Here is a 115343-nt window from a genome sequence, read left to right on the forward strand (position 1 = left end):
TTTCAGCCATTTATTCCATACCAATGCAAACAGTGCTAAGGCGATTAAGCTGGAACCGATGATGACCATGGCGTTGAATAAGATATGGACATAAAGCGGTGGCCAATACTCTTCTGGAAAATCGTTCAAGCCGGTCACGACCGTATCGAAGCTATTACCGGATAGAAAGCTTAATAACCATGGGAATTCAATCCCATACTTCACTTCCTGGGCTTCCCTATCGGTATAACCGAACAAGGTAAGTCCGGCATGGTCCTTTGTTTCAAACAACCCTTCAGCCGCCGCCAGTTTCTCCGGCTGTTCCCTATATAAATGCTGTGTAGTCGCATGACCGTTCAATGCCGTCAAAAAAGAAAAAACCAAACCCAATACAATACTGAGCCTCAGTGCTTTTTGGTGAAAATTATATTCAGCAGTGCCATATTTATTTTTCAGCATCTTATAGGCTGCAACGGCCGCTACGACAAAAGCACCTGTAGTATAAGCAGTCAGGGCCGTATGACCTGCCGTCACCAAGAAACTTGGGTTGAAAAATGCCGCCCAAGGATCGACATCGACGATTTCCCCATTTTCAAACCGGAACCCAGCCGGTGTCCCTTCAAAAGCATGGACATTAGAAATCAAAACCGCCGAAGCCATTGCGCCGAATGCGACAAAGAATAAACTTACGATACGGGCCCATGGCTTTATTTTTTCAGCAGCATACACGTAGATTGACATGAATAGCGCTTCAACCATGAATGCATAAATCTCGATCTGGAATGGAAGCGCCATGACACGTCCAATCACTTCCATAAACCCAGGCCATAATAGTGACAGTTGCACACCCGCAATCGTACCAGTCGGAATCCCGACCCCAAGCAAAACCCCTAATGTTTTGGTCCAGCGTTTAGCCATGACAACATACTGTAAATCCTTTGTCCTTTGATACATTAATTCCGCTGCCAACATCATCATCGGTAACCCGACGCCGATCGTTGCAAATATGATATGTACAGCCATATTCGTCCCGAACATCGCACGGGCCATTTGTATATGATCCATACTGTCTTCCTTTCTTACCTTTGTCTCTTGGTAGTATCTCCTCTGTAAAGGAAAATATTTAATAATATTCCACAAACTAAGTTTTCTTGGTTTTGCAGAAAGACAGTATTGTCCTTGATGATGTTTTGGTTGATTGTTTTATTTAAATATTCTATCGAGGTTATTATTGGGATATATTTACTCTGGTTGATCGCTTCTTAACCTTGCTTAGGTGCCGTCAAGTCGATGATATTTACTCCGCTTCCATCAATACACCTGTCCGGCACGAATACGATGTACTGCACGTTCCTTCTATATTTCCCCGCCTGGTACATAGGCTGCCAATCAATACGGTCTGTCGTTTACAATCTTAATTGTTCATCGACACCGTCAAAAACAAACATTACAAGACCCGTCGAAAGATATCATTTGTTATATCGTCATTTCGTTCGTCACATCAATTGAATAATATTAAGAGCGTATTTTGATTAAACTTTTTTCAAAACACGCTCTTTCTTTTTGTTCATTTACCAAGTTATTAGTATGAGAGCGGGTGTCAGACACCGATTGATAGTTGGAATTTAAAGACTAATGACTCATTTACAAACTATTCAGTAAAATACATAATTAGGAAGATTATGAAGAAGGAGGGATTATATGTATAGAAAATCACTAACAATACTATTAGCTGCGGGTATGGTTCTATCAACTGGTACAGTATTTGCACAAACAAACGGGGCAACAAATGCCCAGTCTGACACAGCTTTTGATAACAAAGTTATCAAAAAAATTAGTGCGGACAATATGTATAATACGATTGCCTATCTATCAGAGCAACCGAGGGCTGCTGGTACAGAAGGGGAGCTCCGTGCAGTCAAATACATAGAAAGTCAGTTTAAGAGTCTTGGTTTTGAAACAAAGGTTCAGCCTTTTCCCATCTATGATACGGTGCAAAATGTAAAAGTGAAAATTGGTGACAGTGATTTAGGAGGAACACCGCGTGCCCTTAGCGGCAGTATCAGCGGGAAGGTAACGGCCGAACTTGTTAATGTTGGAAAAGCAAAGCCAGAGGAAGTTGGAGAAAATGTATCTGGGAAAATTGCACTAGTTGAACGTGGGGACATTACCTTTGTTGAAAAGGTTCAGAATGTCCTAAATAAAGGAGCGGTTGGCGTTTTAATGTACAACAACTCACCATCAGGAAATAATTTCGGACAAGTATCAGCGGGGCAAAATATACCTGCTGTAGCCATTACCCAAGCCCAAGGGTTAGAGTTGGTCGAACAGCTTAAAACTAAACAAATCACGTCCACTCTGGAAGTGGGAAAAGCTGAAAGAATCGAAAAGACATCCTACAATGTCATCGCTTCCCTAAAACCAAAAGCCAATAAGGATAATGGTCAAATCGTGACTGTTGGAGCCCATCATGATTCTGTCCCGGGCGGCCCTGGTGCAAACGATGATGCTTCGGGTGTATCAGCTGTGCTGGAACTGGCAAGGATCCTGGCCAAAACGCCAATTGACACTGAAATTCGCTTCCTCACGTTCGGATCTGAGGAAAGAGGGCTCGTTGGATCATCCTTCTATGCAGATTCCCTTCCCAAAGAGGATGTAGACCGCATGGTGGCTCACTTCCAAATGGATATGATAGGCGGACGTGATGCTGGAGAGGATAATCCTGCAGGTGGTTTGATTATGTATACCATTGATGGAATGAAAAACCTTGTGACGGACCTGGGTTCCTCAGCAGGGGCCAGAACGATGGATGTTGCGATTCCTTATGGACAGCTGGGCAGGAGTGACCACCAACCATTCCATGAGCTTGGCATTCCATCCGCCTTGTTTATCCATTCCCCTGTAGAGCCTTGGTATCACCAGCCTACAGATACACTGGATAAGATATCGAAAGAAAAATTGCAGCAAGCAGCTGAAATTGTCGGTGCCAGTGTGTATCAAATTGCCCGTCCGGAAACTCCGGTATTAACAAATGCACGTGTAGCTCCTGGCACGGTAGACTATGATTTTGATGACCGTCCGGTAGATTAAATACTTCATTGTACAGAATTACGAGATTAATAATGGATCTTGGAGAAAATCAGGAGGGCAGCTGTGTAGTTTACAGATGCTCTCTTCTTTTATCGGCCAGCGCCTCGTGCTTAATTTTTTCACTATTTCTAAGCTCTAAGTCTAGTGAAAATCCTATATGAAATATGTAATAAAACATACATGCTTATCCATCTCCAATACCATTCCCACTGTAAATGTAGGGTTAAAATAAAGTTTGATCAAAAGTGTGCTGCAAAAGCTGAATTTATAATAGAAGAAACCCACACATTTTGCACGAAGATTGATCAAAATGTATGGATTTGATTTTTAGGTTATAGAGATTTTTATAAAAAAGTTTGATTATAAATACACGGATTCTTTTAAATGAATTAACTTCCAATAAGCACGTATGATTACAAGTAGTACCATTCTTGTTATTTTAAATGGTTTACGTATCTTGAATAATCGAATTTAATCAACTGTACCTCATTAAAAAGCCCGACCATTTTGAACGAATGGTCGGGCTTTACTATAGAACTTTTTGTCAATTGTTGTTTCTTTGAATAAACTTTAAAAAAGGCAATAAAATTTATTTTAAAAAAATCTAATTTTCTGTTGATGATCAGATAAAATATCTTGAACATCACTTCGGATGAACGTTAAAAAAGGTGTTGGAGGTGTTGGAAATGAATCGTAGTTACGTCCTTTTCTCCATGCTTCGATTGATTCTATAACAAGTTCTATAAATATTTTATAATTTTCATAATCATCTTTTAATATTAAGTCAAAATCTTTGATAAACATGATAAATTGATACGTTTTCGTTTAATCCTCATCACTTGTAATCGGAACTTTATTGTACGGATAATCAGAAAAATTCGAAACGAAGTCAAAACCTATTCCGTCATGGCCTACCCAAAGATAATATCTATCTTTTGATGTCGTTTTTGTATAATCCAAAATAAATCTCGCTAAACCAATGTCACTCGTAAAATCCATTTCTATTGTTTTCTCAGTAGAAAACAAAATACTATCATTGTTAAAAGCGTCCAAATAGGCTTTAGGAAAATAATTGACTAGCTCTTCAATATTATTTATTTCTACTAAATGATGATAATTTCTAGGCGCAACTTTCGATGTTTTTGCTCCTTTCGATATATTAATTTCCTTCGAACCACTAATTCCATGCAAATAAATCGAATACTTATTTAATTTTTTAAAAAATTCATTTAAGCTTTGGCTATAACTCGTAGTTAAATCCTCTTCAACTGAATCAATAAAAAAATAAAAATTAATCATCCCTCTCTTCCCAGATTTAAAAATATATGAAAAACCGTCTCCAACTAAAAAATCATTTAATGATATTTCCATTTCCATACCACCTTATAATTTGCTGATGTTTTTATATAGACATTAGTTGGTATAAATTCAGCTATAATGTAATGCACCCCTGATTTATAATGATAATGCCAAATTCCTTTTCGATATTGCTTACTGGTTTTTTTTCCCATTTTTTTCAAATAAGCTACCTTTGGTAGTGTATGATAGTCTATAGAAAAAACTCGTCCTTTCCCTTTCTCAATAACTTTAAGTAATACTCCTCCATCAGACTTAATGCTATATTTAGAACCCCATTTTTTAAAATATTTAGAAGCTTTTTGAACCATATACTTTCTTGCTTTTGTTAAAGCTGCTCCTCCATATCTCTTTATTAAAGGTTTTGCCAAAAAAAGTAATGCTTGAGCAATATATTTTGCAATTTCCCCATCTGGATCTGTATACATTACGGGATTATTATTCGCATAAGTATACCCATTCTGCGAAAGTGGTTCATCATCGTCACCTGGGTGTGGATCTAATGCTAGGAATGATCCATTCTCTGGATTGTAATAACGGGCTTGTAAATAATAATTTTTCGTTTCTTCATCATAGTAATAACCCGCATAACGTACTGGGTTTTCTTTCGCCACTGTGCCTTTTACGGCTAAAATATTGCCATACGCATCGTATTGAAATGAACCGACTTCTTTATCTTCGCTGTCACGAATGCTTAAGACATCGCCACGTTGGTTCGTGATAAATTGATATGCTTTGGTGTCAGACTTACCTGCATCATCTTTTGCTTTGACAATCATACCAAGTGGTATTCTATGTATTGTTATTAATCAGCTGTCCAACAACTGACCCCATAAGAAAGTGAACGTCAAGTAGCCCCCAAATACTACATGGGTGGTGTATTTCGGGACTATGTTTTGTTTGCTTCACTTTTTATCGGTACTCTGCATGCCGAGGGTAAACTAGATGACCACGGCAAGACTTTATCTATTTCTATTTTATTCGTTAGATCCATATTTGGCAGCGTCTCAAACAAATAGCGAAGATAATGATAGGGACTCAAATCGTTCTCTTTTGCCGTTTCAACCACACTATACATGATGGCACTCCCTCTAGCACCTCGCGGTGTATTAGAAAACATCCAATTTTTTCTCCCAATCACAAACGGCTTAATGGAACGTTCACTTCTGTTGTTGTCGATTTCTAAATGCCCGTCCAATAAAAAAGCTTCAAGATGCTTCCATTGATTCAAACAATAAGTGATAGCTTTTCCTAGCGCACTTTTTGGTAGAACGAGATCTTTTTGTTCATAAAGCCATGCTGAAAAAAGGTCCAGAATGGGCCTGCTTTTTTCCAGTCGCTGCTCATGTCGTTCTGTAGGGTCGACATGTTTTAGCTATCTTTCGATAGAATAGAGTTGATTACAGAAATACAACCCTTCGCTCGCCTTCACCTTTTTTCCTTTCTGTGAATCAGGTAAAGCCTTTAAGGATTCATCAAACTTACGTCTGGCATGCGCCCAACTCCCACAAGGGTGACATCCGGTACTTGATTGTAACCACTATAACTATATCCATCACTTGTAAATAACCTTGATAACCCGTTAAAAAACGTTTCGGGTGTTCGCCTGCTCTTGTTGGTTGATAGTCATAGAGAACAATGGGGATATCATCTCGCCCTGTGCGATATAACCACAGATAGGACTTGGAAGTCAAGAAGCCATCTCAGTTGCCTTCTTGATATGGTAAGTGGCACATTTGGATGTTAAGTTGGCCAGTCAAACTTTCCTTTTTCCAATCTGCTATAATGCAACCAAAAACCATTATGTTCCCACACGAGAATCTTTAGTTTATCGCGTGAGCGATTGCAAAAGACAAATAAACAAGAAGAAAAGGGATCTAAATCAAACTCTTCCTTCACAATGGCTGCCAGTCCATCAATAGATTTACGTAAGTCTGTAGCTCCTTGTGCGATACATACCCATTCAATGGCTGTTTCTGGTATCATAGCTGTTTTACCGTCTGCATCACTTGTAAAAGCACTTGTGGAGTAAAAGGTGCATCTATTTCAATTGTAGCTTTTTTAAAATGAATGCGGATGGTGGTATGTATTTTTTCTTCTATTGGAGGGATATTCACAGATACCCATTTTGTACGTTTACTTTCAGTTGGACTATCAGCTTGAGGTGATAATTTCTTGAGCCAATAATATAGCCGATGAACCGGCAAGTTCTGTTTTTGACACCAAGCAGCTTTTGATAATCCACTTTCTTTAAAATCTTGGATGTGAGCTTCCCATTCTTTCTTTATAAGGCGTTTTTTCATAAAAAAACCTCCACATGTATGATGTAAGGAGATTATCTCATGAGCTATTTACAAGTAGTAGGTGGGGAATATTTGACGCTTACTTTCACCTTAAAAACCTCTCTTTCTAAAGAAATAAATTAGAGATTCCAAATTTCATACTTACACCGAGCCATGTTAGCAGCTAGACGCATATCTATTTGATAATTTTGTGCTATGGAAGAAACCGTTTGAAAAGAATGACTATTATTTCGTAATTTTTCTGCCATTTTTTCTGTCCAATACTGGCCTGATTGTTTTGCATCCATTCAAAGTATGAAGCCGTTAATCCACCAGAACTATAATATCTTTGTTTGTTCCAACAATTTGACTTATCGCAGCCAAATTCCCTCGACTTAACTGATCTAATTAAGAAGAGGTAATGTTATGGGGAATCGCAAACAATAAGCCTTTTCCTCTATCAACAGGAAGATCAATAATCCCAAATTTTAAATTTCATCGACATGGATAAACAGTTATTTCTGGATGAAAACGAACTCGTCCCTTTGTAGGCCCAACTAATCATTATGTTGAGAACGATAGCCGGAAAAAAGACTGGGGTGAACTTAGTAAATCTAATGCTTCACTTTGCTTATTGTCCGGCTTTTCAACTTGATCGATATTGATAAGGATTGCCTCTTACCTTCTTTGCACCTCGTAGGTTATAGGTTACTATATGAAAGTTAAGGATAATCTACATTTAAAAACGTTGCCACATCTTTGCTTTTTTGTTTTCTCTGTTGCCGCATACTTGCTCGATCTAATGCCGTTTCATGTAATTTTTTTTCTTCTTCTGTCTCCGGAATAACTTTTGGAACACGTGTTGGACGTTTATGTTCATCTAGTGCAACAAATGTTAATAGAGCAGTCGCTGCAATTCTACGAACACTGCTTTTTAAATCTTCAGCAATAATTTTCACAAAAACCTCCATTGAAGATGTGCCGGTCCATGCCACATAAGATATAAAACACACTGAATCTGTTGTACGAATGGGATGTAAAAAGTCAACTGAATCTGTTGAAGCAGTTACACATTCACTTCGACTATGACGTGCTGCAGAAATCGATGCTACTTGATCGACATCACTCATTAATTTGCCGCCAAATAATGTATTATGATTGTTCACATCATTTGGAAATATACGACTCGTTCTTATGACCCTTGATTCTCTGCAATATTTCGCTTCTATAAACCCGTCCTCCTAAAACATGGGACCTGAAATCATCACCTATGTAAACTTTTAGTATATGGTTATATTATGATACAATTTTGCGCTTTTTAACCTTAAAACACTATCGGCGTATGTAGCCTAGTGTTCCGAGAATACGAAGCTTGCTTTAAAATATCATTCACCATCTGCTGTTGCTCAAGCTCTTTACGTAGCATTAAAAGCTCCTCCTGCTCGAGTGAACTGTTGTCATTCTCTTGGAAGGAACCAGCCTTTTCATACTAGTGAATCCACCGGTCAAGGGAGGACGGGGTCGTATTATTTCTTCACTGAGCACTTATTATGCGCACTCGCTAAAATTTATGAAACTATACTAACTCCAATTGTTATGCTAATTAGCGTTTTTTCAAAAGACAAAGAACGATAATTGCCTCAGTTATCCGCTTTTTTATTGCTTAATCAACTTTTATTCCTATTTATAGATTGGTGAGTTTTTTCTGAAATAAGGTTGCGAATAGCATTCTTCGTTATTTCATCCCATTGTTCAAAAAAGCTGAACACTGCTTCTCTAACTTTCTAAATTAAATTCGGCTCCATTATAAATTGTAGTCTTTAGATAGTTAGCTTCCGAAAAAAATGGCATCATCTTTTAACAATAAACAACTTATTCATGCACCTTAAATATCTAATAATTGAGTATTCACATAAAGGATAAACCTAGAGGAATATGATAGTTATAATCAATCATGACAAATTATTATAAGATCCTTCATAAATGGTGACCCAATAGGAATAAGATAGCTTAAATCCCATATAGAAAGTGTAACAAGAGAGGAGAAAAACCCTTTGTCCTTTTTCAAAGATCCGCTTTCACCCGATCAAATGCTTGCTGTTATCAGAAATGGCCTGGGGCATTCCCAGATCCCCAAAAAAATCATTATCATTGGTGCCGGCATGTCTGGGTTGGTTGCAGCATCCCTTTTAAAACAAGCGGGGCACGAGGTTACGATATTGGAAGCAACCGGGAGGGTCGGAGGGCGTGTTTTGACCATACGTGAGCCATTTTCAGAAGGTTCCTACCTTGAAGCCGGTGCCATGCGCATTCCGAATTATCATTACTTAGTTGCTGAATACATCAAGAAGTATGGTTTACGAGTCAACACTTTTGTTAATGCGACTCCTAATGATCCCATTTATGCCAACGGAATCAAGACAACCGCTGCCATATATCAACGGAACCCGGATATACTGAGGTACCCTGTAGCTCCCCATGAAAGAGGTAAAACAGCTGAAGAATTACTCAACATGGCAATTAAGCCTGTGACTGACTTCATCATTCAAAACCCAAGTAGAAATTGGGAAATAGTCATCAAAGAGTTTGATAAATACTCCATGAGCTTCTTTTTACAGTACAATCCAGTAGGAATGAGTCTTTCAACAGGGGCAATTGAAAGCATCAAAGTCCTACTGGGATTAGAAGGATTCCCGGAACTTTCTTTTCCTGCCATACTTCGGGAGCTTATGCCACTCTTAAATCCAGACATGGAATTTTTTTCAATCGAAGGAGGAAACGACCGGCTTCCTTATGCTTTTCTACCGGAATTGAAGGATAATCTAAACTTCAGATATGAAGTGACAAAGCTCATCCAACATGATAATCAAGTCACCATCCACTCTAAACATACTCAAAGCCAAAACCCCTTAACGGTTACCGGTGACCTTGCCATCGTGACTATCCCACTTCAATTGTTGCAATTTATGGATATTGAACCCCGGAATTCATTTTCCCATAATAAGTGGAAGGCAATAAGGGAACTCCATTATGCTGCGTCCACGAAAATTGGACTTCAATTTACACATAGGTTTTGGGAAAAGGAAGGAATCTTCGGCGGTAAATTGACGACCGATTTACCCATTAGATTTTCTTATTACCCCAGCCAAACGAGCAACCAGAGTGAATCCGGTCTCATCTTAGCAAGTTATACATGGGAAGATGACGCCACTTTGTGGGATATACTTCCTGAAAAAGACCGTATACAACACGCATTGAAAAATTTGGCTCAGGTCCATGGAAAACAAGTATACGATCATTTTTTATCAGGCGCTTCATATAGTTGGACACTGAATCAGTATTCATATGGAGCTTTCTCCATGTTTAAACCTGGTCAGGAAACGGACTTGTTTCCATACATTCCAACTCCTGAAGGAAGGGTCCACTTTGCTGGTGAGCATACATCAACCGTACCAGCATGGATTGAAGGAGCCATTCAATCCGGCATCAGGGTTGCACATGAAGTGACGAATCTGCCTAAAACATCCAGTGAGCCTTGAATGGACATTTTCTTTGGCATTAAGTAATCAATCGACTAAAGAGGACATACGAATAAAAATCTTCCCATTTGGAAGGTCTTTATTCGTATGTCCATTCACTTTACCCCTCCTTTTGAACCGAAGTCTATGATCCTTATGTCCACTTCATAATTAATATCGGCTTTACTGAAAACTTCGTCCCATTTCTGCTTATTTTTCTCCCAAAACTTTGGATGCTGATTTTCTACATAACGATAAAATCCTGCTACCCCTGTTTTATATTCATGCTGTAATTTGTATACGATTTTCTTGACGTCCTTCTTCACTTCATCCTCGGCAATACGCTCAATCTCTTTTAGATAGGCTTCTTCAAATGAATTTTCCTTACCATACCAATCTTCCGAAAGTCTTCCTGTGTAAGCGCCCTTAACATTGATCGTCAAATGATCCCCGTTCAATTCCGTCGTGACTTTCCTCCTTGTCCTTTTGATCACTTCAACACTTATAGGCTTACCGTGTTGGACCGCTTCGATTATTCCGCCCTTCACATTTCCGTTCAACCAATTTAAAGCAGCTATATCTTCATCATCCATGACCCCGACCAACTTTGAATTGTTGATTACCCCTGCACCCTCCAAAATTAATTTCCCTCTTCTAATATCAACGGCCTGAATGGCAAAGCTTCCATCTGATTGCAAACTTGAGGAAACTTTGCCCATCGTTAAAGGCGGAAGGATTTTATTCGTTCGATTCACATTATCTTTCAATTCATAAATTACATTCGAAGGGATCTCCCCATCGTCGGCTAGTCCCAAAATTTCTTTTGTCGGTCTCTTTGTTAAATAAACAAGACAACTTCTCCTTGTGTTATTATCGCGAATTGCCTGATTAATGATCGCTTCCATCGGGATTTTCTTTAATACATCTTCATTAATGAGCATGATACGCTGATGATTGGTTAAAACCGTATTGGTTATGAGCAAAGAATCCCTTATTGCTTCATGCAACGTTTTGGCACTGACTGTAACATTCTTATATTTTAGTTGAGCTTGATTCTCCTGAACACTACTTCCTGGAGGTACCAGAATTTGCTGGGTTAACATAATTTCGTCTTTCTTTTTACTATTATCGATTCCCATTCCGACCACAAGGGATAACTCTTCTATATTTTGACTGTCCCAACAGCCTGTAAGCAAAGGGATAAGCAAGATCAACCATAATCTTTTCATCCGCTTCTTCTACTCCTTTTCACTTGAACGATCGTGAATGTAATAATTGGCAACCCAATCAATATAAAGGGAAATACCTTTCCCAGTAAATCGCTCATTTTAAAAATCTCGATTGTATTTTTAGGGATTTTGGCCAGAAAAAAAACGATTGGAACCAAAACAATAAGGTTCGTTGAATATGAATTGTTGAAAATTTCCGTCAGTCCTTCTGCTGCGAAGTAATAGTAAATTGCATGTGTACAAAAGAACTGAAGAATCCAGGTGATTAATAGAAACAGCTCTAACCGCTCTATAAATATCCCTTTTACTTCATACGATTGAATAAAAGAAATGGTTGGCCATGTAACAGCTTTGACTTCAGGAACAGTCAGTGTAGCGACTACCAGAACATATGTAATTACATATAATATCATCGGTATGAAAAAACCGATTAAAACGCCACTTTTTATCTTGCTTTGATTTTTAACGACGCCAAACAAAAAGATGAAAAGTTCAATTCCAAAAAAAGACAAAGTCCCGGAGCCCATTCCTTTCATGACAGGGAGAAATCCTTTTCCAAGTACAGGCTGCAGATTTTTTATATCGACTACTTTAATACTGAACATATAAATTAACAAAACGATGACAATTGTCAGAGGTAAAAAGAAGACGCACACCTTTGCAATGGCTTTAATTTTGCCTGTCAATAGATGGACACTCGCTAAAATCAATGTGAGTATCAATATTTCAACCGGCGTATTCTCCAACAAATAAAATCGGACCATTTCACTCATCGCAAGCACTTCAAAGCTGGCCACACCTATAAAGTACACCACCACGATCAACCCAAAAATTTTGGAGAGCCACTTTCCATAAGCCTCCTCCATGTATGTGTAATAGTTAGCCACCTTATGTTTTTTTAACAGTACAACCAATAAGCATATGAAAAGGGCAATAGCGATCCCATTAAAAATCAAGACGATCCATCCATCGGATGTATTAACTTTTTCCGTTATCGTCCTTGGAAGCGTAAGCATCCCAACTCCTAACATGGCGCATGAAATGATCGAGGCCAATTCCCCACTAAGAATTTTGCCGTCAGCTTTGCTCAAGAAAATTCTCCCCCTTTTTTCCGCTTCGGTAACCGTAAGAACGCATCCTTCCAGGTTTTTTTACCGATAAAATCCATTGGTTGAAAATAAGGTTCTTGAAAGCTGGTCAATTTCGACAAATGACTGATAACAATGATAAAGTATAAAGTGGTTCCAAATAGGCCTAGAACGGCGGAAAAAATCATCGCCCCGAACCTTAATGCCCTGAATGCCAGTCCAAAGCTATATTGTGGTACCGTAAAAGATGTAATCGTCGTGATCGCAACGATTATGACCATCAGGGAACTCACAATATTCGCTTGAACGGCTGCTTGTCCAATAATGACGCCACCAACCAATCCAACCGTTTGCCCAATGGGCGCCGGGAGCCGAATGCCTGCTTCACGAAGCAGTTCAATCGTCAATTCCATTATTATCGCTTCAACAAAAGGCGGAAATGGCACGTTCTCCCTTGTACCAGCTATGGTCATCGCTAGTTCCGTCGGCAGCAATCCAGGGTTGAACGAAACCAAGGAGATATAAATCCCTGAAAGAAAAACGGTAATAAATAAAGAAAAGTAACGAAGAACACGTAGAAAAGAACCCGCAACCCACCTTTCATAATAATCATCAGGTGACTGCAGCAGCATCGTCATCGTCGTAGGTGCCATCAATGCAAATGGCGAGCCGTCAACCATGATGACCACCCTTCCTTCCTGCAGTGCCGCCAATACTTTATCCGGGCGCTCCGTATTCTGGATCTGTGGGAATGGGCTAAACGATGTATCTTCAATTAATTCTTCAAGCATCCCCGAGTCTTGAAGATCGGTAGTTTTTACTCCATTTATCCGATTATTCACTTCTTTTAACAAAGGATCGCTTGCTTTTCCTTCATAATAGATCAATGCAACTTCCCGCTTTTCAAGCGTCCCTAACTTCTGTTGTTTGACGATTAGGTTGGGATGGTTGGAATATTGCCTTATCAAGCCGATATTTTCCTGGAGACTTTCGATAAACCCAAGCTTCGGTCCACGCACAACCCTCTCAGTCGAAGGTTCACTTAGTGTACGAATTTTCTCCTTTTTCAGATTCAAGACATAGCCGTTTACCATTCCATCTATAAATAAAAGTGTTTTCCCGTCAAAAATATGCTCTTTGGCTTTTTCATATGTTTCCACATCCTGTTCCCTGACTGAACAGACTTTGGAAATGACCAGCATCTCGATGGAAACCGGGTGCCTTGATTCGACCTGCGCAGCCGATAAATCGAGGACTATTTCATTGAATGCTGGATAATCCATCGTTCCATTGACAAATACGAATAATCCTGAAACCTCATAACCGGGAATGAAAACCTGTTTAAAAACTACATCATCCTGCATATCCAATTCAGATTTCAATTGTTCCTGCTTTTGATCCAATTTAATATGCAAGGGTGTACTTTTCATGGTGAACTCCTTTGGTTAAATGAGTTTTATTTTAGTTTCCACTTTCTTCAATTATTTTATTCGAAAAGGAAATGGTGACAGTTTTTATAACCAATGATCTTTCAATGTATTCCCATTTCCTTTAACGAGGATCATTAACATTGTAAATGGTTAATTTGTAAATAAATTGCAAATGCTAGGATAACTAGATTTAGATTAGAGGTGACAACATTTGTTTAACCGCGGAAAGTTCAAAAAAAAAAACAATCAACCAAACGATAAAAATGATGAATTAAATAAAGGTTCGGATGTAAGGGGCCTATTCAATTCCCTTTCTTCATCCAATGATTTCATAAACCATCAAGGAACATATAATGGCGTCGGCTATTGGGTATCGTTTTATCGCACTTTAATCGATGCACAGGAACTTCACGAAAGTGTTCTTTCTGTCATACCAACTCTGGAAACGATAAATTTGGAGCAAATTAAAGAGAACGTTCCTATTGAAAATACACTGATTACCAGTACCAAGGTTGTAATCGAAGAAAGGATCATGAGAGGCCAAATTGCCATTCGTTTAGATGGAAATCTTGATGAATGCCTATTAATCAATGTTGCGGCCCAACGAGACAGGCAAGTTAATAAACCTGAACTTGAATTTGGAATCATAAGTGCTCAAGAAGCTTTTGTCGAGGATATTGATATTAATCTGAATCTAGTTAGAAAAAGGCTGCCTATTCCTGGATTGCAAGTAAGTGAAATGACTGTAGGATCCTTGTCCAAAACGAAAGTGGCAGTGTTATCAATAGAAGGGATCGTTAATCAGGAAAATGTTGATAATGTTATACAAAGGATCAATGACGTAGAGTTTGATGAAATATTGGACGGGTCACATCTTGCGCAAATGCTATATGATAATTCAAATACCTTATTTCCTCTTTTCCTAAATACGGAAAGGCCTGATCGCATCGCAAGTGCATTGGCTGAAGGTAAAGTAGCCTTGTTAATCGATAGGTCGTCCTCTGTACTTATTACTCCAACCATATTGTTGGAATACTTTATCACCATGGAAGATTATAATATGCCTTGGGTTCCGGCATCTGCTTTCCGTTTATTAAGGATATTCGCGGTCGTTTTTTCCATATTTGCAACTCCCATTTATGTAGCCGTGCTGACCTATCATTATGAACTGATTCCTAAAGATTTGTTGGAAACGATCGTCACTTCAAGGAACTTAATCCCTTTTCAGCCTTTGATCGAAGCGTTATTCTTAGAGATTTCCATTGAGTTATTACGTGAAGCGGCATCCAGGCTGCCAACTAAGGTAGGTCAGACATTAGGTATCGTCGGCGGTATCGTTATCGGTCAGGCGGCAGTTGTAGCTGGTCTGACCAGTAATATCTTATTGATCATCGTTGCCCTCTCCGCATTGGCTTCGTTTGTTACTCCTATTTATAAAATGGGGAATGCCATTCGGTTACTGCGATTCCCCTTTTTAGTGGGGGCCCAAATTTGGGGGGGACTTGGCATTATCATAACGGCATTGTTTTTGATGACCCACCTTATCAAATTAACGTCAATGGGACACCCGTACCTTGAACCCATATATCCATTTCGCATCCAAGATTGGAAAGATAGCTTTGTTCGGCTTCCTTATAATCTTTTTAAATCCAGACCTGAAAATTTACATCCTGATGATATGTCCAGACAGCCAAAGCCAAAAAAAGCAAGAATCAAAAAAAATGATTTTAATGAATGATTTATATGAGGGGCCTATATGAACCAAGCTGATGTTAATGAAAAATACAAGGTATCACCGTTCTATGTGTTTTTTTTGGTGCATTCCGTGCAAACGGGAGTAGGTGTTTTAAGTTTTCAAAGAGTTTTAGCGAAGACAACGGGAACGGATGGCTGGATTTCGATACTACTTGCCGGACTGATCGTTCATATATTGATCTGGATCATATATAAAATACTAAGTATCGTCCCAGGTGATATCATTTCTGCCAATAATCATGCATTCGGAAAATGGATTGGGAATTTTTTCAGTCTATTATTTATTCTTTACTTTTTGATCTCTGGGATGGATATAATTATCAGCTATATAAATGTCATACATGTATGGATGTTTGAAGAGGTAGCTTCTGGGGCGTTTACAGTGGTTTTATTGCTTCTGATTTATTATATAAATACGGGAGGCTTTCGTACAATTACGGGAATTGCCTTTTTAAGCGTCATTTTGTCTTACTGGATTTTCTTTGTCCTATTCTATGCCATGAAATACTCTGATTTCACCAATTTGCTCCCTATATTCGACCACAATCTATTGGAAATACTGAAGGGAACCAGAAGTACTTCCTTAACTTTGCTTGGTTTTGAATTGATCCTGATGTTTTATCCGTTCATCAAAGATGCTAAAACTTCACAAAAATATGCTCATGGAGGGGCCTTAACAACAACCTTATTAACCGTTTTCATTTATTTAGTGACACTGATTTTTTATTCACAAAAACAGTTGGAAATGACTATCTGGCCGACACTTACAATGACCAGCATTGTCGAATTGCCCTTTATTCAGCGCTTTGAATATATAGAAGTTTCTTGGTGGGCCATTTTTGTCATACCCAACATGACCATCTGCTTGTGGGCTGCCAGCAGGGGTATCAAGCGCATATTCAATGTTCAGCAAAAGTATCCATTATGGGCGATGTCCATTATTATCCTGCTCACTAATATATTTGTTTTTGATCAAGATTCCCTGTATATATTGAATAAAATAATCAATCCATACGCCGTGCTCTTCCTTGCATTATATTTGCCTCTTCTTTTAGCCATCATTTATATAAAGAAAAGGAGGAAACGTTTATGAGAAAATTCTTTCTTGTCATCTTGGCTTTTTCCCTCCTTTGCAGCTGTGCCCAGCCAAGAGTGGTTGATGAAGTCAATATGTCCCAAGCCATTGGCTACGATATACGAAAGGATAAAATAATCGAAGGAATGTTCGTCATCCCTATCTTCCAACAGGACAAGATGGGTATGTATCAAACCTTAACTGGAACATCGACGACAACGAGTGATGTTCAGGCTATCGTATCCAAAAAAGCGGATAAGCCGGTGATGCTTGGACAGACACGCATCTTTTTATTTAGCGAGAAAATCGTACATGAAGTAGGAATAACAGAACTGACCGATTATCTCTACCGTGAGCCTCAACTTGGAAACAGGGTCTTTTTGGCCATCGTTGAAGGAAAGGTCAAGGATTTCATAAATACGAAACCACCAAATACGAATGTAAATATTGGAATATTTTTATCGGACTTAATCAATCAACAAATTGAAACAGGGAATGGACCGGATACAAACCTCCATCTTTTTTTAAGAAACTCCATGGCAGATGGCGGAGATTCGTTTCTTCCTTTATTTAAAATAATTAATAAAGAAGTTGCAGTTTCAGGAGTGGCCTTGTTTCATGAAAATAAAATGGTCAGTAAAGTTCGAACGGATGATATGTTCATTTTCAAGACATTAGTTCAATTTCATAAACGCGGAATTTACAAGTTCAAATTAAAAGACAAGCAGAAAAGTGATATCGTTGTGGAAAGTATCCGAAGTGGTTCAAATTATGAGGTATCCAACTCTGAGCGAAATCCGTCTATTACGATTAAGCTCAAAATTAAAGGACAAATCAAGGAATCCATGCGAAGTGACAACCTTACCAATAGAAAGATGATAAAAATAATTGAAAAAGAAATGGAAGATGACATAACCAAGCAAGCAAACCGTCTTATTAAAGATTTTCAAAAAAAAAACATTGACCCGATTGGCTTGAAGGCAAAATATCACGCCAAAAATAAAAAAATGACCTATGAACAATGGAGAAAGATCTATCCCATGATGGACATTAAAATAGAAACCAAAGTTGACATTCTCCAAACCGGGGTCTCTGAATAATAAATTTTCAGGAATACTTTTCGATAAGGAGCTGACTTTATGAAAAAAAACATGAAATCAGTCATTACTACTTCAGTATTAGGTATAAGTTTAATCACAGGAATCTCTTTTGCTTCCGCAGGTAACGATAAAAATGAATTGAACTCAGATAAAGTGACCTTCTTTGGCTCCACATCTTCTGCGATTTCCAGTTCAGTTGCTGTACCTCAAAGTTATAACCGGTTATTGTTTAGCGGAACAGTCCCTCCTCTTTTAAACAAGGATGGAAAAACCACTTATGAGAGATATGGCAATACAGAAGAGCAGGCAATCGGAATCTTAGAAAATTTAAAAGCAGATTTGAAAACTAAAGGACTATCCCTCGCTGATGTAACCTATTTGCGTGTGTATGTCGCACCTGATCCAAACAAAGGAGATAAACCAGATTATCAAGGTTGGTTTGATGCCTATGCTCTGTTCTTTAATACAAAGGAAAATCCAGTAAAAACAGCTCGTTCTACAGTAGGGGTGCAAAGTCTGGTTTCGCCGGATTATCTTATTGAGATTGAAGCAGAGGTAGCCTATAAAAATAACAGCAAGTCAAAAAAATAAACGATAAGTGTGAATGTTCCTGTTTCAATATAGGTATTCCAGGCTTAGTTATCATTCTTATCATTGCACTACGGAAAAATTTTGAATACAAAAAGAGACAGGAAATTATACCTGTCTCTCGTTGCATTTAATCAATCATGGAAATTCATTCCATCCGTCACTTCTTTAACAATGCCCGCATTGATGACAAAGTCTCCGAAATGCTCTCCTTGCTGACGTTCTTTTGCATATCGGGAAAGAAGTACACGCAATTCTTTTAATATCTCTTCTTCACCGATGTTTTCACGGTACATTTTGCTTAATCGGCTTCCGTCGAAGGCTGCACCGAGATACATATTATATTTGCCAGGTGCCTTACCGATAAAACCAATTTCCCCGAGTGCATGCCGGGCACAGCCATTCGGGCAACCGGTCATGCGAATCGTGATTTCTTCGTTCCTTAGGCCGTTTTCATCAACGATCTCCTCGACTTTATCAAGCAGAACCGGCAAATAACGCTCTGCTTCGGCCATTGCCAACCCGCATGTTGGAAGCGCCACGCATGCAATCGAGCTGCGTCGGAGTGCTGAATGATGTGCACCATCCGTCAAACCGTATGTTTCAAGCAATTCGATGATCTTCTTCTTTTGCTGACTTGACACATCTGCAATGATTAGGTTTTGATTGGCCGTCAAACGGAAATCACCCGAATGGATCTTTGCGATTTCACGCAAACCGGTCATCAGCTTGTAATCATTGATATCGGCAATTCGGCCACCCTCGACAAATAGTGTAAAATGCCATTTTCCTTGCATGCCTTTTACCCATCCATAGCGGTCACCATTATTATCAAAATGATAAGTTCTCGCTTCCTCCAGCTTCCATTCTAGACGATTTTCCAATTCAGCCTTTACCGCTTCGAGCCCAAGTCTGTCTACCGTATACTTAAACCGAGCATTTTTCCGTACGGAGCGGTTTCCATAATCACGCTGAATCGTAATGACTTTTTCAGCCACATCCAGTATTTGATCAGGGTTGCAAAAGCCGATTATTTTGGCTAGTTGAGGATATGTCGCCTTGTCACCATGGGTCATTCCCATACCGCCGCCGATCGCCACATTAAAACCAACGAGTTTTCCATTTTCAACAATTGCTATGAAGCCAAGATCCTGGGAGTAAACATCAATGTCATTGGATGGAGGGACCGCAATGCCTATTTTAAACTTCCTTGGCAAATAAAGCTTACCATACATTGGTTCGACTTCCTCCACTTCAGGAGTACCAACCACTTTTTCTTCATCCAGCCAGATTTCATGGTACGCCCTTGTACGTGGCAAAAGATAATCACTCAATTTTTTCGACCATTCATATACTTCGGAATGAATTTCGGATTGAAATGGAATCGAATTGCACATTACGTTCCGGTTTACATCACCGCATGCAGCGATGGTATCCAGCATGGAAGCATGGATTTCCTGAATGGTTTTTTTCATATTCCATTTTAAAATGCCATGCATTTGAAACGTCTGTCTTGTTGTCAATTTCAAGGTTCCGTTTCCATATTTCTGAGCAAGGTCATCCATAACAAGCCATTGAGAAGGCTGTGCCACCCCGCCGGGCATGCGGACACGCAACATAAACTGATAGGCAGGCTCCAGTTTTTGTTTCTGACGCTCATTGCGTAGATCCCGGTCATCCTGCAAATAACTGCCGTGATGTTTCATTAGTCGATTGTCATCATCCGGAATACCGGCACTAATCCGATCCTGCATCACTTTTCCAAGTGTACCTCGCAAATAATCGCTTTTGTCTTTAATTTGCTCAACATCACTAGGCGGTCCTTCTGGTGCTTTCAATAGTGCTTTCAATAGTGGGTTCACCATGTTGTTATCTCCTTTTCCTCCAAATTTTCAGTACACATCACGTTGATAGCGTTTATTTTGTTGCAATTCTTCAAGATAAGCTTGCGCATCAGCATGGCTCATATTGCCTTCTTTTTCAATGATCTCAATAAGCGTATTATGGACGTCATGTGCCATGTTTTTCTCGTCACCGCAAATGTATACAGCTGCCCCTTCTTGAAGCCATTCGTATAATTCCCCGCTGTGCTCGCGCATCCGGTTTTGAACATACACTTTTTCATCAGTATCACGTGAAAAGGCAACATCCATTTTCGTAAGTACGCCTGTTTCCAACCACTTTTGCCATTCAGTCTGATAAAGGAAGTCCGTCACGAAATGCTGATCGCCGAAAAAGAGCCACGTTTTCCCTTTCGCTTCCGATTCTTCGCGATACTGGATAAAGGATCTGAACGGAGCTATGCCCGTTCCCGGTCCAACCATGATTATTGGAGTGTCTGGGTTCTTCGGCTGCTTGAAATTCTGGTTATGCTGAATGTAAATAGGCAGCATGTCCCCAGGCTGTAATTGGTCTGCACATAAAATGGAGCAGACACCTTTTCTTTCTCGTCCGTGACTTTCATACCGGACAGCTCCGATTGTCAAATGCACTTCATCCGGATATGCGGATAAGCTACTCGCAATCGAATATAAGCGGGCTGGAATTTTCCGGAGAATTGATACGAATTCTTGCGCCGATTCGCCCCATGAGCCAAAATCACGGACAAAATCAAGCAAATCACGGCCTTCACGATATTCTTTTAATCTATCTTCATTACCAGGCACTAAAAGCTCCTTTAAATCCTCGTTATCTGAAAGCTGGGCCGCTTGTTCAATGAGGGATTTTGTCAAAACCGTAATTTCAAAATCGGAGATGAGCGATTCCCTAAGCTGACGAACTTCTCCCTGCTTATTGATCTTCACGGTTTCTTCTGGGTCCCAATTGAGTTCCTTAAGAAGCATATCCACTAAATCCGAATCATTTTTCGGATATATACCAAGGCTGTCTCCAGGTTCGAATGTAAGACCAGAGCCCTCAAGAGATAACTCGAGATGATGTGTCTCTTTATTGGAGCCACGACCGTTTAAGTTTATATTTTCAAGGACTTCCGCTTTAAACGGATTTTTTCTCGAATACGTTTGTTCACCTACTGAAGCCATCGTTGCGGGAACTGCAGCAACAGAACTGCCTTGCCCTTCATTTAAACTAGAAATGACTCCTGCCAGCCATTCGGAAGCAGGCTCATCATAATCAAGGTCACAGTCCATCCGCGGAAATAACCGTGTCCCTCCTAGTTCCTCCAAGCGTTTATCGAATTGTTTTCCAGTTTCACAGAAAAACTCATATGAGCTGTCCCCAAGCGCCAATACTGAAAAGCGGAGACCTTCAAGGCTTGGTGCCCTCCTGCCATGAAGGTACTCATGGAAAGACAATGTATTATCCGGCGGATCACCTTCTCCATGCGTGCTAACGGAAATGAGGAGATTTTGGACCTTTTTCAAATTGTTGAATTTAAAGTCACTCATGGATGAAATGGTAACCTGAAAGCCATTACCCTCAAGCTTACTCGCCGCATTTTCTGCCAGTCCTTGAGCATTTCCCGACTGTGAACCATAAAGTATGGTCACCTCTTTTGAAACTGTCTTTACGCTGCTTTGAGCTTCCAATACCGGAGCGTCGGCTGAACTCATATTCGAAACTGACAAAGATGCAGTCAGATAACCGCTCAACCAAACTTTTTGTGTTTCTGTCAAGTTAGGCAGGAGGCTGTTAAGGCGCTCTGCCTGCTCATGATTAAAGGGACTGTTACTTACCTGAAGTTGCACGATTTCCACCTCACAAAGGGATATTAACTTATCTTAGTTGACTCTTAGGTATAACGAGTAGGTTAAACATTTTTATTTCCATCCATAAAATAATTAACTCGTTTACTCCTATAGACGAAGTCGGTTTTAACTCCAAAAAAAATTGAAAATACAGGCATATAGGTTCATAGCACGCTACAAATAAAAAATAAGGTTATAAAGGACGTTAACCTTCCCCAGCTTATACTCTTCCTAAAATAAGTTTCTCATTAAAACTTTACTGGAAGGCACATCATTAGTAAAATATATATAATTTATTGTAACTATTAAGAATATTAATAATAAGGAGAAATTTCTATGTACTATGATGCTCTAAAAACATTTGTGACCCTTGTGGAAGTCAAGAATTTTACAAAAACAGCAGAAATGCTTCTTATGTCGCAACCCAGTGTTAGTTTGCATATAAAAAAATTAGAAGAAGAGTTCCAAACCAAATTATTTCTCCGTTCTCCTAAATTCCTAAAAGTCACCTTAACGGGAGAAATTCTTTACGACCGGGCCAAGCAAATGATCACAATCTATGAACAGACCAGACAAGACATTCAGGAACACGATAGGTCCATCAAGGGCGAATTGAAGATAGGAGCAAGTTTTACAATAGGAGAGTATATCCTTCCTTCTTTACTCATCGACCTTCAAGAGGAATATCCTGAACTTGAACTTCAAGTCGTAATCGGAAACACGGAAGAAATCGTTCAAGCCGTTCGGCTATACAAAGTGGATATTGGTTTAATCGAAGGTCAAACTAATGAAAAAGAGCTTTCAGTTCACCCATTCATGCAAGATGAGCTATTCATTGTGTCTTCCAACAATCATGAACTCGCTAATAAAGACGAAGTCGAGATTACTGATTTACATGACCAAGCATGGGTAACAAGGGAAGTTGGATCTGGAACACGTGAATACCTTAATCACGTCATACGTTCAAATGGATTGAAAATTAAATCGATACTCACGATAAGCAGTAATCAAGGGATTAAAGAAACACTTATAAAAAACGGCTTAGGACTGGCCCTTCTTTCCCAAAGTGTAATTGAAAGGGATGTACAAAATAAAATCCTTTCTATTATTCAGGTGAAAAAAGAATCCTTTAACAGAACACTTTCGTACGTCTATTCTCCAATTATGGAAGATAAAAAGAATGTCAAAACTTTCATAACTGAATTAAACAAAAAATGGCCTATGAAAGCAAAGCCGATAGGATGATCATTGGGGAGGACTATGTTCTAAAATCGATTAATTGGAGCTTATTTATTTTGGGAAAGCCCCTTTTTTTGAAACTCTATTATATCGCTAGGAAAGGTATAACACATTAACTTATAAACAATTGGGTATACGAATAAATAGAGGATTCTTCATAGATTGATTTTTGTTTTCCTTGTATGGATAAAAAATAATATCAATTTTTGTATGGGAGCGGGTTTTATGAATATTGAGATTAAAGAAGCAGCGATTGAACAACTAAGAAAAGTGGATTATAAAGAGAATGAAGGTGCTCGTATCGAAGCCATTTTTGTTGGAAGCTGTTCGATTTATGAGGAACACGAATTGAAAATTGATAATAAGAATGAAGATGATGAGAGATTCATAATTGATGGGGTCCCCCTATTAATATCAAGTGAGTCCAAAAAGCATCTTCCGGATAAAGTCTTTCTTAACTACAGTGATGGACTTGGATACAAATTATATTCAGACGAAGAAACATTGAGATATAATCTCCAGTTGAATAGAGTGAATTTTTAAAAATGAACATAGTAAAAAGCCCTTCTGTTTCAGTTGGGCTTTTTGTGCTTATACTCAGGGAATTTATCATCGGCACTTACCTAAAGGGATTTTTATTTTCCCATGGGATAGCACTGCATTACCATTAGGCAACTGATTTTCGAGTAATTTATTTCCCTACTAGTAATAATCACAATCATTAAATTAAATTACCACCAAATAAAAAAATGACCAATTGTTCATTTTAATCCCTTATTTAGGGTCTAATATATTGTTATTCTATTATTTAGATAATTTTTCAGCACATCCAAAATCTAAAATGAGTATTGTCTAATAGGCTTCCCCAAAAAAGTTGCTTCAGTAACCTCCCTTATTGAAGCAACCTTTTGAATAACCAAATCTGCCCCGATAGTTGCATAAAGAAAAAGCTGCCTTAAAGACAGCTCCGATCTTCAGCCTGTTAGTTCTATAAGAAAAGCGAATCTTATTCAAGAATCGCGCCCGATAACTGAAGAACGAATATAAAACCTTGGTACCAAATGGCCTTGTCATTTATTTATGATACGGTTCACCGCACCTATTCAAGCAGTGAATTTTTAAAAACTGTCAGCCTTTTAATTTTACACTTCTACTTTATATCGACGCTGCTGATGAAGCAGCTGCTTGATCAGCCTTCACACAATCAATTGCAACAACGAGTGCAATAATAATGGTTTCCATCTCTTCATCTATTATTTGAACCTTGTAGCTATCGCCCCAAGTGAACCACTCCTTTCCCACTTTACCTACGATTTTACCATGCTGTAAAACTTGAAAATCCATATCCCACCAATTACCATGTACTTCAATGCCTGCCGCATCAATTGTATATCGTGCTTTTAAGAAGGAAAATTCCTTCTTTATTGTTAATACCTCCCGACCATTCACCTCAACCAAAAACTTTGGTAAAAAGCTGAACACCTTTTTCGTAATGAGTGCTACTTCATCTCTTGCTGTATTCATAATGGAGAAAGTCTTTGGAACTTGCATAAAACTTCCCTCCACATAATATATATCCTTCTCATGCTGATCCTTTACTGTAAATTTCCCGCTAAGACTGAATACCTTCTGCTTTATATAAAGCTGCCTCATACTTATGCCTCCCAACCTTAAGTCTTTTATATTACTTACGTTTGAAATGGGCATTGGTTCCAATCTTATGCATTAAATTCCAAATAATAGCCCCACTTTCGGGTTGTGTCTATATTTGCTTAAATCTTTCTCCTTTTTTTGTTTTATCACAAGAACTCTATACTACATATGTAAAACCTTATATTCAAGCGACTAATTTACCTTACTTATATGTAGATGCAAATGAGATTTGGGGGGGGAATATTTTAGATGCAATTTTAAAAATCTATCAAAGTATTGAGCAAAAGCCCCAATACTATGAAGTCGATATAACCATGCAACTAACATTAATTTGGAAAAACTTAATCGATAATGGTTTTAAACTAGAATATGTCCAGACAGAAGTATTAAAGAGTCAAAGAATGAAGGAAATGTTAAGTTGGATACATCAGCATTATGCAGAAAAAATTATGTTAGAAGATATTGCGAGGGCTGGTCAGCTGAGCCGTTCTGAATGCTGTCGGTATTTCAAGCGGTTTTTAAAATGTACTCCATTAAATTATGTTATGGATTATCGTATTCAAAGGAGCTTATATCTACTGCAGCAAGGTGATTCTACTATTACTGAGGTTGCCTATCAAGTTGGTTTTAATAGTACAAGCTATTATATTAAAGAATTTAGAAATTCCATGAACATGACTCCCTTAGCATACAAAAAAAATAAAATGTATAATGACTAAGCGACACGTACAGAATGTAGAAACGTCACATTTATTTGAAATGGTCAACAAACAAAATAAACTCACCGTTCGGGAATTTATGAAAATATTTATTCCATCATTTTTCTCATATTCTGTATCTCTAGATTAATAAAAGTGAAAGACGATAAACCCCATGGCTCCCAAGGGGTTTATTTTGGTGTAACTTCCTCTAATGGAGATGTGATTTATTTAAAAAATAATTTAATTGATAAGAGAGAATTGCTATGACTATTTTGTAGAGGTTGGTATGACGTGAAGATGACCTCACAATATGAACAGGGAAAGATTTATGTTGCCTAATATTGTGAGGAATGTTTCCCGCCTGTGAAAAATAACGTGGCAAAGCTTCCAACATTTCGCTATTTTCCTTGGGACGTAAAGGTAGCCAAACAAATAAAACCCCCGCACCAACTTTTCAGGCTGATACAAGGGCAATAGTTGCGTTTTATTGATTAAACGAATTTGTTTGGGTGCAAAAAGAGTCTTTAGCCTTTACAAATCAATCCCAGGTCTTTCATTTAGTGAATTAATCAAAAAAGATTAAATGCATATCACTGTTAGTCCTTGATTTCGCAAAAAATTCCGCTTCATTTCCTCCATCAACAAAGTTACCAATACCCCGGAAAATACCACATTCGCCTCGATCTAAATATCTTACCCCTACATAATCATTATAACTGTCAGGATCGTACTCCCATAATTCAACTTTTAACTTACCAGCTGGACCCACGTAAGAATCCCGACAAATCTTATAATCACCACCAGTAGAGGCAAACACATCACTTTCAGCACCATTAGAATAAAGAGATTGTTCTCCTAAATAATCCCAGCCACTTGCAAATGTAGAAGAAGGGAACAACAACGCAGCGACCAATGCCACAGCACTCATTTTAAACATTTTCATGCTCATTCCTCCTCACCCGTTTTGACTTGAAACACATTATTCTCCATATAATTTTAATCAATATTTTTTATATTATCATCTATCCAAAGATTCAATTTTTCATGAAGCGTTTTTGTAGTATCCACTACTTCATACGCTACATATGAAATTAGAGAAATAAGTGAAATGTGCTCGTCATTCAGTTTTGAAATATATTTCTGAATCATCTTTAAACTTTTAAGCCTTCCAGGATCAAGTAAACGAATTACCTCTGAATCCACCATTTGGGTAAAGACGTCCCGATTTCTACTACCAGCAATCAGCAGCATAGTTGTGGCTAAACTGACGCTACAATCCATTGAAAAAGCCAAGGCTGAAATTCTTTCAGGTTCCCAAGCTTTGAATCTTAAATGGAGCCCTTCCTTCTGAATGATATTCCTCTTTTGAATTACCTCTGCTTCAAGGTCTCAAAATCGTATTATCGTTCCTGTAGTCTCTTTTGAAATACATAGACAAGCTCTCCATGTATTCCCTCGAATTAATGGCAGCGATTATTATTTTTTCCCCTATATCCTTTATAGGCTGATTTAAAAAAAGTCTGAAGCGGTTTTCACTCCAGGCCCACCAAAAAGAACCTCATAAGAGATTCATTAAGGTGTATCAACTAATTTATCTACTAAATTTCCATTTTCATCAAAAATGTAAAGGGATGGAGGCCAAGTTGTCCAATCTTCGGCTGCGGGAATTAAAAATACTGCACAGATAAGGATAAACGATAACCTTGATAAAATTTCATTTACATTCCCCCTATTTAATCTTTATATAGTGTTTATTGTATCATTTTTCCAAAGTCTACTCTTCATTTTAAGTGGTTTGAAATCCTGCGAATAGGCGAGTATTCGTGAGCATTATCTATTAAACTGAGGGATTTCAATAAGAACGTAATAATTTAATAAAAACAGCCAGTTAGGTAAACGGCTGTTTTTGAAATGAAAATATACATGAACTACCATAGAATTAACGCAAGGTGTATGATTGCATTAAATATCAAGTTTACGGGTACCAATCCATTTCACAATTTCAGGATCGCGATGTGAAAAGAACAAGCTTTCTTTCGTATCTAAAGTAGCGATTCTTTCCATATCCTCTTGACCTAATTCAAAGTCAAAGATATTGAAATTTTCAATCATTCTTTCCTTACGAACAGACTTCGGAATCGCAACGACTCCTCTTTGTGTCAACCATCGTAGAATAATCTGGGCAACGGATTTATTATGGTTTTCGGCTATTGATACTAAAATTTCGTTTTGGAACATGTTATTTTTTCCTTCAGCAAATGGTCCCCAAGATTCTATTTGAACATTGTTCTCTCTCATAAACTTAGCACTTTCTATTTGCTGGCAGAAAGGATGTGTCTCAACCTGGTTTACAGCAGGGATTACTTCATTATGAGTCATCAAATCCATCAGACGGTCCATTTGGAAGTTACTAACTCCGATAGCCTTGACTTTACCTTCACGATACAAGTCCTCCATAGCGCGCCAAGAACCATATACATCTCCGAATGGCTGATGAATTAAATACAAATCCAAATAATTCAATTGCAGTCTTTCAAGTGAACGACGGAATGCTTTCTTTGTGCTTTCATAACCAGCATCCTGAACCCAGAGTTTTGTGGTAATAAACAATTCCTCTCTTGGCACATCACTCCGTTTGATGGCTCTGCCGACTGCTTCTTCATTTAGATAAGAGGCAGCAGTATCGATTAGGCGATAGCCTGCCATTATAGCGTCATAAACGACTTGTTCACACTCATTTTCATCTTGAATCTGAAAAACACCAAAGCCAAGTATAGGCATCTCAACACCATTGTTCAAAATTACTTTTTGCATATTAAAACCTCCTGTTTTTTAGTAAATCGGAACATACTATTTACAATAAACAACATTTATTGGTGTAAAATTATCTATCTTGATGTGTAGGACGAATAAGCATTTCATTAATTGCTACATCTGATGGCTGTTCAATGGCAAAAGCTATCGCACCAGCAATACTCTCAGCGTCTATCGCACCTTCATAAGCTTTATCGATTCCTGGTTTAAGATCCATATCTGTAATGTAATTTATTAATTCACTTGTAACTGCTCCTGGTGAGATAATGGTTGTGCGGATATTATTGATATACTCTTCTTTACGTAAACCTTCCGTAATTGCACGTACAGCAAACTTTGTTCCTGCATAGACCGTACTTCCAGCTCCAACAACATGTCCAGCTACTGAAGACAAATTAATGACATGTCCTGATTTTTGTTCTCGCATGGATGGAAGCACAGCCGCAATCCCATAAAGTACGCCTTTAATATTGACGTCAATCATCTTATTCCAGTCTTCGATTCTTTTCTTATAAAGAAATGAATGCGGCATGACGCCAGCATTATTCACTAATATATCAATTTTTCCGAACTCTTGAAGCGCATACTCAGCAAGCTCTTCCATTTGTTCATGTGACGTTACATCGGTTACTTTATAAATAGCTTTTCCACCATTTTTTTCGATGTCTTTCTGTAACTGTTGTAAACGTTCTTCACGACGAACTGCCCAGACCAACTTCGCACCTGTAGAAGTAAGTTTTTTAGCTGTTGCCTCTCCAATTCCACTAGAAGCACCTGTAATAATCACAACTTTATCTTTTGTATTAGACATCATTTATATCTATCCTTTCTTAATAAAAAGTAAATTTATTGATTCAGAGGAATTTGCCATCTAAAAGCAAATCATCTGCTGAATCTATTTTCTAAAACTTCACTGCTGTGCACTTGAGAGCTCACGGCTGCGTCTAAATGAAAACACTCCAATTAGTAGAGCAATCACGACTGATGTAGCTCCAACCCAACTGATCTCTTGTATTGATGACCTTCCCGCAACAATACCTCCAATTCCAGCACCCGCGGCAAATCCAAGTTGTACAAAGGAACTGTTCAGACTAAGCACGATACTAGAGGCTTCTGGAGTCAGCGAGACTAGATTAAAGTTTTGGGTAGGCCCGAACGTCCAAGCAGCGATTTCCCAAATCATGAGCAACGGGAGGGTAACCATTACCCATCCAAATCCAGAGACAGTAGACAGCAATACTAGCGAGATGATGTGGACAGCCATGGATCCGACCAGCGTGCGGACGATGCCGATCCGGTCTGCCAATAAGCCACCAACCTTAGAGCCAATCAAGCTCGCGATACCCATAGCTAAGAGAATCATACTCAATTTTTCTTTCATAGTTGGTATAACGGCGGTCAGAAAGGGAGTGATATACGTATTGAGCATTGAATAACTAATAAATACAAAGAAGGTTACACCAAGAGTGAATGCGACTCTCGGATTCTTCAAGAGAGCAAGACGCTTGCCCAGAGAAACAGCCGCCTCGCTTTCCATGACCGGAATCGTCCGTGCAACGGCAAAAATAGCCAGTAGGCTGCAGAGTCCGATGCCCCAGAAGATGACCTTCCAATCATAAGACGAAGCAATCATACGGCCAAGGGGAACGCCAAAGACAAGGGAAGAGCTATACCCCATTGCGACATTGGCCATCGCCCCACCCTGACGTCCAGGAGCCGCCAGTTTTGCAGCTATTCCATAGGCGGTGACAACGAAGCCCCCTGTTCCAATCCCTAGTAAAACGCGAGAGGCCATCAGCAATCCAAAGCCTGGAAGAGCAATTACCCCAATGACGCCGAGTAATATGATGGCGAGAGCCAGTAACAATTGCTTACGCTGATCCATCTTCGAGGTTGCTACCATAACAAAGGGCGTGCCGATTGCGTTACCGAGAGCGAATACGGTAATAAGCTGACCTGCGGTTGCTACCGATACATCGACGGAAGCAGCCACTTGATCCAACGTACCTACGATGACGAATTGTGAAGTACCGACCACGAAGCTAATAAGGGTCAGCATGTAAATTTTCCAAGTATTTTTCATTCTGTTCTATCTACTCCTTTATCTATGATGTGATATATTAAGTTTTGAATTTTAGACTTTTTGTATCTTGTTTAGTTCCCAGTAAAAATCCCCGTTGACTTTGAAGCCACAGCATAACAACAGCTTATTTCCATACAATCAGCCCGTTAGAAGAAACTTCTGGATCATTTCGTTCTACTCTACGCTTTGCTTGATTTATCTTTCATTCTTTGCATTATTATCGCTTTAAACGGTTATATTATTTAACCGCATCCTTATTATGCTACAAGGGAGAAAGCAAGCGGTATCCCATTCTTCTCAAATGATTGCCCAATCCTCTCACGACCATTTACGCAGAAAGTGAATTAGCATTATAATAGGACCAACACGGATGAAGATAACAAAGGAGGATTTTATGTTTGAACAATTATATAGACAAAGAGTTGAGCTCGCCAAAATCATAGAGAATCACACAGGACGTGACGGTACTCAAATGACTGCTATTCCGTCTTTATTTTTCTCCCGTTATTCTAATGATACTGGACCAAATTACGGAATTCACAAGCCTTCCTTATGCATAGTGGTTCAAGGGATGAAGGAGGTTTTGTTGTCACAGGAGCTCTTTAGGTACGGTCCTGCCGATTACCTTGTTGCATCCGTTAAGCTGCCAATTACCGGACAAGTCACGGAAGCCTCTTTCGAAGTGCCTTATCTTGCTCTCAAACTTGAATTTACACCGAGTGAAATATTAGAGGTGTTACGTGAATTCCAAATGGGAGTTGACAAAAAGGAAAATGCAAAACGAGGTATGTATGTCAACAAAACAGAGCCATCTTTGCTAGACGCGTTAACAAGATTAGCTCGTCTGCTAGATACTCCAAAAGATATCAAGGTACTTGCTCCTTTAATCGTGAAAGAAATCATCTATAGGGTTCTGCAAGGAGAACATGGGGATATGCTGAAACAAATAGCCATAGAAGGAAGTTCTACTCATCAAATCAGTGACGTGATTGAACATATCATGAATAACTATGAAAAGTCTTTTAAGATTGAGGAACTTGCGGAAATAGCAAATATGAGTGTTTCTTCACTTCATCGGCACTTTAAAGAGATAACCGCGATGAGCCCAATTCAATTCCAAAAACAACTGAGACTTCAAGAAGCCCGAAGCCTGTTATTATCCGAATCAGCAGATGCAGCAGATGTGGCATTCCAGGTAGGCTATGAAAGTCCATCACAATTCAGCCGTGAATATTCGCGCATGTTTGGTTTACCACCAAAAGAAGATATAAAGCACCTGAAGGAGGAATATGAACAAAGGGTAAAAGCTTGAATCTCCTTCACGTAGGTTCATTCTATGTATTAATTTAGTGGCAGCTACACTTTAAATAATATAAAAAAGTGCATTAATCTAATCCCGGATTAATGCACTTTTTTTATTCTGCAATTTACCTATCTTTGTACGCTATAGCTTTATCCTGCTTCCGAACAAATTTCAGAACATAATGAGTCCCACTGATATATATTCCCATGATAGCTAGATGATCTATTAAAAATCCCATGGAAGACTCATCAAAGCTCCAACCGAATGGATTATATATGGTTAACCTCGAAAGCATATCTCTCTCGAAGGAAGTCTGCACACCATAGACAACAATCAACACCGCTATTATACGGCATGCAATTGTGCGGATACGGCTCGTGTTGGTAATTCCCGTCATCTTTCGTACTGCATTGATTATGGTTCCCCAGGACATTCCTATATGCACAGCCATGAAGATAAATCCCCAATATGAAGCAATAACATGTATCTGTAATAGAGTCATGTCATTGTTTATAGAAATAAAGGCAAATATGTCACGGGAAATTGGCACAGAACTTATTATCACCACAGCCATGGATACAAGAAAAAGCAAATTGACCGTAATGTTCAGTATACGTTGTACATTGTGCTTTCCCTTAAAAATCGTTTTATACCATCGTCGATTTAAAATATTGTGGGCAATAAACAACAAAAACAATATAATTCCTATCAGTTCATGGATTGTATTTCCGGTAATCTGATAAGCCATTGCAACTAACATCAGAACGGTCATAGAAAGATCAATAACCAATCTGATTAACATATTTCGATTCAAGAAGTTCTCCTCTTTCTATTAATATTAATACCTGGGTCGGTTTTCCGTCAGGACGTACTATTGGTCATTACTTCGAGTTCCGTTCAAATGCTCAATCCCTATGTCTATTGATTAAAATGAATCATCAAAAGAACCTTCTGGATGATCCCTGCTTTTTCTTCATCTTCCATTAAGCGATTTCCATGTAAAATATCCAGCGAGTCCTCCAGATTATCACCTACCGCTTTTACCTTCCAGTGATTTGTAGGGATACCTGCAATCTGTGATTCTGTACTGCTGTCCTTTGATCCTGTAAAATCTTCAAGATCATAACTCTTCATTTCATCCAACGTGTTCACGAAGTCATCACGCTCCTGATTGGCGTGACAAGAAAAGCAGCGACCGATGTCTTCCTCGTAATCCACCGACTTGTCTCCATTGAATTCCTGGTATAGCCAATCGCCGTTACGCATCTCAGGGGGATTCTGATCTGCCCAGCCATCGCGCTTTACCATCACGAAGATTTCATCAAGCTTTTCATCCCTATAGATTTCGAGAGTGATGACGGTGTCGTCAGGGATTGACTGACCGTTCTGCACCGCTTCTATTGCTTCCTGGCTCGTGTAGAGCTCCTCCCTGACATTTCCTCGATTTACAGTCGTGTAGTTCACACCCTTATCGTAGTTCTCAGGGAATTTAACAAGTTCACGACTGAACTCAGACATCTCCTGCTGTGAGGTGTCACCCGATGGCCCCTTTTGAGAAATCCCATTTGTGTCATTATTGTTGTTGCAAGCAGTAAGAGTTAGGGACATAACCAGTGCAAGGAACGTAAATAATAGTTTTTTCATAATATTTTCCTCCTGCAATTTTTAGTATTTGTATTGATTCGTTGGAGTCAAAGTAGTATAAGATTCTGTGATGTGGTGCTGTTTTTATGGTTATAAATTCTGAATTACCAAAGGTAATGACTATTATTGGGGACTAGCTGCTTATGTTTCTTTTCACTACTCTGTTTAGAACTTTGAGTTTTATTTCAACAAAATAATTGTTATAGAAAAAGTAGAGGCTTTTTTATTATGCAGCAAATGAAAAAACGAACGATATCCTATTCCTATCAAATGGTTGCCTAATCCTACTACAATAAAAATTAAAGTTATACGCCTGCTTATTTTGACAAAATCACAAATATCTTCGTATAGAATGAAATGACTTAACTGCTATAAGTCATAACGATACCAGTGGGATATTATTGGTGAAGAATCTATTGTTATCCCCTATGAAAAACAGGGTCAATATATTAAGGAAGAAGTGAATAACATAGGGCAAAGAAGATTTAACCAGGAGTATAAACATTTAAAATGGAGTTTGTGAAGAAATGTACACTTAAATTACCTGACCCGTTAGTTCCATAAAAAAAAGGCTGCCGCAGCAACCCCTGTTAATGAACTAAAGCACCTGTTTGTTAATAAAAGACTTACTTAAAAGTTAAATGATAGAACATACAACGCTTCAATGTTGAATTTTAAAACCACCCAGCATCCTTGTATTTATCCGCGGGATTTTCCACCTGAAATATTAACGGTTGTACCTGTAATATAGCTAGAACGGTCTGAAGCTAGATAAGTGACCAATTCACCGATTTCATCCAATTTACCAGGTCGTCCAAGTGGTATCGTTTTGCTGTAATCTGATCCAAGACCCTCTACTGTCACTCCACGTGTGTATGCTAATGCTTCATTATAAGCATCTGTTGTTAAACCTGTTTGCTCATTAATCCCTGGTGCAACACCAACTACGCGGATGTTGAATTTCCCTAGTTCTTTTGCCCAAGAACGGGTAAAGCCATTGACAGCACCTTTTGTTGCCGAATAAACACTTTGTCCAGAAGATCCTTCCATACCTGCCTCAGAAGAAATATTAATGATAACGCCTTTATTATTTTTCACCATTACTCTCGCAACTGCCTGAGCACAAAGGTAAGGTCCTTTTTGATTGACGGCAACCATGAAATCAAAATCCTTTTCACTTAACTCATACTCTGGCTTTTCGCCACGGAAATCAACAAGTAAACGTGGTAAGTTTACACCCGCATTATTAACTAAGATATCTACAGTTCCAAATAAACCTGTGGCTTTTGTGACCATATTTTCAACGCTTTCTTTATTGGTAACGTCGCATTGAATATGATAAGTTCCATCAGTTTGTTCGCCAGTATTTACATTTAGATCGGAAACAATCACCTTTGTTCCGTTCTTTACTAAGTGTGCTGTAATTTTTGAGCCAATTCCAGATGCACCACCCGTAACAATTGCCACTTTATTTTCTAATTGATGCCATGATTCATTCATTCTTTTTCCTCCTTATTATATATAGAGTCGAGGATCATAGGTGAAATTTAAAAATAAGTAACAAACTCCAAATTACTTTTTTTGTTTTAGCTAAGTTAACTCTTACTGATGCAATTTTCTGAGAGAGTTTTGCTCCTTCGAGGAAACATCCCTCTTCTTGCATTTATTTCTATTTAAACCTTTGACAAGTTTATTTTTTCAAGATTCGAAGAGTTGTTCCTGCTGGCGGAATTTGTATATCTCTTTCTTCAAGATGTAAAGTGCCAGGTAATTCTGGCGTTTCAGAACCATTAAATTTTAACGTGATATGTCCAAGTGAACCTAAATTCTTTTTTACCACGTCACCTACAGAGGTAATGGTATATTGATGATTGCCTAAGACGAGAATGTCACCCTTTTCGATTTCACCATTAATTTCATTTACATCAATTAATAGGCAATAATCCGCTAATTCACTCGGAGCATCAGCTCCGAATAGGATGAACATTTTTTCTCCAAGAAAATCAGAGACAGATGCACCAAGTTGGTTAATTTGAGTTTGATAAACTGTCTGCACAAGAAACTCCTCCAATTCTTTGCTTTAAATAATCTATTCACAATCTATTCTAGTAATTATTCATATAAACCGAAGCTTGCAAGCCAAGCAATAAAAACGGTAGGTGCTCCGGTTAAAAAACGTCCGTACAATACGGAAGGAACTCCGACTTCAATGGTTTCCACTTCTGCCTCTGCCAATCCTAGCCCAACTGGAACAAAATCAGCTGCAGCCTGAGAGTTAATCGCGAAAAGAGCTGGCAATGCAAGGTGCGGAGGGATATTTCCTTTTCCAATTTCCACTCCAATTAATGTCCCAATGACCTGTGAAATAACAGCTCCCGGTCCTAAGAATGGTGATAATAATGGGAATGAGCATATTAAAGAGATTAAGAGCAAGCCCGGCAAAGAACCTGCAAATGGTGATAAATATTGTGCGAATACATCACCAATTCCAGATGCTTTAATCACTCCGATTAACATGGCCACAAAAGCCATAAACGGTAAAATGGTTTTAATGACAGTATCTATAGTGTCACGGCCAGCCTGATAAAACACGTTGACGATGGAACCCATCGCCATCCCAATGCGTGCTATGACGCCTTTAGGCTTTCTTTGTTCACTAATTTTTTTATCTGCGCTATACTTAGGTTTAGATATTGTTTTCTCAACTTGTCCGTTAGCATTGTTCACATTGGATATTGAAGGTGTTGCAGCACCTTCATACAATTCAATGTTTTGAGACTTTACTCCAGAAACGTAAATGTCCTCAGTAATGTGCATTGCTAACGGGCCACTTTGTCCAGTAGGCATGATATTGATCGTCATAATTCTTTTTTTGGGGTATAAGCCACATCGGAGCGTTCCGCCACAATCAATAATGACACACGCCATTTCATTCTCAGGTACACTCGTTTTAAAACCGTCGACTAATTCACAGCCTGTTAATTCTGCAATGGTGTCTGCAATATCCGGTCTTGTTCCGCCCGTTACATAAACCACTTTATTTTTTTCTTCTGTCGGTGAAATCACTAATGGCCCACCAAATCCTCCTTGCCCTGCATTGACGATAATTGACTTGTACTGCGTAACCGTTTGAGTCATCGCTTTCCCCTCCTTAGAGATCCACTGTTTCCTTCAATTTAACGCCTTGCTGTTTAGATACATAATAAGTTGTTAAATCTGTTACCCAGCCTCTTAAAAAGTTTGTGAAAATACCCACCAAGAAGTAACGAAGGGCTAGTTCTGTGGTTTCAAATCCCAGTGTTGTAATTCCTGCAGCAATTCCCAAGAATACGAACAACTCTCCTGGATTAACGTGTGGAAAAAGTCCATTATGCGTGTGGCAGGAATAAGAAGCAGCAGCATAATAGCTTGGTTTGTATTTTTCTGGCAAAAATTTACCGAGTGACAATGTCATTGGATTTGCCAAAGCGAACGTTCCAATTACCGGAAGAACAAAATATCTTGTAAGTGGGTTCTTACTCGATTTCTTTGCGATCCGTTCCACTCTTTCTTCTCCAACCAACCGTATAAGGGCATTCATTGCAACTAAAAGCATGATAAGAAGTGGAACAATACCTGTTACTAAATCGACAAAAGTTTCTGCCCCTGCTCTAAATAAATTCATAAACCCATCTGCTGCATTTGTAAGCCAATCCATTCAATTCACCTCATATAATTCCTATTTTTTTGATAAGAGTAAATCAATCCAGCCTTTCTTAACCTTCAATTCACCCCCTTTAGAGATAACATGATAGCTGTTCAGTGCATCCTCAATGGCTGACCTTGTTAACTTATTTACTTTATATAAATCTTCTTCACCGAGGTGTAAGAGATTTTTCCCCTCAAATCCTTTTAAGTTCCGTACTCTTGAAAGCACGGTTACTCCCTGCATTTTGGTGGCTTTCAAAATGTTGTTTTTTCGGTCAATTGCAAACATAACGACAGTTCCTGATTTAATAAGTCCCGGTTTTTTCCCAATCGCGACCCTTCCAAGCTTTCTCAACTCTGCATACTTTTTATTAAAATGCTTGATTTGCAAAAATCCCAAAATGCTTTGAAGGAGCCAAGAAAAACCAATTAAAATAACGACATACCATAGCATTTCATTTCCTCTTTTCATATGAACTGAATCTTACATCTTGTTTCCGCTTACAATCAGATAAAAAGATCTAGTTTAAAATTAATCCCTACTTCCTAATATAAGGCAGTTCCTTTTTCTATAATTTCAATAATTGCATTTGCCGTTTCCTCAGTGGTGATCAGAGTGTTAATGTATCCTCCTCTTAATCCGCCAATAATGGAAGGAGCTTTTTCAACAGACTCTGCAATACCGATTGAGTAAGGAATATTTTTTAGTTTTTCCAGCTCAATGGCTATTGTTCGATCAGTTAAGTCAGATTGAATCAGGTTTCCATCTATATCATAAAATCGTGAGCAGATATCACCAATGGCACCTTGTTGATTTAAATCTTCAATTTCTCTATTGCCACAAAAGCCAGCCCAGACTAAATTAGATGATTGGTTTGGGTTCCCGATCCCTACTACTGCAATTGTTAAGTTGCCCCAAAGCTCAGTTATTTTAGTGAAATAGTGTGATTGAACAATGTCATCCTTTGTCTCTTTTTTTTCTACTACTGCCGCAGCATCAATAAAATAAGAAGTTCCTCCAAAATCCTCTGCAATATTATAAACAATTCTATTAACGTGATGCTTCGTATCCATTGGTCCAGGTCCACCTACTAAAGGGACAAAATGAGCGTCTTTTTTTCCGGCATTGGTAAATTCACCGATCATACTGGCCATTGTGCTTCCCCAGGCACAGCCAACGACATCGCCGTCTTTAATAATTCGTTTTAGTAATTCAGCCCCTGCTACTGCTACCACTTTCTTTTTATCCAGTTCTGTACTGTCTCTCTTTTCAGGAAGAATTATTACTTCTTTTAAGCCAAACAATTTTTCCATTCGACGTTCCAATTCAAAAGCTCCATCTATATCGCTGCTAACAGTAATTTTAACTACTCCATCTTCCCTTGCTTTTTTTAAAAGTCTGCTGACGGATGTTCGGTATATACCTAATTCTTTTGAAATGGCACCTTGAGTCATATCTTCTTCATAATACATTTGCGCAATTTTAACTAAGAGTCTTTTTTCTTCTCTTTTATCCATTTAGTCCCTCATCCTTTTTTAATATGCACATTTGTGCAATCGCAATCATTTGTGCTTTGTTGAGTTTAGTATACGCTTACAAAAATAGCTACGTCAACAAAAAAATACCACTTGTGCAAATTTTAAAAATATTATGTCATTTGTGCAGGGTTTGAACTTATTATCAATTGAAAAAGCACAAAAAAATGAAGCAGCTCCATTTGATCAGGCTGCTTCATTTCTATCAATCTGACATTATGTCTATTGCATCTTTTTTTCTAATATCAAATCATCATTTTATACTTATACAAAATCATACCAATCATCGACAAATTCCATCACGGGCCTGTCGAACAAGGTGCACAACATTAACAGTGACCTCACCTTACCTACTTTTCCCTCGTTAAAATCTTTTATGATAGTTATAACTTTTCCTTTTGTGAGTAATTACTTTCAGTTGGATCATTTGTACATTCCGTCTGAACCCCTATTCCTCCAAGTAATGTCCTAGCTTCGCTTGTTATCCGAGATCTCATTAATAATATAAAAAAAGGGAATCCCCTTACTAAATTTTCTCATTTGGAGAGTGTAAGTTCCAGTGTGCCAAGTATTACTTTTTTAAAACTTCTATCTCGAAAATCAATGTTATTAAACACTTTTCTTACTATACTAACAGATACATTCTATTCCCCTTTATCAGAAAATTAAGTAGCAGATCTTATTCAAGAATCGCGCCTTTTCTTGAATGAAATTTATTGTTGATGCATGGATAAGGATAGATTTGAAAATTTAAGTAGACCAAATTATGAAGTAAAAATAAAAGAACCCATTCGGAATTGAATAGATTCTTTATGTTTAATGATTATAGTTATTATTCTTCCAACTTCCTTGACTCGAAGTACCGCTCCAACTTCCTTTTTACACGCTGAAGTGCATTATCGATCGTCTTTTTTTGAACATTCAGTTCCTTTGATATTTCAATATAAGTTTTTCCTTCTAGGTACAAGTCCACAACACTAGTTTCCAACTCACTAAGGACTTCCGTTAAAATTAGCTCAATATCGCAAATTTCTTCTGATTTTATTAAGATCGTGACTGGGTCATTTTGTCTCTGTTCAGGGATTAGATCAATTAGGGCCTGTTCCGACTCCCCTTGATAGATAGGCGTATAAAATGAAACATAATTATTTAAGGGAGAATGCTTTTGGCGAATAGCCGCTTTAACAGCCGTTATGATTTGTCTTGTAATGCACAGTTCCGCAAATGATCGGAAAGAGGACTTTTTGCAATTCTTGTAGTCTCGAATGGCCTTATATAGTCCAATCATTCCTTCCTGAAAGACGTCTTCCTTATCTCCACCCGTTAAAAAATACTTCAAAGCATTTGATTGAACGACACATCTGTATTTTTTGATTAAAAAGTCCAGTGCATCTTCATCACCATTATGGATTTTCCCAACCAACATTACATCTTCCATATGAGTATAGTTTTCCATTCGTTTCTTCTCGATGATTACACTCATTTTTTTTCCCCCACTCACTAAGTCGAGCCCCGACATAAAGGTTGCATTATCACTTCAATGTGTTAAAGTTCATTCAATATTATAATATCTCAGAAATGACGATAATGATATTCGCAAATAACGACATTTTTCTACAAAATACTGATATTTATAAGTCCTGCTCTATAACTATATACTTTCAGTCAGCTTTAATTGTTTTGGTGAAGATCTCGTCATTATAATAGTTTTGTTTAACTCCTAATCATTGACGGATATAGTTATGCCGGTGGTTGTGGCAATTACGGTGGAGGTTCAGGATATGGAGGCCTAATAATAGCATAATTATAAATAATAATATTAAAGAACTATTCTGCACTAATGGTTTAACATAGCCTAATCAAAAGGAAAAGACGGAATCTATCGCATCTTTTACTTTTACTCCATTAGCTTTAATTGGAGAAACAAGTAGTATGCCATTTAAAACATCGCCTCTAAATTAGCTGGTTTCATTTAAACCCTTCATTGGCAAAATAAAAAAGCACCCTTCAAAGGATGCTTTAACATATTATTAACTCAGCTATAAAATTGAGAACTGGGATTTAATTATTCGCCAATGGCCCCTTTTGTTAAAGGTCGGAACTTAAGCATGCATAAGTAATTAAAGTGGTGGATTTTGCACACCTAGATGAATCCAATCTTCTTTTGGCGGTCCATAAACCCCAGAAGGTTTTATTCCTGCTTGACGCATTAGAACCGTAACTTGTCCGCGATGATGAACAATATGCTTGATTAGCCCCATAAGAATGGAAGCATTTGTTTCCTGTCTTCCAAACGCTTCTTGTATTTGCCCTAGGGATTCGTCTGTCCATTGTTGTTCAATAATTTTGGCTGCATGAGAACTTACATTTTTAAAAGTGATTGCAATTTCCTGGGCTGAAGATGGAACGTTTTCTGAACTTTCTATCCGGTCTATCTTTAACCCGAAATGAGCTAGATAATCTGGAATATTCGTGGTGAAATGCCACGCGATTCTTCCTAAAGTGCGACCTTCAGGATAAACTTGTTGTTCTAATGAATCATCAGTCAAACTATCCAAAACATTTTGAGTCAGTATGGCTTCTTTATTCCATTCTTTAATAAAATCTGCAATTGTAATATACATATAATACCTCCCCTATTTCGATAGATAATTATTTACTCAAAAAACATTATAAAACATATGTTCCCACATTACAAATTCCTTATTAAACATGCAATACAACTTCAGCTGAAATAAATAATATCAGTTTTGCTCAAACTTTCCGCACTGTATTCGACTTAAACCTGGAATTGCAATGCTCTACGAATTATCCTAATACTAGCTATACACAACAAGAATCACTACTTTATAATAAGTGGTAATTTATTAAAAGAGGATTCTACAACTGTAGAATCCTCTTTTGTACATGGACAAATGTCTATTCCGCTACCAATACGTTGCACATTGTGGAACAGGCTCCATAATGTACTACGTCCATCCATTGCTGAATCAATTCTGTTGCTTCTTTAAAATAGTTCTTGATTTTAAGCCTTGATTGTTATTTCTATGATCAGTTTTCAAATGGTTTTCGTGCTCTCCTCTTGACCATTACAGGAACTTTTCAATTAAATTCCATTATGACGTTTTCACAATTAGAGCATAAGTTCTTAAAATTCAGCATGAAAGCTGTTTGATTTAATAAATTAAAAAAAGTGGGATTAGGCACACTGCATATTATGTATAGAAAGAATCGTTTAGAATACTCTCACTGCTTCTGTTGTCTTGACATTTGAGCTATGCAAATGAGCCAGCTTTTCTCCACTTTAACTTTAGAATTTATTATATAATGACATTTCAATTAAATAGCGAAGTATTGGCATATAACGATGAAGCACCACCAGAGTGAACAAATAGGATGTTATCCTCCGGCTTAAAGGTGCCTTTTTGGATTAAATCAATGAGTCCCGCTGCCGCTTTACCCGTATATACCGGATCCAACAAAATCCCTTCTGTTCTTGCCATTAGCTTGACTGCTTCCACCATTTCAGGTGTAGGCAGAGCATAACCCGGTCCGACATACTCATCAAAACACGTAACAGCCTCGCGAGGGATCGAATTTTGTAGGGCGATGTGTGTTGAAGTTTCTCTAACAAGCTGAAAAACTTTCTCTTCTTGTTCAGCTTTTCCTCTGCTTACATTTATGCCAATTACTGATATTCCACTTTGATTTCCATGAAATCCTGCAACCAAACCAGCATGCATTCCCCCACTGCCGCTTACACAAATAACTGCTTTCAAGTCAATGCCTTGCTCAAAGGACTGTGCTAAAATCTCCTGAGCGCATGCAACATATCCCGTTGCACCAATGACATTGGATCCCCCAACGGGAATGATGTAAGGTCGATGTCCTTTCTCTGTCACCTCTTTAGACACTTTCTGCATTTCTTGCATTAAGTCCGATCCATTAGGTACAACTATAATTTGGTCAGCTCCCAATAAATGATAGAGAAAATAGTTACCGTTAAAATCCGGCTCTGAATCTTTTGAAAGTCCCTCTTCCAATACAAGGATGCATTTCATTTTCTCTTTAACGGCAGCAGCTAGTGTCAAGCGGCAATGATTTGATTGAATGCCTCCACATGTAATCAACGTATCCGCGCCTTTTTCCAATGCATCGGCAACAAGGAATTCCAGTTTTCTTGTTTTATTTCCCCCAGCCGTCAGACCAAGCATATCGTCTCGTTTAACATAAATGGATGGGCCCCCTAGAACTTCAGAAAAATGATCTAATCTCTCAACTGGTGTATATGTCGGTGTATATCGCTTTCTAGGAAATTGTGCTAAATTCATTTTAAAACTCCTCCTGTATCCTCTATGTATATTAAAGAAATGAAAATATCAATCTGATGTATTCATTTCTTTAGTATAATCTTCGATTTCAATCATAGCATCTTTATGTAATCGAGCAACATGAATCTCACTTCTTACATGGTTATCTGTAAAAAAAATCCCCATATACATCATTCATCACGGCAATGTGACCCATATCAACCGATGGTAATAAAACAACTGTGAGCTTCCTCTTACTCTATGACACCCTTGTTTTCCCCAATTTTAGCATGGATGGGGGCTACCCTGAATTTTATCCCCTGCCAATATGTACAGATAGCCTTGTGAGCGTCTTTAGTAATAATAGTTTCATCCATCCCATTGAATTGTATAAATAATCAAAAGTATGAAGCATTGAAATGACTTAAATCGTTTTTTAAGAAAAAATAAATATACTTGTATATAATTGGATTTTAGAAAGGAGCACCATGGAAACCAATCACTATCAATATATTACAGAGCAAATAGAACATTATTCTTCTAAGCCCTTAAGGGAAGCTATATTTTTTGTTATAAAAAATGCGATCATTGAAGGAATATTTTTGCCCGGAGACCGTTTAACGGAAGATGATATTGCCCAGCAATTCAATTGTAGCCGTACACCGGTTCGTGAAGCTTTGAGGAAATTGGAACAGGAAAATTTGCTTCAGGTGAAACCTGGTATAGGGATGGTCATATCCAATGTGGATATTGAACTTTTACAGCAGGAATTGGAAATCAGGAAAATGCTCGAAAACTATTCGATACAAAAAGCTTGTGAAGGAATTACGGAAGAGGAATTAAAAAAACTGGAATGGGCAACGGATAAACTGCAACAGGCAATTAATAGTAATGACCGAATAGCGGCAAGCCGTGCAAACATTGAATTTCACCGCTTATTATATTCCTACTCGAGAAATACCTTTCTCCAAAAGACTACGGATTCATTATGGCTTTCTTTTCGAATTTCCTTTTTGTCCGCCCGTAATGAAGATGTTACAATGGTTGATAAATCTTGGTATGAGGAACGAAACAACGAGCACTTACAGGTAATCCATGCCATTCGTGACAAGGATGCAGAAAAAGCAATAAAGGTCAATACGATCCATATCCAAAAAAACTATGATTATTACCTTGATTACATAAAACGTGCATCACAATAAAATTTACATAAAAGGGTTCCTTTTTTGTTTTTTAATAATATTAATATTCTGAATTATTTGTCAATATTCTTTTCCGTTTGTTATTAAATTTTTCACTTTTATTCCAACCGTACAAGGCCATGGTTGAAGTCCCCTTCCTGCCCATTGCCTTGTATATGCTTTTTACGGTTTCACTTGTCTAGAAAGTTAATCAGCTGATTAGGAGGGAAAATGGCTAGATTTTCGATTTAATGACCACTGGAGTTCATTATTCCTGATTATGTAAGTTCCAAGTGCTCTGGCATTTGTATCCGGAAACCTAATTAATGATCAATTGTTACATGTTTACTCATCAAAACGTTCTAACAGTTCAATAATCACTTTATAGGTCGATGTTGTATCCATATAGGCATATCGGCCTTTTCCGTTAAAAAAGTTACCTGTCTGTATGACCGGATAGCCCATTTCTTCTAACATCTTCATTTTATCCTCCAAGTCTTTTACGACAAAAGATATATGGTGAACACCCTCACCATATGTTTCAAGATGATCTTTCCACGTACTGGGTGATTCGCCCGGCTCGATCAATTCAATTTGAATTAACGGCGTATCGATGAACATATATTTTGATTTTCCTTCAGTGGGCTTCCCTTTGTAAATCACGTTTGTAATATCGGTTGAACCAGAATGAATGATGGGAGGTTTTTCAATACCCAACAACTTACAATATGCATCTGCTGCCGCATCCAGGTCTTTTACAACTAACGCAAGCTGTTCCACTTTGTTAGTCCCTAATAGCGGCTGAACGCTTGCATCTTCTGGTCTCTCACATGCCGTTTTTCTTGGCTCTGAACTTTCAAGCAGTTCAACTAACGTTTTGTGATCATCCAGTGTATCCACATATACATACCGGCCGTCACTTGAAGTGAATTCACCCGTTTGCAAAGCTGGGTATCCGCTTTTCTCCATGATTGGAAGCCTCTTTTGGATAGAGTCAACGTCAAAAGCTATATGGTGGATCCCTTCACCTACTTCATCCAGGAACTCACGCATCGTTCCTGGATTTTTATCGGGTTCTATTAGTTCAAATTGGACGGTTGGTGTATTCAGAAAAGCCAGTTTGGATTGTGATTCCGTTGGTACACCTCTAAAAGTGACATTCGAAACAGAACTGTCACCAGTTAGAAATGGTTCTGACTTCTTAATGCCTAGCAGTCTTGTGAAAGCTATATTAGCAGCTTCAATATCTTTTACAACAAATGCGAGTTGATTAATATTCCTATTGCCCAATAGTGATTCAGCCATACTTATAAACCTTCTTCCCATAGTTTATATTGTAATGAACTCAACCCAGTCCGCGAACTGACAATCCTCCATCACTGGAGATTACTTCGCCGGTAATTGCACGCGCTGCGTCCGATGCTAATAGGACATATGCAGCTACATGATCTTCGGGCATCTGTGCAAGCTGAAGAGGGTTTCTTTTTTTAATGCTATTTGCCTTCGTTTCATTATCCACTATTTTAACGAATGGACGTAGGGGAGGAATGACCGATAATGCTGTCAGAGTGCCACCAGGTGCTACAGCATTCACCCTAATGTTAGGAGCAAGTTCAAAGGCAAGTTGGCGCATCAACCCTATTTGGGCATGCTTGCTTGCTGTGTACCACACCCCGCCGCCATCCGGATAAAAACTAGCACCGGATACGGTGAAAATAATATTGCCATTCGATTTTTGCAATTCTTCAAGAGCGGCTTTAGCACCGAAGAAAGATCCTTTAACGTTAATATCGATCAAAAAATCATATGCTTCGGAAAGTGCATCGGGAGTTACGTCGGCAAATTTAGCAAATCCATCAAAGACACCTGCATTAGCAACGAAAACGTCCAGCTTTCCAAATTGCTCGACTGTGGCCTGGACAGCCCTCTCATTGTCTTCATATTTGCTTACATCGCCTTGGTTAATGAGAATCTCTTCACCAAATTCCTCTTTCATTTTCTTTAGCGTTTCTATCGAGCGGCCGATGATGCTGACTTTTGCCCCTTCTTGTATAAAACGTCGAGTGACAGCCTCTCCGATACCTGAATTGCCCCCGGTAATCAACACTACTTTATCCTTTAACGCCATTGCCATTGTAACCAGCCTCCTCGTTATCTCTTTTAATCCAAGTCAATAATTATACGAAGATAGCAAGATTTCTGGTATTTATCGTTGATTGATCAACAATGAATATCCGTTTGGAAAGTTTCCATTTACCTTCTTCGAAAATGAATTCATCATTTCGTTCCCCCGAAATCAAATCATGTTGAATATCCGTGCTGCGGCTTCGATAGATAAGCAGATAGCTCTTGACGACTGCCTTTTCACGTTCAACATAGTCTTTAACGCGTACATTAGAGACAAAACGCCGTGTTCTTGACGGCGGTATTTCCGCCCAAGCATAATCCGTTTTCAAACGATCCACGCGCAGTTTAAGCAGCTCAATATCATCATTAAATGTAAACATTTCCGTTGAATAATCCGGGCGTTCCACTCCTTCTTTATTAACACGTACAGGCATTTGATAACGCAAGCTCGAGTGCATTAAATCGAACCAATCATCAAATTCAATATCATCCAGCAGTTGAGCTTCATCATACAGCCACTGTTCAAATTCACATTTGAGCAACATTTTCTCCACATTCATTTCCGTTCCCCCTCCCGCTTATCATTTCGTCATTAATTCAAGCCAGTACTTGTAAAAATTCCTTTGGCTCGCTTCAGTGAATTTATCATCGTAAGCAACACCCGGTCCTATAAAATCAACTGGTTCACGATGAAGCCCCATTGTATAATTGTAGGTTAAATTCTTTAGGAAAGGCATTGGGCCTTGGGCTGCTTCAGTAATATCCGTAAACACTTCCGTATCATCCTGTTCGAAAATACCGGATGGGCTAAAGGTCAATATAAATGAATCTCTTGATCTATCTTTCCAATCTTGGGAGGCGTTCTTTTCTACGAGCATCCAAGCGATCACTTCCATTTTATTGTGACCGATTGGCCGCCACATTCTAATTGAAGTGTTGGATATGAATTGGTCTTTGATTTTTGTATGGGATATTAAAAATGATAAGTTGGGGAAAACGTTCCCAATCATATTCTTTAAGTTTGATAACACTCCATATTGTTCTTCAGACAAATTAGTTTTAAATTCATCTTTCAATTCTTCCGGGAAAGCGAATTCAGGGTTAGGTGTCCCTAAGTTCAGTCCATGCCCGTTTTCCGTATGGATTTGAAAACCACGCTTTGAATAGGTAGCATTGGGCACCATGCCCAGTTTGGCAATGGATCCGTGTGTGACCATCGTGTGATAGGAATCACCAACAAAGTTATCGGAACCAACTTTCCAGTTGGAATTAACAACGAATCTTTGCGGAACCCCGATTACTTCCATTTCTGCACGACCTACGAGTATATCCAAATACCATTTAATGTCTCCAAGAAACTCTTCAAGCGGCTCTGCATCTTCATTCCAAGTTCCAAATAAAAGACCTTTATAGGATTCAAGCTTCACTTTGTGAAGGCCCATTTCCGCCCGGTCAAGGTTGCCCCCATATATGTCCTTTTGTAATGGCACCCCTACAAGCTCACCAGTGTTTTTGAAATTAAACCCATGATAAGGACACGTAAATAATGACTTGTTCCCTTTATCTGCACGGCATAGTTTCATTCCGCGATGCGTGCACATATTATAAAACGCCCTGATTTCCCCTTCAGCATCACGAGTGATGATGAGCGAGTAGCCAGCCAGTTCACGGGTCATGAAGTCCCCTTTGTTGGGTACTTCAGAATCATGACCGATAAAAACCCATGTTTTCAAAAACACTTTTTCATGTTCTATATCATAAACCTTTGGGTCTCCAAGGAGGTATGCAGGTATAGCGCCTTCCTCTGGTTTAACCGTTTCGTTCAGATAGTTAATAACTTGCTGTTTCGACATTTCTTCTAAGGATTTATCAGTTTTAAGCATACTTTTTCTCTCCCTTCCAAGCTTTAAATCATAAGTCTTAACCGATTTGAACGCTCTTTTCCTTATTTTGCAGAGTAGCCAAAACACTTAATGCCGCTAGATAACTCGTTTTCGGATTATTTGGCATCGGATCATTTTCCACTTCCAGTTTCAGTTTCCCGAACGAACCTGACGCTTCTATCAGGTGATTGTTTTTTAACACATTTGGATCGGCAATGATTTTCACTTTCGTCTTTTCAGATCCAAGACCAGCCAAGGACAGCACAATCGCAACATTAATGTTTCTCGGAAACTGTTTGATCGCTTCTGCAGCAGATCCTTCAAATAATACCGTTTCTTCTGTCACTGTAGTACCTGCAGGCAATGCGTTTGGCGGTTTTCTTGTGGTGATGCAAACAGATTCAAGGCCATTCACCGCTTTTGCCGACTTAAGTACATCGAGACCTCCAATCGCACCAGACGGAAGGAGAATATTCACATTATTCATTTTGCAAATCTGGTTTGATTGTTCTTCAAAGGCAGTATTCGCCATCACGCCAATGCTGCTCAGCAAGAGATCCTTCCCGCTTTTAAGCACTTTCAATGCATACTCTTCAGCTGCTTCGATCGTTGCAGCCTCTATGACTAAATCTACATCAGATTTAAGGAGTTCATCGACATCACTATATGCCTGTGTCGTGAATTCTTCAGCTAGTTGTGCCGCTATTTCTTCCCGGCGGGCATAAATCGCAACAATTTTCCCACCTGAAAGTAGCCCGTCGTTATTAATGGCCTGAAGCAGAAATTTTCCGATATTACCGCACCCGATTAAACCTAATTTCATGTAGTTTCATCCTTCCTCAATCAGCAAACCCGTATGAGTCCGCAAAGAATTCCAACCCGCAATGTCTTGTTTCCCGGGAAACACCACTTTCTTTTAAGCCAGGGAAATCCAGAGCCAAGTCGCTGAAAACGGTATGATTATTATGGAAAACCGCACCAGCTTCAAGGCGATCTGCCATTTCGACAGCGATATCTTCATTCTCGGTCCAAACAGATGCACGCAGCGCAAACTCACTATCATTCGCTAATTTTACAGCTTCATCAATATCATTGAAAGGTAAAATTGGAATGATGGGTCCAAATTGTTCTACCCGAACCAATTCGCTCTGCTGATCGATACCAGTAATAATGGAAGGAAGCATATAATAACCTTTATTCCAAGTCTCAGGATTCAACTGAATGCCAGTCGTGATTATATTTCCTCCTGATTTAGCCGTACGTTCGATCAAGCCATTCACAAAGTCATATTGTGCTTTATTATTCAATGGACCCATAGTCACGTCAGGCTGAATGCCATCACCAATTACCATCCGGCTAAACTCTTTGGTCAGCTTTTCCACAACCTCTTCATAACGTGATTTTTGGACGTACACTCTTTTTACTGCAGAACAGACCTGACCCGCTGCTCGTAAAATCCCCATCCTCAAACGTTTGATAGCGGCTTCATCCATATTGGCATCTTCCAAAATGATGGCAGGATCATTTCCGCCAAGTTCCATATATACTTTTTGCAGATTTCCAGCTGATTTCTGCATGATATCTTTTCCGGTTTCCGTACTTCCGACAAACGCCAATGTCCGTACGCGTAAATCTGAACATAGTTTGTCGCCAATTGCTTTTCCTGATCCTGAGACTATATTGATGACTCCTGGAGGAAAATGTTCAGCAACTACTTTTAAACAGGTCATTATCGTTAAAGGACAATTCGTTGCAGGTTTTACGACAACGGCATTGCCTGCCAAAACAGCAGGTATAACCCGTTTAAATGTTAATATCATCGGAGAATTCCACGGTGTGATTATTGCCGTGACACCTCTTGCCCTTCTTCGGATCTGGACTTTTTGATTTCCAGGGAGCACTTCAGGCTTCCACCAATCAAGTAACTCTGCTGCACAGCCCTTCATGACTTCAACACAGCGCAGTAAATCCTTTTTAGCTTCTACAAGTGTTTTGCCATTTTCACGTACAAACACTGTAACATTTTCCTCGATTACTTTTGAAAGTTCGTCTGCAGCAGTGTTCATCCGGTTAGCCCGTTCCTCAATATCAGAGCGAGACCACCTTTCAAAAGCAATTTCTGCCGCATCAATCGCGTCATTCACGATTTCTTCAGAGCATTTTGCCACCTGGCCAACTACTTCCGATGTATTTGCCGGATTTACTACATCGACTTTCTCCGGTAATTCTATCCATTCTCCATTAACTAGATATTTTCCTGAAACAAATGGGTATGTCGAAATCATTCTCAATCCTCCTTATAGTTTTTTGGGCTTGAACGCTTCCGCAGCTCCTGGCGGTCCGCCAAATGGCTTGGCCATAGGCCCCACAGCTTCCATATCAACAACGATCATTGAAGGTTTACGTCTTTCCTTTGCCTTTTTCAGTTCGGATATGAATTCATCTCCAGAACCAATACGGACAGCATCAAAATGCATGGACTCAGCCAGTTTCACAAAATCAGGACTCAATAAATCCACGGCTACCTGACGACCATATGCGGCTGTTTGAATATTGCGAAGAACCCCATAGCCTGAGTCATCGAACAATACGATGATAACTGGTAAGTTTTCTTCGGCTGCCGTGACCATTTCCCCGACATTCACCATAAACCCACCGTCTCCAGCCATTAAAACGACGGTCTTATCTGGACACCCCATTTGGGCACCGATTGCTGTTGGAAGACCTTGACCAATTCCGCCGCCTGATGCATGAATGGATGTTCTCGGTTCATAGATTTCAAATAAACGGCTGCCCCAAACGTTTGCCTGTACGGTTACATCACGAACCAGAATGGTATCGTCTGGTAATATCTCCCTCATGCCATCCACAAATTGCTCATAAGGCCCAAGCGTTTCCCTGAGTTGAGCGCGCACTTCATTTCTAAGCGAAAGAACTTCTTGTAAATAAGAAGGTTCCGCATGAACTGAATGTTCTTCGAGCTTTTGATTGATGGCAGCCAGCATATCTTTCGCATCGCCAACCAAACCTAACGAAGCTTTATAGTTCCGGTTAATGGCCTGCCAATCCGCATCGATCGCTATATGTTCTTGTGGCACCGGCACTTTCCAGTTGGATGTTTCATTCCCCCTAAACCTTACACCTACACTAATCAATAAATCTGCATTTCTTAAAAACTCTTTTGTTGTTTCATAAGCTGCAAAATGTCCGATGCATTGTTCATGGTTTTCTGGAATCGCACCTTTTCCTGACTGACTTGTTATAACCGCTGCACCAAGGAGTTCCGCTAATTTTTGCAGCTCTTGCGAAGCATTGGCACTGATGACTCCACCACCAGCCCATATTACAGGACGGCGTGCGCCTACCATTTTTTGCACGGCTTGTTCAGGAATAAATGGCAATGAATTTGTTTCAGATGTTGAAGGCCGCAGCCCTTCGAGTGAAAGATCTTCTATGATCGCCGATTGAAAGTCAATCGGGATTTCCAATGTAACCGGACCCGTTGGTGCAGTTAAAGCTTCTTGGATCGCCTTCCTTACCACTGCTGCTGATTGGTCAGGGTTTCTAAGCCTCACTGCATTTTTACAAGCTCCGCTCATCATTGAAAGCTGGTCTTTACACTCATGTATGTATCCTTTACCTGTACCAAGATAAGAAGAAGCCACCTCACCGGTAAGATGAAGAAGGGGGACACCAGCTGCCCATGCTTCCACTAGTGAACCAGCAGCATTTCCTGCCCCTGTTCCGGTACTTGTAATCACTACACCCAATTTCCCAGTGGCGCGGGCATATCCATCAGCCATATTCACGGCACCGCTCTCACCGCGTGAACAAATGAGTTTGATGCTTCCTTCTCTAAGAATTGCATCATAGATTGGCATATTGTGAATACTGACAATCCCGAAAGCAGCTTCCACTCCTGCTTGAACAAGCTCCTTTACGATGGAATCGGCAGTCGTAAACTCTATTTCTTCTTGTATTTTCATCGCGTTATCCTACCTTTTTTAGTAATATATTTATAGTGCCTTTCCGATCGCTCCTGCCGTCTCAATCGTCGAACCCGCTACATAACTTGCTTTGTCTGAAGCAAGGAAAACGATGACACTGGCCACTTCTTCCGCTTCACCTACACGGCCAAGAGGGATATTCCGTTTTTTCGCAAGGTCTCCGTAATACTCTTCAGGGTCCATATCAGGTGCATTTTTCAATCTTCTTCGCTCCCATTGATCCGTCCGGATCAATCCAAGACTCACTGAATTAACCAATATATTGTCAAAAGCCAATTCCTGGGACAAGGTTTTGCTTAAATTAAGGAGACCAGCCCTTGCTGCTGCAGTCGCTACCATATGACGTTCAGGTTCTTTAGCAAGCGTTGCATTAATATTAATGATCCGCCCTCCTCCCCTTTTCACTAAATGGGGATGCGAAGCACGAACGGCATATATGATGGCAAAGAACTTTAACTGAATCTGTTCTTCCCACTGCTCATCCGTTATGTCAAAAAAGTGACCCATCACGCTTTGACCGGCTGCATTCACCAATATATCGATTCCGCCAAACCTCTCAGCGGTACCATTAATGAAAGAATCCACATCCGATTTTGAGGTGACATCACATGTTGATGCAAAAATATCTGCCTTTTCACCAAATGAGAGCAATTGAGTTTGTGCACTCTCCATACGCTCTGCACTTCTACCGCATATAGCCACTTTCGCTCCCTCAGCTAAAAACATTTCTGCTGTTTTTAATCCCACGCCCGACGTGCCGCCCATTATGACAGCAACTTTTCCTTGCAATCCTAAATCCACTCTCGTCACTCCTTTTCAAAGCCATTTTCCTTAAACGATGTCCTAGCTACGTACAAGAATAATGGGAGGAAATCAATATCCTCCTCATTTTTCCGCCATGACTGAATCATCTATCTGAGAATCAACCCAGCCTGGATCGGGATCTCCTCCCATTGCTTTGCGGGCTTCTGGTTTCGGCGGACCTGCAATCCCCCACTGATCCATTAAATGCGGAACCCGTTTCCATACACGTGCTCTCCACTCCGATTCATCTTCAATCGTTTCCAGATAACATGTATACTCCATAACAAAACCGCCTGGGTCTTGAAAATAACAGAAAATATTGTCTCCAGGCCCATGACGTCCAGGTCCCCAAAGTTCTGACAAGCCCGCTTTTCGCACATTGCTTATTCCTCGCATCAGTTCATCCACGGAATCGACCTCGTATGCGATATGATTGACTGACGCATGCTCATCTTGATTGAAGGCAATGGAGTGATGTTTCCTGTTGCATCGCAGGAATGACATTTGGTGCTCACTCCAATCAGTAACTTTAAAACCAAGTACATCCGTGTAAAACTCAACGATCATATCCAAGTTCTTCGTGTTCATTACAACATGATTCAATTTCACTGGGTCAACATTTTTCTTGCTCCAAATAGACGTTTGTACTTCCACCCAAGCCGAGAGCTCAATCACGCGGTTTTCCGGATCAATAAACCGCAGGCCATAACCGGCACCTGCTTCATCCAAATATCCAGGTGGTTCAATAATTCGAACGCCCTTAGATTGTAATATACCCGCTGCACGATCCACTGCATTTTTATCGACCATGCCAAAAGCTATATGATGCAAACCTCGTTTTTCTCCCTTGTGAAGGCTTAAAATATGATGTTCCGGTCCAGCCCCGCGGAAATAAACCGTATTCTCCTCTTCCGGAACATCCACTCTATCCAGTCCCCAAACCTTTTCATAAAACTCTGCTTGATCGTCGAAATTCGGAGTTATCATGCTTATATGTCGTAAATGAGTAATCCCAAGCATTTTTTATACCTCCCATAATTTAGATTGGCCTTTAGATAATTTGCATTGGCCATATTTAACAATCTAATCGAAAAGGGCGCCTCATTAATTTTCATAATGCAGGTGCCCTTTTCGGCTAAATGATCAGTCTTTAATGATGGCTTCTCTTTCTTTAGAGCGTTGTTTACGCAGTTCTTCCAGTTCACTGCCTTCAGGATATGTCGGTAAATTAGGCTTCACTGCCCCTAACATAACGAGCATGCGCGCTTCTACATCCCCGTCATTCCTAATTCCCCGATAAACCCCTGGTGGGCTGCTGATGCAGTCTCTCGCACTTAATTTAATTTCATGCACTTCACTGTAGCTATCCTCTTGAATTAATGCAGTGACTTCACCCTCTAGAATAAAAAACACTTCTTCAACATCGTCGTGAAGGTGCAAAGGACCGATACATCCCGGAGGCAGCACCATTGTACTTAAAGTGAAATGTTCACCTGCAATTACATTCGTATCGTTATTGGCAGTGGCACCACGTCCTATATATCTCATCTGTGCGCGTCGATAAGCGGGATCGATTTCTTCTTGGAACTTCAAGACATCCCAATCAAGCGAACGGTCTTTCAATCGGGCAACATATTTTTTTTCAAAATCCTTCACTGAAAAAGCTTCTTTTGTCATTTTAAAATTCCTCCCTTATTTGCTGTTTCTAAATCGCATTATGTTTCATAAGCAAAACATTGTTTTGTCTATGAATTAAGTCTAAAATGAAACCGCTTCATTGTCAATTAGTTTTTAGAATATTTAAAACTATTTTTATAATCCGAACGCTCAGCGCTTCGGGATAAACTTGAAACAAGTTAATCTAATATCCGCTTTTCTTAAACACAAAAAAGTGTGGATACCCTATTGGGAGATCCACACTTTTGAAAGAGGTTATTAACTTATTGATAGATTGGGACTCAAGTATGTTCAGACATCTTCGTGTTGATACGGCTTAACCCCACTATATCCCATATAAACGGATAACTGACGAGAAACTTCCAAAAGTTTCGGCAAAGCAATTTTATCGATGAAATCCTCCTGATAAGCAGACTCTGTTGCCACGACATTCAAGGCAGCTAATACTTTTCCAGTCCTGTCAAAAATCGGAGCTGCAACAGAACGGATGCCAGGGTGGAATTCCCCGCTAGTCATCGAATAACCATTCTGCCGAATCGAATCCAGCTGTTTTTGAAACTCACCCGGCGCGGTGAGTGTTTTGTCTGTATAAGGTGTTAGATTTGAGATTTTGAACATTTGCATTAGCATTTCTTTCGGTTGATATGCCAAAAGTAATTTTCCATTGGCCAAAGCATGTGCCGGCAACCGCAAACCTATGTTCACATTGACAGCGGATACACCTCTGATTGGGGCACTTCCAACATAAACGACTTCCTGTCCATCCAAAATGGATAGATGGCAGGAGGCTCCGATTTCATCACGCAAGTTCTCCATATATGGTTGGACAATTTCCTGGAATTTCAAGCTATTCAAATAGCTGAATCCCAATTCAAGAACCTTTGGCGTTAAACTATAACGTTTGGTATGTTCATCCTGAGACAAATAACCGATATTTTGTAATGTGAATAATAAACGATATGGTACCGTTCTGCTTACTCCCAGTTGTTTTGCAATTTCTGAAAGAGACAAACTCGGCTGTACTTCATTAAAGAGCTTAATGATTTCCAAACCTCTAACCAATGAATTAGCACTATATTTCTCTTTCTCTTTTTCTTCGCTTGCCATTCGAGTATTCCCCCCGTTGTAAATAAATCTCATTTTCTCCTGAATATAACCCATTCAGTAAAGCTTTCTTCATACCAAGAAAGAAGAACTTGCAGTATATGTACATTTTTTTCTGAAAGTTCATTTGGTGAATGTTTTTGATGCACACTTCAATGGTTGCATACCTTTGTCTGTAAAACCCGTACCATAATCCTTGAACACACATGGATCCTGCTGATAACATAAGTGGCCGAACTTCCGAACAATGAAAAACTCGGAATTAGGAATCAATATCCAAAAAATTTTTGACTCACTATCTGTTCACCACACAAGATCAAAGGCGGAACAGATAATGAAGATAGGATGTCCACTTGGTTTAAACTTGATAAAGAGAAAGAAAATGACCGGTATCCTGACGGAAGTATTTGCGGCCAGATTCGTTTCGCTTCCTTACTAGACAGAAACATGGGCGCCAGTAGTGCACTGCCTCTGCTTTGCAAGTTCATCTGATTTACGTTTCGATGGAATGTAATCTATTCAGAAATTTCCGTTCACTTTCTTCCATACTAACAACAGCTGCCCAACGTGTCGCATCAGATATGATCAACGCTTTCACCACTTCCGGAAAACGGCCAGTAGAATCGAGAGCATAGCCGAGCCAATCGAAAGACCGAGCTGCTATCTCCTTGTTTCCCAAACACTGCAGGATAACAAGCGCTTTTACTTTCCTTTTTTCAGATAATGAATCGAGCATTCTTCTAATTGGCATTCCTTCTACCCTTATTCTTCATGTTTAAATAGAATAGTGTATATGTGTCAATTAAAGCATATTTACATATATAAAACTATTTGGAAGGCCTAGCTTAATTGACGTATCGATAGAAAAGATCGATTCAACCAAATATAACCAATATTACAAATGAAAACAAATAAAGAATTATAATACATCGATATTTTATGCCAAATCATGTTTTTTTCCATATTAAGTATTTCATATACAAAACAATATAAATGAATTATAGATTTTCCTGATTTTAAATTCAATATCAATAAGTCGGAATTTTTGATAATTTGATAATAATTTGTTTTTTTGACACAAAAGATTAAATGCTTCCATTTTTAAGTCCGTGATAGAGGTCCTTCCACTCATTTGATTAAATATATCTCAAAGAAAGTACAAAAGGGTGCAATGGAGTTCTATTCTCAACTGAAAGCGCTTATAAGTTTGTTTATTCTAAAGATATAAAATAGTCAAAATATTAAATTGACAATCAAATTATTTTAATTTATCGTTAAGAAAGTAAAACTTTGTTTTCCTTACAAAACATTTACGTGACTTTTTATCTATCAAAATTATAAAGAAAGGCGGGAAAGCTCTAAAATGAACAATCAAAACTAGTACCTTTCTAAAGGGAAAACCCGTAATTCACTTATTCTCAATGGTAAGTGTTTTAAGGAATGCTAAAAAGCGACAAGGAGATGGTATTATGTTAAATGGGCAAAAAAGATGGTTGTATATTGCCGTTCCAATTTTTTTCTTTTGGTTTTTCGGACAAATTGATAAGGTTGGCATTTCCATCATTCAAACAGATCCTGAATTCTTACATGCACTCGGTATGACAGGCGATGACAAAAATGCAAAGATCGGTCTTCTATCTTTTGTATTCACCATTGCCTATGGAGTTTCCAATCTTTTTTGGGGCTTCATCATTGATAAATTAGGTGCCCGAAAAACAGCCATTGCCGGTTTATTCGTTTGGACACTCACGATGATTATGTCAGGCCTGGCAAATTCATATGAAATGTTTTTAATAAGCAGGATCATTCTTGGTTTTGGTGAGGGGATGATGATTCCGGTTTCCGGCAAATTCATTTCTAACTGGTTTAATAAACGCGAATTGGGGAGGGCCCAGGCATCATGGCTTACCGGTAACTATTTAGGTCCGGCAATGGGAGCCGTTGTTTTGGTGCTCGTGATATCTTTACTCCACTGGCAAGCAGCTTTCTTTATGCTTGCAGCGTTCAACTTATTTATAAATATCCCGATGTTCATCTTTATGACACGGAATACACCAGAAGAGCACCCCCGTATAAGTAAGGAGGAATTGGCTTTCATTCGCCAAACGGATGATGAAGTGAAAGAAACCGCTGCCTCCGAGAATAAGAGTTTCGCCCAAGATTATCGTTTCTGGATTGTTTGGTTTGGCATGCTTGTATGCTCCTTCTTATTTTTCGGTATCAGCATTTGGCTTCCTACATACCTCATTGAAGCAAAAGGATTCGAAAAGGAAGGAATGTCGAGTATTACTTCACTTTCCTGGCTATTCGCTTTAGGATTTGTCTTGGCATGCGGTTTTCTGGCTGACAAAACCAGACGTCCAAGTTTGATGGCCACGATTCTATTTTCATTGACGGCAGTCTTTCTGACTGTAGCGATTTTCATCCCCAATCCTATTTTAGCCGGACTATGTATGGGACTGGCAATGGGATGTCAAGGCGGTGTGTTCCATTTAAGTAATATGCTCATGGTAAAATACTCAACACCTGAAACGGCAGGACGGGCCGCTGGTCTAATTGGATTCACGAATATCATGGGCGGCTTTTCGAGCTATATCATGGGATGGCTTCGTGACTTGTCTGGCGGGGATTTCAGTTCATCGATCGCCATGCTGATTTTTACAGCCATCTTAGGTTTGGCAGCTTATTTATTCTCCATTAAGAGAGAGGCCGCAGAGCTGCGTTTATCACCTATACCTGTACAAAAGATACAAGCATGAAGCTGAAGCCCCATGTAAAATCAGCGCCAACATTTTTTATCACTTTGATGAACTATCCAACCCTTGAATTTCAAGGGTTTTTTCTTGGGCCGACTTAAAAACAACACGGTAGAATAAAAGTTAGAAAGAGTCCATACCAGTAGGTATCGCTCTATTTTTGCATATCCCGATAATATTTTATCAATTTTCCAGCCCTAGCCCGAATCATTCCTTTTATTTGTATAAATATGTCGATAGTTAAAATATTCTAAAAATGATATTTTTTTGAATTACCATGTTATATTGTTAATGGAAAAAAATACTTGTCAAGTAAGGTGAGTGTGTGAATATAGAAGTTTTAATCCTCCATTATATTCAGGAAAAACGTCAAAAGCCTAACCATGCCAATGAATTACTGGATTATATTCAGAATGAATATGTAAACGGGAAGCTGTCAATCTTTCAATATAGAAGTCTCTGTCAGGACTTATATCTTAGAGGAGCAAAACAAACGTCTTCCGGATGAAACTACACCCTTGTCACTGTCATACTACTTCCTATTCTGAATGACTTTTGTTTCTGATTTCCGCAATCGACCTATCTCTAAGAACTAAGCCAGTCATTTACTCCCTCCCCAACATGTTCAAAACTAAATAAAAGCCTCCTTGATCTGTCACCCCAAAACAGATCAAGGAGGTAAATGCCCTTATTCAGACCCTTTATTTACTAAATGAATATATCCAAAATTAAAACCAAACCGAATGCCACAAAGGAAAGTAAGGTTTCCATGACTGTCCATGTTTTGAATGTTTCTTTAACGGTTAGTCCCATATATTCTTTTACTAACCAGAAACCGGCGTCATTAACATGGGAAAACATAAGTGATCCTGCGCCAGTGGCAATAACGAGTAATTCTAGATTTACACCTGTCATATTGGCAACGACCGGTGAAACGATTCCTGCTGCCGTGGTCAAAGCGACGGTTGCAGAACCCGTGGCAATCCGAATCAATCCGGCCACTAGGAATGCAAGAATGATCGGTGATAAAGAAATTTCTTCAGACATGGAAGCAATTGCAGTCCCTACGCCACTATCAATTAAAATTTGCTTGAATCCTCCACCAGCACCGATAATAAGGATTATGGAGGCTAATGGCAATAAGCATTCTTCCGTCAACTTTTTAATTAGCGATTTGTCCATTCCCTGTCTGTAGCCCAAGAAATAGTAAGCAGCAAAACAGGAGATTAATAGGGCAATCACCGGACTTCCGATAAACAATAAGAATTTTTCAATGGAACCCGGTAGCGGCAAATAAGGCGCCAATACAGTTAAAACCATCAACAATACAGGCAAAAGGATGATGAAGAACGAAACTCCTGTCCCTGGTAATCCACTTGACTTTGTTACCACCCGGATCAATTCCGGTTCACCAACAGGAATAACCCGTTTTTGAACCCATTTTGCGAATAGAGGTCCGGCAATTACAGCAGTCGGGAATGCGATGATCAATGAGTACAGAAGTACGTGTCCCATGTTTGCATTATAGATCCCAATAGCTGTCATGGCTCCCGGATGCGGAGGTACCAACCCATGTACGATCGATAAACCAGCAAGTACTGGAATACCAATTAACAAGATGTTCACTTTAGTTGATTTCCGAATGGAAATGACCAAAGGCAGCAATATTACTAAACCAACCTCAAAAAACACCGGTATGCCTATGATGAAACCAGATAAAAGCATGGCCCATGGCAGGTTCTTCACGCCAAATTTATTAATGAAAAAGTCAGCAACCTGCATACCGGCTCCAGAGTCGGACATCATTTTTCCTAAGATGGTCCCTAAAGCCAATATTCCAATAAGGTGACCAAGGACCGCTCCGACACCCGTTTCATATGCTCCTACAATCTTGTCCATCGGCAGTCCAGAAAAAACCGCTAAAAATAAACTGGCTACAGTCAAGCTAATGAATGCATGCCATTTCCACCATGATACCCCCAAAATAACAATTACGATAGCTATCAGCGTGATTCCTAATAAATATAGATCCATATGTTCTCCCCACCCTATTGAAATCGCTTACAATCAAACCAATACAATAATTGAATTATTGTACCGGCTCATTATATGTCACAATGTAGTTCTGTTTAGCCGTGTTGTAATACCCTTCACTGTATTCCATAACATTTCCGTCCCCATCACTGGAAATCCGAATCCTTTTTAGTACAGGACTATTGTTTTGGATTTTCAGTGTTTCGCAAATGTGATCCGGAGCGATAGCAACGGCAAACTCATCTCTGAATGTTTCAAGTTTGACGTTTTGATCTTCCAAAAAGCGGTACAAAGAATTGATCTGGACCTCTTTCATATCTTCTTCGTTCATATCGAGTGAAACATAATGTGTAAAGTAAATATAAGGTTCATTGTCCAATAAATATATCCGTTCGATACTTATGCAATGGTCACCAAATAGAGAATGCAGCTTAGAGTCTGAAGAAAGGTCAATATGACTTATGTTTAACACCTTTTTTAAAATGGAGTGCCCTTCCTCCACCAACAGCTCTGTGAAACGCTTTCCCTTGGAAAGTTTGACAATCGCACCATTAGCTATGACCCTAGTGCCCTTGCCGCTTTTCTTTTCAACATACCCCTCTTGCACGAGTTCTTTGATTGCATTACGGACAGTGACCTTACTTACGTTAAATTCTTCTTCCAAAAGAGGCTCAGAGGGAATGTTTGTGTCAATGGCATAAACCCCATGTAAAATACGATCCTTTAATATTTCTTTTATCTGCAAATACATCGGTCCATTTTTTCTGTTCACATTCATTCCTAATCTCCTGCCTTTTATCTCTTAATATCTTCCATTTTACCTTCCATTGCCGAGAGTATCTCCTTTTCGGTTGCCAAAGGAGTATCTCCAACGACAGTACATGCCAGCATTCCTGAAACAGCCGCAAACCGAACTGTCTTTTCAGGGGAATATCCCAGTAATTCTCCATGTAAGATTCCGCTGGTGTAAGCATCGCCTGAACCTATTCTATCATATACGGAAAATGATAGGATATCGGAAAAGTAAAATGTTTCTTCCTTGTATATATACCCCCTCAACGTATGGCTATTATCACTGTTGATTGAACGATGTGTCCCTGCTATCGACTGAATATTGAATTTCTTTGCCACCTCAGGAATCAACTCGATTAGCTGTTCTTCCCTTGTGGAACCTTCAGACTTCATTCCTAAAATATATAGGGCGTCTTTCTCATTCATCATGACGATATCAGCCAAAGAAAGCATTTCTTCATAATGAGGCTTTGCGTCAGCATAACCTCCCTCCCATAAAGAGGGGCGGTAGTTGCAATCGAAACAGACTGTACCGCCTTTTTCTTTGACTTTTCTAGCCAGCACCTTCATACTTTCCCGTACATTTTCCGCCATTGCAAGCGTGATTCCGCAAAAATGGATGATATCCGTACTTTCCGAAATCATATCCATGTCATAATCGGATAAGGAGGCTGTATTAAAACTGCTTTCCAGTCGATTGGAATATGTGACACGGCTCGCCCGCTGTCCAAAACCATTTTCCAAAAAATACATCCCCAAGTATTTGCCACCTCTAGAGATGAAGTTCCTTCCAATTCCTAATCGCTGCAAAGATGAAATCGCGGAATCCCCAAGGGGGTTATCCGGTAACTTTGTCACAAGATTCCCATCATGTCCTAGCTTTGTCATCGCAGAAGCAACGTTTACCCCCGTGCCTGAAAAGGAGTATTGCAGAGTATTGGCCTGTGATAGCAATTCATGCCCTGGTACCTGCAAACGCATCATTACTTCCCCGAATGCCACAATCCTTTTAGGCATATTTTTCAACCAATTTTTTAGTTATGGCTAATAATTTCCGTACATCCTCCCCATTCGTTTTTCCAGTCTCTTCATCGATGATGGAAGAATATACATGGGGAATGACTTTAGGCACTTTTGCTTCTAATGCGATTTCTAGTATAGTCTCGAAATTATTTAAATCGATTCCACCTGTTGGTTCCAAAGCAAATCCCTCTTCACCACAAGCTTTTGCCACAGCACGATATTCATCTTCATGCTTCAGGCCTTTCATCGGGAAATATTTCAGAGCATTTCCTCCCATATCGCGAACCAGGGCAATGGCAGCTTTGATAGGCACAATGGCAGTTTCACTTGCACCTGCACTTACTGGACCAGTGGATATATTCACGTAACCTACTTTCCCAGTTGGAGAAATAAGTGAATTTATCCAGCTGTCCTTCTCACCTAAATTGGCCCTCGTAGCACCAACAGCAGGAAAAACCTGGTTAATATGACTGCCTGGATAGTATTTTGCTATTTCTGCGACAACCGCTGCCTGTCTATTATCGCCCGCGCCCAATCCTATAGAAACGGCCTCATCAATGGCTTCCCCGTATTCTTTCATTGCTATAACACCAGCTTCCACAGTTGGATAATCCTTTGAGAGTACACCAACCAATACATGGCCTTCCGCTGCTTCAAAGACTTCCACTGCATTTTCTACACTATTTGCCAGTACATTTAAGGCTACACGATCATTCAATAACCGTTTGTTTATGTTTGTCATCCCTGTTTTCCTCCTAATATGGTTCTTAATTGTGCTTCAATGACATGTATATCATCACCTTGCAATGGACGCGGATCTATATCGAAAAAGCCTTGCCGTATCCCATAATCACGTGTGTAAATGGCGATATCCCCATTTCTGAGCTGCTCGTTCACTTCCTTCGCCGTTGTTTCCGTTATTAAAGGATCAATGGAAATACGTGCTCTATATATGGCACGGCCGGCTTCATCCTGAACTATCGTTACTTTTACGCCCTCAATGGATTCAAGTGATGTGAGAACTTGTAAACTAGCTTTTTCTTTTTCGCTATTATCCGTCTTGACGAAATACTCATCCAATGCCTGAAGCAGCCCAAAGGTAGTTTCCTTTCCAACCTTCATGCTCCTTCCGATACAGTGCAATTGAACCTTTACCCATTCGATATATTTTTTTCTGCCAGCAACGATACCGGATGTGGGTCCTTCAATGGCTTTTGATCCACTATAAATGGCCAAGTCGGAGAATTGTACATATTTTTCCAAATCCTCCTCCGCTGCTGCATCGACAATCAGAGGGATATTATTCGTTTTGGCCACTTCCCATGCTTCTTCGACCGATATCATATTTTTCTGAACAGCATGATGCGATTTCACGTATAAAATGGCAGAAGTATTTTCATTTATGGCATCCGCAATATGTTCTGCCTTCCCTTCGTTTGCATAACCAACTTCAACCAATTTTCCGCCACCAAGGTAAATCATGGTTTCAACCGGTGCACCATACTGAACGTTATGGCCTTTAAGCATGATGATTTCATTCTTTTGAATGAGATCTTGATGAAGCCTTTCGCTTTTCCTTCTATTTCCTTCAGTAACGATCGCCGCTACTGAAAGCGCAATTCCACTTGATGCTGAGTTTACGACGACAGCTGCTTCAGAATGAAGCAAATTCGCTATATGCTGGCCTGACTTATCGACTAAATCAGAAATTTCAACATAATTTTGCCCACCTTTTTTCATCGCGTCCATCACTGTGTCAGTTGGGGCAGAAACCCCCAATATACTCATTCTTCCGCTTGCATTTATGACTCTTTTCAAACCGTATTTAGCATTCAATGAATTCTCCATTTATAACCACTCCTTTTACGACAACTCTTTTTTCTGCCATCCTTTTTTCTCCTTCGGAATCCATTAAAAGGGTCGGCTCATTCTTGATCGAGAATAAGGTCAAGTTCGCAATATCCCCAGCTGAAATCCTGCCAAGCTCGGGTTTATGCAACCAAGCTGCTGCATTGACCGTAACGGCATCTATTACTTCCTTTAATGGATAACCCAGATACAAAAATTTTGTAAGCACATTTGCCATATTAAAAACTGGCCCATTCTCTCTGTTTTTCCGATATATATCCGTACTGATCGTATTGAAGCGTATTCCCCGCTTTTTCGCCATTTCTGCAGTTTTAAAAGAAAAGCTTGCCGTTCCATGACCTACATCCAAATGAACACCACGTTCAATCGCCTTACTGAACTCAGGCAGCGGCTCTTCTCTTTCATCAAATAAATTATTCGCTTTACCATTTAAGAAATGTGTAATAATATCCTTTTCCTCAAGTAATTCAAGAACTTCTTTAATATCAGGCGGCCCTGAACCGATATGGACCATTAATGGTAAACCAGTTTCAGCCGAGAACTTCCTAGCGATTTTTAATGGTTCGACACCATTTGGACCAACCACGCTTTTACTTATTCTCGCTTTAAGTCCAACGACAAAATCCCCGTACTTGGAAATTGCCTTCCTTAATTCCCCTTCGTCCAGCCATGAAATATCCGATAACTCATCAATCCTTTTCAGGCCAATCCGCGAAATATTCAGAAAGGCGAAAACATTCGTTTTGGAATTTTCACAGCTGTTAACGAGATCAGATATCCTATCTGCCCCCGTGCTTCCCGCATCAATGACCGTTGTTACACCCGTTTTATATCCAATCTCATCGACCTCATCACCATAAGGATCGAATTCCGGGAAAGCATGTACATGTATATCAATCCATCCGCTGGAAACAAAAACTTTTTGATCATAATCTATTATCTTATCCCCTGTTGCAGTTCCTGGAAGTGCGATTTCTTTAATCATCCCATTTTCCAGTATGATATCTGCTGCATTTCCCTCTAATATCTTTACATTCTTCAGAACTAACGTATCTGTCATTTCCCTCATCCTTTTCGGTACATCCTATCGATTGCAAGTACTTTGTATACGGTTACACTGAATTGTGTAAGAATTCATTTCATTTCTCTTTACAAAAATAGATTATCATATTTTGTTGAACTAATCAATATAACGTTATAATGTTTGATTTAAATTTACAGAATTTTTAATGGATTATCACTTATTTTTCTATGTGCTTATTAGTTTCTTCCTTATAGCGTGATCTCATTTAGGTTTTTTTAAATTTACCGTCTATTCTTTACGAATTGTTACAAAATAACGATTGTTGTAAGTCTCTACTCTAATTATCCAGAAATAATACTTTTAAAGAGAACTTTATTGAGATAAGTACAATCATCACTGTTTTGAAACTTATACTGCACTGGCATCACACCCGCTGGCAGCCCTAATAGTTTAATAGCAGCTTATTTTTCCGGTAAAATACGCTTATCATGTATCAGTCCATGCTAATGGTAAAAAACAAGTTTATCTAAAATAACGAATATATATTGCACTAAGTCAAACCTTTCATTGGGACCCTCGTTAATTACTCTACCTGGTTCCCAGTAATACAGAGGATATGGTTCTTTCCATAATAATAAAGACCAAGGATGCTATTTTAAAAGCATTCTTGGTCTGTTATTTGCCGTACTTTATTCGATTTTAACTTTTTTTGACAACTGTTCCTATAATGCAAGCCTTTAATTTACCTTTTTCGATCCTTTCCAATGGATTTCCCTTAAACGGTATTTTTGTAGCTTACCTGTTGCCGTTTTCGGTAAAGACTCTACGAATTCAACTGTTGTCGGTGCTTTAAAGTGAGCCATTTTAGAGCGGCAAAAGGTAATGATCTCATTTTCTGTCACTTCCGCATTGGGGTGCAGCACAATGATTGCCTTAGGCGTTTCTCCCCACTTATCGTCTGGGATGGCAATGACCGCCGCCTCCAGAACATCTGGATGTTTATACAATACCCCTTCCACCTCTGTAGAAGAAATATTTTCTCCCCCGGAAATGATTAAATCCTTAGCCCTGTCCTGTATTTCAATATATCCATCAGGATAGGTCACCGCCAGATCCCCTGTATGAAACCAGCCATCCCTAATTGCTTCGGCCGTCTTTTCCGGATCCTTATAATATCCTTCCATTACAACATTGCCGCGAGTAATGATTTCCCCCAGTTCCTTTCCATCCCAAGCGACTTCTTTCCCATCTTGATTGACTACCATCGTTTCCCCATTGAAAACCAATTCAATCCCTTGTCTTGCCTTTATTATTGCTTGTTCGTCCGCCGATTTAGCCTCAAACTCATCCTTCCACTCGTTATATAGGATGAAAGGTGAAGTTTCTGTTAATCCATATACGTGAATCATATTCAAACCAAGGATTCCTTGTGCCTTTTGTATAAGCGCTGCTGCTGGAGGTGCACCTGCTGTTGCCATCCTTGGGCGCACTTTGATATTTGTTTCTTTTGCTTTAGGATCATTCACTAGCATATTGACGACAGTAGGTGCCCCACATAATAATGTAATATTATGATGGGCGAATAATTTTAGGATAAGAGGGGGATCGACTTTCCTTAAACATACATGAGTCCCGCCAGTAGCCGTTACCGACCATACACCTCCCCAGCCATTAGCATGAAACATCGGCAGGGTATGTAAGTATACATCGTCATGATTCACTCCAAGGTGATAAATGAAATTAGCGGCGTTCATGTAATTCCCGCGATGGGTTAACATTACCCCTTTTGGTTTTGAAGTCGTTCCACTCGTATAATTTATAGTCAAAAGTTGATTTTCATCGATTATAACCTCTGGCAGTGCTTCATCAATTGCATGCAAAATGAAATTTTCATAGTCTATTCCTGGCAAAGTGGTTTCATGTCCTTCAACAGGCACGATAATGATTTTTTCCAATGAAAGTCTAGTAATGATCTTTTCGATCGGAGCGGTGAATTCTTCATCGACTATCAACATTTTTGAATCGCTATGCTGGATGATATATTCCAAATCCTCTGCAGCAAGTCTATAATTCAAAGGAACCATTACCGCTCCCATTTGACAAATGCCATAAAAACATTCCAACATATAATGTGTATTAGGCAACATTACTGCAATATGGTCGCCTTTTTCAATTCCCGAAGAATACAGTGCTTTGGAAAGTTGATCTGTCCGCTGCCCGAATTCCTTGTATGTAAACTCTTTCTCTTCATCGATGACTGCCACTTTATGAGGATAATATTTTACGGCCCTGCGCTTCCAATCCATTGGGGTTAATGGGGAAAACATTTTACCATCTCCTTCTTTTGAGATTCTCTGCTTACAGCACACTTCCTCTGCCTGTTCGCCATGATGAGTCATTGAGAAAAAAATTTCTTAACCTTTTTGATACATATTCATTTTTCAAAAGTCATATCTTCTTTAATGAATTTCTTACATCATTTAAAGAATCATTGAATAAATCTAACCGTTATACTCAGGGGAATGACTAATTCGGATATTTTTTAATTATTCTGATAATTAACCTCCTAAAAACAGTGGAATTCACTGCTTTAGTCTTTCTTCTTTCTATTATAATGGAAACTATACACGTCAGGAAGACTATATTTTATTCTCTATGCAAGACGATGCATGTTCGGTCAGTTTCCCAACGATTTGTTTGAGCCGTTGCGTTTCCTCTTCATTTAGGACGCTATAAAAGTCACGAAAGATTTTGGCAAAACACTTATTTATGGAATGATAGGTTTTACTTCCACTTTCGGTGGATTGGATAAAAACGAACCGCCGATCATCCTCACTGTGTACCCTCTCAATCAACTTCTTCCGTTCAAGCCGGTCAATTAGTGCAGTTCCTGCTGCAGGTTTGATTTTTAAATGATTCGAAACATCTTTTACCGCTATGGATTCAGTCAAGACAATTAATTGCAATGCGCGATACTGTACAGAAGTTAAATCATATTTAACCAATAAAGGTTCCACCAATTCCTGTGAGAGGCTGCTTAGTTCCTTGATTTCTAGATGTAAATTATACAATTCACTTGAATGCATGTTTGACAATCCTTTCTTATTGACACTATCTATCTAAAACTATAACATAATTAACGTATCAAAAAATTAACCATGCGAATTAAATTGGTTATTGATTTTTAAAGAGAGAGAGAGGCTGTCCATGTCAGCAGAACAACGCAAAAAGATCATTATCCTCATGATCAATATGTTTATAGCAATAGGAAGTTTCGGTATCATCATTCCCATTTTACCAGCATACCTGGCCTCCATTAATCAAGGAGGAACCGCCGCTGGCCTAATGATTGCCATTTTCGCAGGTGCACAACTTATCTTCTCACCAATTGCCGGAAAATGGACTGACCAATTCGGGCGCAGAAAAATGATTATTTATGGATTGGTCGGTTTGACATTATCCATGTTTATTTTTTATGCAGTCAATTCCATTTGGTTATTATATGCTTCTCGCATCATTGGCGGGATCGGGGCAGCTTTGCTTATACCCGCAATTTTTGCTTATGTAGCCGATATCACCACATTTGATCAACGCGCTAAAGGCAATAGTTTAGTATCTGCCGCCATGTCACTGGGAATTGTAGTCGGTCCAGGAATTGGAGGTTTTTTAGCTGACTTTGGCTTGAAGTTTCCCTTTTTGATTTCTGCACTGGTATCCCTATCAGCTGTGGTATTTTCGATTTTTGTTTTAAAAGAAAGCGAAACGGCACAGGTTACTCAAGCCATGGATGCAAAAACCGAAACGATGGTTCGGAAGATTGCCTTATCCGTGAAAATGCCCTATTTCATCCCACTCATCATTACTCTTGTAATGAGCTTTGGCTTAATGGCATATGAATCTGTCATTGGCCTTTATCTTGATAATCAATTCAATTCAAGCCCTAAGGACATCGCCTTCATGGTTACAGCCACCGGTATCGTCAGTGTAATTGTACAACTGTTTGTCGTCGACCGGATTGTACAGCGTTTCGGGGAAGTGAATGTGCTGAATATCTTTATCAGTGTTGCAGCCATCGGTTTCCTCCTATCACTTTTTGCTTCAAGTTACCTAATTTTCTTTTTAATTTCACTGGTCATCTTCCTTTCCACCTCCATCTTACGTCCAGTTCTTAACACACTGATTTCCAAGATGGCAGGAAATGAGCAGGGCTTTGCAATGGGTATGAATAATGCATATATGAGCATCGGAAATGTGCTCGGACCTACACTTGCCGGAATGATGTATGATGTACACATTACCTATCCGTTCATGTTGGGCCTTATCCTCTTATTCATTACTTTGATGATTACCATGGCTTGGCAAAGGCGATCTCTTCATGCAAAGGCATTATCCTAAAGCTTAAAGAGGTATTTCAAGTTTTCACCTTAATGAAACCCCCGAGTAGCAGTCGCTATTATCGGGGGTTTTCATTAAGATTTTCATATCAATTTAAATCCTCCAAAACAGTATAGTATATCCACACGTACAAATACTTCAATCTCTCGAATGTTAGCTCCAAATTCCAGGCGGAAACTGCTCAAAAATCTTGTGTGACATTTGAATTCACGAGTAAATGCGGTAAATTCACGAGTAAATGTATTAATTTCACGAGTATTTGCTCCAAATTCACGAGTAAATGGCACTATTTCACGAGTAAACGCCCAATCTCTCGAATATTTACTTCAATTTTATGCGTAAACCGCTCAAAAATCTTGCGTAACATTTGAATTCACGAGTAAACACTCAATTTCTCGAGTATTCGCTCCAAATTCCAGGCGGAAACAGCTCTAATTCTTGTGTAATATTCGAATTCACGAGTTTTGATTTACCTAATAAACCGGGAAATCATGTATTTGACCAAAATAAAAAGCGACCTTATTTCTGAAAATAAGGCCGCTTAACATTCAGTTTTCTCAATTCATATTGTTATAAGGAGATATTGAATTTCATTTAATATAAATGGCTTTCTTTCCTTTACTGCTTTCAAAAGCCGCATCAATGATTTTAATGACCGATAACCCCTCTTGGGCAGTGACTGGAGCTTTTTTCCCGCTCAATATACTATCGGCAACTGCCTGGTAATACGTTAAATAAGAACCATGCAGTGTTTCAATGGTTTCATGTATCTCATTTTCTCCTTCAACCGTAACCAGCTTACCATAGAATTCGGGATCATCTGCACCCCAAGAGTCATCCAGCGGTTTTTTCCCCTCACTTAGGGCCGCCTCTTGGCAATCAAGACCGTACTTGATAAATGATCCTTTACTTCCATGCACCTGATACCGCGGTCCATTATTCGGAACGATTGAGCCTGAATGTAAGATAACTCTCAGCTTTTCATATCCTAATATCACATGAAAATAATCATCCGTTTCTGCATTTTCTTTTTGGGAAAATACATCTGCCCACACGAATTGCGGCAATCCAAACAAATGCAGTGCTTGATCGATGAGATGTGATCCTAAATCATAAAGCATGCCTGATCCCGGGCCTGGTTTTTCCCTCCATCTATCCCTGACCACAGGCCTGTATCGATCATAATGGACTTGGTATGTATTGATTTCCCCAAGCACTCCATCATTCATAAGTTTTTTCACGGTCAAAAAGTCATTATCCCATCTCCGATTATGATAGACACTTAATAGCAGATCCTTTTCCTCGGCAATCTTAATTAGTTCCTCTGCCTCCCAAGCTTCCACTACCATCGGCTTTTCGAGGATGACATGCTTCCCGGCTAACAAGCTTTGCTTGGCCATTTCATAATGCAAACCACTCGGTGTCGTAATAACAGCCAAATCAATGGACGCGTCTTCAAGAATTTCCTCTAAGCTGCTTACCACTTCCACATCTTTCAAATCTTTTTGGACTTTTTCCTTATTGGAGCTGACAACTTTCGCTATTTGAAACTGCCCTAAAACACTTAGTAATGGCACGTGAAATGTAGCTCCTGACAATCCGTACCCAACTATGCCCACTTTAATTTTTCTCATTTTCGTTCCCACTCGCTTTCTTGTTCCTCTTAAACAATTATAAACTGATATACGTTCTATTATTTTTCATTGTCCGGGTACTTATCTCTCAAAAACTTGACAGACTGATTAATCAATTCTTTCAATACATTAATATCGATATCTGCCACTTTATTGATGTACACACACCCTTTTCCGGAAGTGTGTTTTCCGAATGCCTGTAATAATTCTTCCCTTTTTTTATCCCCTGGAGATAAATATAAACTGATTTTTGCTTTTCGAGGGGAAAAGCCTACCAGGGGGGCATCGCCTTCGTGACCTGATTCATATTTATAATGATAGATACCGAACCCAATGATGCTCGGTCCCCACATCTTTGCCTCATAACCTGTCGTTTTGGTGAAAACATCCAGCAACTCATATGCATCTTCACGTTTTTTTGGATTGTCGACGTTCTCAATGAACTCAATGACACTACTGTCAGTTTCTTTGGTTTTTTGTTTATACAAGACCGGAACCCCCCCATACTAAAAGTTTCAGAAATGCAAAAAATATCCCTTGCTCAAAACTTAGTACACTATATGATCGTGTCTCTAGATTGACGTGTATGTATACAGCCTTCATTACCGCTGATTTCCTAATTATTCAAATGATTGGCGGACGAGCTTCATTACTAATTCTCCAAGCTTCATGGCAAATCCTTCATTCAATACCCTTATATATTATAGAACATTGATTCGTTTTATTCTATTTTAAGAGCAGAGTTAATAAAGATAAATCTTTTGCGCGTTTATAATCAGTACTTTATCATAAAAATCTCTACGATCAGAAAATATAATCCTGATCGTAGATTTTTAGTGTATCAGCTATTGCCGCCGGATCTTTTCAATTTCATCAGCTATGAATTGTACTTGTGTCCCTACGATGACTTGAATGCTTTGGGGACCCACGATATTGATTCCAGCAACCCCTGTTGATTTGATTTTATTCTGATCGACAGCTCCCATATTCTCCACCTCTACCCTTAATCTGGTAACGCAGTTATCTACAGATGTTACGTTAGCGTCTCCGCCTAAACCCTCATAAATAGCGGAAGCCATTCCAAAGAATTTACTCTCATCATTCCCGCCATGACTGCTGTCTGCTTCCGCAATCACTCCTCCGCCATCAAGCTCATCTTCTGTATCATCTTCTCTGCCGGGAGTCATTAAATTGAACCTTTTTATCAAGAATCGGAATAAGAAATAGTAAATGACAGCAAAAGCCAGTCCTTGAAGAAGTAGCATATAAGGTTGATTTGCCAATGGCAATCTTGAACTTAAAACAAAGTCAATGAACCCTGCACTAAAACCGAACCCTGCTGTCCATTGGAAAGTGGCAGCAATAGCCAACGATATTCCTGTTAATAAAGCATGCACAACAAACAGGGCTGGTGCAACAAACATGAAAGCAAATTCCAACGGTTCAGTAACGCCTGTGAAAAATGAAGCGAAACCGGCTGCGAGCATTAATGAGGCGACTTGTTTTTTCTTCCGTGATTTTGCCGAATGGTACATGGCAAGAGCAGCAGCCGGTAAACCGAACATCATGACGGGAAAGAATCCGGCTTGATACATGCCCGTGGTTCCTTTTATTCCTGTTCCAGCCCAGAAGTTACCGATATCGTTAAGTCCTATTACATCGAACCAGAATACGGAGTTTAACGCATGATGTAAACCTGTTGGTATCAAAAGCCGATTGAAAAATCCATAGAGTCCTGCTCCAACTGCACCTAATTCACTTATTCCTTCCCCAAATATAACTAACCAGGAGTAGATGAGTGGCCATACGAAGAATAATATAAGAGAAACGAGTAGCATGGCAACCGCAGTAAGGATCGGGACAAGGCGTTTACCGCTAAAGAAAGCGAGTGCATCCGGCAGCTCGACCTTACTGAACCGATTATACATAGCTGCCGCTATAAGGCCCGAGAGGATTCCGACAAATGCATTTTCTATTTTCACAAATGCTGGATTTACATCTTTTGCATCAATTCCTTGCAGCATCGCTACCGAGTCCGTGGAAAGCAATGTCGTTACGACTAGATAGGCTACCAGCCCGCTCAAAGCGGCGGCTCCATCTTTTCCTTTCGACATGCCCAATGCCACTCCAACAGCAAACAAGATAGCCATATTATCAATGATCGAAGAACCTGCTTTAATTAAGAAAGCTGCTAACGGACTTCCCGCTCCCCATCCTGCAGGATCTATCCAATAACCGATCCCCATTAATATGGCGGCTGCCGGCAATACGGCAACTGGCAGCATCAAGGAACGTCCAATTTTTTGAAGATATTTTTTCATCCCGCTTTCCTCCTGACAATTACTGATTTAGGGCAAACCCCATATTCTATTAGACAACTGTTCCTTCCATTTTAGAACTTCATTTCATTTATAAATTTGGCTTTATTCAAGAATAAAGTCTTAGCGATTTTCTCCTCCTTCGAAAGCTCATAAAAAAAGAAAAGTCCAACCGGACTTTTCTTTTCACTTATTTATAGAGCAAGTAATTTTTGCGAACCTTTTTAAAAGCATCCTGCTTTGCTTGATATTCTTTCATGATTTCATTTACTGATGAACCTTCTTCAATTCTTGACATTACCCATCCATTGCCAATCAATAAATTGAAATTTTTGGCTGCAAGGAACTCGAAATCTGCAGGATATAGATCCTGAATGGTCTTGATGATGTGAAGTCCGGTAGGGACAGCCTTGAATTCCTCTCTATCCGTTATATAAATTTCCACTCCATGGCTAAGTTTACCTGCATGTTTTGAGAATGTAGGTGTAAAGGAGGCTGCCCTGAATTTTACGCCAGGTAACCTTAATGCATTTAATTTCCCAGCAAGCTCATCGCTGTTTATATAAGGAGCACCAATCAACTCGAATGGTTTAGTTGTTCCTCTGCCTTCCGAGACATTCGTTCCCTCGATCAAGCCTGTAGCCGGATATACGAACGTAGTGGAAACTGTCGGCATATTCGGTGACGGTAAGACAAAAGGGAGACCAGTTTCGTCATAATCCATATCTCGCTTCCAGCCTTTCATCTTGATGACCTTTAGATCTGCACCAATTTTAAATTCCTTATTGAACAAAGTCGCGAGTTCCCCAACAGTCATCCCATGCTTAAGAGGTATTGGGTACAAACCAACAAACGATGAGAATTCAGGTTCAAGTACTGGCCCATCTACCGACACCCCGCCTTGTGGGTTGGGGCGGTCCAGCACGATAAATGGGATATCATTTTCTTTGGCTGCTTCCATTGCATAAGCCATCGTGTAGATATAAGTGTAATAGCGTGTTCCGACATCCTGGATATCAAAAACAAGGACCTCAACATCCTTTAACATTTCAGGCGTCGGTTTTTTCGTTTTGCCATATAAGCTATAAACGGGCAACCCTGTTTTTTCATCAATATAATATTCAACGCTTGCACCAGCTTGCGCATCTCCACGCACTCCATGTTCAGGACCAAATAACGCTGTCAAATTAATATCCGGATCATCATTAAGTAGATCGACGATGCTGATTAATTTAGAATCGATGCCAGTTGGATTCGTAATCAAGCCGACTTTCTTTCCGCTTAATACGTCCTTTTCTTCTTTTAAAAGAACTTCAATACCGGGACTGACCTTTTGTTTTTTCTTCTCTTTAACAGCGGTTACACTTTTTGAGGAAACGATGCCGAAAGTCAACAGACAAATGGTAAATATGGTTATCATTCTTTTCAAATTGCATCCCTCCCTATTTTTTAATGGGTCTTCCAGATTTAATATCTAATCCATATCCAAATTTATAAAGGCTTTCATTGGGCTTGGTTACTGATGGTATATCGACCGGCATCGTGCCTTTAGGTTTTGATTCTCCAAAAATGGTCGAGATGCCTGCCGGGATATTTGGCTGTCTATAACGCCCATTCGAATACCCTTTGAACCCGTAAACAGCAAGAACCGCTTTCGCTTCTTCAAAGTTTGCAACATCATAAGGGTTTCTTAAACTCATTAAAACAAAGTCTTTATCTTTCTTCTTAGCATGATTCATGACCGCCCTAGGGAAGGCTGTTGCCCACTTCGACGAATCTTGAATGCTATCATCTATCACTCCATCATTGACAGCCGGATCGTTTTTGACAATATAGGAACCAGTTATGACAAAGTCCGATTCATCAATGAGTCTGGCCACTTGATCTGAAAATGACTTTCCTGAAAAACTCATACCCGTTATTTGGACTTTCTTGATTTTCTTTTTATCAGCTAATTCGCCGATGCTCCTGGACATGGATTCAACTTGGTCATCAAAAGGAGCAAGAATTAAAACTTTATCATTTTTCTTAGGTTTGAAAGGCAATGTTTTGTCTTCATTTTTCAAAAGAGTGATGGCATCTTCCGCGATTTTCCTTTCTTTTTTCAAATGATCTTCATTCCCGACCACTTTAAGCGCGGTTTCGATTTTTTTATCGATCGGAGTATCGTCAGGGTTTAATATCCCTCTCTTCACTTTCAGTTCAAGTATCCTTGTTACAGATTGATTGACTTGACCTAGAGGAATTTCCCCACTTTCCACTGCTGCCCTCACTGCATTGAATACAGTGGTTATATTCTTTTCCATTTGAAGCGAATTAACCTGTGCAGGCATCAGTGCAATGTCAACGCCAGATTTCAGGGCAAGGACCACAGCTTCTTCCTGCCCGAAGTTGTCCGCGATGGCATTCATATTCAAAGCATCTGTAACCACAACACCGTCAAAACCCATTTCTTCACGTAATAGACCCGTGATGACCTTTTTTGACAACGTTGCAGGAACCATAATTTCTTGACCGTCTTTTTTACTGATATACTTAGTGTCATCGAATGCAGGAAATTGAACATGTGCAGTCATCATCATATCAACTCCAGCATCGATGGCCCTTTGGAAAGGAACCAACTCGATGGAACGCAAACGTTCTTTATCATGAGAAACAAGAGGGAGACCATAATGACTATCGACTGCTGTATCTCCATGGCCGGGGAAATGCTTGGTCGTCGCTATCATGTTCTGATTTTGCAATCCTTTTATCGTCTGAATGCCAAGCTTTGATACAAGTTCCGGATCAGAACTGAAGGAACGAACGCCAATAACAGGATTTCCGGGATTATTATTGACATCGACAGACGGCCCAAAATTGACATTTATGCCAAGTGACGACAGTTCCTTGCCAATGATTTCTCCAGATTGATAAGCGTAACTCTCATTTCTGGCTGCACCAAGTGCCATATTACCAGGAAGGTTCGTTCCAGTTTGAAGGCGAGTTACGATTCCTCCTTCCTGATCGATCGTTATGAACAGCGGTATGTCCTGGCTTGCCATCTGCAAACCATCTGTTAGCCGAACCGTTTGTTCGGTTTCGACAACATTCTCAGCAAACAGAATCACACCGCCCAGATGATATTTTTTGATGATGCTTGCAACTTCTGAGTTCATTTCAATAAACCCGGTCGCCTTCGCTTCTCCTTGTTTTTGCCAATTACGAAAATCGGGCATTAGCATTTGACCGACTTTTTCATCGATTGTCATGTTTTCTACGATTTCCTGAATATCCGATACAGATTTTTCATTCTCTGATCCCTTTGCTGTCGCATTCCCTCCCAAAATGGATAAAACAAAGAATAATGCGATTCCAGCAGGGGCACATATCCTTTTTATCATTTAGGCTTCCTCCCTTGTTTACTTTTTAGTTCCGTTAGCAACAATTCCATATCCACTTTCATGAAGGGGAAAAATGATTGGAAATGAACTATATAGATTCTATAAAGAAATCAAGGCAGCATTGGAAACCCCGCAGCCGCCTCTTTTTACAAGCCTTCATGAAATATATCCATTTACCCCCTGTATAATTGTTTCAATTGGTCACTCAATTACAAGGTTTATCGTTTGACCAGGCTTTAGAAGGGACAGCAAGGGAATATCTTCTTCTATAACTCGACCTATCACATTAACTCGGTGATTTGCCCCTAGGTCTCTCTTGCAAATTTGGACCTCTCCCCGATACCTTCCGTAAGCATCATTGTCCATCGTTATGGACCCAAGGCTGCGTGCAACTGTATTACTCGGCTCAACATTTGCTGTGACCCGGGTATTCTGCAGCCGGAAAACATCTTGAGAAACATCTGGCCTCAATTTATACTGACCGCTTTGCAAGATTCGGGATTCCATTCTAACAGTTAGAATATTTAGATTTTTATAGGCAGTTAGATTCTCAAGCAGATTATTCTCCGTTCCTTGATCTCCAACGTAAACTCCTTCCACATGCTGAATCAGCTCAATACCGGCAGCGTAAGGATTCATCAACCTGTGTTTTTCAAGTGTTGGAAGGCCCTCATGAAGAGGACCGCGTTTACTTCCTGCACCCGGGATGAAAGCAAAGATCGGTATGCCGTATTTCTTGAACATTCGATTTTGTTCATGAAAGAACCCTTCCTCAAGGCCCGATTCGGGCCTTGGATAAAAGTTGTGCCAAGCTATCAGACTTTCCGTTTCCACACCGCCCCCAAGCACGGATAAAAGTTCTTCTTCATTCAATGTACTTGCATTTAGTGAGAGTGAAAACACCTTAGATAAAGATATGACCGTTTCTTTATCAAACCCATCATCAAGGCGAATACCTTTAATACCTAATGGCCATAAATCCGTAAATTTGCTAATCCCTAAATGATCAAGCGTGTTTAATGAGACATCTGCATGGATTTCCATTCCATAGGCCTCTGAAAGCTTTAAAAGCGTGATCATCCTCTTCACAAGATCACCCTTTTCTTCAGGAATATGAAGCGAGGTAAATGCTTTCCTCACTCCCAGGTTAGCAGCATGGATGATTTGTGTTTCTGCATGCGGGTCTTGTAGATAAAAAGAAATTCCGATCACTTGAATTCAACCGCCATTTCATCTTTGAATCCAAACAAATACGTAAAAATAAATCCTGCTATATAGGAAATGAACAACCCAGCGAGGAACAGTCCGATTTGGTTTGGATGAACTAAAAAGGTAAGCGGCAGTCCGGACACACCGATGGACGACGTTGCGATTCCGAATTGAGCTTGGAAGGCTCCACCTACTCCTGCACCTAAACATGCAGTTAAGAAAGGCCTGCCCAATGGCAGGGTCACTCCAAATATAAGGGGTTCACCGATACCTAGCATCCCGGAAGGAAGGCCCCCTCCGATAGCTCGCTTCAAACTTGCTTTCTTCGTTTTCATATAGATGGCAAATGCCGCTCCAACTTGGCCCGCGCCACCCATCGCCAAAATGGGAAGCAGTGGATCATCACCAATCGAATTGATCAATTCTAGATGGACAGGCGTTAAACCTTGATGTAAACCAGTAATGACGAGAGGGAGGAAGGCCGCACCAAGCACGAATCCAGCTACGACACCACCGAAATCCAAAACATTCAATAGCCCAGTCGTAATGGCATCCGATAAAAACCCTCCTACCGGCATAAATACAATGTAAGTGACAATCCCAGTAATGAGTAAAGCGATGGTTGGCGTCAAAATGATATCCAGTGATTGGGGAATGAATTTCCTGACCTGTTTTTCCACCAAGGCTATGAAAATAGCTGCAAAGAGGACTCCTATCAACCCACCGCGGCCAGGGAGCAAATTTTCACCGAACAATGAAATGTCGCCGACGGCCGGGTTTATGACTAAGATACCTGCAAGTGCACCAAGTGCAGGTGATCCACCGTATTCTTTTGCTGCATTGGTCCCAACCAAAATCCCCAAATAGGCAAACAGCCCCGACCCAATAACAGTTAAAATGATGGCTAATTGCGATTCTGCTGCAAGCCAGCCGGCTTGAACGATTGCTTTTGTAATACCGGTAATCAAACCTGATGCCACTAAGGCGGGAATTAAAGGGATGAAAATACTTGCAATCCTGCGTAAAAAAAGTTTAAACGGTTTTGCGTTTTTCCTATCAATCTCTGATTTATTCTTCGAGGCTACTTCTTTTAAGTTCAAATCGCCAGAAGATTCCTCCAGAAGCTTTTCAAATTCTGTATGAACCTTGTTCACCACGCCTGGCCCGAGGACGATTTGAATCGTTTCCTCTTCAATGACGCCAAAAACGCCTTCCGTATTTTTTATATCTTCCATTTTTACTTTCGAACGATCTATTGGCAGTACCCTGAGTCTGGTCATACAATGTGCAGCATCGGCAACATTAGATGCCCCACCCAATTTCCCCAATAACTCTTCTGCTAAAATGGCGTACTTATCCCCCTTACCCATTCAAAAGCCCCCTTTGTCAAATCTCATATGAATCATTTATATCGATCTGTCATCGATTTAATGGCAGACCTGGTGTTATCAATATATTGGACAGTCTCTTCATATTGTTCTGAAGCCATCCCCAAAAACAAAATGTCAATCATATATAATTGCGCCAATCGTGAGGATGTTGCTGCACTTCGAAACGGTGCTTCATTCGAATAGGATGTATACAGTGTGACGTCACACAAGGATGATACCGTTGTTTGGCCATAATGAGTCAGCCCGATTGTCTTGACCCCACGTTCCTTTGCCAGTTTCAATATATTGACAACTTCAGGTGTTTCCCCTGAAAATGAAATGGCAAAAACGATGTCATTTTCATCAGCATTTGCAATCAGGGTTGCAACTAAATGCATATCTGTAAAAGCCGTTGCCCCCTTATTGACGCGAAGTAATTTTTGCTGAGCGTCAGCAGCAACTATATTCGAAGCACCCACACCGCAAAAGTGGACGGTTTTAGCATTCAGCATCAGCTTTATCGCATGTTTGAGATTATCGTGATCGATTATTTCAGATGTGTCCCTAATGGTCTGAATCGAATTACTCGTTGTTTTCTCCACAATCCGATACAGTGATTCGGAAGGCTCGATATCCCGGTACCCCTGTTCAACTGTCTTCATCAAATCTCCAGCAATCCTTATTTTCAAATCTTGAAACCCTTTTATTCCAAGCGATTTACACAACCTAATAACAGCGGCCCCGCTAGTTTGGGCAGACGTACTTAATTCCTGTACAGTGCTGTTCACAACTTCATGAGGATTCTGTAGAATATATTCTGCTAGTTTTTGTTCTGATTGCGGCAGCTTGCTCAACATCGTCTGTATGATTGATAATCCTCCTGTAGCCATTGCTTCCCTCCTTAATCTTCATAGATCGAGATGGCTTTTCTGACATCTCCATCCGCATTCTCCAGTAACTCCATTGCTTTTTCATAATCTGTTGCCGTTTTTATCATGACGATCGCTGGTTTAACTTGATTATTTGCCTTTTCAAGCGTATTCAAAGCTTGATCATAGTCAGCATTCGTTACAGTTTCTATGATGCTTATTGCGCGGTCCTTCAGTTTTTGATTACTGACATTAACATCGACCATCAGATTTTCATAGACTTTTCCCAACCGGATCATGGTTGCGGTTGAAATCATATTGAGTACCATTTTATGTGCAGTTGCCGCTTTCATTCTAGTGGATCCTGTTAACACTTCCGGTCCGACTACCACTTCGATCCCTATATCAGCTGCTTCCGTGATGCTCGCGTTTTTATTGCATGATAATGCCACCGCTTTAGCCCCAACTTTTCTTGCATAACGTAAAGCGCCCCTCACATAAGGGGTACGGCCGCTTGCCGCGATGCCAATAACCGTATCATTTGCTGTAAGTTCCACGTCAATCAGATCACATTCCCCAAACTCTTCTTTATCCTCTGCTCCTTCAACAGCCCGAACAAACGCATTTTCCCCTCCTGCTATTATTCCCAGCACCCTATCAGGTGGTGTGCTGAAAGTCGGGGGACATTCCACGGCATCTAAAACACCGAGTCTTCCGCTCGTTCCTGCCCCGATGTATATGAGTCTCCCTCCTTTTTTTAACGATTCGCAAGCCCATTCAACCACCGTTTCAATCTCTGGCAATACCTCCTGAACCGCTGCTGCCACTTTAAAATCTTCCTTATTGATTGCAGAAATGACTTCCATCGTATTTACACTGTCGATATTCATCGTCTTTTCGTTCCGTAATTCAGTAGTTAATGAACGCAAATGTTCCTCCATAGACAATTAAATCCTCCTATAAACAATTACTTAAATATAATTTCATTTTTTAATAGAAAAAAATGAAATTATATTTCATATTATATTCAATGATAGCGTTTTCATTACTCTGATACAAGATATTTTTGAAAAATTTGTTAATTAGCATTTTTCATTCCTCAAACCCCAATGCCGGCGAACTTAAAGAATGCATCCATGGCCGCTTTCTGAGTGCCGTAATTTACCCATAAGAGCCTACTATCTTTGGGTGTAGATTTATTCAACAATAAAAAAACGTGTACCGTCCCTATGATCAGGAACGATACACGAACAAGTATTTAACAAAATGCTAAACTAGTATACTACCCGGAACACCTGCATCCCTTTACCCAGTTAACGGACAGGGACTACTTTCCCGTTTTCTACTGCACCGACGACAATAGTTGATGCAAATCCTCCATTTTCATCAATCGAGGGAATATCGTATATTTTTTGATCTGGCCCAATATTTGAAAGTCCATCCTGCATATGTTTACGGATGGCCTTCGCATCATCAACGCTGCCTGCAGATTTCATCGCTTCCACAAACGCATACATGGCGATATAATTCAATCCTACTTCGGAGCTTGGATCTTCCTTATAATCCTTTTGATATTTCTCAACGAAAGCAGGCACTGCTTCTTCATCTGAGTCCATCAGTGGCAGAACGCCAATCGAGCCTTCCAATGTTTCATATGACCCTGCAATCGGCTTCATTTGATCCAGCTTTGCTTGATCCATGATGATGAAACCGCCCTTAAATCCTAGCTCCCGAGCTTGCTTCGCTACTTTTGCCGTAGGTTCCGAAGCACCACCGATAAATAGCACATCAGGATCTTTTTTCAAGGCATTGGTGACAATCGTAAAGAAATCGGTTTCTTTGGCGAAATCAATCGAGGAATTATAAACGACTTTTCCGCCTTGCTTTTCCCAATGTGGAAGCACGGCTTCCGTCCAGTCTTTACCGTATTGCGAAGATGTTGGCAAAGCGGCGATCTTCTTGCCGAAATGTTCCATTGCATATGTTGTAAAAGGTTCGATATACCCCTCGTAATTCGGTGGAATCCGAACGGTTAATGAATTTCCGCTCTCGGTCACTGCCGGCTCACTCGTATATGCCCCAATGATGAATTCCTCTTGTTCATTAAAAACCTGAAGTGCCAGCACACCTCCGCTATGAGGCGTGAAAATGATCGGCGTATCATATTCCTGAATTAATCGTTTAGCATTCGACCCTGTTTCATTAGGTAAGTATTTATCATCCAACGATACTAAATTCAGCGTGTATTTCTTACCATCTACTTCAAACCCGCCAGCATCGTTAATTTCATTGACGGCCATTTCGACACCATTCAATGTCCGTTTCCCATATAAGGCTGCTGCACCGCTTAAAGGACCGCTAAAACCGATGTTAACGACATTTTCACCTTTGCCTTTACTGCCACTGCTTGACACAGAGCTATCCCCTTTATTGCACCCGGCCAAAACAGTGAAGATTAGCAGGAGAAAGACAAATAATACTTTCAGTTTTTTCATAAAAATCCCCCATTCTATTTTTTCAGGCCCCAATATACGCTTTCCTTACTTCATCATTGGCTAATAACTCACTTGCTGTCCCTTGAACGACAATTTCCCCATTTTCGAAAACATATCCTTTATCTGCAATGCCGAGGGCAGCATTCGCGTTTTGTTCAGCAAGCAGGACCGCGATTCCTTCGCGGTTTATTTCTTCAATGACCCGAAACATTTGTTCGACAATAAGTGGAGCGAGTCCCACCGAAGGCTCATCAAGCATCAACAATTTCGGTTTTGACATCAAAGCTCTTCCAATTGCGAGCATTTGCTGTTGGCCTCCGCTCAGGCTTCCCGCTTCATCATGATGTTTTTCTTTTAAAATCGGGAATAAGTGATAGACGTATTCCAAGGAATCCTTGATCTCCGCTTTCTTCTTTCGATGCACATAAGCACCCATCCTCAGATTTTCCTGGACGGTCATCTGTGGAAACAGTTTACGTCCTTCGGCACACTGGACGATTCCCTCCCGAACATTCTGATCCGGGGCACGGCCCCCTATCGGCATGCCCAGAAAATGAATTTCCCCCTTGGACAGCTTACTGATTCCGCTTATGGAACGAAAAGTCGTGCTTTTTCCTGCCCCATTAGCTCCTAATAAAACAACGATCTCTCCCTTGGCAACTTCGATATTCACATGTTTTATCGCAGTGAAACTCCCATAATTCACGGCGACATCGGTTAACTTAAGCACTGGCACTACCTCCCAAATAGGCTTTTATCACCGCTTCATTTCCTCGGATTTCCTTAGGTGTGCCCTCCGCAATTTTTTCTCCGTAATTAAGGACCATAATGTCATCTGCCAAGTTCATGATCATATGCATTTTGTGCTCGATTAAACAAACGGTCAGTCCCGATCGATTCAATTTTTTAATCAGTTCTGTCAAGCCTTCCGTTTCATCCGGGTTGATTCCCGCAGCAGGTTCATCAAGAAAGATAATTTCCGGTTCCGTCGCAAGGGCAAGAGCAATGGCTGTCCGTTTCTTTTCCTCCTGGGAGATGCTGGAGACCATTCTGTCAGCCGATTCCGTCAATCCAACAATATCAAGTACCTCCATCGCCTTATCCCTGCATGCCGCTTCCTCCCGTTTTAATAGTTTTGTTCTTAGAATGGCATCCACCAGATTGGATTTGGTTCGCAGTCTATGCCCGACAATGACATTATCCAATACGGTCGATTGATCAAAAAGGCTTGTCGTTTGAAAGGTTCTTGAAATTCCGAGCCCCGCTATTTCATTGGCAGGAAGTTTGGTGATATCAATCCCTTTAAAAAGGACCGTCCCAGAAGTTGGTCGATGAAAGCCGCTGATCAAGTTAAAAAAAGTTGATTTTCCTGCACCATTTGGTCCGATTATTGCATTGATTCTACCTTTTTCAATTGTAAAATCCACATTATTGACGGCCGCCAATCCTCCAAACCGCTTTGTCAAATTCTTCGTTTCGATTAGCAAATTCATCCCTCCTCAGCTTTTATGTGCATTTCGCTCCTCACCTCGGACAGCTCATTATCTTTTCGCATTCTTTGCCAATCAAAGAAGGCCCCTGCGATTCCGCGCGGATAAAAGATAATGATCACCGTAAGCAAAGGCCCGAATATCAACATTCGATATTCTTGAAGGAATTGCAAATTCTGCGAAAGGATTACTAACAATAATGTTCCTACCAACGGGCCTGAAAGTGTCCCGATTCCACCAACCAATAAATACATCAATAGATCGAACATTATGGCAGTTGATCCGATATCAGGTCCAATGAAACGAATGAATGAAGCATACAAGGCACCTGCCAATCCTGCAAAGAATGTGGATAGGACAAATGCGGTTAACTTATTCTTCATTGTGGATATACCAATCGTTTGGGCAAGGTCCTCGCTGTTCCTGATGGCCATATACGTCCTGCCGGTCAACGAGCGTATAATTCGATACACGATTAAAATCACTGCAAGCAGGAAAATGAGGACTAGATAATATTGGGATGCTGCAGTATCGAATGTGATCGGCCCTATATTCCCAGGAGCAGGTATACCGATTAATCCCCTAACCCCCTCTGTAAGTCCCTCCCATTTATCGATGACCAGATATATGATGTAACCCACACATAGAGTATAAATCGCGAAAAAGTGTTCCTTTGTCCTCAGCGCGATCAAACCGATCAAAAACCCAATTGCACATGTGATTATACATGCCGCTACAAGTGCCAGCCAAAAGTTCATTCCCGCTTTTACCGTCAGCAGGCCTAGTGAATATGCTCCAATCGCAAAAAAACCAGCATGTGCAAGCGAGAGATATCCAGTATAGCCTGATAATAAATTGATTCCATAAACAGCTATCGCCCAGATGAACGAAAGTGTCAGCATATGGAGATAATAGTCGTTTTGCGCGATAAAGGGGAATGAAAAAGCAAAGATGATAAGTGCGATAATCCCATTTCTTTTCGTTAATATCTTCACGCTACCTCTCCCCCTTGGCAAAAAGACCTGTTGGTTTCACGGTTAATATTACGACTAAAAGAATGAATGCAATGATGTCTTTATAATCATTTGAAATATAAGTTGCGCCCAAGCTCTCACTGAAACCTAAGATATATCCGCCTACGATCGCCCCCGGGATGCTCCCCATCCCTCCCAAGATGATAATGACGAATGCTTTTAGGATGACTAAATGCCCCATGCCTGGAAAAACAAGGTTAATCGGTGATGCAAGGGATGAAGCGATCGCTGCTAATCCACCCGATATCATGAAGGTAAGCATCGCGACTTTATTAATGTTGATTCCCACTAATGACGCCCCTTCACGGCTTTGGGACATCGCTATTATCGTTGAACCGGCATAAGTTTTCTTAAGGAAAAGGTAAAGTAAAACCATCACTGCGATAGCTGACACGATGATCAATAATCGCTGAAGTGTGAATGTCAGGCCCATGATATTGACCACTTGCCCGTATGGAGAAGTCATTGTATGGAAGTCGGCACCCCAGACAAATTGGGCAAAAGCTTCAAGAAAAAGGAGAATTCCGATTGCTGCAATCTTATCGTGCAATGGAGGTGCCTCCCTTAACAGGCGGAACACGAAACGTTCCAAAAGGACTCCCAACAAACCAACAACGATAATGGATACAAACATGGCAATCCAGTAATTGACCCCATATAATGTCATCATTGACAATGTGATATATCCACCCAACATATATAGGGCACCGTGGGCAAAGTTCGGGATATGCAAAATTCCATATACTAGCGTCAATCCCAGGGCAACAAGACTATATACGCTGCCAATCGTCAAACCATTAAAAAGCTGCTGGATCAAAATTTCCATTTACTTCCTCCTTGAAAATTATTGAATTTCACTATGCTGTTCATTCCCTGGTCCACAATCCTGTCCATATTTTGAAAGCACACATCTGCGACGAGAAACACTTTCACTTATTTCCCCACAGGCTCAACCTCTTGGAGAGGAACAGCAAGTTTTATTACCCTATATTCTCCACCAACAGATATAGCTTAGCGTAAGCGGAATAAGCCCCTTGATCAGTTGTTAGCGCTTTCATTTCTTATGGCCACTTAATTCAATTGGATATCATCAGAAATCATCATAGTTTCATTGACTCTACTTAAGGATTAAGTGGTATGCTGACAAGCATATGCTGTTTTAGGGATAGCCAATGATTCCATCTTCTCTTTAATAACGGTTTACCCATGATAATCGTCTGGTTCATTCACCCCTTTCACCTTGCACCTTCTATAGGAGGATCATTCCGTAGATTAATTTCCTGTTAATAAATGCAAGTGCCGTGCCAAACATTAAATCACCGTCAATAAGGCTATTCACCAGTCAGTGAATTCATTATTGAATTGTAAAAATCAAAAGTATCGATTCCATATGGGATGTCCGTCATTCACTATTGACTGTAAAAATCATTTCTGAATCAATAAAAGAATTAATTGAAGACATAAAATGTAGAGGATTCAAAAATCCCCTTTTAACTACAATCATTTCACACAATAGCAGGTAAAAAAAACAACTTTACAACCAATAAATTTCTAAAAACCCATAAGGTAATAAAGCCCGTTCCCGCCCAAAAAAACGCGTAAATATAATTAGGAATTTCAGTCAAAAAACAGCACCCGAATTGTTGAATAATGTCCAACAATGCAGGTGCTGTTCATACTTACCTATTCTTTTCCACTGACCTTTAATCGATATTTTTTAAGTTTCCTCACAATTGTTGCCTGACTGGAATCAAGGGCTTCCGCGATTTCATATGTAGTTTGGTAGGTTTGAGCCGCTTTCGTCAAGATTTCCTTTTCGGCCCTTTCCACCGCTTCTTTTAAAGTTAGGGTAGCATTGAGGTTCGGCTGATTCCGATTTTCCGGCTGATATTCTTCCGGAAGGTCGTTAATCGATAATATTTGATTATCCGTCAGCACGACGAGCCTCTCCACTATATTAATCAATTCACGGACATTTCCTGGCCAATCATGTTGATAAAAATATTCCTTCAACCGCGAATCTATTTCTTTTGAGAATTTATATTGTTCGTTTGCCTTTGTTAAAAATAAGTCAGTCAATGCCAAGATATCCTCTCTTCTTTCCCTTAGAGGAGGAATCGTAATCGGAATGACATTCAGCCTGTAAAAGAGGTCTTCCCGAAAATCACCCGATTTGACCATCTCCGATAAATTTCGGTTCGTGGCTGCTATTATCCGAACATCGATTTTCTTTGGCTTTGTACCTCCGATTCTTTGAATCTCCCTTTCCTGAAGGGCCCGAAGCAGCTTCACTTGAAGTTGCAAGGGCAGCTCACCGACTTCATCCAAGAATAAGATCCCACTCTCTGCCAGCTCAAACATCCCTGGTTTGCCTTTTTGATTGGCTCCGGTAAAAGCCCCTCCTTCATATCCAAAGAGCTCGGATTCCAATAAATCAGCGGGAATTGCCCCACAATTTATTTTGATGAAATCACCTTTTTTAGATCGGATGCTCCGATTATAAATATTGCGGGCAAGGACATCCTTTCCAACACCCGTTTCTCCCAGAATGAGTACGGTCGCATCGATATCCGATATTCTTTCAGCAATCTCATAGATCATTTTCATTTTATCACTGACAAATACGACTCCATCCTTGCTTGTTATCTTCCGCAGTTTCTCAATTTCCTGCTTATATTGATTATTCAGCTCATTAACTTTCGTCAACTCATGCATCAGTTCATTTAAATCAGATAAATCCCTTATATTCGTAACGACTTGCTCTATTTCCCCTTCGGCATTAAAAACGGGACTTCCTGTAATCAATGTTTCCTTTCCAGCAAAATTATCCTGTACGACCGATACCGTTCGTCTCAGCTTCACTACCTTATGCGTCACCGAAGCATTCAAGATGCCGCGTTTAATTAATTGGTCCACCGATTTGCCGATATAATACTCTTTTGGTATACCAGTAATCCGTTCAATTGCCGAATTGGTATAAAGCGTGATTCCATCTTGATCGGTGATGTATATCCCATCATAGGAATTTTCGATAATGGCATCCAGTGCGCGATTCAATTTATCCGTTTTATGAGCATCAATCAATAAATCGTCCAAAAATTCTGTTTCACTGCCTATATAGAAACTATTGTCAGTATCCATTTGTTTCATTAATAAAAATAAATACCGTTTATCATGCAGCCTCGCAGCTGCAAGCCTTTTATTATCGAGAAATTGCCACTCATCGAATTGTTCGGTTAGTGTATTATTACCACTCTGACTTAACGATTGATTAAAATAGGTGCCCCAATCCTTTATCCGATTTGCAGAATCCACGACTAGTGCAGGAAAGGTCCACTCTTTGAGCAAATTAATCTGAGAATCCTGTTTCACTTGATTCATTACTATTCACCGCCGCAAAAAGAATTCTTTTTAAGTACAATTCTGGATAAATTTCGAAACTCCTTTAAAATTGTCGAATTTCGCTCCTAAAAAAAGTAGTGATGAAATAATTTTCATCACTACTTTCCCTCAGTAAGTCTTAAAAATAACCTCTCCACTGATCGCTTCCTTACCTGACTGGTTAGTGGCCGCTACATTGAAAAAATACCTATTCCCATTTTTTTCTTTTAGATCCGCATGAAGAGTTATGACATCATTCAAGAAAACCATTCCTTTGAAGCGAATCTTGTATTCTTCGATAAATCCAATTTCATAAAGATTACTGAAAAGCTTTGCGAGGTTTCCCATCGTCCACATTCCATGTGCGATAATACCGGGAAGACCAGCATTTTTTGCTTCCTCATCAATGGTATGAATGGGATTGAAATCACCTGATGCGCCGGCATATTTTATGAGGTCCAATCGCGTTACAGGTGGAAGCTCGATTGAATGTAACGAGTCACCAATATGAAGTTCGGTTAATGTCGTCACTTACTCATCACCATCCTTCTGATCGTTTCATTTAAAATGACAAGCTGTTCAGCAGTGAAGACAATTTCCCCATTTGCATCCGTCCCATAATTTTTAAAGGCTAGAAATCCCATTTCCCCTTGTTTCCCTTTTTTCTCATAGTAGTCTTTCACTTCCGTATAACAGGTGATTTCTTCCCCTACCTTCAGCGGCCTGTGATAGCGATATATCTGCTCACCATGAATCAATCCTTTATTCGGGAGACTTAAACTTTCAATCGTCCCAAACTCAAAGACCCTTGGGAAAGTTGGTGGAGCTATATTCGTTCCGTACCTTGATTGCCTGCCTATTTCTTCATCAATGAACATCGGGTGGGGATCACCAATCGATAATGCGAATTTTTTAACGGCTCCCCGTTCAACTATATTTTTAACGGGGGTAGATCGTTTTCCAATACTTTCATTGAACATAACATCCCGCCTTTCCCCTTAATTTTTTGGACCGCCCGCAACATATAAAACCTGCCCACTAATGAATGAGGATGCTTCATCGGCAAAGAATGCAACAGCATGAGCAATATCACTTGGCAAACCGCTTCTTGCAACCGGAATACTGTTTGCCCTATCCTGGATGAATTGCTCAAAACTCACTCCCACCCGCCTAGCTGTTTCTTTCGTCATTTCAGTTTCGATAAAACCTGGTGCGACCGAATTAGCCGTTATCCCGTATTTGCCAAGTTCAATCGCCAGTGTTTTTGTTAACCCTTGAAGCCCGGCTTTAGCAGCTGAATAATTAGCCTGACCGCGGTTCCCTAGGGCCGAAGTGGATGATATATTGATGATTCTTCCGTATTTATTTGCAACCATATGCTTCTGGGCGGCACGTACTGCATTGAAAGTACCTTTTAAATGCACATCCATTACCGTCTGCCAATCTGAATCGGTCATTTTGAAAAGTAGATTATCCCGGATGACCCCGGCATTATTCACGAGAATATCAAGCGATCCGAATGTATCGGCTATTTCTTTTATGGATGCTTCCACCTCTTCGGAATTGACCACATTGGCCACTTTGGTAAAAATGGTATAACCCTTATCCCTTAATACATTTCCTGTTGATGTCAAAACCTCTTCGTTGATATCGATAATCGCCACGTTTGCGCCTTCACTGGCAAATAGTTCGACGATCGCCAGGCCAATCCCTCTGCTTCCACCTGTAACTAAAGCCGTTTTCCCTGAAAATCTCCCTGTCATAATCGTTTCCTCCTAATCTATTATAAGAATTGTCCTAATTTAACATGCCCTTTAATCAAATTTCGGGAAATGATCATACGCTGTATTTCATCCGTACCATCATAAATCCTCCAAAGCCTGGCCTCGCGGTACCAACGCTCGATGGGAAGCTCCTTCGTATAGCCCATGCCTCCGTGTATCTGCAATACGCGATCAACGACCCGATTCCCCATATTTGCTCCATAAAGTTTAGCCATTGAAGCTAAATGGCGATTGTCTTCCCCATTATCAAGTGTAAAAGCCGCATTCAATACAAGCCATCTTGCAGCTTCAATCTCTACGGCCGAATCAGCTATCTGCCATTGAATGGCCTGGCGCTCCGCGATCGGTTTACCGAATGTGACACGCTCTTTAGCGTATTCTATAGCCATTTGCAGCAATCTTTCTGCAGAACCGACAGCACGTGCGCCCACGATCCATCTAGCAAACCCAATCCATTCCAAGCCTAGTTGATAACCGCCATGCACTTCCCCTAAGATGTTTTCTTCGGGTACCCTGACATTATCAAAAACTAAACCGGCCGGTCCCCATTCTCCCATCGTATTGATATACTCTGATCTCCAGCCCATATCACGGTCTACAATGAAACAGGTTACCCCCTCCGTTCCGGTTGCTTGATGACGTTCTTTGTCGGTTACAGCAATGACCATGACGAAATCGGCATCATTTCCTCCGGTAATGAAAGTTTTTTCACCGTTAAGCACCCATTCGTTCCCTTCTTTTATTGCCGTCATTTTAATATTTCGCGTATCGGACCCAGCCCCCGGCTCCGTCATGGCAAAACAGGACTTTTTCTCACCGTTAATCGTAGGGATCAGATATTTCTGTTTCTGTTCTTCATTTGCATAATAAAGTATGTTATCAGCCGAACCTCCAAAGCTGAATGGTACAAACGTTTTTGATACTTCCATCAAGACAATTGCCATCATAAGCTGCCCTAGGTCTGCCCCGCCATATTCCTCCGGGGTATTGATGCCCCAAAACCCAGCTTTTTTTGCTTTTTCCTGTAAATCTTTCAATGTCCCCTCTGGTAAACTGGGTTTTCCTGCCATTTCATTGCGAAGCACTTCATTTTCCAAGGGAATCAATTCATTTTCCACGAACTTGCGTATTGTTTTTTGTACCATTTTTTGTTCATCCGATAGTCGTAAATCCATCTTAACCCCTCCGCTTTCCAATTAGACTAGTTTTGATATTTTCTCTTCAATTGTCCGGTAATGATATTTTTTTGGATTTCGGATGTGCCTTCATATATTCTAGTGATTCGGGCATCCCGATAGAAACGTTCAACCGGATAGTCCTTCATGTATCCCATCCCGCCATGAATCTGAACGGCCTTATCAGCGACACGATTATATACTTCCGAACCATACAATTTAAGCATTGCCGCTTCTTTAATGATTTTTTCTTTCTGATCGACCATCCATGCAACCCGGTATGTGAATGAGCGAAGTGCTTCTATTTCCATTGCCATCTCGGCAATCATATGGGATACGGCTTGATGATCAATGATCGGGACATTGAATTGTTCACGTTCTGTGGCATATTTAGTAGATAGGTCAAGCAGATATTGACAGGACCCCAAATTACGGGCAGCAAGGCCTGCGCGGCCATTTGCAAGGATCTTCAATGCATTTACATACCCTTGGCCAACGTCCCCCAGTACATTTTCGGCAGGAACCTCGCAATCTTCAAAAACCAATTCGGCCGAATGTGAGCCTCGAAGACCCATCTTCCTTTCCAGGCTACCAACTCTAAAACCCGGAAAATCCTTTTCTACTATGAATGAGGTGATTCCTTTCGCCCCTTTATCTTTGTCCGTTACGGCCATAACTGTAAAAATATCTGCTACATCTGCATTCGTTATATAATGCTTGGTCCCATTTAGAATATATTTATCGCCATTTTTGACAGCCGTCATTTTGAGATTCGTTGCATGGGACCCCGCTGCAGGCTCAGTTAAAGCAAAGGCGCCAATTCTATTACCGCTTGCCATATCTGGTAGATACTTTTCCTTTTGCATTTCATTTCCCATTTCAACTATCCCTACCGTCCCTATACCGGTGTGGGCCCCTATCAGAGTGGTATATCCATTATGGGTTTTGCCGATTTCCTCATATAAAGCACATTTTCCTACCATCCCGATTCCGAGTCCGCCATACCTTTCCGGGATACTAAGTCCGAATAGCCCGATTTCCTTCGATAAATTTATTATGGATTCCGGGATATGATCTTCATCCTCTATCTGCATGGAAAATGGATCGATTTGCTCTTCGATAAACTGGCGTATATTTTCTTTTAATAGCAAGATGTCTTCATCTAAGCGAAAGTCCATTTGCATTCCCCTTTATTTGTGAATTAGTGTTAACGCTTTCATATTTTATCCAGATAAGCGATATGTTTTTCTTGAAGTTTGCGTTTTAAGATTTTACCGACCGCCGTCTTCGGAAGTTCACTTTCAAATGTGATTGCTTTTGGGACTTTAAAGGCAGCGAGCTGCTTTCGGCAATAATCCTTCAATTCGTTTTCAGCTATTCTTTCATTCGGTTTTAGAACTACCGCAGCATGTACCGTTTCACCGCGATATTGATCGGGAACGCCAAAGACGGCAGCTTCCAGAACCTTAGGATGGCTGTATAGTATATCTTCAATTTCAATTGGATAAATATTGAAACCACCTGCGATGATCATCTCTTTCTTCCGTCCCACAATGTAAAAGAAGCCATCTTCATCCATTTTGGCAATATCACCGGTATGCAGCCATCCGTTTTGAATCGTCTGCCGCGTCTCTTCAGGCATGCCCCAATAGCCTTTCATCACCTGTGGACCCATTATGACCAATTCACCTGGTGTATCAACCAAGAGGGCTGGCTCCCCTGTAATACTGTCAATGATGGCGGCATCGGTATTTTGTATAGGAATCCCGATACTTCCGGGTTTTTGCAGGCCGCTAACTGGATTCCGATGCGTGACTGGTGACGCCTCGGACAGGCCATAGCCCTCTGCAATCTTTGTTCCACTCAATTCGTTGAATCTTGACAGTACATTCAATGGCAATGGTGACGAACCCGAAACGCAAGATTTCAATGTATCCAAATCAAATGGATGTGACTGGTAATATTGTAATAAAGCAATATACATCGTCGGTACCCCTGGAAAAATAGTCGGTTTAAGATTATTGATAATATCGACGATCTCCGTCACCTGAAACCGGGATACAAGAATTAATTCCCCGCCATTATAAAACGTCAGGTTCATTCCTGAAGTCATGCCGTAAACATGAAATAATGGGGATACGCCAAGTACCCTTTCCTTCCCCTTTTGAGTATTGCTTCTTGAAGTGGCTGCACTTTGCAGCGTATTGGCAACAATATTACGATGGGTTAGCATCGCCCCTTTAGAACGCCCTGTCGTTCCTCCTGTATATTGGAGAACGGCGACATCTTCGGCAGGTTCAATCTCCACAGTGAAATCCGCCTCTGTTACAGATAGTAGCTTTTTTGTCATTTCACATTTGCCCATTTCCAGCGACACGCTCAACACCTTTTCAACATCGGTTTCAGCTATAACGGCTTCAACTATTGGCAATAAATCGTCGAGCACAATGATGTGCCTTGCACCTGAATCTTTCAGGACATGTATTAATTCGTTCGCCTTATACATTGGATTGATTTGGACAACAATGGCTCCATTCAAAAGGGTTCCAAAAAAACCAATTGGATATTGGGGACAATTGGGAAGCATAAGAGCCACACGATCCCCCTTTCCAATACCTTCATCAGCAAGCACGCGTGCACATCTTTTTACTAACTTCCCCAACTCTGAATATGTATACCTTTGCTCCATGAACGTAACCGCTGTTTTATTCGAATATTGTTCGACTGATTGATAAAATAGTTCTGTCAAAGACATTTCAGGAATATCAATTTCAATTGGATTTCCTTGCGGGATATGCTTTTTCCAAGGTCTATCCATTGGTCCTCCCCTTTCTTCATTCAAAAAAATAAAGAAGTCATACTAAACAATATGCAAGGAGTGTGCCAAAAATAAATCGTTATGTTACATAGATTCAATTAATGGTAAAATTCAAAATTGAATTATTTGCTGTCCTCTTAATAATATTAGGCTCATAATACTAGGATTTAAATTTGACTCAATAAGTCATTTTTGAATTGATTGATTACTTTCGTAAAAGGACTCAACTTGTAGTGCGGGGCAGGCGGGGATTATATTCTGGAAGGATATAACTAAACATGTATAGGAAAATAAACGGGATGCTGATAAATCAGCATCCCGTTCAAAAAATGATTCATCGCTCTATGGCTGAGTCATCTTCCAATGATATTTTCCATAATTCTTTCGCTTTCCCACTAACCGTTTCATCAAAAACAAATGACCCATTCGTATACCGATCATGATTTTTTAATGATGCGGCATGAATCGTTTCAATTGTTCCCTTTTCAGAAAGAATGAATAGACTGTCGGTTTTGTTAATGATATCGAAACCAATGACCCTATGAGGATTCGATTTCAATTCCCTCAAGACCACGACACCGCGTTTTGCCCGGCTCGTTTTTTCAAACTCGGTTAATTTCATTTTCTTTATGGCCCCGCGCTGTGTAACGATAAAGATCGATTCTTTACTATCCTTGGCCAAAACCTTTCCGCCAATGACATAGTCATCTTCTTTCAAATTAATCCCTTTGACTCCTGCTGCCCTGACACCGACAACACTTACTTCTTCTTCATCAAACCATAGACCGTATCCGTTATGAGTGACTAGGAAAAGGTCAGCCTGTCCATCGGTATGGTGGACATCGACCAGTTCATCGTCACCTTTTAAATTGACACCAACCAGCGGTTTTGAATGACGCTGGGCTTTATAGGAAGCTAATTCTGTCTTTTTCACCATACCATTTTTCGTGATGAACACTAAGAATTCCGGCATGGTAAAATCTTTGATAGGAATCGCTTTTATGATTTGTTCTTCCCTGTCGATCGGAATGATGTTCGCGATATGCTGACCGGTTTCCTTCCAGCGAATATCAGGAAGCTGATGAACTGGACAGTATAGGTAGTTCCCTTTGGATGTGAACAGCAAGAGGACATCAGTTGTATTCATCTCCAGCCTCTGGAGCAGGCGGTCGGAATCCTTCATGCCAAAATCAAGACCTCCTGATGCTGCATATGATCGTAACGATGTCCGTTTGACATAGCCTTCTTTCGTCACGGTAACCATCACGTCTTCACTAGCAATCAAGACTTCAAGATTGATTTTGATTTCTTCAATTTCTTTTTCGATTTTGGAACGCCGTCCGTCATCAAAGCCCTTTTTAATGAATCTAAGTTCTTTTTTAATTACTTGAAGAAGAACTTTTTCACTGCCAAGAATCTTTGTCAATTCCTCAATTTTGTTCTTCAATTCCGCTGCCTCTGCTTCAAGTGCTGTAATATCGGTATTTGTCAGCCTATATAACTGCAAGGAGACAATGGCTTCAGCTTGCGCTTCTGTAAAAGCGAATTTAGCAATGAGGTTATCTTTAGCATTCCGTTTGTCTTTAGATGCCCGGATGACAGCGATGACTTCATCTAATATGGATAAAGCCTTCACTAAACCATCGACGATATGTGCCCTGTCATGTGCCTTTTGCAACTCATAACGTGAACGGTTCACGATTACCTCTTTACGGTGCTCGATATATGCATCGAGCATTTTAGGCAGGCTCATCAATGTTGGCCGTTTTTTATAAATCGCAACCATATTGAAATTGTATGCGATTTGGAGATCGGAATTTTTGTATAAATAATGCAGAACTCCATTTGCATCTGCTTCTTTTTTCAGTTCAATGACAATGCGCAGTCCTGTACGGTCGGTTTCATCCCTTACTTCGGCAATGCCTTCCACTTTCCGGTCAAGACGGAACTCATCCATTTTCTTGACAAGGTTTGCTTTATTGACTTCATATGGGATTTCAGTGATGACGATTTGCTGCTTGCCGCCCCGAATCGTTTCCACTTCCGCCAACCCGCGAATGATTATTTTCCCTTTACCTGTTTCATAGGCCTTACGAATGCCTTCAATTCCTTGAATGATACCGCCAGTAGGAAAATCCGGCCCTTTAATGACCGTCATTAAATCAGCGACTGTCGCTTCTGGCTTATCGATTCGCATAATGGCAGCATCAATGACTTCACCTAGTTGATGTGGCGGGATTTCAGTGGCATAGCCGGCTGAAATTCCTGTAGAGCCGTTTACAAGCAGGTTAGGGAACATTGCAGGCAATACAATAGGCTCTTCTGAAGTATCATCGAAGTTCGGTACGAAATCGACCGTCCTTTTTTCTATATCCCGCAGCATCTCGGAGGCAATCGATGAAAGCCTTGCTTCCGTATACCGCATCGCAGCAGGAGGATCACCATCGATACTGCCATTGTTTCCGTGCATTTGGACCATGACCTTCCGCAGCTTCCAGTCTTGGCTCATCCGAACCATTGCCTCATAAACGGACGAATCTCCGTGAGGGTGATAGTTACCAATTACATTACCGACCGTTTTTGCGGATTTCCTGAATCCTTTTTCCTGGGTATTTCCTTCGACATGCATCGCATACAATATCCTGCGCTGCACCGGTTTTAAACCGTCCCTAGCATCCGGAAGTGCCCGATCTTGGATAATATATTTACTATAACGCCCGAAGCGGTCACCAATTACCTCTTCAAGCGGCAAATCTCGAAACGTTTCTTCAAATACCATCGTTAATGACCTCCTCTTCAATCGACATATTTTCATTATCTAAAATATTCGATTCCTCTTCGAGACCAAAAGCGACATTGGCTTCAATCCACTTACGACGCGGTTCAACCTTATCTCCCATCAATGTTGTCACACGTCTTTCTGCACGGGCACCATCATCGATCTTCACACGTATCAATGTCCTTGTTTCCGGGTTCATGGTGGTATCCCATAATTGGTCGGCATTCATCTCACCCAGCCCTTTATAGCGCTGAATCATATAGCCTTTCCCCACCTTGTCTATCGCTCCCTGAAGTTCTTCGTCACTCCAAGCATATTCAATGACTTCTTTCTTCCCGGTCCCTTTGCTCACTTTATATAAAGGGGGCAAGGCAATGTAAACCTTCCCTGACTCTATTAACGGCTTCATATAGCGATAAAAGAAAGTCAGCAGCAGCACTTGGATATGGGCACCATCCGTATCAGCATCAGTCATGATGATCACTTTATCATAGTTAGTGTCCGGCGTGTTGAACTCCGCCCCGACACCTCCGCCGATAGCATGGATGATCGTATTTATTTCCTCGTTTTTAAAAATATCGGCTAGTTTGGCCTTTTCCGTATTGATAACTTTACCCCGTAATGGCAGTACTGCTTGGAAACGGCGATCCCGCCCTTGTTTAGCGGATCCCCCAGCAGAGTCCCCTTCCACAAGATACAATTCATTCCGTTCGGGATTTTTCGATTGAGCTGGTGTTAATTTCCCAGAAAGGATGGCATCAGATTTTTTCCTTTTCTTCCCGCTTCTTGCGTCCTCACGAGCTTTGCGTGCCGCTTCCCTTGCTTGGAACGCTTTAATCGCTTTTTTAACCAATAGGGTACTCGTGGTCGGATCTTCTTCAAAAAAGTAGGCTAAGTGCTCTGATACGATGGAATCGACTGCAGAACGGGCTTCACTGGTTCCAAGCTTGCTCTTGGTTTGTCCTTCGAATTGAAGAAGTTCTTCAGGGATACGTACTGAAATGATTGAAGACAAGCCTTCACGTATATCGGTACCTTCGAGGTTTTTATCTTTTTCCTTTAATAGACCCATTTTTCTGGCATAATCATTAAATGCCCTTGTCATGGCCGTTTTTGCACCAATCTCATGGGTTCCTCCGTCTTTTGTACGAACGTTATTTACAAAACTTAAAATATTTTCTGAATAACCATCGTTGAATTGAAAGGCGAGTTCGACCTCTATCCCATTTTGTTCCCCTTCCAAGCTGACTACACTATGAAGGGTCTCTTTTTCTTCATTTAAATAATCAACAAACGCTTCAATTCCATTTTCATAGTGAAAAATTTCATTATGGTCGTTACGCTCATCCGTCAATTCTATCTTCATGCCTTTTAAAAGAAAAGCCGATTCGCGAAGACGTTCACATAGGATATCATAATTAAAAGTCGTCACCGAAAATATTTTCGGATCGGGCTTGAAGTGGATTTTGGTCCCAGCTTGATTGGTTTTACCGATTTTCTCCAGTGTGGTTTCTGGCTTTCCGCCATTGAAAAAACGTTGTTCGTAAATGAACCCGTCCCTTTTGATCGTCACGACAAGCCATTCAGACAACGCGTTAACGACCGAAGCACCTACTCCATGAAGGCCTCCACTCGTTTTATATCCGCCTTGTCCAAATTTACCTCCAGCATGAAGAATCGTCAAAATGACTTCAGGCGTCGGTTTACCTAATTTATGCATGCCAATAGGCATTCCGCGCCCTTTATCAGACACACTTACACTGTTATCTTTATGTATTTTCACACTAATTTGGTCTCCATATCCAGCTAAAGCCTCATCTACGGAGTTATCTACAATCTCGTACACTAAATGATGAAGTCCGCGTGCATCAGTACTGCCGATATACATACCGGGACGTTTTCTGACCGCTTCGAGTCCTTCCAGTACCTGAATTGCATCATCATTGTACTCGATTGTTTTTACTTTCTTTGCCACAGAAATTCCCCTTTCCTTACTAAACACAATTTCCGGGCCAAATCATACTGCAATGAAATGACTCACTAGCTTAACAAATTCATTAATACGTTAATATCTTATAAAAAGTATAATACTTTCTCGAACAAAGAACAAGTGTTCTATTTTTTCGTCCTTTTTATTAGCGTTTGCACATTTGTGTGGAACAAAACGTATCATAGCTACCATTCTAATTGTAGCGGTAAATTTTCATTTGGCAAATATACTTTTATTATTTTAATCAAATTAAGCTTTAATGGCCCAAATTTCCCGACCGCTCAATGCCCGCTATGGCTGCCTTTTAGTTTTTTCTCCGGTTGAGATACAGCGATGCCTAAAAAAAAGAGCGGAAGTTCCGCTCTTCATTTTACTTGGTAAGGGCGTGTTCGACTTTTATGCATCGATTCATGATGACAGTATATCCTTTTTCTTTCAAAAAATTATAGGCTTCTTCATTTTCTACCCCTAGCTGCGCCCAAAAGATATCTGCATCGATTTCTGCAAATTCCTTGGCTATCTCCGGAAGGAACTCTGAACGGCGGAAAACATTGACGATATCGACGTGCCCTTCAATATCTTTCAGGGCTTTAACTGCCTTGACACCTAGCACTTCAGATATAGCAGGGTTTACCGGAATGATTTCATATCCGCTTTCCTGCATGGCCTTCGATACCATATAAGAAGTACGCTCAGGGTTATTAGATAAACCAACGACAGCAATGCGCTTTGATTTTTTCAACATCTTTCCCATTTCTTCCCTGCTTGGATTTTCTATCATTCTTTTCAATCCCCTTTATAATAAAATGTAATATTTGACTAAAGAGTATTCCTAACTAAGGTATTTTACAGACAAAAGCTGTTTATTGCCATTATTAAGAAAAACCATTATACAAGAAAGAAAAAGTTTCGAAAAGGCATGACTCACTTAACTTTCTTATGTTCATACAGACTACCACGTATTGTAACAATTTATACAAGGAGGCATCCATCATTTTATATTGACGAAAATAAGGAAGGCTAAACCTTTCACCCTTCATGAACTTAACGTATATCAAAAGATGTAAGTTCATCAAGGAAAATTCATTTTTTTAGTGGATTTTTTTTGGACAGCCATACCATTTTGTCACGAAAATGTTACAATAAGAGAAGCTTAACAGGTATTTTAAGGCTGTTTTTAGCTATTTCTACACGTTTATTTTTGAAAAAGGAACAATCGACACTTAAACGTTATAAAAAAAGAAGATTTTTCTTAAAAGAAAGGGTAATAGAATGCTTACATTTATCACTTTACTGGCTGCCTACCTGATCGGTTCGATTCCTTCCGGTTTAATAATTGGTAAAACATTTTACAAAATCGACATCCGGGAGCATGGCAGTAAAAATCTGGGCGGGACAAATACCTTCAGGACACTTGGTGTCAAGGCAGGGCTAACCGTTACTATCATGGATATACTTAAGGGTACCCTAGCAACTTTTCTGCCGTATATGCTAGGCGTGGACATGCATTTATTGCTAGCAGGAGTTATAGCAGTAATCGGTCATATGTTTCCCATTTTTGCAAACTTTCGGGGCGGAAAAGCGGTTGCAACTTCTGCTGGTGTCATTCTTGCTTATGAACCATGGTTTTTTGTCTTTGCCGTCATCATTTTCTTTATATCCTTATACATATCCAAATATGTCTCGCTTTCATCCATGATTGCTTGTCTACTTGCTCTCATCTACAGTTTAGTTTTTCATATTGATGATTTGGCGCTCATTATTGTAATTAGTATAATAACTATCTTCATTTTTTACCGGCATCGCGCAAACATCAAGCGGATTATTGATAAAACTGAACCGAAGGTAAAGTGGTTATAAGAACATGCGCATATCCAAGTGAAAATAGGCCCGTATGCATGGGCCTATTTTCCATTCTACAATTCATTAGCCGTGTTATTCAGGATACCGGCATGCCTCGAAACCTTTTCAGTATCGTTTCCGATTTCCTGGATGATTGACACTAATCCCTGAATTTTCATTTCCATTTCTGCAGAATCGGTTATATTCCCTTTGATAACACCGATTATTTCATTAAAAGAATTTTCTGTTAATTCCGATTCTTTTTCTCCTGCTTGAACCACTTCCTTGACCCTTAGGACAGAATCAACAACATCTTTCATATATTCATTTGATGTTTGCACGATTGCATCTATTTCAGCTATCGATTTTTTAGTCTGTTCAGCAAGTTTCCTGACCTCATTTGAAACAACTGCAAATCCATTACCATGTTCACCTGCCCGTGCTGCCTCGATTGCTGAGTTCAATGATAGTAAATTTGTCTGGTCGGCTATTCCCTGTACAAGCTTAACAAACTCGGTAATGCTTAAGAAAGATTGGTTTAATAAAACGATCTTTTCATCAACATTTTTCATGAAGATAACAAGGTTTTGTATCTTTTCCGTTAAGATCTGCATACGATTCTGCCCCTCTTCAGCCATTGTTTTTGAACGAAGTGATTGTTCAGCACGCGTTGCGATCTGCATTTTGACATATTGCCCGTTTTCTATCAATTGCTTAACGGAAGCATCCGTTTCTTCACTTAAATACAGGACTTCTTGACTAACTAACGAGATTTTACTTCTCACTTCCTCTTTTATTTCCTTATATTGATTTTCCCTAGCTTTTAAATTTTCCACTTCATATGCCTCAAGAACTAATTGCTGTTCGAGATTGAGTATTTTTCCTATCGCTGATATTAATGCACGCTGCTCTTCTTCATTCTGGGATTGTTCAAAGACAATTCTTTGCAAGTAATTCTGTACATTTTGAAAACCGGATGAATACCACCGGGGCTGTAAGCCAATTCGATAATGAGTCTTCGCCACCTTCGTCCGCAATTCAACAAAATCATCGTCAATCACACCATTGAATAAAGATAACATATGAGTAATTAACGTTTTCCTCAATTTTCCCACTGTGCTGTGCACCGTGATAATTCCTTTTAATTCAGGAACCTGTAGAATCGTTTGATAAAAGGCATCAACAACTCCCTCGACCTGAGGTTCAATTGCCTCTCTAAAAGCATGGATCAGCTTTAAATCGAATTCAGTTAAATCAATGATATTCACCTGCAGTTTCACCTGTTCACTGCTAACATCCAATATGCCATCCGTTTCTTTTACTTTTTGAAACCAGAATGCTTTTTCCGGCTTCGCTTTTATGAAAATCCCCATTTCCCTCTCCCCCTTATTTTGTAATTCACGATAAAGTGAATCTAAGATATTTCACCAAACCGATATGAGTCCCAATATCCATTTAATTAAAAATAAATCGATTATCTTTAAAATAAATGATTCATTAAGACTATATATAATTTATTCTGGCCTCATCGCAATTCTTTTGTCAAGGTAAAAGGACCCAGGATATTTCCACATTAACTTCCCATGAAAGGAATAGTATGAATTTCGTTTAATAGAGAAATGGTCAAGTAAGGATTGAATAATAGTAGAACAGAGGCTACACTGTAACTAGTTATTAAATATCGTTAGGAGAAAGTGCCATGAAGCCATTGCAAATATCACCGGAAACCGCATTAAAGTTATCCAAGTCACTAAACTTGCCTTTAGAGCAAATCATGCATATGCCTACACCCGTCTTGCTGAGAAAGCTTGCCGAGGCAGAAGCAAAAGAAAATACAAAATAGCTGCAGGAATCTGCAGCTATTTTTGTGCGCACTCATATGTGTGCAAAACGACCTTACAGAGTATATCTTGAAAGCTGTTCCATTCTGCCCATTAATCTTGAAACTGAGCAATACCCAATTTCGTCGCATAAATATTTCCTTTTTAGTCCTTCTAAGAAATCCTGCCGGTAACTATTTAAATACTCTTTCTCTTCCAGCCTTTTTAAAGCTGGATACAGCATGCCTTCTTTTATAATGTAAATAACGATCATCTCATACCCATACATATCCTTTTGAGCCAAAAATGAAAGCAGCACCATCTTTTTAACAGCTCCGTTTTCCGCAAATCAGCATATCCCTGTATATGGAAATTAATTAGATGGTATTTCGCTTTTAGCTTTATAATTTTCCGAATCTTGCTTACCCCATTAAATATACCAATTGCCTGAATATTATAGGAATCAATATATGCAAAAAAAAAACGCACTTGGGCGGTTTTCAATTGGTGAAGAGCAATTCTTTTGCAAAATCAGGAAACGGCTTCTTTTTGACTGATATTAAGTGTTCATTTTTATAGGTACAGGCAAATTCTAGTGGTGGTTCATCCTGTAATATATCTTTTAGATAATACTTTATGTTGGACACAACTTCATTTGACTCCAAAACCCATTTATATGGCTTCCAGGCAAGTTCCCCTTCATCACAGGCAGATAGTCCGCCCCCTGCATCTTCAGCTCTGTAAACATACATTCCGCCCGTTTGATTCCATGTCACGATCCCTCGAAAGGCCATCCCCCTTACCTTCAATCCAGTTTCTTCAAGAATTTCGCGTTCCATCGATTCATCGATGGTTTCACCTTGTTCTATTTTCCCGCCTATACCATTCCATTTATGCCTATTCGGATTCTTTTGGCGAAATAGCATCAACACTTCAACTTCGTTGGATCTTTTTTGAGTTATGAAACAAATATTATATATAATATCCATGGTTGTTTCCTTTCTTAAACGCACATTATTCGCATCTACCTCATAATTACTTTATACTTAAATAACGAACCTCTAGGAAGGAGAATTAGTATGAAACTGACCATTTCCGATCAAGCAGCCAAGTGGTATATTGATGAGCTGGGGCTTCAAGAAGGCTCACATTTGCGCTTTTATGTAAGATATGGCGGGCATAGTACCGTCCAAAGCGGCTTTTCATTAGGTATCATGCAAGAAGAACCTGAAACAGCAGCAGCAGTAACAACTATGAATGAGATTAATTTTTATGTAGAAGAAAAGGATTTATGGTACTTTGATGATCACGATTTACTTATTACTTTTAATGAAAAACTGACTGAACCAGAATTCCACTATGAAAAGAGTGCCTGACAATAAAGCAGCGGTGTTAACTGCTGTTTTTTCTTGTTCAATCGAGCAGGCGCTCTTTTATATGTTCCGCCCTTAAAATTTCCGCTTGCTTGTCCCCTAAAAGATCGAAATGAGAATAGCCATCCTTCCTGTGGTGAATCCACTCTTTTTTAAGCCCGTATTTCTTACCCCACTCCGATAAACGCTGTAAATCTTTGCATCCCACTTTAGTAACCGTCTTGCAACCAGGAAATCGGTCATCTAGCCAATAATGAGTTAAAAAAGCTATTTGGCCTTGATCGATTTTCTGCTTCCAGGCCACTACGTCTCCCCGTTTAATCCCAAAAGCCATTTCTTGATCACCTCAATAAATATAATTAAACCAATTCATCCTGCTTTTTATTTTTCTCATAGGCCTCATGCCATTCAGGATACATGCGTTTAATGGATATCGGGCGGAAGCTCTCCTTTTTAACGCAAACGTGGGAAGAATGACCTGTAGCCGCCACTTCATTTTTCCCATTAACGATTTCATACCCATAAATGACCCGTAAGCCGTCATACTTTTCAATCCAGGTTTTAACTTTTACCTTATCACCATATCTAACAGGGGTTTTATACGAAGCCTGAATATCCATAACAGGTGAGAGGATGCCATCCGCTTCCATATCAGCATAATAAAATCCTAAATCATTTATCAATTTTGTCCTGCCTAATTCCATCCATATAAAATAATTCGCATGGTAGACAACACCCATTTGATCTGTCTCTGCATACCGCACTTCAATTTCGTTTTCAGCTATGAACATTATGTTTCCCCACTTTCATTTCTATTGCAATAAACATTCTACCATAACAAATGTGCAAATTTCATTTAAGCTGTCTTGATTGACTGCTTCCCTGCCATGAAAAACTAAAAGTAAAGAGGAGAAAGATTTTGCTCCTCTTTCTCCCCTTTACCCGGTTATTTACATATTATCGTTTCTATAACCGCTTTCCCGTGCTTCTTGCTCATCTTGCATTTCTTCCTTCATTCCTTCAATGCTCTTTCTTCTTCGGTCATTTTTGGCCTCAATTGCCTGTTTCTCCACACCTGATGTGAATGATAACGTTTCATTTGCAGCGGATATGTTTTCTTCTGTATTTTGAATCGCATCCTGAATTTTTTCAACATTATCCAAACGGTTATCCTGATTGTGTTTATAAGAGCCCATTAATTTTCACCTCATGTTTTTTTGTTTACATAATATTATTACGACTTTTTATCAAGGGTTACTCGCCTTTAGTTTGAATGACCTGAGGATGTTTACCGGATTTGTCCTGCATTTTCTTACCGTTATTCCCACCCGCTGCTATTGGTTGTGTCCCTAGATGGCTTGGTCTAAAGTGTTTGGAATCTTTTTTTGGATTACCCATTCTATCGCCTCCTTCTCTTATCATGGATTAAAAAGAGGAAATTCATGAATGCCAGTTTTTGAAAAAGCCATGAAAAAAGAGCCAGCACTTTGAAGGGACCTTCATGGCACTGGCTCTTTTTAATATATCTTTTGCAAAACTTATTCAGCCTTTTGCATATGTTTTTTTTCAAGACGTTCCTCAAGTCTTTCCATTTGTTTAACGTCCATCAATAATTCCCTTTTGTTTTCTTTAATTAATTCTTCAAATGTCCTTTTTCTTTTTTTCATGCTTTTCACCTACTTATTTTAATATACTATTCAGTATTGCCAAATTAACGTAAAATTATGACTATATGGTTTCCATCCCTAAAATTGTCATAATTATCAGATTTTTAATCCGATAAAGTTCCATTTCTCCACTCTCTATACTTTAACCCTTTTTTCACAAACATTAACCATAATTTTTTAATTTTTTTGATTTTTCCATTAAATTTTGACAACTTTGTTAACATACAATAAAACGGAACCTCAAGGTTCCGTCCGACTGTAGTAAAATTTCGGTGAAAGGCCAATTGACCTACCTTTTTGTTCTGAAAAAAACGTTCCCGTTGTTTTTAAGAATATCCGCTCCTTTACCGCCGACTGTCTGCCAAGTGACGCTAATTTCTTCAATACTGATTGAACTTCATAAAGGTTCCCCTACTGCATACTATTTATATTTCGTTCCATATCTTTAAGTTGCATGGCTGAAATTACCTTATTCCTGATAATGCCTTCTTTGTCGATGAAGTAAGTTGTTGGTATGCTAAGAATCTTGTAACGCTCATTCACTGGATTCTTGGCACTTTGACTGTCCAGCGGAATTGTAAAAGTAATTCCATTATCCTCTACAAATGCTTGTACATCGTTTTCGGGGTCAATATTGACGGCTAGAACGACGACATCATCACCAGCTTGCTGTGCATATTTCTCCATATCCGGCATTTCCTTCTTGCAAGGCGGACACCACGTTGCCCAAAAATTCAGCATTACCTTTTTACCCTTATAATCAGATAATTCAACTTGTTTCCCATCCAAAGTTTTCAGGGAGAAATCCGGTGCTTTAGCTCCAATTTCCAATCCGCCCAAAGCATCTTTTTCATCATTTCCCTTTGGTTCATTATCCATCGCCTGCACGATCGCTACCGTAATAAGTGACAGTAAGGCCACCGAAGCAATAATTTTTTTAAGCATACTCGTCCTCCTAGTCCCATTACAATAAAAATATTAGTCCATTTCCAGAAATAGAACAACTTCCCTATTCCATCTTAACAATAAATGGACATCCGGAAAAGTGTAATTCCTTCAAATCATATCATGATATCGCTTTGTTTCATAAACTTGACACAAAAAAAGCGGTAAACCTGACAAGGAGGTTTACCGCTTCCTAAAAGCTGAAATTAGCCTTTTAATTTATTACGTAATACCATTTGAAGGATACCACCGTGACGGTAGTAGTCGATTTCGATTTCGGAATCGAAACGAACAAGCACATCAAATTCTTTTACGTTTCCAGCTTCATCAGTAGCTGTAACTGTTACGATATCACGAGGTTTAACTGTTTCGTCGATTTTAACTGCGATCGCTTCTTTACCAGTCAACCCAAGCGTTTCAGCGTTTTCGCCTTCTTTGAATTGAAGTGGAAGAACACCCATTAATGCAAGGTTAGAACGGTGAATACGTTCAAAGCTTTCAGCGATGACTGTTTTGATGCCAAGAAGGTTAGTACCTTTCGCAGCCCAGTCACGAGAGCTTCCCATACCATAGTCTTTACCAGCGATGACTGCAAGACCTGTTCCATCAGCTTTATATTTCATACAAGCATCATAGATGGCCATTACATCGCCTGTTGGCCAGTAAGTTGTGTATCCACCTTCTGTACCTGGAGCAACTTGGTTACGAATACGGATGTTTGCGAACGTTCCGCGCATCATCGCTTCATGGTTACCACGACGAGAACCGTAAGAGTTAAAGTCACGCGGTTTCACACCGTTTTCACGAAGGTAGATACCAGCTGGTGTATCTTTACCGATTGCACCTGCAGGAGAAATGTGGTCAGTTGTTACTGAGTCACCGAATTTACCTACTACGCGCAAACCAGAAAGCGGGTTAACTGAACCTGGTTCTGGTGATAATCCTTCAAAGAATGGAGGATTTTGAATATATGTTGATTTAGAATCGAAAGCATAAATTGCTTCGTTGCTAGTTTGGATTTCATTCCAACGTTTGTTATCGTTGAATACTGTTTCGTATTCTTTACGGAATAATTCCGGTGTAACTGTTGCTTTAACAGCAGCGTTAACTTCTTCTTGTGATGGCCAGATATCAGCAAGATATACATCGTTACCATCTTTGTCTTTACCAAGTGAATCATTGTTTAGATCGAAGTCCACAGTACCAGCAAGTGCATATGCAACAACCAAAGTAGGAGAAGCAAGATAGTTTGCTTTCACAAGTGGGTGAATACGTCCTTCAAAGTTACGGTTACCTGAAAGTACTGATGTTACTAGAAGATCTGCTTCAGCAACAGCTGCTTCGATTTCGTCCGCTAATGGACCTGAGTTACCGATACATGTAGTACAGCCATAACCAACTACGTTGAATCCTAATTGGTCAAGGTATGGTTGAAGACCAGCATCACGAAGGTAACCAGTAACAACTTTAGAACCTGGTGCCAATGATGTTTTAACATAATCTGGAACAGTTAAGCCTTTTTCAACTGCTTTTTTAGCAATAAGACCCGCTCCAAGCATTACATATGGGTTAGAAGTGTTCGTACAGCTTGTGATTGCAGCAATTGCAATCGCACCTGTTTTCATTACCGTTTCTTTACCATCCGCAAATTTAACAGTTACTTCTTTATCCAATTCAGAATTGTCCATGCCAAAACCTTGGTTGCCCATAGGTGCATTGATAGCATCATGGAAAGATTGTTTCATTTGAGAAAGTGGAATCAAATCTTGCGGGCGTTTAGGGCCTGAAAGGTTTGGTTCAATTGCTGAAAGGTCGATTTCCACAACATCATTGTATGCTGGATCTTCGTTTTCAGGAGAGTAGAACAATCCATTTTCTTTACAGTATGATTCAACCACTTTAATTTGATTTTCATCACGGCCTGTTAAGCGCATGTAATCGATCGCTTCTGCATCAACAGGGAAGAAACCAACTGTAGCACCGTATTCAGGAGCCATGTTAGCGATTGTTGCACGGTCAGCAAGTGGAAGGTATCCTACTCCTGGGCCGTAGAACTCAACGAATTTACCAACTACGCCGTGTGCACGAAGAACTTGTGTTACTTTCAATGCAAGGTCAGTAGCTGTTGTACCTTTAGGAAGTTGGCCAGTCAGTTTAACACCAACCACTTTTGGAACTGGGAAGTAAGAAGGCTGTCCAAGCATGCCTGCTTCTGCTTCGATACCGCCGACACCCCAACCAAGAACACCAATACCGTTGATCATTGTAGTATGTGAATCTGTACCGAAAACAGAGTCAGGGAATACTTCGAAGTCGCCGTTTGGAGTTTCAACAGCATGAACCACGTTCGCAAGGTACTCTAGGTTAACTTGGTGAACGATACCAGTTGCTGGTGGAACTGCACGATAGTTGTTGAATGATTTTTGAGCCCAGCTTAGGAACTGATAACGCTCTGCATTACGTTCGAATTCAAGATCCATATTGGCATCAAGGGAATCCATTGTACCTGCTTTATCAACTTGTACAGAGTGGTCAATTACAAGGTCAACCGGGATTTCCGGGTTGATTTTGTCAGGATCTCCACCAAGTGCTGCGAAAGCATTACGTAAAGAAGCTAAGTCAACAACAACTGGAACACCAGTGAAATCTTGTAGGATTACACGTGATGGCTTGAACGGAACATCTATATCTTGTTGCTCGCTTGTTCCCCATTTAGCAAGGTTCGCAACGTGTTCTTTTGTGATTACTCTTCCGTCCACTTGGCGAAGTACCGCTTCAAGTAATACTTTAATGGAATATGGAAGGCGTGATACTTGGCCGTCCCCTGCTTTTTCAATAGCGTCTAAGCTGTAGTAGTTGTAGCGTTGCCCATCAATTTCAAAGGACTTACGCGCTTGGTATACGTCATTTTTCGTCATGAATATTACCCCCTATTAAACTGTCAGAACTTATTCTGCACATAAAAGTAAAACCTGGTTCACTGAAACCATGTTTACCATAAATATAAGTAAAAAAGTTAGTTTGTCGAATTTTCTCTCTCTTCTCCCACTCTAACTCTTCCTTCAACTTAATACTAATATAGAAATGAGTATAAGTAAATAACAAGAAAGTTATTGTTTTTGATAAGTTTCTCTTATAGAAAAAAATTCCCCACATATTAAAGTGCATTTAGGAAGCCTTGCTGATATGCATTTTATTGAAAATACCCCAATTTGTAGTCTGATAAATTATTCCAGCAAAACATCTTAGCACTTCATACATAATCATTCGACATTATCGCATTCTATGGGTGGAGGTGTCGAAATGACAAAACAAAAGGCAAATCATGTTATACCAGGTATGAATGCTGCAAAAGCGCAAGGTAATGGAGCTGGTTACAATGATGAACTGGGAAATGAACCGCCATTATCTGAAATGCAAAGGCAAAATAATAAAAAAAGAAAGAAAAACCAATGATTTCCCTCATTTCTAGGCGTTAAATAGGATAGGCTTTTTGAAATGGCAGATGTACTGCATTTTTCAAAAAGCCTATTCCATTCTAAAATCAGGAAACGCATAATTAAAGCGCATGAACTCACGATGATGGAACCTGTCACTCAATATTCCTCTGAATTGACCTCATTGACGATTGCCTGAATATCCTGTTCGAATTTTTTCAATTGTTCTTTCTGATGTTCGGAAGCGGTGATTAAAGCAGACTGTATTTGCTGATAGGCCTCGTTCACTTCCTGCTTCACATGTTTCAATTCCGTTCCGTAATCCGGTGCGTTCTTCTCAATGGATGAGTATACATCAAATACCTGTTGATAACTTTGCTGGGCTTCCTGGAAAGTCCTTCGCTTATCTTGTTTATCCTGCATTTGGGTTCATCTCCTTAATTAGTGTCCATCAATAGCATGTACGAGGTTTGCAAATATATGTATGTGAATAAAATTTCTCGGACTGATTATCTTAAGAGATAGGAGGGATAGCACATGAACAAAAACGATGGTAAAGATATTCGAAAAAATGCCCCTAAAGGAAATAACCCAGGTCAACCTGCACCGTTAAGCGGTTCTCATAAGGTGAAAAACAGACAGCACACCCGTCAGAAGCATAATAGCAGTCATGATATGTAAGCTGCTTAAATAATCGTTCCATAACAAAGCGGTGCCGCCCAGAAAAGGCAGACACCGCTTTCGTTTTATGTTTGTAGAGCAAATAAGTCACAAAAAGAATTTTCGATTCCTTCCTATTATAAAGGCCACTGATTTTAACGTTTTAAGTCTTTGTTATTCCATTATTACAGTTCAGCCAATATAACGATGATATAACGTTTTTGCTTCGGCAATATCTTTAGTTCCATGAATCAATGCCCGCCCATCTTTAAAAACGACCAACCGATGGGCTCCGATCGTAAATGAAAGTAAATAAGGATTCCTTACGATCTTACCACCTTGTGCGAGAAGATTTTTTTCGATTTCCGCTAAGTCTCTTTCAAGATTCATCGCCGGCCGAATCTGGACAGAATCCCTTCCGCATAAAACGGCTGTTTTCGTTCGATTTGAATAGGAGAGATGGGGGTACGTTCGATTTGACCCGCATGACAAACAAGAATCTTTTTTTAATTGTGCTACATTTATGGATGAATGTTCATTTTTCCAAAGATCAAATGAAACGATTTTGTTTCTTAGTGATTCAAAATCTTCCACAAGGATTTTTAATGCTTCCGCCAGTTGATGGGCAACGACCGTTTGAACAGCAGGGCTGATGATTCCCACAGTATCACATGTCAGTCCTCCGATTGGAACCGTTTCCAGCAAACAATTCAAACATGGTGTCACCTCTGGGATCACCGTGTAACTTATCCCATAACTTCCTACACAGGCCCCGTAAATCCAAGGTATTTTATATTTTTGCGCAGTATCGTTTATAAGCATCCTCGTATCGAAATTATCTGTGGCATCCAATATTAAATCCACGCCTTCAACAAGCTTCGCCAATTCATCAACCGAAACATCCGCCACATGCGGTTTTACGATAACGTCTGAATTTAGCGCATTCAAACGATTCTTTGCTGCCACTGCTTTCGGTATTCTTTTTTTTGCATCATCTTCACAATAAAGCTGTTGTCTTTGAAGGTTGCTCCACTCTACATAATCTCTGTCCACAATGGTGAGTTTCCCAATTCCTGCTCGTACAAGACCTTCTGCACTTCCCGTACCGAGAGCACCCGCTCCAATCACCAAAACGTGTTTTTTGCGAATTTTCAATTGCCCTTCTTCCCCTATAGGGCCAAAAAGTTCTTGACGTGAATAACGTTCATTCATCCAATGCTCAATCCTTCAACTGGGCTGCTTGCTATCGCGTAATCATTTTTTGCGATTCTTCCTGCTTCATACCCTAATCGACCTGCCTCAATGGCCAGTTTCATTGCTTTCGCCATTTTGACGGGGTCTTTTGCGCCGGAAACAGCAGTGTTAAGCAATACGCCATCCGCCCCTAATTCCATGGCGATTGCCGCATCGGAGGGCGTCCCAATCCCTGCATCGACAATTACAGGAACCTCAGATTGTTCCATGATGAATCGTAAGTTCAGTGGGTTTATAATGCCTTGACCAGAGCCAATTGGTGAAGCGCCAGGCATGATTGCATGGCACCCCACTTCTTCCAGGCGCTTAGCGAGCAACACGTCATCCGAAGTATAGGGTAATACGGTGAATCCCAGTTTCACTAATTCTTCAGCAGCTTTTAAGGTTTCAATCGGATCAGGCAGCAGTGTTTTTTGACAGCCAATGACTTCTACCTTAATCATGTCACATAAGCCAGATGCCTTTGCAAGATGGGCTATGCGCACTGCTTCTTTGGCAGTTTTAGCTCCTGCTGTATTGGGAAGGAGTGTGTATTTTTTCAAATCAAGCTTTTCTAAAAAATTGGGCTGACTGGCTTCAAAAATATTCATTCTCCGGACCGCAAATGTTAATATTTCCGTCTCCGAAACCTCCACTGATTGCTTTTGAACATCGAAGTTTGGATACTTTCCTGTACCTAATAATAATCTTGAAGAAAATTCATAAGAACCTATCTTTAACATATCATCCGCCTCCTACAAAATGTACAATCTCTACCTTGTCTCCATTTGACAAAAGTGTTTCACTTAGACTTTCTTTTGCTAATATTTCATCATTCAATTCAACAATCACCACTTTTTGATGTAAATCAAAGTGTTGCAGAAGCCCTGTAACTGTTGATTCATCAGCAGGAATCCGTATTTTTTCCCCGTTAATAATCAATTCCAATTCATCCACCTCCATTAAGAAAAAAGAGTCTGTATCGAACGATCCAATCGAAAAGCGGACCATTCGACATTTGTCTTCCTTTCTAAAAGATCAGCTATAAGTACACCTGTAATTGGAGAAAGCAGGATGCCATTCCTGTAGTGCCCCGTTGCAATGAAAAGTCCTTTGTATGCTGGATGTTCACCAAAGTACGGCAAGCCGTCCCCAGTTTGGGGGCGTATACCTGCCCATGTCTTTTCCAATTCCGTTCCTTTAATCGCCGGAAGCAATTGCGTTGCCTTTTCTATTAACGTAGAAATCCCGTCAAGACTTACCTTTTGATCGAAAGTGTTCGCTTTAACCGTTGCCCCGACAATGATTCTTCCACCAACTTTGGGCACAAGATAACAGCCATGTGAGAAGATTGTCTTTTCAAGCAATGGACGATCGGTCAGGACGGAAAAGCACTCACCCTTTACTGGATAACTGTCGAGTCTCATCCCTGTTTTTTCAAGGAGGAAAGCACTCCAAGCCCCACCTGCCACGATGACATTTTCACTTGAAAATCCACCTATGTTCGTGACCACTCCAGTCACACATCCGTTTTCCGTAACTAAATCGGAGACATGAACAAACTCCTTTATATCTACACCAAGGGCAGCTGCAGATTCAGTAAATGCGAGCGACAGCCTAGTGGCTGAAACTTGTCCATCCTTCGGAATGAACATGGCCCCCTTAATCTCATCCGATAGAAGCGGTTCCGTTTTTCTTATTTCTGCAGTCGATAGCCATTCAGCCTCAAGTCCCGCTTCTTGTTGGACTTTGATCATGTTCTTCAACTCGGCTACCTGATCATTCGTTAGCGCCACCTTAAACATGCCCTTGTTCACAAATTCGATGTCTATTCCACTTATGTCTTTTAATTCTTCCGCCAGTGCAGGAAACATCCCCCTGCTTCGGCTTGCCAATGTAAAAAGCGGGTTATCCGCATCCAACTCGGATTGTGCCCCTAACATCCCGGCTGCAGCACTGGATGCTTTACTGGCGAGTCTATCTTTTTCCAATAAAAGGACCTTTTTACCTCGTTTGGCTAATTGAAAAGCGATGGATCCACCTATTACTCCTCCCCCAACAATGATTGCATCATATATGGAATTCATCTTATGTCTCCTTTCCCAAAGACTTCGAATATTCTTTAACGGCTTTAATCGGATTTTCAGATTCAAGCACACCTGACATGACGGCAATTCCCCGTACCCCCGCATCCAGCACGACTTGGCAATTGAAAGGTGTTACTCCGCCTATCGCAATTATCGGAAGATTGACATTTCTTGTGATTGCATGAAGCTCCTTAACTCCCTTAGGAGGAAGTCCGATTTTTGAATCCGTTTCAAAAACATGTCCATAAATCGCGTAATTGGCTCCTTTGCTGAATGCGGCTTTCGCTTCATCCATGGAATGGATCGAACAGCCAACATTCATCCCTGGAAAAGCTCCTTTTACGACTCCCGCATCTAAACTATGAAAAGCCAATTGCACACCAAATACTTTGTGTACCCAGGCTACATCCACCCGGTCATTTATGACGATCTTAGATAGCGGAATCTTATTATCATGTAACAGGGTCACTGCTCGATAGAGTTCCGACGCACTCATCTGCTTTTCCCTTAGATAAAAGAAATCAACATGTTCCTGAATGTTTGAAGCGATCTCAACAAACTTTTCAATTGGCTGTTTCCCAGTAGAAATAATATGCAATTCATGTGCATTCATACTAAGAACCCCTAACTAGTAAAGTTACAATCTCATAAAATCAAATAGATACTAACGGGAATTGAATCGATAGATAAAAGCCGGCCAACAGCAG

107 protein-coding genes and 3 pseudogenes (2 of these 110 cut by a window edge) are annotated in these 115343 nt (G+C 39.9%); 19 read left to right on the plus strand and 91 right to left on the minus strand.

Annotated features, from left to right (window positions below; genetic code table 11):
- Positions 1 to 1044 carry the 5' portion of a cytochrome ubiquinol oxidase subunit I gene (locus tag FNK51_RS18360; protein WP_098371973.1) on the minus strand. The gene continues 318 nt to the left of window position 1, outside the view, so only the first 1044 of its 1362 coding nucleotides appear in the window; the start codon lies at positions 1042 to 1044; its stop codon lies beyond the left edge, outside the window.
- A 636-nt stretch (positions 1045 to 1680) separates the two neighbouring features.
- Here FNK51_RS18360 and FNK51_RS18365 point away from each other — a divergent pair.
- Positions 1681 to 3069, plus strand: a complete 1389-nt coding sequence (locus FNK51_RS18365) for a M28 family peptidase (protein ID WP_141994235.1) — start codon at positions 1681 to 1683, stop codon at positions 3067 to 3069.
- A gap of 825 nt (positions 3070 to 3894) precedes the next feature.
- Here the strand turns inward: FNK51_RS18365 and FNK51_RS18370 are convergent.
- The 6 genes and pseudogenes from FNK51_RS18370 to FNK51_RS18395 form a co-directional block, all read right to left on the minus strand.
- Complete coding sequence (locus FNK51_RS18370) at positions 3895 to 4440, minus strand: hypothetical protein (RefSeq protein WP_141994236.1); 546 nt, start codon at positions 4438 to 4440, stop codon at positions 3895 to 3897.
- Complete coding sequence (locus FNK51_RS18375) at positions 4425 to 5204, minus strand: RHS repeat-associated core domain-containing protein (RefSeq protein ID WP_141994237.1); 780 nt, start codon at positions 5202 to 5204, stop codon at positions 4425 to 4427. Before FNK51_RS18375 ends, FNK51_RS18370 begins: the two co-directional genes overlap by 16 nt.
- Positions 5205 to 5314: 110 nt before the next feature.
- A pseudogene (tnpC, locus tag FNK51_RS18380) lies at positions 5315 to 6113 on the minus strand (IS66 family transposase); the annotation flags it as partial.
- Positions 6114 to 6168: 55 nt separating this feature from the next.
- Positions 6169 to 6411: an IS66 family insertion sequence element accessory protein TnpB gene (tnpB, locus tag FNK51_RS18385; protein WP_141994238.1), complete on the minus strand. Its 243-nt coding sequence runs from the start codon at positions 6409 to 6411 to the stop codon at positions 6169 to 6171.
- Entirely contained in the window at positions 6408 to 6728 is a 321-nt protein-coding gene (gene tnpA / locus FNK51_RS18390; RefSeq protein WP_141994239.1) for an IS66 family insertion sequence element accessory protein TnpA, read from the minus strand. Before tnpA ends, tnpB begins: the two co-directional genes overlap by 4 nt.
- A gap of 701 nt (positions 6729 to 7429) precedes the next feature.
- Entirely contained in the window at positions 7430 to 7936 is a 507-nt protein-coding gene (locus FNK51_RS18395; protein ID WP_098371969.1) for an acyl-CoA thioesterase, read from the minus strand.
- Between the two features lie 861 nt (positions 7937 to 8797).
- Between FNK51_RS18395 and FNK51_RS18400 the strand changes: the two genes are divergently transcribed.
- On the plus strand, positions 8798 to 10246 hold the full coding sequence (locus FNK51_RS18400; RefSeq protein WP_181762294.1) for a flavin monoamine oxidase family protein: 1449 nt from the start codon (positions 8798 to 8800) through the stop codon (positions 10244 to 10246).
- A 95-nt stretch (positions 10247 to 10341) separates the two neighbouring features.
- On the opposite strand, the gene FNK51_RS18405 is transcribed toward FNK51_RS18400, so the two are convergent.
- The 3 genes from FNK51_RS18405 to FNK51_RS18415 are packed head-to-tail and all read right to left on the minus strand — an operon-like array spanning position 10342 to position 13972.
- Complete coding sequence (locus tag FNK51_RS18405) at positions 10342 to 11454, minus strand: Ger(x)C family spore germination protein (protein ID WP_141994241.1); 1113 nt, start codon at positions 11452 to 11454, stop codon at positions 10342 to 10344.
- Positions 11451 to 12545: a GerAB/ArcD/ProY family transporter gene (locus FNK51_RS18410; RefSeq protein WP_141994242.1), complete on the minus strand. Its 1095-nt coding sequence runs from the start codon at positions 12543 to 12545 to the stop codon at positions 11451 to 11453. The genes FNK51_RS18405 and FNK51_RS18410 overlap by 4 nt, the downstream gene beginning before the upstream one ends.
- On the minus strand, positions 12542 to 13972 hold the full coding sequence (locus tag FNK51_RS18415; RefSeq protein ID WP_141994243.1) for a spore germination protein: 1431 nt from the start codon (positions 13970 to 13972) through the stop codon (positions 12542 to 12544). The genes FNK51_RS18410 and FNK51_RS18415 overlap by 4 nt, the downstream gene beginning before the upstream one ends.
- 211 nt (positions 13973 to 14183) lie before the next feature.
- Here FNK51_RS18415 and FNK51_RS18420 point away from each other — a divergent pair, with 211 nt between their 5' ends.
- From FNK51_RS18420 to FNK51_RS18435, 4 genes are read left to right on the plus strand one after another with little or no spacing between them, the layout of a single operon-like run.
- Positions 14184 to 15710, plus strand: a complete 1527-nt coding sequence (locus FNK51_RS18420) for a spore germination protein (protein ID WP_141994244.1) — start codon at positions 14184 to 14186, stop codon at positions 15708 to 15710.
- An 18-nt stretch (positions 15711 to 15728) separates the two neighbouring features.
- Positions 15729 to 16820 (plus strand): GerAB/ArcD/ProY family transporter, encoded by a 1092-nt coding sequence (locus tag FNK51_RS18425; protein WP_141994245.1) that lies wholly within the window; start codon positions 15729 to 15731, stop codon positions 16818 to 16820.
- Positions 16817 to 17902 carry a Ger(x)C family spore germination protein gene (locus FNK51_RS18430; protein ID WP_141994246.1) on the plus strand — a complete coding sequence of 362 codons (1086 nt, stop codon included), beginning with the start codon at positions 16817 to 16819 and terminating at the stop codon, positions 17900 to 17902. The genes FNK51_RS18425 and FNK51_RS18430 overlap by 4 nt, the downstream gene beginning before the upstream one ends.
- A 39-nt stretch (positions 17903 to 17941) precedes the next feature.
- Positions 17942 to 18493 (plus strand): Rid family hydrolase, encoded by a 552-nt coding sequence (locus tag FNK51_RS18435; RefSeq protein ID WP_098371962.1) that lies wholly within the window; start codon positions 17942 to 17944, stop codon positions 18491 to 18493.
- A gap of 131 nt (positions 18494 to 18624) precedes the next feature.
- Here the strand turns inward: FNK51_RS18435 and cysI are convergent, their stop codons facing one another.
- Positions 18625 to 20355, minus strand: coding sequence for an assimilatory sulfite reductase (NADPH) hemoprotein subunit (cysI, locus tag FNK51_RS18440; RefSeq protein ID WP_141994247.1), 1731 nt, complete (start codon positions 20353 to 20355; stop codon positions 18625 to 18627).
- Between the two features lie 27 nt (positions 20356 to 20382).
- Complete coding sequence (locus FNK51_RS18445) at positions 20383 to 22197, minus strand: assimilatory sulfite reductase (NADPH) flavoprotein subunit (RefSeq protein WP_141994248.1); 1815 nt, start codon at positions 22195 to 22197, stop codon at positions 20383 to 20385.
- Positions 22198 to 22533: 336 nt separating this feature from the next.
- On the opposite strand from FNK51_RS18445, the gene FNK51_RS18450 reads away from it, so the two are divergent.
- Both FNK51_RS18450 and FNK51_RS18455 read left to right on the plus strand, forming a co-directional pair.
- Positions 22534 to 23442 carry a LysR family transcriptional regulator gene (locus FNK51_RS18450; RefSeq protein ID WP_098371959.1) on the plus strand — a complete coding sequence of 303 codons (909 nt, stop codon included), beginning with the start codon at positions 22534 to 22536 and terminating at the stop codon, positions 23440 to 23442.
- A gap of 219 nt (positions 23443 to 23661) precedes the next feature.
- The gene (locus FNK51_RS18455) at positions 23662 to 23979 is read left to right on the plus strand and encodes an iron-sulfur cluster biosynthesis family protein (RefSeq protein ID WP_141994249.1); all 318 of its coding nucleotides are present in this window, start codon (positions 23662 to 23664) and stop codon (positions 23977 to 23979) included.
- A gap of 612 nt (positions 23980 to 24591) precedes the next feature.
- Here the strand turns inward: FNK51_RS18455 and FNK51_RS18460 are convergent.
- Positions 24592 to 25089, minus strand: a complete 498-nt coding sequence (locus FNK51_RS18460; RefSeq protein ID WP_141994250.1) for an LURP-one-related/scramblase family protein — start codon at positions 25087 to 25089, stop codon at positions 24592 to 24594.
- 98 nt (positions 25090 to 25187) lie between these two features.
- Here FNK51_RS18460 and FNK51_RS18465 point away from each other — a divergent pair.
- Positions 25188 to 25808: pseudogene (locus tag FNK51_RS18465) on the plus strand (helix-turn-helix transcriptional regulator); the annotation flags it as partial.
- A gap of 547 nt (positions 25809 to 26355) precedes the next feature.
- Here FNK51_RS18465 and FNK51_RS18470 read toward each other — a convergent pair.
- From FNK51_RS18470 to FNK51_RS18490, 5 genes are all read right to left on the minus strand, one after another.
- On the minus strand, positions 26356 to 26733 hold the full coding sequence (locus FNK51_RS18470; RefSeq protein WP_098371956.1) for a hypothetical protein: 378 nt from the start codon (positions 26731 to 26733) through the stop codon (positions 26356 to 26358).
- A 53-nt stretch (positions 26734 to 26786) separates the two neighbouring features.
- Positions 26787 to 27083 (minus strand): hypothetical protein, encoded by a 297-nt coding sequence (locus FNK51_RS18475; RefSeq protein ID WP_141994252.1) that lies wholly within the window; start codon positions 27081 to 27083, stop codon positions 26787 to 26789.
- A 669-nt stretch (positions 27084 to 27752) separates the two neighbouring features.
- Positions 27753 to 28604, minus strand: a complete 852-nt coding sequence (locus FNK51_RS18480) for an aldo/keto reductase (RefSeq protein WP_141994253.1) — start codon at positions 28602 to 28604, stop codon at positions 27753 to 27755.
- 70 nt (positions 28605 to 28674) lie between these two features.
- On the minus strand, positions 28675 to 29415 hold the full coding sequence (locus FNK51_RS18485; RefSeq protein WP_141994326.1) for an SDR family oxidoreductase: 741 nt from the start codon (positions 29413 to 29415) through the stop codon (positions 28675 to 28677).
- Positions 29416 to 29514: 99 nt separating this feature from the next.
- Positions 29515 to 30687, minus strand: a complete 1173-nt coding sequence (locus FNK51_RS18490) for an MFS transporter (protein WP_141994254.1) — start codon at positions 30685 to 30687, stop codon at positions 29515 to 29517.
- A 394-nt stretch (positions 30688 to 31081) separates the two neighbouring features.
- Here FNK51_RS18490 and FNK51_RS18495 point away from each other — a divergent pair, with 394 nt between their 5' ends.
- Positions 31082 to 31999 (plus strand): AraC family transcriptional regulator, encoded by a 918-nt coding sequence (locus FNK51_RS18495; protein WP_141994255.1) that lies wholly within the window; start codon positions 31082 to 31084, stop codon positions 31997 to 31999.
- 115 nt (positions 32000 to 32114) lie between these two features.
- Here the strand turns inward: FNK51_RS18495 and FNK51_RS18500 are convergent, their stop codons facing one another.
- The 11 genes from FNK51_RS18500 to cuyA all read right to left on the minus strand — a co-directional run bounded on the left by FNK51_RS18500 (position 32115) and on the right by cuyA (position 43188).
- Entirely contained in the window at positions 32115 to 32804 is a 690-nt protein-coding gene (locus FNK51_RS18500; RefSeq protein WP_141994256.1) for a DUF4405 domain-containing protein, read from the minus strand.
- A gap of 104 nt (positions 32805 to 32908) precedes the next feature.
- A complete protein-coding gene (locus FNK51_RS18505) occupies positions 32909 to 33634 on the minus strand; it encodes a cytochrome P460 family protein (RefSeq protein WP_141994257.1) in 726 nt (241 codons plus the stop codon).
- 699 nt (positions 33635 to 34333) lie between these two features.
- Positions 34334 to 35134 carry an SDR family oxidoreductase gene (locus tag FNK51_RS18510; RefSeq protein ID WP_141994258.1) on the minus strand — a complete coding sequence of 267 codons (801 nt, stop codon included), beginning with the start codon at positions 35132 to 35134 and terminating at the stop codon, positions 34334 to 34336.
- 190 nt (positions 35135 to 35324) lie between these two features.
- The gene (locus tag FNK51_RS18515; RefSeq protein WP_141994259.1) at positions 35325 to 35690 is read right to left on the minus strand and encodes a PTS glucitol/sorbitol transporter subunit IIA; all 366 of its coding nucleotides are present in this window, start codon (positions 35688 to 35690) and stop codon (positions 35325 to 35327) included.
- Between the two features lie 56 nt (positions 35691 to 35746).
- Positions 35747 to 36772, minus strand: coding sequence for a PTS glucitol/sorbitol transporter subunit IIB (gene srlE, locus FNK51_RS18520; protein WP_141994260.1), 1026 nt, complete (start codon positions 36770 to 36772; stop codon positions 35747 to 35749).
- A 13-nt stretch (positions 36773 to 36785) separates the two neighbouring features.
- Positions 36786 to 37331 carry a PTS glucitol/sorbitol transporter subunit IIC gene (gene srlA / locus FNK51_RS18525; RefSeq protein WP_063233613.1) on the minus strand — a complete coding sequence of 182 codons (546 nt, stop codon included), beginning with the start codon at positions 37329 to 37331 and terminating at the stop codon, positions 36786 to 36788.
- Between the two features lie 21 nt (positions 37332 to 37352).
- On the minus strand, positions 37353 to 37775 hold the full coding sequence (locus FNK51_RS18530) for a transcriptional regulator GutM (RefSeq protein ID WP_141994261.1): 423 nt from the start codon (positions 37773 to 37775) through the stop codon (positions 37353 to 37355).
- Positions 37776 to 37867: 92 nt separating this feature from the next.
- Entirely contained in the window at positions 37868 to 38839 is a 972-nt protein-coding gene (locus FNK51_RS18535) for a sugar-binding transcriptional regulator (protein WP_141994262.1), read from the minus strand.
- An 850-nt stretch (positions 38840 to 39689) separates the two neighbouring features.
- Positions 39690 to 40340: an RNA polymerase sporulation sigma factor SigH gene (gene sigH / locus FNK51_RS18540; RefSeq protein ID WP_141994263.1), complete on the minus strand. Its 651-nt coding sequence runs from the start codon at positions 40338 to 40340 to the stop codon at positions 39690 to 39692.
- 637 nt (positions 40341 to 40977) lie between these two features.
- Positions 40978 to 41481: a DinB family protein gene (locus FNK51_RS18545; protein WP_141994264.1), complete on the minus strand. Its 504-nt coding sequence runs from the start codon at positions 41479 to 41481 to the stop codon at positions 40978 to 40980.
- Between the two features lie 711 nt (positions 41482 to 42192).
- Positions 42193 to 43188, minus strand: a complete 996-nt coding sequence (cuyA, locus tag FNK51_RS18550; RefSeq protein WP_141994265.1) for a D-cysteate sulfo-lyase — start codon at positions 43186 to 43188, stop codon at positions 42193 to 42195.
- Positions 43189 to 43655: 467 nt separating this feature from the next.
- Here cuyA and FNK51_RS18555 point away from each other — a divergent pair, with 467 nt between their 5' ends.
- On the plus strand, positions 43656 to 44369 hold the full coding sequence (locus FNK51_RS18555; RefSeq protein ID WP_141994266.1) for a GntR family transcriptional regulator: 714 nt from the start codon (positions 43656 to 43658) through the stop codon (positions 44367 to 44369).
- A gap of 324 nt (positions 44370 to 44693) precedes the next feature.
- On the opposite strand, the gene FNK51_RS18560 is transcribed toward FNK51_RS18555, so the two are convergent.
- The 12 genes from FNK51_RS18560 to FNK51_RS18615 form a co-directional block, all read right to left on the minus strand.
- Positions 44694 to 45653, minus strand: coding sequence for a VOC family protein (locus FNK51_RS18560; RefSeq protein ID WP_141994267.1), 960 nt, complete (start codon positions 45651 to 45653; stop codon positions 44694 to 44696).
- 40 nt (positions 45654 to 45693) lie between these two features.
- Positions 45694 to 46482 carry an SDR family NAD(P)-dependent oxidoreductase gene (locus FNK51_RS18565; RefSeq protein WP_241588720.1) on the minus strand — a complete coding sequence of 263 codons (789 nt, stop codon included), beginning with the start codon at positions 46480 to 46482 and terminating at the stop codon, positions 45694 to 45696.
- A 43-nt stretch (positions 46483 to 46525) separates the two neighbouring features.
- Positions 46526 to 47035, minus strand: a complete 510-nt coding sequence (locus tag FNK51_RS18570) for an aromatic-ring-hydroxylating dioxygenase subunit beta (RefSeq protein ID WP_141994268.1) — start codon at positions 47033 to 47035, stop codon at positions 46526 to 46528.
- Positions 47036 to 47056: 21 nt separating this feature from the next.
- Positions 47057 to 48358 carry an aromatic ring-hydroxylating oxygenase subunit alpha gene (locus tag FNK51_RS18575; RefSeq protein ID WP_098371931.1) on the minus strand — a complete coding sequence of 434 codons (1302 nt, stop codon included), beginning with the start codon at positions 48356 to 48358 and terminating at the stop codon, positions 47057 to 47059.
- Between the two features lie 37 nt (positions 48359 to 48395).
- Entirely contained in the window at positions 48396 to 49181 is a 786-nt protein-coding gene (nadX, locus tag FNK51_RS18580) for an aspartate dehydrogenase (protein WP_141994269.1), read from the minus strand.
- A gap of 16 nt (positions 49182 to 49197) precedes the next feature.
- Positions 49198 to 50643: an aldehyde dehydrogenase family protein gene (locus FNK51_RS18585; protein ID WP_141994270.1), complete on the minus strand. Its 1446-nt coding sequence runs from the start codon at positions 50641 to 50643 to the stop codon at positions 49198 to 49200.
- A gap of 12 nt (positions 50644 to 50655) precedes the next feature.
- Positions 50656 to 52344 carry a thiamine pyrophosphate-binding protein gene (locus FNK51_RS18590; protein ID WP_141994271.1) on the minus strand — a complete coding sequence of 563 codons (1689 nt, stop codon included), beginning with the start codon at positions 52342 to 52344 and terminating at the stop codon, positions 50656 to 50658.
- A 30-nt stretch (positions 52345 to 52374) separates the two neighbouring features.
- On the minus strand, positions 52375 to 53166 hold the full coding sequence (locus FNK51_RS18595; protein WP_098371927.1) for an SDR family oxidoreductase: 792 nt from the start codon (positions 53164 to 53166) through the stop codon (positions 52375 to 52377).
- 84 nt (positions 53167 to 53250) lie between these two features.
- Positions 53251 to 54189 carry a VOC family protein gene (locus FNK51_RS18600; protein WP_141994272.1) on the minus strand — a complete coding sequence of 313 codons (939 nt, stop codon included), beginning with the start codon at positions 54187 to 54189 and terminating at the stop codon, positions 53251 to 53253.
- Between the two features lie 123 nt (positions 54190 to 54312).
- The gene (locus tag FNK51_RS18605) at positions 54313 to 54846 is read right to left on the minus strand and encodes a cupin domain-containing protein (protein WP_098371925.1); all 534 of its coding nucleotides are present in this window, start codon (positions 54844 to 54846) and stop codon (positions 54313 to 54315) included.
- A gap of 291 nt (positions 54847 to 55137) precedes the next feature.
- The gene (locus FNK51_RS18610) at positions 55138 to 55953 is read right to left on the minus strand and encodes an IclR family transcriptional regulator (protein ID WP_076371338.1); all 816 of its coding nucleotides are present in this window, start codon (positions 55951 to 55953) and stop codon (positions 55138 to 55140) included.
- Between the two features lie 490 nt (positions 55954 to 56443).
- A complete protein-coding gene (locus tag FNK51_RS18615; RefSeq protein ID WP_098371924.1) occupies positions 56444 to 56701 on the minus strand; it encodes a hypothetical protein in 258 nt (85 codons plus the stop codon).
- Between the two features lie 718 nt (positions 56702 to 57419).
- Here FNK51_RS18615 and FNK51_RS18620 point away from each other — a divergent pair.
- Positions 57420 to 58709 (plus strand): MFS transporter, encoded by a 1290-nt coding sequence (locus FNK51_RS18620; protein ID WP_098371923.1) that lies wholly within the window; start codon positions 57420 to 57422, stop codon positions 58707 to 58709.
- Positions 58710 to 59031: 322 nt separating this feature from the next.
- Positions 59032 to 59214, plus strand: a complete 183-nt coding sequence (yppF, locus tag FNK51_RS18625) for a YppF family protein (protein WP_081112928.1) — start codon at positions 59032 to 59034, stop codon at positions 59212 to 59214.
- 200 nt (positions 59215 to 59414) lie between these two features.
- On the opposite strand, the gene FNK51_RS18630 is transcribed toward yppF, so the two are convergent.
- The 8 genes from FNK51_RS18630 to FNK51_RS18665 form a co-directional block, all read right to left on the minus strand.
- Positions 59415 to 60740 carry a GntT/GntP/DsdX family permease gene (locus tag FNK51_RS18630; RefSeq protein WP_098371922.1) on the minus strand — a complete coding sequence of 442 codons (1326 nt, stop codon included), beginning with the start codon at positions 60738 to 60740 and terminating at the stop codon, positions 59415 to 59417.
- Positions 60741 to 60795: 55 nt separating this feature from the next.
- Complete coding sequence (locus FNK51_RS18635; protein WP_141994273.1) at positions 60796 to 61518, minus strand: GntR family transcriptional regulator; 723 nt, start codon at positions 61516 to 61518, stop codon at positions 60796 to 60798.
- 17 nt (positions 61519 to 61535) lie between these two features.
- Positions 61536 to 62549 (minus strand): sugar kinase, encoded by a 1014-nt coding sequence (locus tag FNK51_RS18640; protein WP_141994274.1) that lies wholly within the window; start codon positions 62547 to 62549, stop codon positions 61536 to 61538.
- Positions 62542 to 63297 carry a 2-dehydro-3-deoxy-phosphogluconate aldolase gene (gene dagF, locus FNK51_RS18645; RefSeq protein ID WP_098371920.1) on the minus strand — a complete coding sequence of 252 codons (756 nt, stop codon included), beginning with the start codon at positions 63295 to 63297 and terminating at the stop codon, positions 62542 to 62544. Before dagF ends, FNK51_RS18640 begins: the two co-directional genes overlap by 8 nt.
- A complete protein-coding gene (locus tag FNK51_RS18650; protein WP_098371919.1) occupies positions 63294 to 64403 on the minus strand; it encodes a DgaE family pyridoxal phosphate-dependent ammonia lyase in 1110 nt (369 codons plus the stop codon). The genes dagF and FNK51_RS18650 overlap by 4 nt, the downstream gene beginning before the upstream one ends.
- The gene (locus tag FNK51_RS18655; RefSeq protein WP_141994275.1) at positions 64381 to 65484 is read right to left on the minus strand and encodes an amidohydrolase/deacetylase family metallohydrolase; all 1104 of its coding nucleotides are present in this window, start codon (positions 65482 to 65484) and stop codon (positions 64381 to 64383) included. Before FNK51_RS18655 ends, FNK51_RS18650 begins: the two co-directional genes overlap by 23 nt.
- Before the next feature lie 701 nt (positions 65485 to 66185).
- Complete coding sequence (locus FNK51_RS18660; RefSeq protein ID WP_141994276.1) at positions 66186 to 67775, minus strand: long-chain-fatty-acid--CoA ligase; 1590 nt, start codon at positions 67773 to 67775, stop codon at positions 66186 to 66188.
- A 312-nt stretch (positions 67776 to 68087) separates the two neighbouring features.
- Complete coding sequence (locus FNK51_RS18665) at positions 68088 to 68534, minus strand: MarR family winged helix-turn-helix transcriptional regulator (RefSeq protein WP_098371917.1); 447 nt, start codon at positions 68532 to 68534, stop codon at positions 68088 to 68090.
- A 121-nt stretch (positions 68535 to 68655) separates the two neighbouring features.
- Between FNK51_RS18665 and FNK51_RS18670 the strand changes: the two genes are divergently transcribed.
- On the plus strand, positions 68656 to 69843 hold the full coding sequence (locus tag FNK51_RS18670) for an MFS transporter (RefSeq protein WP_098371916.1): 1188 nt from the start codon (positions 68656 to 68658) through the stop codon (positions 69841 to 69843).
- Between the two features lie 590 nt (positions 69844 to 70433).
- On the opposite strand, the gene FNK51_RS18675 is transcribed toward FNK51_RS18670, so the two are convergent.
- The 24 genes from FNK51_RS18675 to FNK51_RS18790 form a co-directional block, all read right to left on the minus strand.
- On the minus strand, positions 70434 to 71477 hold the full coding sequence (locus FNK51_RS18675; protein WP_141994277.1) for an oxidoreductase: 1044 nt from the start codon (positions 71475 to 71477) through the stop codon (positions 70434 to 70436).
- Positions 71478 to 71536: 59 nt separating this feature from the next.
- Positions 71537 to 71965 (minus strand): DUF1801 domain-containing protein, encoded by a 429-nt coding sequence (locus FNK51_RS18680; RefSeq protein ID WP_141994278.1) that lies wholly within the window; start codon positions 71963 to 71965, stop codon positions 71537 to 71539.
- A 357-nt stretch (positions 71966 to 72322) separates the two neighbouring features.
- Positions 72323 to 73798 carry an N-acetylglucosamine-specific PTS transporter subunit IIBC gene (gene nagE / locus FNK51_RS18685; RefSeq protein WP_141994279.1) on the minus strand — a complete coding sequence of 492 codons (1476 nt, stop codon included), beginning with the start codon at positions 73796 to 73798 and terminating at the stop codon, positions 72323 to 72325.
- Positions 73799 to 73985: 187 nt separating this feature from the next.
- Complete coding sequence (locus FNK51_RS18690) at positions 73986 to 75224, minus strand: exo-beta-N-acetylmuramidase NamZ family protein (protein WP_483296129.1); 1239 nt, start codon at positions 75222 to 75224, stop codon at positions 73986 to 73988.
- A 13-nt stretch (positions 75225 to 75237) separates the two neighbouring features.
- Positions 75238 to 77178: a glycoside hydrolase family 3 protein gene (locus FNK51_RS18695; protein ID WP_141994280.1), complete on the minus strand. Its 1941-nt coding sequence runs from the start codon at positions 77176 to 77178 to the stop codon at positions 75238 to 75240.
- Positions 77179 to 77379: 201 nt separating this feature from the next.
- Positions 77380 to 78390, minus strand: coding sequence for a MupG family TIM beta-alpha barrel fold protein (locus tag FNK51_RS18700; protein ID WP_141994281.1), 1011 nt, complete (start codon positions 78388 to 78390; stop codon positions 77380 to 77382).
- Positions 78387 to 79757 carry a PTS transporter subunit EIIC gene (locus tag FNK51_RS18705; RefSeq protein WP_098371911.1) on the minus strand — a complete coding sequence of 457 codons (1371 nt, stop codon included), beginning with the start codon at positions 79755 to 79757 and terminating at the stop codon, positions 78387 to 78389. Before FNK51_RS18705 ends, FNK51_RS18700 begins: the two co-directional genes overlap by 4 nt.
- Before the next feature lie 32 nt (positions 79758 to 79789).
- Positions 79790 to 80647 carry a MurR/RpiR family transcriptional regulator gene (locus FNK51_RS18710; protein WP_098371910.1) on the minus strand — a complete coding sequence of 286 codons (858 nt, stop codon included), beginning with the start codon at positions 80645 to 80647 and terminating at the stop codon, positions 79790 to 79792.
- A gap of 11 nt (positions 80648 to 80658) precedes the next feature.
- Positions 80659 to 81567 carry an N-acetylmuramic acid 6-phosphate etherase gene (murQ, locus tag FNK51_RS18715; protein ID WP_098371909.1) on the minus strand — a complete coding sequence of 303 codons (909 nt, stop codon included), beginning with the start codon at positions 81565 to 81567 and terminating at the stop codon, positions 80659 to 80661.
- Between the two features lie 372 nt (positions 81568 to 81939).
- Positions 81940 to 83121 carry an ABC transporter substrate-binding protein gene (locus FNK51_RS18720; protein ID WP_141994282.1) on the minus strand — a complete coding sequence of 394 codons (1182 nt, stop codon included), beginning with the start codon at positions 83119 to 83121 and terminating at the stop codon, positions 81940 to 81942.
- A 22-nt stretch (positions 83122 to 83143) separates the two neighbouring features.
- A complete protein-coding gene (locus FNK51_RS18725; RefSeq protein ID WP_141994283.1) occupies positions 83144 to 83851 on the minus strand; it encodes an ABC transporter ATP-binding protein in 708 nt (235 codons plus the stop codon).
- A complete protein-coding gene (locus FNK51_RS18730) occupies positions 83844 to 84608 on the minus strand; it encodes an ABC transporter ATP-binding protein (RefSeq protein ID WP_141994284.1) in 765 nt (254 codons plus the stop codon). Before FNK51_RS18730 ends, FNK51_RS18725 begins: the two co-directional genes overlap by 8 nt.
- A gap of 2 nt (positions 84609 to 84610) precedes the next feature.
- Positions 84611 to 85606: a branched-chain amino acid ABC transporter permease gene (locus tag FNK51_RS18735; protein ID WP_141994285.1), complete on the minus strand. Its 996-nt coding sequence runs from the start codon at positions 85604 to 85606 to the stop codon at positions 84611 to 84613.
- A gap of 1 nt (position 85607) precedes the next feature.
- On the minus strand, positions 85608 to 86471 hold the full coding sequence (locus tag FNK51_RS18740) for a branched-chain amino acid ABC transporter permease (RefSeq protein WP_076371380.1): 864 nt from the start codon (positions 86469 to 86471) through the stop codon (positions 85608 to 85610).
- A gap of 857 nt (positions 86472 to 87328) precedes the next feature.
- Positions 87329 to 89026 (minus strand): sigma-54 interaction domain-containing protein, encoded by a 1698-nt coding sequence (locus FNK51_RS18745; protein WP_286178772.1) that lies wholly within the window; start codon positions 89024 to 89026, stop codon positions 87329 to 87331.
- A gap of 129 nt (positions 89027 to 89155) precedes the next feature.
- Positions 89156 to 89557 carry a MaoC/PaaZ C-terminal domain-containing protein gene (locus tag FNK51_RS18750; protein ID WP_098371904.1) on the minus strand — a complete coding sequence of 134 codons (402 nt, stop codon included), beginning with the start codon at positions 89555 to 89557 and terminating at the stop codon, positions 89156 to 89158.
- Entirely contained in the window at positions 89554 to 90006 is a 453-nt protein-coding gene (locus FNK51_RS18755) for a MaoC family dehydratase N-terminal domain-containing protein (protein WP_141994286.1), read from the minus strand. Before FNK51_RS18755 ends, FNK51_RS18750 begins: the two co-directional genes overlap by 4 nt.
- 18 nt (positions 90007 to 90024) lie before the next feature.
- Positions 90025 to 90789 carry an SDR family oxidoreductase gene (locus tag FNK51_RS18760; RefSeq protein ID WP_098371902.1) on the minus strand — a complete coding sequence of 255 codons (765 nt, stop codon included), beginning with the start codon at positions 90787 to 90789 and terminating at the stop codon, positions 90025 to 90027.
- Positions 90790 to 90809: 20 nt separating this feature from the next.
- A complete protein-coding gene (locus FNK51_RS18765; protein WP_141994287.1) occupies positions 90810 to 91985 on the minus strand; it encodes an acyl-CoA dehydrogenase family protein in 1176 nt (391 codons plus the stop codon).
- A 26-nt stretch (positions 91986 to 92011) separates the two neighbouring features.
- The gene (locus FNK51_RS18770; protein WP_063233560.1) at positions 92012 to 93163 is read right to left on the minus strand and encodes an acyl-CoA dehydrogenase family protein; all 1152 of its coding nucleotides are present in this window, start codon (positions 93161 to 93163) and stop codon (positions 92012 to 92014) included.
- Positions 93164 to 93201: 38 nt separating this feature from the next.
- Entirely contained in the window at positions 93202 to 94803 is a 1602-nt protein-coding gene (locus FNK51_RS18775; RefSeq protein ID WP_141994288.1) for a long-chain-fatty-acid--CoA ligase, read from the minus strand.
- A gap of 334 nt (positions 94804 to 95137) precedes the next feature.
- Complete coding sequence (gene parC, locus FNK51_RS18780) at positions 95138 to 97582, minus strand: DNA topoisomerase IV subunit A (protein WP_141994289.1); 2445 nt, start codon at positions 97580 to 97582, stop codon at positions 95138 to 95140.
- Complete coding sequence (gene parE, locus FNK51_RS18785) at positions 97572 to 99536, minus strand: DNA topoisomerase IV subunit B (RefSeq protein WP_483296131.1); 1965 nt, start codon at positions 99534 to 99536, stop codon at positions 97572 to 97574. Before parE ends, parC begins: the two co-directional genes overlap by 11 nt.
- 406 nt (positions 99537 to 99942) lie before the next feature.
- Positions 99943 to 100353, minus strand: a complete 411-nt coding sequence (locus FNK51_RS18790; protein WP_098371897.1) for a CoA-binding protein — start codon at positions 100351 to 100353, stop codon at positions 99943 to 99945.
- A 491-nt stretch (positions 100354 to 100844) separates the two neighbouring features.
- Between FNK51_RS18790 and plsY the strand changes: the two genes are divergently transcribed.
- Positions 100845 to 101432 carry a glycerol-3-phosphate 1-O-acyltransferase PlsY gene (gene plsY, locus FNK51_RS18795; RefSeq protein ID WP_098371896.1) on the plus strand — a complete coding sequence of 196 codons (588 nt, stop codon included), beginning with the start codon at positions 100845 to 100847 and terminating at the stop codon, positions 101430 to 101432.
- A gap of 56 nt (positions 101433 to 101488) precedes the next feature.
- Here plsY and FNK51_RS27790 read toward each other — a convergent pair whose 3' ends face one another.
- Together FNK51_RS27790 and FNK51_RS27795 are read right to left on the minus strand one after the other, a co-directional pair.
- Positions 101489 to 102097, minus strand: a complete 609-nt coding sequence (locus tag FNK51_RS27790; protein WP_483296132.1) for a methyl-accepting chemotaxis protein — start codon at positions 102095 to 102097, stop codon at positions 101489 to 101491.
- A gap of 156 nt (positions 102098 to 102253) precedes the next feature.
- Positions 102254 to 102787 (minus strand): annotated as a pseudogene (locus tag FNK51_RS27795) (protoglobin domain-containing protein); the annotation flags it as partial.
- Positions 102788 to 103113: 326 nt separating this feature from the next.
- Here FNK51_RS27795 and FNK51_RS18805 point away from each other — a divergent pair.
- Positions 103114 to 103257, plus strand: coding sequence for a YycC family protein (locus tag FNK51_RS18805; RefSeq protein WP_098371894.1), 144 nt, complete (start codon positions 103114 to 103116; stop codon positions 103255 to 103257).
- Between the two features lie 53 nt (positions 103258 to 103310).
- Here FNK51_RS18805 and FNK51_RS18810 read toward each other — a convergent pair whose 3' ends face one another.
- Together FNK51_RS18810 and FNK51_RS18815 are read right to left on the minus strand one after the other, a co-directional pair.
- The gene (locus tag FNK51_RS18810) at positions 103311 to 103556 is read right to left on the minus strand and encodes a PadR family transcriptional regulator (RefSeq protein WP_141994292.1); all 246 of its coding nucleotides are present in this window, start codon (positions 103554 to 103556) and stop codon (positions 103311 to 103313) included.
- Positions 103557 to 103734: 178 nt separating this feature from the next.
- Positions 103735 to 104223, minus strand: coding sequence for an NUDIX hydrolase (locus FNK51_RS18815; RefSeq protein ID WP_141994293.1), 489 nt, complete (start codon positions 104221 to 104223; stop codon positions 103735 to 103737).
- A gap of 90 nt (positions 104224 to 104313) precedes the next feature.
- On the opposite strand from FNK51_RS18815, the gene FNK51_RS18820 reads away from it, so the two are divergent.
- On the plus strand, positions 104314 to 104610 hold the full coding sequence (locus tag FNK51_RS18820) for a HesB/YadR/YfhF family protein (RefSeq protein WP_098371891.1): 297 nt from the start codon (positions 104314 to 104316) through the stop codon (positions 104608 to 104610).
- A 37-nt stretch (positions 104611 to 104647) separates the two neighbouring features.
- Here the strand turns inward: FNK51_RS18820 and FNK51_RS18825 are convergent, their stop codons facing one another.
- The 7 genes from FNK51_RS18825 to acnA form a co-directional block, all read right to left on the minus strand.
- Positions 104648 to 104941: a hypothetical protein gene (locus FNK51_RS18825; RefSeq protein ID WP_141994294.1), complete on the minus strand. Its 294-nt coding sequence runs from the start codon at positions 104939 to 104941 to the stop codon at positions 104648 to 104650.
- Positions 104942 to 104966: 25 nt separating this feature from the next.
- Positions 104967 to 105398: an acyl-CoA thioesterase gene (locus FNK51_RS18830; protein ID WP_137018482.1), complete on the minus strand. Its 432-nt coding sequence runs from the start codon at positions 105396 to 105398 to the stop codon at positions 104967 to 104969.
- A 159-nt stretch (positions 105399 to 105557) separates the two neighbouring features.
- Positions 105558 to 105803 carry a small acid-soluble spore protein Tlp gene (gene tlp / locus FNK51_RS18835; protein WP_141994295.1) on the minus strand — a complete coding sequence of 82 codons (246 nt, stop codon included), beginning with the start codon at positions 105801 to 105803 and terminating at the stop codon, positions 105558 to 105560.
- A gap of 58 nt (positions 105804 to 105861) precedes the next feature.
- A complete protein-coding gene (locus FNK51_RS18840; protein WP_057275900.1) occupies positions 105862 to 106005 on the minus strand; it encodes an acid-soluble spore protein N in 144 nt (47 codons plus the stop codon).
- 140 nt (positions 106006 to 106145) lie between these two features.
- Positions 106146 to 106274, minus strand: a complete 129-nt coding sequence (locus FNK51_RS18845) for an FbpB family small basic protein (RefSeq protein WP_072272906.1) — start codon at positions 106272 to 106274, stop codon at positions 106146 to 106148.
- Between the two features lie 411 nt (positions 106275 to 106685).
- Positions 106686 to 107219 carry a TlpA disulfide reductase family protein gene (locus FNK51_RS18850; protein WP_098371887.1) on the minus strand — a complete coding sequence of 178 codons (534 nt, stop codon included), beginning with the start codon at positions 107217 to 107219 and terminating at the stop codon, positions 106686 to 106688.
- 206 nt (positions 107220 to 107425) lie between these two features.
- Positions 107426 to 110137: an aconitate hydratase AcnA gene (gene acnA, locus FNK51_RS18855; protein WP_141994296.1), complete on the minus strand. Its 2712-nt coding sequence runs from the start codon at positions 110135 to 110137 to the stop codon at positions 107426 to 107428.
- Between the two features lie 385 nt (positions 110138 to 110522).
- Between acnA and sspO the strand changes: the two genes are divergently transcribed.
- A complete protein-coding gene (gene sspO, locus FNK51_RS18860; protein ID WP_034312428.1) occupies positions 110523 to 110675 on the plus strand; it encodes a small acid-soluble spore protein O in 153 nt (50 codons plus the stop codon).
- A gap of 140 nt (positions 110676 to 110815) precedes the next feature.
- Here sspO and FNK51_RS18865 read toward each other — a convergent pair whose 3' ends face one another.
- Positions 110816 to 111079 carry a hypothetical protein gene (locus FNK51_RS18865; protein ID WP_098371884.1) on the minus strand — a complete coding sequence of 88 codons (264 nt, stop codon included), beginning with the start codon at positions 111077 to 111079 and terminating at the stop codon, positions 110816 to 110818.
- Between the two features lie 114 nt (positions 111080 to 111193).
- Between FNK51_RS18865 and FNK51_RS18870 the strand changes: the two genes are divergently transcribed.
- The gene (locus tag FNK51_RS18870; RefSeq protein WP_063233544.1) at positions 111194 to 111337 is read left to right on the plus strand and encodes a small acid-soluble spore protein P; all 144 of its coding nucleotides are present in this window, start codon (positions 111194 to 111196) and stop codon (positions 111335 to 111337) included.
- Between the two features lie 171 nt (positions 111338 to 111508).
- Here FNK51_RS18870 and FNK51_RS18875 read toward each other — a convergent pair whose 3' ends face one another.
- The 6 genes in view from FNK51_RS18875 to FNK51_RS18900 are tightly spaced (at most 40 nt apart) and all read right to left on the minus strand, a layout consistent with a single transcriptional unit that may run on beyond the window.
- On the minus strand, positions 111509 to 112528 hold the full coding sequence (locus tag FNK51_RS18875) for a thiazole biosynthesis adenylyltransferase ThiF (protein WP_141994297.1): 1020 nt from the start codon (positions 112526 to 112528) through the stop codon (positions 111509 to 111511).
- Positions 112525 to 113292 carry a thiazole synthase gene (locus FNK51_RS18880; protein ID WP_076371424.1) on the minus strand — a complete coding sequence of 256 codons (768 nt, stop codon included), beginning with the start codon at positions 113290 to 113292 and terminating at the stop codon, positions 112525 to 112527. The genes FNK51_RS18875 and FNK51_RS18880 overlap by 4 nt, the downstream gene beginning before the upstream one ends.
- A 1-nt stretch (position 113293) precedes the next feature.
- Positions 113294 to 113497, minus strand: a complete 204-nt coding sequence (gene thiS, locus FNK51_RS18885; protein ID WP_076371426.1) for a sulfur carrier protein ThiS — start codon at positions 113495 to 113497, stop codon at positions 113294 to 113296.
- A gap of 14 nt (positions 113498 to 113511) precedes the next feature.
- On the minus strand, positions 113512 to 114636 hold the full coding sequence (thiO, locus tag FNK51_RS18890; protein ID WP_098371882.1) for a glycine oxidase ThiO: 1125 nt from the start codon (positions 114634 to 114636) through the stop codon (positions 113512 to 113514).
- Between the two features lies 1 nt (position 114637).
- The gene (locus tag FNK51_RS18895) at positions 114638 to 115249 is read right to left on the minus strand and encodes a thiamine phosphate synthase (protein WP_098371881.1); all 612 of its coding nucleotides are present in this window, start codon (positions 115247 to 115249) and stop codon (positions 114638 to 114640) included.
- 40 nt (positions 115250 to 115289) lie between these two features.
- Positions 115290 to 115343: the end of an energy-coupling factor transporter transmembrane component T family protein gene (locus tag FNK51_RS18900; RefSeq protein ID WP_141994298.1), read on the minus strand. Its footprint extends 723 nt past the window's final position; only the last 54 of its 777 coding nucleotides appear in the window; its start codon lies off the right edge, out of view — the gene reads right to left on this strand; it ends in the stop codon at positions 115290 to 115292.

This window comes from Bacillus sp. B4EP4a (assembly GCF_006680105.1).
GTDB lineage: Bacteria > Bacillota > Bacilli > Bacillales > DSM-1321 > Peribacillus > Peribacillus simplex_E.

Excerpts from the sequence above, each read along its gene's own strand:
- FNK51_RS18850 (WP_098371887.1), bottom strand. The coding sequence starts at position 107,219 with ATGCTTAAAAAAATTATTGCTTCGGTGGCCTTACTGTCACTTATTACG.
- FNK51_RS18365 (WP_141994235.1), top strand. The coding sequence starts at position 1,681 with ATGTATAGAAAATCACTAACAATACTATTAGCTGCGGGTATGGTTCTA.
- FNK51_RS18705 (WP_098371911.1), bottom strand. The coding sequence starts at position 79,757 with ATGGGTAAGGGGGATAAGTACGCCATTTTAGCAGAAGAGTTATTGGGG.
- FNK51_RS18405 (WP_141994241.1), bottom strand. The coding sequence starts at position 11,454 with ATGAAAAGATTATGGTTGATCTTGCTTATCCCTTTGCTTACAGGCTGT.
- murQ (WP_098371909.1), bottom strand. The coding sequence starts at position 81,567 with ATGGAGGAACATTTGCGTTCATTAACTACTGAATTACGGAACGAAAAG.
- FNK51_RS18375 (WP_141994237.1), bottom strand. The coding sequence starts at position 5,204 with ATGATTGTCAAAGCAAAAGATGATGCAGGTAAGTCTGACACCAAAGCA.
- FNK51_RS18555 (WP_141994266.1), top strand. The coding sequence starts at position 43,656 with ATGGAAACCAATCACTATCAATATATTACAGAGCAAATAGAACATTAT.
- FNK51_RS18560 (WP_141994267.1), bottom strand. The coding sequence starts at position 45,653 with ATGGCTGAATCACTATTGGGCAATAGGAATATTAATCAACTCGCATTT.
- FNK51_RS18620 (WP_098371923.1), top strand. The coding sequence starts at position 57,420 with ATGTTAAATGGGCAAAAAAGATGGTTGTATATTGCCGTTCCAATTTTT.
- FNK51_RS18495 (WP_141994255.1), top strand. The coding sequence starts at position 31,082 with ATGTTTGAACAATTATATAGACAAAGAGTTGAGCTCGCCAAAATCATA.
- nagE (WP_141994279.1), bottom strand. The coding sequence starts at position 73,798 with ATGAAAAAATATCTTCAAAAAATTGGACGTTCCTTGATGCTGCCAGTT.
- FNK51_RS18610 (WP_076371338.1), bottom strand. The coding sequence starts at position 55,953 with ATGGCAAGCGAAGAAAAAGAGAAAGAGAAATATAGTGCTAATTCATTG.
- FNK51_RS18880 (WP_076371424.1), bottom strand. The coding sequence starts at position 113,292 with ATGTTAAAGATAGGTTCTTATGAATTTTCTTCAAGATTATTATTAGGT.
- sspO (WP_034312428.1), top strand. The coding sequence starts at position 110,523 with ATGACAAAACAAAAGGCAAATCATGTTATACCAGGTATGAATGCTGCA.
- FNK51_RS18450 (WP_098371959.1), top strand. The coding sequence starts at position 22,534 with ATGTACTATGATGCTCTAAAAACATTTGTGACCCTTGTGGAAGTCAAG.
- FNK51_RS18675 (WP_141994277.1), bottom strand. The coding sequence starts at position 71,477 with ATGAGAAAAATTAAAGTGGGCATAGTTGGGTACGGATTGTCAGGAGCT.
- FNK51_RS18640 (WP_141994274.1), bottom strand. The coding sequence starts at position 62,549 with ATGCCTAAAAGGATTGTGGCATTCGGGGAAGTAATGATGCGTTTGCAG.
- thiO (WP_098371882.1), bottom strand. The coding sequence starts at position 114,636 with ATGAATTCCATATATGATGCAATCATTGTTGGGGGAGGAGTAATAGGT.
- FNK51_RS18770 (WP_063233560.1), bottom strand. The coding sequence starts at position 93,163 with ATGGACTTTCGCTTAGATGAAGACATCTTGCTATTAAAAGAAAATATA.
- cysI (WP_141994247.1), bottom strand. The coding sequence starts at position 20,355 with ATGGTGAACCCACTATTGAAAGCACTATTGAAAGCACCAGAAGGACCG.
- FNK51_RS18720 (WP_141994282.1), bottom strand. The coding sequence starts at position 83,121 with ATGAAAAAACTGAAAGTATTATTTGTCTTTCTCCTGCTAATCTTCACT.
- cuyA (WP_141994265.1), bottom strand. The coding sequence starts at position 43,188 with ATGAATTTAGCACAATTTCCTAGAAAGCGATATACACCGACATATACA.
- FNK51_RS18895 (WP_098371881.1), bottom strand. The coding sequence starts at position 115,249 with ATGAATGCACATGAATTGCATATTATTTCTACTGGGAAACAGCCAATT.
- FNK51_RS18575 (WP_098371931.1), bottom strand. The coding sequence starts at position 48,358 with ATGCTTAAAACTGATAAATCCTTAGAAGAAATGTCGAAACAGCAAGTT.
- FNK51_RS18460 (WP_141994250.1), bottom strand. The coding sequence starts at position 25,089 with ATGAGGCAGCTTTATATAAAGCAGAAGGTATTCAGTCTTAGCGGGAAA.
- FNK51_RS18805 (WP_098371894.1), top strand. The coding sequence starts at position 103,114 with ATGAAGCCATTGCAAATATCACCGGAAACCGCATTAAAGTTATCCAAG.
- plsY (WP_098371896.1), top strand. The coding sequence starts at position 100,845 with ATGCTTACATTTATCACTTTACTGGCTGCCTACCTGATCGGTTCGATT.
- FNK51_RS18635 (WP_141994273.1), bottom strand. The coding sequence starts at position 61,518 with ATGAATGTGAACAGAAAAAATGGACCGATGTATTTGCAGATAAAAGAA.
- FNK51_RS18590 (WP_141994271.1), bottom strand. The coding sequence starts at position 52,344 with ATGAAAATACAAGAAGAAATAGAGTTTACGACTGCCGATTCCATCGTA.
- FNK51_RS18665 (WP_098371917.1), bottom strand. The coding sequence starts at position 68,534 with ATGCATTCAAGTGAATTGTATAATTTACATCTAGAAATCAAGGAACTA.
- FNK51_RS18470 (WP_098371956.1), bottom strand. The coding sequence starts at position 26,733 with ATGAAAATGTTTAAAATGAGTGCTGTGGCATTGGTCGCTGCGTTGTTG.
- FNK51_RS18765 (WP_141994287.1), bottom strand. The coding sequence starts at position 91,985 with ATGGATTTACGACTATCGGATGAACAAAAAATGGTACAAAAAACAATA.
- FNK51_RS18830 (WP_137018482.1), bottom strand. The coding sequence starts at position 105,398 with ATGTTCATAGCTGAAAACGAAATTGAAGTGCGGTATGCAGAGACAGAT.
- acnA (WP_141994296.1), bottom strand. The coding sequence starts at position 110,137 with ATGACGAAAAATGACGTATACCAAGCGCGTAAGTCCTTTGAAATTGAT.
- FNK51_RS18480 (WP_141994253.1), bottom strand. The coding sequence starts at position 28,604 with ATGCAAAAAGTAATTTTGAACAATGGTGTTGAGATGCCTATACTTGGC.
- FNK51_RS18585 (WP_141994270.1), bottom strand. The coding sequence starts at position 50,643 with ATGATTTCGACATACCCATTTGTTTCAGGAAAATATCTAGTTAATGGA.
- FNK51_RS18775 (WP_141994288.1), bottom strand. The coding sequence starts at position 94,803 with ATGGATAGACCTTGGAAAAAGCATATCCCGCAAGGAAATCCAATTGAA.
- dagF (WP_098371920.1), bottom strand. The coding sequence starts at position 63,297 with ATGACAAACATAAACAAACGGTTATTGAATGATCGTGTAGCCTTAAAT.
- FNK51_RS18810 (WP_141994292.1), bottom strand. The coding sequence starts at position 103,556 with ATGGTGCTGCTTTCATTTTTGGCTCAAAAGGATATGTATGGGTATGAG.
- FNK51_RS18570 (WP_141994268.1), bottom strand. The coding sequence starts at position 47,035 with ATGAATGTGGAGAAAATGTTGCTCAAATGTGAATTTGAACAGTGGCTG.
- FNK51_RS18745 (WP_286178772.1), bottom strand. The coding sequence starts at position 89,026 with ATGAATCAAGTGAAACAGGATTCTCAGATTAATTTGCTCAAAGAGTGG.
- FNK51_RS18660 (WP_141994276.1), bottom strand. The coding sequence starts at position 67,775 with ATGTTTTCCCCATTAACCCCAATGGATTGGAAGCGCAGGGCCGTAAAA.
- FNK51_RS18655 (WP_141994275.1), bottom strand. The coding sequence starts at position 65,484 with ATGACAGATACGTTAGTTCTGAAGAATGTAAAGATATTAGAGGGAAAT.
- FNK51_RS18425 (WP_141994245.1), top strand. The coding sequence starts at position 15,729 with ATGAACCAAGCTGATGTTAATGAAAAATACAAGGTATCACCGTTCTAT.
- parC (WP_141994289.1), bottom strand. The coding sequence starts at position 97,582 with ATGGTATTTGAAGAAACGTTTCGAGATTTGCCGCTTGAAGAGGTAATT.
- FNK51_RS18695 (WP_141994280.1), bottom strand. The coding sequence starts at position 77,178 with ATGATAAAAAGGATATGTGCCCCTGCTGGAATCGCATTATTCTTTGTT.
- FNK51_RS18870 (WP_063233544.1), top strand. The coding sequence starts at position 111,194 with ATGAACAAAAACGATGGTAAAGATATTCGAAAAAATGCCCCTAAAGGA.
- FNK51_RS18650 (WP_098371919.1), bottom strand. The coding sequence starts at position 64,403 with ATGGAGAATTCATTGAATGCTAAATACGGTTTGAAAAGAGTCATAAAT.
- FNK51_RS18435 (WP_098371962.1), top strand. The coding sequence starts at position 17,942 with ATGAAAAAAAACATGAAATCAGTCATTACTACTTCAGTATTAGGTATA.
- FNK51_RS18790 (WP_098371897.1), bottom strand. The coding sequence starts at position 100,353 with ATGATAGAAAATCCAAGCAGGGAAGAAATGGGAAAGATGTTGAAAAAA.
- FNK51_RS18845 (WP_072272906.1), bottom strand. The coding sequence starts at position 106,274 with ATGAAAAAAAGAAAAAGGACATTTGAAGAATTAATTAAAGAAAACAAA.
- nadX (WP_141994269.1), bottom strand. The coding sequence starts at position 49,181 with ATGAAATTAGGTTTAATCGGGTGCGGTAATATCGGAAAATTTCTGCTT.
- FNK51_RS27790 (WP_483296132.1), bottom strand. The coding sequence starts at position 102,097 with ATGCAGATCGCAACGCGTGCTGAACAATCACTTCGTTCAAAAACAATG.
- FNK51_RS18760 (WP_098371902.1), bottom strand. The coding sequence starts at position 90,789 with ATGACAGGGAGATTTTCAGGGAAAACGGCTTTAGTTACAGGTGGAAGC.
- tlp (WP_141994295.1), bottom strand. The coding sequence starts at position 105,803 with ATGGGCTCTTATAAACACAATCAGGATAACCGTTTGGATAATGTTGAA.
- srlE (WP_141994260.1), bottom strand. The coding sequence starts at position 36,772 with ATGACTCAAACGGTTACGCAGTACAAGTCAATTATCGTCAATGCAGGG.
- tnpB (WP_141994238.1), bottom strand. The coding sequence starts at position 6,411 with ATGATACCAGAAACAGCCATTGAATGGGTATGTATCGCACAAGGAGCT.
- FNK51_RS18430 (WP_141994246.1), top strand. The coding sequence starts at position 16,817 with ATGAGAAAATTCTTTCTTGTCATCTTGGCTTTTTCCCTCCTTTGCAGC.
- FNK51_RS18825 (WP_141994294.1), bottom strand. The coding sequence starts at position 104,941 with ATGGCTTTTGGGATTAAACGGGGAGACGTAGTGGCCTGGAAGCAGAAA.
- FNK51_RS18615 (WP_098371924.1), bottom strand. The coding sequence starts at position 56,701 with ATGCCAATTAGAAGAATGCTCGATTCATTATCTGAAAAAAGGAAAGTA.
- FNK51_RS18455 (WP_141994249.1), top strand. The coding sequence starts at position 23,662 with ATGAATATTGAGATTAAAGAAGCAGCGATTGAACAACTAAGAAAAGTG.
- FNK51_RS18670 (WP_098371916.1), top strand. The coding sequence starts at position 68,656 with ATGTCAGCAGAACAACGCAAAAAGATCATTATCCTCATGATCAATATG.
- FNK51_RS18840 (WP_057275900.1), bottom strand. The coding sequence starts at position 106,005 with ATGGGTAATCCAAAAAAAGATTCCAAACACTTTAGACCAAGCCATCTA.
- FNK51_RS18530 (WP_141994261.1), bottom strand. The coding sequence starts at position 37,775 with ATGCTATGGTATGTCGTTATTTTAATTGGTTTTTCTTGGCTCCTTCAA.
- FNK51_RS18485 (WP_141994326.1), bottom strand. The coding sequence starts at position 29,415 with ATGTCTAATACAAAAGATAAAGTTGTGATTATTACAGGTGCTTCTAGT.
- FNK51_RS18565 (WP_241588720.1), bottom strand. The coding sequence starts at position 46,482 with ATGGCAATGGCGTTAAAGGATAAAGTAGTGTTGATTACCGGGGGCAAT.
- FNK51_RS18415 (WP_141994243.1), bottom strand. The coding sequence starts at position 13,972 with ATGAAAAGTACACCCTTGCATATTAAATTGGATCAAAAGCAGGAACAA.
- tnpA (WP_141994239.1), bottom strand. The coding sequence starts at position 6,728 with ATGAAAAAACGCCTTATAAAGAAAGAATGGGAAGCTCACATCCAAGAT.
- FNK51_RS18710 (WP_098371910.1), bottom strand. The coding sequence starts at position 80,647 with ATGGCTACAGGAGGATTATCAATCATACAGACGATGTTGAGCAAGCTG.
- FNK51_RS18755 (WP_141994286.1), bottom strand. The coding sequence starts at position 90,006 with ATGTTCAATGAAAGTATTGGAAAACGATCTACCCCCGTTAAAAATATA.
- FNK51_RS18740 (WP_076371380.1), bottom strand. The coding sequence starts at position 86,471 with ATGGAAATTTTGATCCAGCAGCTTTTTAATGGTTTGACGATTGGCAGC.
- FNK51_RS18400 (WP_181762294.1), top strand. The coding sequence starts at position 8,798 with ATGCTTGCTGTTATCAGAAATGGCCTGGGGCATTCCCAGATCCCCAAA.
- FNK51_RS18505 (WP_141994257.1), bottom strand. The coding sequence starts at position 33,634 with ATGAAAAAACTATTATTTACGTTCCTTGCACTGGTTATGTCCCTAACT.
- sigH (WP_141994263.1), bottom strand. The coding sequence starts at position 40,340 with ATGAGTGTAATCATCGAGAAGAAACGAATGGAAAACTATACTCATATG.
- FNK51_RS18490 (WP_141994254.1), bottom strand. The coding sequence starts at position 30,687 with ATGAAAAATACTTGGAAAATTTACATGCTGACCCTTATTAGCTTCGTG.
- FNK51_RS18510 (WP_141994258.1), bottom strand. The coding sequence starts at position 35,134 with ATGAATGAATCATGGCATCAATTAGAAAATAAAGTGGCAATTGTTACG.
- FNK51_RS18865 (WP_098371884.1), bottom strand. The coding sequence starts at position 111,079 with ATGCAGGATAAACAAGATAAGCGAAGGACTTTCCAGGAAGCCCAGCAA.
- srlA (WP_063233613.1), bottom strand. The coding sequence starts at position 37,331 with ATGGATTGGCTTACAAATGCAGCAGATGGGTTTATGAATTTATTTAGA.
- FNK51_RS18630 (WP_098371922.1), bottom strand. The coding sequence starts at position 60,740 with ATGGATCTATATTTATTAGGAATCACGCTGATAGCTATCGTAATTGTT.
- FNK51_RS18875 (WP_141994297.1), bottom strand. The coding sequence starts at position 112,528 with ATGAATGAACGTTATTCACGTCAAGAACTTTTTGGCCCTATAGGGGAA.
- FNK51_RS18815 (WP_141994293.1), bottom strand. The coding sequence starts at position 104,223 with ATGGATATTATATATAATATTTGTTTCATAACTCAAAAAAGATCCAAC.
- FNK51_RS18600 (WP_141994272.1), bottom strand. The coding sequence starts at position 54,189 with ATGCTTGGGATTACTCATTTACGACATATAAGCATGATAACTCCGAAT.
- FNK51_RS18820 (WP_098371891.1), top strand. The coding sequence starts at position 104,314 with ATGAAACTGACCATTTCCGATCAAGCAGCCAAGTGGTATATTGATGAG.
- FNK51_RS18545 (WP_141994264.1), bottom strand. The coding sequence starts at position 41,481 with ATGTATATTACAATTGCAGATTTTATTAAAGAATGGAATAAAGAAGCC.
- FNK51_RS18370 (WP_141994236.1), bottom strand. The coding sequence starts at position 4,440 with ATGGAAATATCATTAAATGATTTTTTAGTTGGAGACGGTTTTTCATAT.
- FNK51_RS18605 (WP_098371925.1), bottom strand. The coding sequence starts at position 54,846 with ATGACAAAAGAAGCTTTTTCAGTGAAGGATTTTGAAAAAAAATATGTT.
- FNK51_RS18535 (WP_141994262.1), bottom strand. The coding sequence starts at position 38,839 with ATGGATAAAAGAGAAGAAAAAAGACTCTTAGTTAAAATTGCGCAAATG.